This is a genomic window from Pseudenterobacter timonensis (assembly GCF_900021175.1).
GTDB lineage: Bacteria > Pseudomonadota > Gammaproteobacteria > Enterobacterales > Enterobacteriaceae > Enterobacter > Enterobacter timonensis.
Window position 1 is genome coordinate 114447 of record NZ_FCOP01000010.1, and the last position, 110269, is coordinate 224715.

Annotated in this window: 124 protein-coding genes, 3 tRNA genes, 4 rRNA genes and 2 pseudogenes (2 of these 133 only partly in view); 88 read left to right on the plus strand and 45 right to left on the minus strand. The window is 55.2% G+C overall.

Annotated features, from left to right (window positions below):
* The 3 genes from hslR to BN3796_RS02890 form a co-directional block, all read right to left on the minus strand.
* Positions 1-163: the beginning of a ribosome-associated heat shock protein Hsp15 gene (gene hslR / locus BN3796_RS02880; protein ID WP_061706926.1), read on the minus strand. The gene continues 239 nt to the left of window position 1, outside the view; 163 of the gene's 402 nt are visible here — the first part of the coding sequence; its start codon is at positions 161-163; its stop codon lies off the left edge, out of view.
* On the minus strand, positions 160-843 hold the full coding sequence (gene yrfG, locus BN3796_RS02885) for a GMP/IMP nucleotidase (protein ID WP_061706927.1): 684 nt from the start codon (positions 841-843) through the stop codon (positions 160-162). The genes hslR and yrfG overlap by 4 nt, the downstream gene beginning before the upstream one ends.
* Before the next feature lie 64 nt (positions 844-907).
* Positions 908-3046 (minus strand): intracellular growth attenuator family protein, encoded by a 2139-nt coding sequence (locus BN3796_RS02890; protein WP_061706928.1) that lies wholly within the window; start codon positions 3044-3046, stop codon positions 908-910.
* Positions 3047-3366: 320 nt separating this feature from the next.
* Between BN3796_RS02890 and nudE the strand changes: the two genes are divergently transcribed.
* Positions 3367-3927 carry an ADP compounds hydrolase NudE gene (gene nudE, locus BN3796_RS02895; RefSeq protein ID WP_061706929.1) on the plus strand — a complete coding sequence of 187 codons (561 nt, stop codon included), beginning with the start codon at positions 3367-3369 and terminating at the stop codon, positions 3925-3927.
* Positions 3928-3993: 66 nt separating this feature from the next.
* Here nudE and mrcA read toward each other — a convergent pair whose 3' ends face one another.
* Complete coding sequence (gene mrcA, locus BN3796_RS02900; protein ID WP_061706930.1) at positions 3994-6546, minus strand: peptidoglycan glycosyltransferase/peptidoglycan DD-transpeptidase MrcA; 2553 nt, start codon at positions 6544-6546, stop codon at positions 3994-3996.
* Positions 6547-6665: 119 nt separating this feature from the next.
* Between mrcA and BN3796_RS02905 the strand changes: the two are divergent.
* The 12 genes and pseudogenes from BN3796_RS02905 to trpS all read left to right on the plus strand — a co-directional run bounded on the left by BN3796_RS02905 (position 6666) and on the right by trpS (position 16661).
* Positions 6666-7448: pseudogene (locus tag BN3796_RS02905) on the plus strand (DNA utilization protein HofM).
* Positions 7445-7963: a PilN domain-containing protein gene (locus tag BN3796_RS02910; protein WP_061706931.1), complete on the plus strand. Its 519-nt coding sequence runs from the start codon at positions 7445-7447 to the stop codon at positions 7961-7963. The pseudogene BN3796_RS02905 and the gene BN3796_RS02910 overlap by 4 nt, the downstream one beginning before the upstream one ends.
* A 6-nt stretch (positions 7964-7969) precedes the next feature.
* Positions 7970-8413: a HofO family protein gene (locus tag BN3796_RS02915; RefSeq protein WP_061706932.1), complete on the plus strand. Its 444-nt coding sequence runs from the start codon at positions 7970-7972 to the stop codon at positions 8411-8413.
* Positions 8403-8795, plus strand: a complete 393-nt coding sequence (locus BN3796_RS02920) for a HofP DNA utilization family protein (protein ID WP_061706933.1) — start codon at positions 8403-8405, stop codon at positions 8793-8795. Before BN3796_RS02915 ends, BN3796_RS02920 begins: the two co-directional genes overlap by 11 nt.
* A complete protein-coding gene (hofQ, locus tag BN3796_RS02925; RefSeq protein WP_061706934.1) occupies positions 8704-9945 on the plus strand; it encodes a DNA uptake porin HofQ in 1242 nt (413 codons plus the stop codon). Before BN3796_RS02920 ends, hofQ begins: the two co-directional genes overlap by 92 nt.
* A gap of 296 nt (positions 9946-10241) precedes the next feature.
* Positions 10242-10763: a shikimate kinase AroK gene (gene aroK, locus BN3796_RS02930; RefSeq protein ID WP_010436374.1), complete on the plus strand. Its 522-nt coding sequence runs from the start codon at positions 10242-10244 to the stop codon at positions 10761-10763.
* Between the two features lie 76 nt (positions 10764-10839).
* A complete protein-coding gene (gene aroB, locus BN3796_RS02935) occupies positions 10840-11928 on the plus strand; it encodes a 3-dehydroquinate synthase (RefSeq protein WP_061706935.1) in 1089 nt (362 codons plus the stop codon).
* Between the two features lie 89 nt (positions 11929-12017).
* Entirely contained in the window at positions 12018-13310 is a 1293-nt protein-coding gene (gene damX / locus BN3796_RS02940; RefSeq protein ID WP_061706936.1) for a cell division protein DamX, read from the plus strand.
* Positions 13311-13377: 67 nt separating this feature from the next.
* On the plus strand, positions 13378-14190 hold the full coding sequence (gene dam, locus BN3796_RS02945) for an adenine-specific DNA-methyltransferase (RefSeq protein WP_061706937.1): 813 nt from the start codon (positions 13378-13380) through the stop codon (positions 14188-14190).
* 41 nt (positions 14191-14231) lie between these two features.
* Positions 14232-14909, plus strand: coding sequence for a ribulose-phosphate 3-epimerase (gene rpe, locus BN3796_RS02950; RefSeq protein WP_061706938.1), 678 nt, complete (start codon positions 14232-14234; stop codon positions 14907-14909).
* Positions 14902-15664, plus strand: a pseudogene (gene gph, locus BN3796_RS02955) (phosphoglycolate phosphatase). Before rpe ends, gph begins: the two are co-directional and overlap by 8 nt.
* Complete coding sequence (trpS, locus tag BN3796_RS02960) at positions 15657-16661, plus strand: tryptophan--tRNA ligase (RefSeq protein WP_061706940.1); 1005 nt, start codon at positions 15657-15659, stop codon at positions 16659-16661. Before gph ends, trpS begins: the two are co-directional and overlap by 8 nt.
* A 139-nt stretch (positions 16662-16800) precedes the next feature.
* On the opposite strand, the gene BN3796_RS02965 is transcribed toward trpS, so the two are convergent.
* From BN3796_RS02965 to tsgA, 5 genes are all read right to left on the minus strand, one after another.
* Positions 16801-16971, minus strand: coding sequence for a YhfL family protein (locus tag BN3796_RS02965; protein WP_061706941.1), 171 nt, complete (start codon positions 16969-16971; stop codon positions 16801-16803).
* A gap of 151 nt (positions 16972-17122) precedes the next feature.
* The gene (cysG, locus tag BN3796_RS02970; protein ID WP_061706942.1) at positions 17123-18496 is read right to left on the minus strand and encodes a siroheme synthase CysG; all 1374 of its coding nucleotides are present in this window, start codon (positions 18494-18496) and stop codon (positions 17123-17125) included.
* A 137-nt stretch (positions 18497-18633) separates the two neighbouring features.
* Positions 18634-18960: a nitrite reductase small subunit NirD gene (gene nirD / locus BN3796_RS02975; protein WP_061706943.1), complete on the minus strand. Its 327-nt coding sequence runs from the start codon at positions 18958-18960 to the stop codon at positions 18634-18636.
* Entirely contained in the window at positions 18957-21500 is a 2544-nt protein-coding gene (nirB, locus tag BN3796_RS02980; protein WP_061706944.1) for a nitrite reductase large subunit NirB, read from the minus strand. The genes nirD and nirB overlap by 4 nt, the downstream gene beginning before the upstream one ends.
* A 260-nt stretch (positions 21501-21760) precedes the next feature.
* The gene (gene tsgA, locus BN3796_RS02985) at positions 21761-22945 is read right to left on the minus strand and encodes an MFS transporter TsgA (protein WP_061706945.1); all 1185 of its coding nucleotides are present in this window, start codon (positions 22943-22945) and stop codon (positions 21761-21763) included.
* 339 nt (positions 22946-23284) lie between these two features.
* On the opposite strand from tsgA, the gene ppiA reads away from it, so the two are divergent.
* The 5 genes from ppiA (at position 23285) to argD (ending at position 26621) form a co-directional block, all read left to right on the plus strand.
* Positions 23285-23857: a peptidylprolyl isomerase A gene (gene ppiA, locus BN3796_RS02990; RefSeq protein WP_061706946.1), complete on the plus strand. Its 573-nt coding sequence runs from the start codon at positions 23285-23287 to the stop codon at positions 23855-23857.
* A gap of 104 nt (positions 23858-23961) precedes the next feature.
* Entirely contained in the window at positions 23962-24129 is a 168-nt protein-coding gene (locus BN3796_RS19870) for a YhfG family protein (protein WP_073885055.1), read from the plus strand.
* Positions 24119-24721, plus strand: a complete 603-nt coding sequence (locus BN3796_RS02995; RefSeq protein ID WP_061706947.1) for a putative adenosine monophosphate-protein transferase Fic — start codon at positions 24119-24121, stop codon at positions 24719-24721. Before BN3796_RS19870 ends, BN3796_RS02995 begins: the two co-directional genes overlap by 11 nt.
* A gap of 29 nt (positions 24722-24750) precedes the next feature.
* Positions 24751-25314: an aminodeoxychorismate synthase component 2 gene (pabA, locus tag BN3796_RS03000; protein ID WP_061706948.1), complete on the plus strand. Its 564-nt coding sequence runs from the start codon at positions 24751-24753 to the stop codon at positions 25312-25314.
* Between the two features lie 86 nt (positions 25315-25400).
* Entirely contained in the window at positions 25401-26621 is a 1221-nt protein-coding gene (argD, locus tag BN3796_RS03005; protein WP_187374027.1) for a bifunctional acetylornithine/succinyldiaminopimelate transaminase, read from the plus strand.
* A gap of 29 nt (positions 26622-26650) precedes the next feature.
* Here argD and BN3796_RS03010 read toward each other — a convergent pair whose 3' ends face one another.
* Entirely contained in the window at positions 26651-28738 is a 2088-nt protein-coding gene (locus BN3796_RS03010; protein ID WP_061706950.1) for a YccS/YhfK family putative transporter, read from the minus strand.
* 57 nt (positions 28739-28795) lie between these two features.
* Positions 28796-29428, minus strand: a complete 633-nt coding sequence (gene crp, locus BN3796_RS03015) for a cAMP-activated global transcriptional regulator CRP (protein WP_000242758.1) — start codon at positions 29426-29428, stop codon at positions 28796-28798.
* Positions 29429-29739: 311 nt separating this feature from the next.
* On the opposite strand from crp, the gene BN3796_RS03020 reads away from it, so the two are divergent.
* Entirely contained in the window at positions 29740-30144 is a 405-nt protein-coding gene (locus BN3796_RS03020) for an OsmC family protein (protein ID WP_061706951.1), read from the plus strand.
* A gap of 85 nt (positions 30145-30229) precedes the next feature.
* Here the strand turns inward: BN3796_RS03020 and BN3796_RS03025 are convergent, their stop codons facing one another.
* The 3 genes from BN3796_RS03025 to BN3796_RS03035 are packed head-to-tail and all read right to left on the minus strand — an operon-like array spanning position 30230 to position 32366.
* Positions 30230-31099, minus strand: coding sequence for a phosphoribulokinase (locus BN3796_RS03025; RefSeq protein WP_061706952.1), 870 nt, complete (start codon positions 31097-31099; stop codon positions 30230-30232).
* A gap of 29 nt (positions 31100-31128) precedes the next feature.
* The gene (locus BN3796_RS03030) at positions 31129-31347 is read right to left on the minus strand and encodes a YheU family protein (RefSeq protein WP_061706953.1); all 219 of its coding nucleotides are present in this window, start codon (positions 31345-31347) and stop codon (positions 31129-31131) included.
* Complete coding sequence (locus tag BN3796_RS03035) at positions 31344-32366, minus strand: hydrolase (RefSeq protein WP_061706954.1); 1023 nt, start codon at positions 32364-32366, stop codon at positions 31344-31346. The genes BN3796_RS03030 and BN3796_RS03035 overlap by 4 nt, the downstream gene beginning before the upstream one ends.
* 256 nt (positions 32367-32622) lie before the next feature.
* On the opposite strand from BN3796_RS03035, the gene mdcA reads away from it, so the two are divergent.
* The 8 genes from mdcA to mdcH all read left to right on the plus strand — a co-directional run bounded on the left by mdcA (position 32623) and on the right by mdcH (position 39668).
* On the plus strand, positions 32623-34278 hold the full coding sequence (gene mdcA, locus BN3796_RS03040) for a malonate decarboxylase subunit alpha (protein ID WP_061706955.1): 1656 nt from the start codon (positions 32623-32625) through the stop codon (positions 34276-34278).
* Entirely contained in the window at positions 34278-35135 is an 858-nt protein-coding gene (locus BN3796_RS03045; protein ID WP_061706956.1) for a triphosphoribosyl-dephospho-CoA synthase, read from the plus strand. Before mdcA ends, BN3796_RS03045 begins: the two co-directional genes overlap by 1 nt.
* 9 nt (positions 35136-35144) lie before the next feature.
* Positions 35145-35444: a malonate decarboxylase acyl carrier protein gene (gene mdcC, locus BN3796_RS03050; protein WP_061706957.1), complete on the plus strand. Its 300-nt coding sequence runs from the start codon at positions 35145-35147 to the stop codon at positions 35442-35444.
* Complete coding sequence (locus BN3796_RS03055) at positions 35437-36270, plus strand: biotin-independent malonate decarboxylase subunit beta (RefSeq protein WP_061706958.1); 834 nt, start codon at positions 35437-35439, stop codon at positions 36268-36270. Before mdcC ends, BN3796_RS03055 begins: the two co-directional genes overlap by 8 nt.
* Positions 36270-37070 carry a biotin-independent malonate decarboxylase subunit gamma gene (gene mdcE / locus BN3796_RS03060; protein WP_061706959.1) on the plus strand — a complete coding sequence of 267 codons (801 nt, stop codon included), beginning with the start codon at positions 36270-36272 and terminating at the stop codon, positions 37068-37070. The genes BN3796_RS03055 and mdcE overlap by 1 nt, the downstream gene beginning before the upstream one ends.
* 122 nt (positions 37071-37192) lie before the next feature.
* Complete coding sequence (locus BN3796_RS03065; protein WP_061706960.1) at positions 37193-38152, plus strand: AEC family transporter; 960 nt, start codon at positions 37193-37195, stop codon at positions 38150-38152.
* 2 nt (positions 38153-38154) lie between these two features.
* The gene (locus BN3796_RS03070; RefSeq protein ID WP_061706961.1) at positions 38155-38772 is read left to right on the plus strand and encodes a malonate decarboxylase holo-ACP synthase; all 618 of its coding nucleotides are present in this window, start codon (positions 38155-38157) and stop codon (positions 38770-38772) included.
* Positions 38772-39668, plus strand: a complete 897-nt coding sequence (gene mdcH / locus BN3796_RS03075) for a malonate decarboxylase subunit epsilon (RefSeq protein WP_061706962.1) — start codon at positions 38772-38774, stop codon at positions 39666-39668. Before BN3796_RS03070 ends, mdcH begins: the two co-directional genes overlap by 1 nt.
* Before the next feature lie 529 nt (positions 39669-40197).
* Here the strand turns inward: mdcH and BN3796_RS03080 are convergent.
* Positions 40198-41130 (minus strand): LysR family transcriptional regulator, encoded by a 933-nt coding sequence (locus tag BN3796_RS03080; RefSeq protein ID WP_061706963.1) that lies wholly within the window; start codon positions 41128-41130, stop codon positions 40198-40200.
* A 15-nt stretch (positions 41131-41145) separates the two neighbouring features.
* Positions 41146-43050 (minus strand): ABC transporter ATP-binding protein, encoded by a 1905-nt coding sequence (locus BN3796_RS03085; protein WP_061706964.1) that lies wholly within the window; start codon positions 43048-43050, stop codon positions 41146-41148.
* 127 nt (positions 43051-43177) lie between these two features.
* Between BN3796_RS03085 and kefG the strand changes: the two genes are divergently transcribed.
* The 4 genes from kefG (at position 43178) to slyD (ending at position 46432) form a co-directional block, all read left to right on the plus strand.
* Positions 43178-43732 carry a glutathione-regulated potassium-efflux system ancillary protein KefG gene (kefG, locus tag BN3796_RS03090; RefSeq protein WP_061706965.1) on the plus strand — a complete coding sequence of 185 codons (555 nt, stop codon included), beginning with the start codon at positions 43178-43180 and terminating at the stop codon, positions 43730-43732.
* The gene (gene kefB / locus BN3796_RS03095; protein WP_061706966.1) at positions 43732-45537 is read left to right on the plus strand and encodes a glutathione-regulated potassium-efflux system protein KefB; all 1806 of its coding nucleotides are present in this window, start codon (positions 43732-43734) and stop codon (positions 45535-45537) included. Before kefG ends, kefB begins: the two co-directional genes overlap by 1 nt.
* A 12-nt stretch (positions 45538-45549) precedes the next feature.
* Positions 45550-45750 carry a YheV family putative zinc ribbon protein gene (locus BN3796_RS03100; protein WP_061706967.1) on the plus strand — a complete coding sequence of 67 codons (201 nt, stop codon included), beginning with the start codon at positions 45550-45552 and terminating at the stop codon, positions 45748-45750.
* Positions 45751-45844: 94 nt separating this feature from the next.
* Positions 45845-46432, plus strand: coding sequence for a peptidylprolyl isomerase (gene slyD / locus BN3796_RS03105; RefSeq protein WP_061706968.1), 588 nt, complete (start codon positions 45845-45847; stop codon positions 46430-46432).
* A 54-nt stretch (positions 46433-46486) separates the two neighbouring features.
* Here slyD and BN3796_RS03110 read toward each other — a convergent pair whose 3' ends face one another.
* Positions 46487-46705 (minus strand): protein SlyX, encoded by a 219-nt coding sequence (locus tag BN3796_RS03110; RefSeq protein WP_061706969.1) that lies wholly within the window; start codon positions 46703-46705, stop codon positions 46487-46489.
* A gap of 235 nt (positions 46706-46940) precedes the next feature.
* Between BN3796_RS03110 and fkpA the strand changes: the two genes are divergently transcribed.
* The 11 genes from fkpA (at position 46941) to bfr (ending at position 55110) form a co-directional block, all read left to right on the plus strand.
* A complete protein-coding gene (fkpA, locus tag BN3796_RS03115) occupies positions 46941-47765 on the plus strand; it encodes an FKBP-type peptidyl-prolyl cis-trans isomerase (RefSeq protein ID WP_061706970.1) in 825 nt (274 codons plus the stop codon).
* 163 nt (positions 47766-47928) lie between these two features.
* Positions 47929-48651, plus strand: coding sequence for a helix-turn-helix transcriptional regulator (locus BN3796_RS03120; RefSeq protein ID WP_061706971.1), 723 nt, complete (start codon positions 47929-47931; stop codon positions 48649-48651).
* A complete protein-coding gene (tusD, locus tag BN3796_RS03125) occupies positions 48651-49007 on the plus strand; it encodes a sulfurtransferase complex subunit TusD (protein WP_061706972.1) in 357 nt (118 codons plus the stop codon). The genes BN3796_RS03120 and tusD overlap by 1 nt, the downstream gene beginning before the upstream one ends.
* Positions 49007-49366, plus strand: coding sequence for a sulfurtransferase complex subunit TusC (gene tusC / locus BN3796_RS03130; protein WP_061706973.1), 360 nt, complete (start codon positions 49007-49009; stop codon positions 49364-49366). The genes tusD and tusC overlap by 1 nt, the downstream gene beginning before the upstream one ends.
* Positions 49367-49373: 7 nt before the next feature.
* Positions 49374-49661 carry a sulfurtransferase complex subunit TusB gene (tusB, locus tag BN3796_RS03135; protein WP_061706974.1) on the plus strand — a complete coding sequence of 96 codons (288 nt, stop codon included), beginning with the start codon at positions 49374-49376 and terminating at the stop codon, positions 49659-49661.
* A gap of 124 nt (positions 49662-49785) precedes the next feature.
* Entirely contained in the window at positions 49786-50160 is a 375-nt protein-coding gene (gene rpsL / locus BN3796_RS03140; RefSeq protein ID WP_000246815.1) for a 30S ribosomal protein S12, read from the plus strand.
* Positions 50161-50256: 96 nt separating this feature from the next.
* Positions 50257-50727, plus strand: a complete 471-nt coding sequence (gene rpsG, locus BN3796_RS03145; RefSeq protein ID WP_002436307.1) for a 30S ribosomal protein S7 — start codon at positions 50257-50259, stop codon at positions 50725-50727.
* 97 nt (positions 50728-50824) lie between these two features.
* Positions 50825-52939, plus strand: coding sequence for an elongation factor G (fusA, locus tag BN3796_RS03150; RefSeq protein ID WP_061706975.1), 2115 nt, complete (start codon positions 50825-50827; stop codon positions 52937-52939).
* A gap of 67 nt (positions 52940-53006) precedes the next feature.
* On the plus strand, positions 53007-54191 hold the full coding sequence (gene tuf / locus BN3796_RS03155; RefSeq protein WP_012907761.1) for an elongation factor Tu: 1185 nt from the start codon (positions 53007-53009) through the stop codon (positions 54189-54191).
* Positions 54192-54366: 175 nt separating this feature from the next.
* The gene (gene bfd, locus BN3796_RS03160) at positions 54367-54561 is read left to right on the plus strand and encodes a bacterioferritin-associated ferredoxin (RefSeq protein ID WP_061706976.1); all 195 of its coding nucleotides are present in this window, start codon (positions 54367-54369) and stop codon (positions 54559-54561) included.
* A gap of 72 nt (positions 54562-54633) precedes the next feature.
* Positions 54634-55110, plus strand: a complete 477-nt coding sequence (gene bfr, locus BN3796_RS03165; protein ID WP_061706977.1) for a bacterioferritin — start codon at positions 54634-54636, stop codon at positions 55108-55110.
* On the opposite strand, the gene BN3796_RS03170 is transcribed toward bfr, so the two are convergent.
* Positions 55094-55567 carry a prepilin peptidase gene (locus BN3796_RS03170; protein ID WP_061706978.1) on the minus strand — a complete coding sequence of 158 codons (474 nt, stop codon included), beginning with the start codon at positions 55565-55567 and terminating at the stop codon, positions 55094-55096. The genes bfr and BN3796_RS03170 overlap by 17 nt on opposite strands.
* A 382-nt stretch (positions 55568-55949) precedes the next feature.
* Here BN3796_RS03170 and rpsJ point away from each other — a divergent pair, with 382 nt between their 5' ends.
* The 31 genes from rpsJ to BN3796_RS03325 all read left to right on the plus strand — a co-directional run bounded on the left by rpsJ (position 55950) and on the right by BN3796_RS03325 (position 70785).
* On the plus strand, positions 55950-56261 hold the full coding sequence (gene rpsJ, locus BN3796_RS03175; RefSeq protein WP_001181005.1) for a 30S ribosomal protein S10: 312 nt from the start codon (positions 55950-55952) through the stop codon (positions 56259-56261).
* 32 nt (positions 56262-56293) lie between these two features.
* Complete coding sequence (gene rplC / locus BN3796_RS03180; protein ID WP_061706979.1) at positions 56294-56923, plus strand: 50S ribosomal protein L3; 630 nt, start codon at positions 56294-56296, stop codon at positions 56921-56923.
* A gap of 10 nt (positions 56924-56933) precedes the next feature.
* The gene (rplD, locus tag BN3796_RS03185) at positions 56934-57539 is read left to right on the plus strand and encodes a 50S ribosomal protein L4 (RefSeq protein WP_061706980.1); all 606 of its coding nucleotides are present in this window, start codon (positions 56934-56936) and stop codon (positions 57537-57539) included.
* Positions 57536-57838 (plus strand): 50S ribosomal protein L23, encoded by a 303-nt coding sequence (gene rplW / locus BN3796_RS03190; protein WP_000617546.1) that lies wholly within the window; start codon positions 57536-57538, stop codon positions 57836-57838. Before rplD ends, rplW begins: the two co-directional genes overlap by 4 nt.
* Positions 57839-57855: 17 nt before the next feature.
* Positions 57856-58677, plus strand: coding sequence for a 50S ribosomal protein L2 (gene rplB / locus BN3796_RS03195; protein ID WP_061706981.1), 822 nt, complete (start codon positions 57856-57858; stop codon positions 58675-58677).
* 16 nt (positions 58678-58693) lie between these two features.
* Positions 58694-58972 carry a 30S ribosomal protein S19 gene (gene rpsS / locus BN3796_RS03200; protein ID WP_001138117.1) on the plus strand — a complete coding sequence of 93 codons (279 nt, stop codon included), beginning with the start codon at positions 58694-58696 and terminating at the stop codon, positions 58970-58972.
* Positions 58973-58986: 14 nt separating this feature from the next.
* Positions 58987-59319 (plus strand): 50S ribosomal protein L22, encoded by a 333-nt coding sequence (rplV, locus tag BN3796_RS03205; RefSeq protein WP_002919773.1) that lies wholly within the window; start codon positions 58987-58989, stop codon positions 59317-59319.
* Between the two features lie 17 nt (positions 59320-59336).
* Complete coding sequence (gene rpsC, locus BN3796_RS03210; RefSeq protein WP_000529945.1) at positions 59337-60038, plus strand: 30S ribosomal protein S3; 702 nt, start codon at positions 59337-59339, stop codon at positions 60036-60038.
* 12 nt (positions 60039-60050) lie between these two features.
* Positions 60051-60461: a 50S ribosomal protein L16 gene (gene rplP / locus BN3796_RS03215; protein WP_002919759.1), complete on the plus strand. Its 411-nt coding sequence runs from the start codon at positions 60051-60053 to the stop codon at positions 60459-60461.
* Entirely contained in the window at positions 60461-60652 is a 192-nt protein-coding gene (rpmC, locus tag BN3796_RS03220; protein ID WP_002919754.1) for a 50S ribosomal protein L29, read from the plus strand. Before rplP ends, rpmC begins: the two co-directional genes overlap by 1 nt.
* Complete coding sequence (rpsQ, locus tag BN3796_RS03225) at positions 60652-60906, plus strand: 30S ribosomal protein S17 (RefSeq protein ID WP_002438707.1); 255 nt, start codon at positions 60652-60654, stop codon at positions 60904-60906. Before rpmC ends, rpsQ begins: the two co-directional genes overlap by 1 nt.
* 164 nt (positions 60907-61070) lie before the next feature.
* A complete protein-coding gene (rplN, locus tag BN3796_RS03230) occupies positions 61071-61442 on the plus strand; it encodes a 50S ribosomal protein L14 (RefSeq protein ID WP_002919748.1) in 372 nt (123 codons plus the stop codon).
* Between the two features lie 10 nt (positions 61443-61452).
* Positions 61453-61767 carry a 50S ribosomal protein L24 gene (gene rplX / locus BN3796_RS03235; protein WP_000729185.1) on the plus strand — a complete coding sequence of 105 codons (315 nt, stop codon included), beginning with the start codon at positions 61453-61455 and terminating at the stop codon, positions 61765-61767.
* Positions 61768-61781: 14 nt separating this feature from the next.
* Positions 61782-62321, plus strand: coding sequence for a 50S ribosomal protein L5 (gene rplE, locus BN3796_RS03240; protein WP_061706982.1), 540 nt, complete (start codon positions 61782-61784; stop codon positions 62319-62321).
* A gap of 14 nt (positions 62322-62335) precedes the next feature.
* A complete protein-coding gene (rpsN, locus tag BN3796_RS03245) occupies positions 62336-62641 on the plus strand; it encodes a 30S ribosomal protein S14 (protein WP_001118929.1) in 306 nt (101 codons plus the stop codon).
* A gap of 33 nt (positions 62642-62674) precedes the next feature.
* Positions 62675-63067, plus strand: a complete 393-nt coding sequence (gene rpsH / locus BN3796_RS03250; protein ID WP_038158514.1) for a 30S ribosomal protein S8 — start codon at positions 62675-62677, stop codon at positions 63065-63067.
* A 12-nt stretch (positions 63068-63079) separates the two neighbouring features.
* Complete coding sequence (gene rplF / locus BN3796_RS03255; RefSeq protein WP_061706983.1) at positions 63080-63613, plus strand: 50S ribosomal protein L6; 534 nt, start codon at positions 63080-63082, stop codon at positions 63611-63613.
* A gap of 9 nt (positions 63614-63622) precedes the next feature.
* Entirely contained in the window at positions 63623-63976 is a 354-nt protein-coding gene (gene rplR / locus BN3796_RS03260) for a 50S ribosomal protein L18 (protein ID WP_000358956.1), read from the plus strand.
* Positions 63977-63990: 14 nt separating this feature from the next.
* Positions 63991-64491 (plus strand): 30S ribosomal protein S5, encoded by a 501-nt coding sequence (gene rpsE, locus BN3796_RS03265; protein ID WP_002438697.1) that lies wholly within the window; start codon positions 63991-63993, stop codon positions 64489-64491.
* 6 nt (positions 64492-64497) lie between these two features.
* Positions 64498-64677 (plus strand): 50S ribosomal protein L30, encoded by a 180-nt coding sequence (gene rpmD / locus BN3796_RS03270; protein ID WP_003863301.1) that lies wholly within the window; start codon positions 64498-64500, stop codon positions 64675-64677.
* Positions 64678-64680: 3 nt separating this feature from the next.
* Positions 64681-65115, plus strand: coding sequence for a 50S ribosomal protein L15 (rplO, locus tag BN3796_RS03275; RefSeq protein WP_061706984.1), 435 nt, complete (start codon positions 64681-64683; stop codon positions 65113-65115).
* A 7-nt stretch (positions 65116-65122) separates the two neighbouring features.
* A complete protein-coding gene (gene secY, locus BN3796_RS03280) occupies positions 65123-66454 on the plus strand; it encodes a preprotein translocase subunit SecY (protein WP_061706985.1) in 1332 nt (443 codons plus the stop codon).
* A 31-nt stretch (positions 66455-66485) separates the two neighbouring features.
* Positions 66486-66602 carry a 50S ribosomal protein L36 gene (gene rpmJ, locus BN3796_RS03285; RefSeq protein WP_000868187.1) on the plus strand — a complete coding sequence of 39 codons (117 nt, stop codon included), beginning with the start codon at positions 66486-66488 and terminating at the stop codon, positions 66600-66602.
* A gap of 146 nt (positions 66603-66748) precedes the next feature.
* Positions 66749-67105, plus strand: coding sequence for a 30S ribosomal protein S13 (rpsM, locus tag BN3796_RS03290; RefSeq protein WP_061706986.1), 357 nt, complete (start codon positions 66749-66751; stop codon positions 67103-67105).
* A gap of 16 nt (positions 67106-67121) precedes the next feature.
* Positions 67122-67511: a 30S ribosomal protein S11 gene (gene rpsK, locus BN3796_RS03295; RefSeq protein WP_003031137.1), complete on the plus strand. Its 390-nt coding sequence runs from the start codon at positions 67122-67124 to the stop codon at positions 67509-67511.
* 33 nt (positions 67512-67544) lie between these two features.
* Positions 67545-68165, plus strand: a complete 621-nt coding sequence (gene rpsD / locus BN3796_RS03300; protein ID WP_003863314.1) for a 30S ribosomal protein S4 — start codon at positions 67545-67547, stop codon at positions 68163-68165.
* A gap of 25 nt (positions 68166-68190) precedes the next feature.
* Positions 68191-69180 (plus strand): DNA-directed RNA polymerase subunit alpha, encoded by a 990-nt coding sequence (locus BN3796_RS03305; RefSeq protein ID WP_002438685.1) that lies wholly within the window; start codon positions 68191-68193, stop codon positions 69178-69180.
* A 40-nt stretch (positions 69181-69220) separates the two neighbouring features.
* Positions 69221-69607 (plus strand): 50S ribosomal protein L17, encoded by a 387-nt coding sequence (gene rplQ / locus BN3796_RS03310; protein ID WP_001216372.1) that lies wholly within the window; start codon positions 69221-69223, stop codon positions 69605-69607.
* 109 nt (positions 69608-69716) lie between these two features.
* Positions 69717-70085: a DnaJ family domain-containing protein gene (locus tag BN3796_RS03315; RefSeq protein WP_061706987.1), complete on the plus strand. Its 369-nt coding sequence runs from the start codon at positions 69717-69719 to the stop codon at positions 70083-70085.
* Between the two features lie 2 nt (positions 70086-70087).
* Positions 70088-70504 (plus strand): Zn(2+)-responsive transcriptional regulator, encoded by a 417-nt coding sequence (gene zntR, locus BN3796_RS03320; RefSeq protein WP_061706988.1) that lies wholly within the window; start codon positions 70088-70090, stop codon positions 70502-70504.
* 65 nt (positions 70505-70569) lie between these two features.
* Positions 70570-70785: an alternative ribosome-rescue factor A gene (locus BN3796_RS03325; protein WP_061706989.1), complete on the plus strand. Its 216-nt coding sequence runs from the start codon at positions 70570-70572 to the stop codon at positions 70783-70785.
* On the opposite strand, the gene mscL is transcribed toward BN3796_RS03325, so the two are convergent.
* The 5 genes from mscL to def all read right to left on the minus strand — a co-directional run bounded on the left by mscL (position 70774) and on the right by def (position 75554).
* The gene (gene mscL, locus BN3796_RS03330; RefSeq protein ID WP_061706990.1) at positions 70774-71199 is read right to left on the minus strand and encodes a large-conductance mechanosensitive channel protein MscL; all 426 of its coding nucleotides are present in this window, start codon (positions 71197-71199) and stop codon (positions 70774-70776) included. The genes BN3796_RS03325 and mscL overlap by 12 nt on opposite strands.
* A gap of 134 nt (positions 71200-71333) precedes the next feature.
* Entirely contained in the window at positions 71334-72710 is a 1377-nt protein-coding gene (gene trkA / locus BN3796_RS03335) for a Trk system potassium transporter TrkA (protein WP_061706991.1), read from the minus strand.
* Between the two features lie 22 nt (positions 72711-72732).
* Positions 72733-74019 (minus strand): 16S rRNA (cytosine(967)-C(5))-methyltransferase RsmB, encoded by a 1287-nt coding sequence (rsmB, locus tag BN3796_RS03340; RefSeq protein ID WP_061707539.1) that lies wholly within the window; start codon positions 74017-74019, stop codon positions 72733-72735.
* A 52-nt stretch (positions 74020-74071) separates the two neighbouring features.
* Positions 74072-75019 (minus strand): methionyl-tRNA formyltransferase, encoded by a 948-nt coding sequence (gene fmt / locus BN3796_RS03345; RefSeq protein WP_061706992.1) that lies wholly within the window; start codon positions 75017-75019, stop codon positions 74072-74074.
* Positions 75020-75044: 25 nt separating this feature from the next.
* Positions 75045-75554 carry a peptide deformylase gene (gene def, locus BN3796_RS03350; RefSeq protein WP_061706993.1) on the minus strand — a complete coding sequence of 170 codons (510 nt, stop codon included), beginning with the start codon at positions 75552-75554 and terminating at the stop codon, positions 75045-75047.
* Positions 75555-75681: 127 nt separating this feature from the next.
* On the opposite strand from def, the gene dprA reads away from it, so the two are divergent.
* Genes dprA through BN3796_RS03380 form a run of 6 tightly spaced genes read left to right on the plus strand, consistent with a single transcriptional unit; the run spans position 75682 to position 79468 of the window.
* Positions 75682-76806 carry a DNA-protecting protein DprA gene (dprA, locus tag BN3796_RS03355; RefSeq protein WP_061706994.1) on the plus strand — a complete coding sequence of 375 codons (1125 nt, stop codon included), beginning with the start codon at positions 75682-75684 and terminating at the stop codon, positions 76804-76806.
* A complete protein-coding gene (gene smg, locus BN3796_RS03360) occupies positions 76778-77251 on the plus strand; it encodes a DUF494 family protein Smg (protein ID WP_061706995.1) in 474 nt (157 codons plus the stop codon). Before dprA ends, smg begins: the two co-directional genes overlap by 29 nt.
* 29 nt (positions 77252-77280) lie before the next feature.
* Positions 77281-77823, plus strand: a complete 543-nt coding sequence (locus BN3796_RS03365) for a DNA topoisomerase family protein (RefSeq protein WP_061706996.1) — start codon at positions 77281-77283, stop codon at positions 77821-77823.
* A gap of 4 nt (positions 77824-77827) precedes the next feature.
* Positions 77828-78400 (plus strand): L-threonylcarbamoyladenylate synthase type 1 TsaC, encoded by a 573-nt coding sequence (gene tsaC, locus BN3796_RS03370; protein ID WP_061706997.1) that lies wholly within the window; start codon positions 77828-77830, stop codon positions 78398-78400.
* 4 nt (positions 78401-78404) lie between these two features.
* Complete coding sequence (gene aroE, locus BN3796_RS03375; protein WP_061706998.1) at positions 78405-79223, plus strand: shikimate dehydrogenase; 819 nt, start codon at positions 78405-78407, stop codon at positions 79221-79223.
* Positions 79220-79468: a DUF1488 family protein gene (locus BN3796_RS03380; RefSeq protein ID WP_061706999.1), complete on the plus strand. Its 249-nt coding sequence runs from the start codon at positions 79220-79222 to the stop codon at positions 79466-79468. Before aroE ends, BN3796_RS03380 begins: the two co-directional genes overlap by 4 nt.
* Here BN3796_RS03380 and BN3796_RS03385 read toward each other — a convergent pair.
* Complete coding sequence (locus BN3796_RS03385) at positions 79429-79998, minus strand: gamma carbonic anhydrase family protein (protein WP_061707000.1); 570 nt, start codon at positions 79996-79998, stop codon at positions 79429-79431. The two genes, BN3796_RS03380 and BN3796_RS03385, sit on opposite strands and share 40 nt — an antisense overlap.
* Before the next feature lie 475 nt (positions 79999-80473).
* Here BN3796_RS03385 and BN3796_RS03390 point away from each other — a divergent pair.
* The 7 genes from BN3796_RS03390 to rrf (BN3796_RS03420) all read left to right on the plus strand — a co-directional run bounded on the left by BN3796_RS03390 (position 80474) and on the right by rrf (BN3796_RS03420) (position 85844).
* Positions 80474-82013: ribosomal RNA gene (locus BN3796_RS03390) — 16S ribosomal RNA — on the plus strand.
* Between the two features lie 68 nt (positions 82014-82081).
* Positions 82082-82158: transfer RNA gene (locus tag BN3796_RS03395), tRNA-Ile, on the plus strand.
* A gap of 106 nt (positions 82159-82264) precedes the next feature.
* A tRNA-Ala gene (locus tag BN3796_RS03400) sits at positions 82265-82340 on the plus strand.
* Between the two features lie 175 nt (positions 82341-82515).
* Positions 82516-85419 (plus strand): 23S ribosomal RNA (locus tag BN3796_RS03405).
* Between the two features lie 64 nt (positions 85420-85483).
* Positions 85484-85599: ribosomal RNA gene (rrf, locus tag BN3796_RS03410) — 5S ribosomal RNA — on the plus strand.
* Positions 85600-85613: 14 nt separating this feature from the next.
* Positions 85614-85689: transfer RNA gene (locus BN3796_RS03415), tRNA-Thr, on the plus strand.
* A 39-nt stretch (positions 85690-85728) separates the two neighbouring features.
* A 5S ribosomal RNA gene (gene rrf / locus BN3796_RS03420) occupies positions 85729-85844 on the plus strand.
* Together the 16S, 23S and 5S rRNA genes with 3 tRNA genes alongside form the textbook arrangement of a ribosomal RNA operon.
* 93 nt (positions 85845-85937) lie before the next feature.
* Here rrf (BN3796_RS03420) and BN3796_RS03425 read toward each other — a convergent pair.
* The 7 genes from BN3796_RS03425 to BN3796_RS03455 all read right to left on the minus strand — a co-directional run bounded on the left by BN3796_RS03425 (position 85938) and on the right by BN3796_RS03455 (position 95351).
* The gene (locus BN3796_RS03425; protein ID WP_061707001.1) at positions 85938-86696 is read right to left on the minus strand and encodes an amino acid ABC transporter ATP-binding protein; all 759 of its coding nucleotides are present in this window, start codon (positions 86694-86696) and stop codon (positions 85938-85940) included.
* A 7-nt stretch (positions 86697-86703) separates the two neighbouring features.
* Positions 86704-87807 carry an amino acid ABC transporter permease gene (locus BN3796_RS03430; protein WP_061707002.1) on the minus strand — a complete coding sequence of 368 codons (1104 nt, stop codon included), beginning with the start codon at positions 87805-87807 and terminating at the stop codon, positions 86704-86706.
* A 9-nt stretch (positions 87808-87816) separates the two neighbouring features.
* The gene (locus tag BN3796_RS03435; RefSeq protein ID WP_061707003.1) at positions 87817-88998 is read right to left on the minus strand and encodes an amino acid ABC transporter permease; all 1182 of its coding nucleotides are present in this window, start codon (positions 88996-88998) and stop codon (positions 87817-87819) included.
* A gap of 62 nt (positions 88999-89060) precedes the next feature.
* Positions 89061-90086, minus strand: coding sequence for an amino acid ABC transporter substrate-binding protein (locus BN3796_RS03440; protein WP_061707004.1), 1026 nt, complete (start codon positions 90084-90086; stop codon positions 89061-89063).
* Between the two features lie 466 nt (positions 90087-90552).
* On the minus strand, positions 90553-90774 hold the full coding sequence (locus BN3796_RS03445) for a lipoprotein (protein WP_061707005.1): 222 nt from the start codon (positions 90772-90774) through the stop codon (positions 90553-90555).
* Positions 90775-91086: 312 nt separating this feature from the next.
* The gene (locus BN3796_RS03450; protein ID WP_061707006.1) at positions 91087-94200 is read right to left on the minus strand and encodes an efflux RND transporter permease subunit; all 3114 of its coding nucleotides are present in this window, start codon (positions 94198-94200) and stop codon (positions 91087-91089) included.
* A gap of 11 nt (positions 94201-94211) precedes the next feature.
* The gene (locus BN3796_RS03455) at positions 94212-95351 is read right to left on the minus strand and encodes an efflux RND transporter periplasmic adaptor subunit (RefSeq protein ID WP_061707007.1); all 1140 of its coding nucleotides are present in this window, start codon (positions 95349-95351) and stop codon (positions 94212-94214) included.
* A 382-nt stretch (positions 95352-95733) separates the two neighbouring features.
* On the opposite strand from BN3796_RS03455, the gene envR reads away from it, so the two are divergent.
* Positions 95734-96381 (plus strand): acrEF/envCD operon transcriptional regulator, encoded by a 648-nt coding sequence (envR, locus tag BN3796_RS03460; RefSeq protein WP_061707008.1) that lies wholly within the window; start codon positions 95734-95736, stop codon positions 96379-96381.
* Here the strand turns inward: envR and BN3796_RS03465 are convergent.
* From BN3796_RS03465 to acuI, 14 genes are all read right to left on the minus strand, one after another.
* Entirely contained in the window at positions 96376-98460 is a 2085-nt protein-coding gene (locus BN3796_RS03465; protein WP_061707009.1) for a putative bifunctional diguanylate cyclase/phosphodiesterase, read from the minus strand. The genes envR and BN3796_RS03465 overlap by 6 nt on opposite strands.
* A 143-nt stretch (positions 98461-98603) precedes the next feature.
* Entirely contained in the window at positions 98604-98768 is a 165-nt protein-coding gene (locus tag BN3796_RS03470; RefSeq protein WP_061707010.1) for a DUF2556 family protein, read from the minus strand.
* A gap of 178 nt (positions 98769-98946) precedes the next feature.
* Positions 98947-99243 carry a DNA-binding transcriptional regulator Fis gene (fis, locus tag BN3796_RS03475; RefSeq protein WP_000462905.1) on the minus strand — a complete coding sequence of 99 codons (297 nt, stop codon included), beginning with the start codon at positions 99241-99243 and terminating at the stop codon, positions 98947-98949.
* Positions 99244-99349: 106 nt separating this feature from the next.
* Complete coding sequence (gene dusB / locus BN3796_RS03480; RefSeq protein WP_061707011.1) at positions 99350-100357, minus strand: tRNA dihydrouridine synthase DusB; 1008 nt, start codon at positions 100355-100357, stop codon at positions 99350-99352.
* Positions 100358-100688: 331 nt separating this feature from the next.
* The gene (locus BN3796_RS03485; RefSeq protein ID WP_061707012.1) at positions 100689-101429 is read right to left on the minus strand and encodes a carbonic anhydrase; all 741 of its coding nucleotides are present in this window, start codon (positions 101427-101429) and stop codon (positions 100689-100691) included.
* 143 nt (positions 101430-101572) lie between these two features.
* Positions 101573-102454: a 50S ribosomal protein L11 methyltransferase gene (prmA, locus tag BN3796_RS03490; RefSeq protein WP_061707013.1), complete on the minus strand. Its 882-nt coding sequence runs from the start codon at positions 102452-102454 to the stop codon at positions 101573-101575.
* An 11-nt stretch (positions 102455-102465) separates the two neighbouring features.
* Entirely contained in the window at positions 102466-103917 is a 1452-nt protein-coding gene (panF, locus tag BN3796_RS03495) for a sodium/pantothenate symporter (RefSeq protein WP_061707014.1), read from the minus strand.
* Positions 103907-104152 carry a YhdT family protein gene (locus BN3796_RS03500; RefSeq protein ID WP_061707015.1) on the minus strand — a complete coding sequence of 82 codons (246 nt, stop codon included), beginning with the start codon at positions 104150-104152 and terminating at the stop codon, positions 103907-103909. Before BN3796_RS03500 ends, panF begins: the two co-directional genes overlap by 11 nt.
* 107 nt (positions 104153-104259) lie before the next feature.
* Positions 104260-105609, minus strand: coding sequence for an acetyl-CoA carboxylase biotin carboxylase subunit (accC, locus tag BN3796_RS03505; protein WP_061707016.1), 1350 nt, complete (start codon positions 105607-105609; stop codon positions 104260-104262).
* Between the two features lie 10 nt (positions 105610-105619).
* Complete coding sequence (gene accB / locus BN3796_RS03510) at positions 105620-106084, minus strand: acetyl-CoA carboxylase biotin carboxyl carrier protein (protein ID WP_061707017.1); 465 nt, start codon at positions 106082-106084, stop codon at positions 105620-105622.
* 21 nt (positions 106085-106105) lie between these two features.
* The gene (gene aroQ, locus BN3796_RS03515) at positions 106106-106558 is read right to left on the minus strand and encodes a type II 3-dehydroquinate dehydratase (protein ID WP_061707018.1); all 453 of its coding nucleotides are present in this window, start codon (positions 106556-106558) and stop codon (positions 106106-106108) included.
* A 234-nt stretch (positions 106559-106792) separates the two neighbouring features.
* Positions 106793-107392 carry a protein-methionine-sulfoxide reductase heme-binding subunit MsrQ gene (gene msrQ / locus BN3796_RS03520; protein ID WP_061707019.1) on the minus strand — a complete coding sequence of 200 codons (600 nt, stop codon included), beginning with the start codon at positions 107390-107392 and terminating at the stop codon, positions 106793-106795.
* Entirely contained in the window at positions 107392-108393 is a 1002-nt protein-coding gene (msrP, locus tag BN3796_RS03525) for a protein-methionine-sulfoxide reductase catalytic subunit MsrP (RefSeq protein ID WP_061707540.1), read from the minus strand. The genes msrQ and msrP overlap by 1 nt, the downstream gene beginning before the upstream one ends.
* 77 nt (positions 108394-108470) lie before the next feature.
* Positions 108471-109445 carry an acrylyl-CoA reductase (NADPH) gene (acuI, locus tag BN3796_RS03530; protein WP_061707020.1) on the minus strand — a complete coding sequence of 325 codons (975 nt, stop codon included), beginning with the start codon at positions 109443-109445 and terminating at the stop codon, positions 108471-108473.
* 182 nt (positions 109446-109627) lie between these two features.
* Between acuI and csrD the strand changes: the two genes are divergently transcribed.
* On the plus strand, positions 109628-110269 hold the beginning of the coding sequence (csrD, locus tag BN3796_RS03535) for an RNase E specificity factor CsrD (protein ID WP_061707021.1). It continues 1299 nt past the right edge of the window; 642 of the gene's 1941 nt are visible here — the first part of the coding sequence; the start codon lies at positions 109628-109630; the stop codon falls past the right edge of the window.

Genomic DNA, 110269 nt, shown 5'->3' on the forward strand with positions numbered 1-110269 from the left:
GCGTGGCGTTCAGCTCCACTACCTTACTCGGCTTGCTGCGCTGGCCATTGTAGTGCACTTTTCCGCCGTCGATCATCTCGCGGGCCAGGGAGCGGGTCTTATAAAAACGCGCCGCCCAGAGCCATTTGTCCAGCCTTACACCCTCAGAGGGTTTCTCTTTCATGGCGTCTCCTTCACGGTGAGGGAGGGGATCATCCGGCGGTAGTCGTTTAACGCCGGATGCCGCAGGTAGCTTTTCTCAGCCAGGCCAGAATCAGGATTGGTGACGCCCAGGCAATAACGGATGCCAAAGGCGGCGGCCGCATCCAGAATCGGCTCGCTATCATCAATAAACAGCGTCCTTTCCGGCTGCAGACCGGTCTCTTTCGCTACGGCCTGCCACAGTCGCTGATCCTCTTTCGGATAACCAAATGTGTGGGTGGAAAGTAATAAATCAAGGTGTGATGCCAGCCCGGTATGTTCAAGCTTTACCGCCAGATTATGTGGATGGGCGTTCGTCAGCAAAATACGCCGCTTGCCGCTCTCCTTCAGCGCGTTGAGGAAAGGCACCGTATCCTCGCGCAGGACCGCAGACGGCCCCTGGGCGGTGGTCATCGCGCAGATGTCCAGCCCCAGGCGTTCGCTCCAGTAATCCAGACAGTACCAGTTTAGCGTATGCTGCACGGCGTGATACTGCTCGCGCAGATATTCCTGCGCTTTGGCTGGCGTGATCCCCTGCTGCGCGCCGTAAGTTTCCGGCACCAGCTTTTGCCAGAAATAGTTATCGAACGCCAGATCGAGCAGGGTGCCGTCCATATCCAGCAGGACGGTATCCACCTCCTGCCAGGCGATATCAAAATGCATAGGGGATTCTCCAGCCAGGGAAAAATGTGCGCGACAGGTTAGCATAACTTGTCGCGCAGCGGCGTTATCCGATCAGGTTTTCCGGGGAAGAGACGAGCTTGGGATTCAGGCAATTTTCATAATATTGCTGGATCTCCGCCAGACGGGTGCGCGAGCGCTGGTAGCGACGCAGAGCGGCCACACCGTTCCACAGCAGGCAGACCAGCAGGGTGAACATCAGCAGCGAGGTCGCAGCGTAGCGCCACAGGCCCGCGCGATCCGGAATGCGGTGGAGGTTGATATGCCGGGTGCCGTTAGCGTCGGTATATATCCCGGTAATAATGCCCTCGGCGCTAAACGGCGTCTGCATCAGCATTTGCGCCAGACGCTGGAACTCTCCCCACTGCTCCTGAGCGGGGAAATCATACAGGGCAACCGGAGGGTAGGGCTGATCGACCAGCTCGCTTCCCTCGTCGCTGGCGATAACAAAGCCGCCCGGCGCCGGGCTGTTAAGCGCCTGCGCCGCGCGGGTGGTTTCGCGCATGACAAAAGGCGCGGTCGAGGTAGCGACCAGATTATCCAGCGACTCGGCGCTTACCGGACGCAGCAGAACGTTCACGCCGTCAAGTCGGCCCGCTTCGGCGCGTTTCACCAGCGCCTCCCAGTCTTTGCTGTTGCCCAGGTTGACCAGCGCGTTTTTCAGCCGGACGCAATCATCCGGCGCTTCGCAGAGATCCTGCGTTTTCATTACGATATCGCCAAAATCATCCAGCAGCACCATGCCGGATTTTTGGATGGCGGAGCGCAGCGACTGGCTGACGCGCGAGTTATCTTCCGGCTGCGGATGGAGCTGGCGGCTCAACGCCTGGGTGAGGGCGGTCGCCTTGCTGACAATATCGGACTCCGGTAGCGGCAGCGGCGGCGCGTTATTCCAGATAATCTGCGAGCAGTCGAACGGCGTAAAGGGCGAGCTTTGTCGCGTACTCCAGGCCCCCGGGGCATGAATACTGCACATGCCGGTTCCCTTCAGCTGCACCGTATCGCCCACGCGGATCTTCGCCTCTTCCAGCGCGTTAACGCTGGTGGCCTCGATGGTTTGCGCCCCTTTAATCCACGACAGGGTAAATTTAACGGGCATATCAAGTGGAACAAACAGGAGCAGCATCACCAGTACCAGCGCCGCGCCGCCTGCGATCACCGCGCTGCGCAGCCAGTGCTGGAGGGGGAAATTTTTGACTTCGTCATGCAGGGATAAATAACGCCCCTGCCGCACAACGTGGCGGTCAAGGTAGATATCGATATCGGTTTTCTGCCCCAAATCCTGGGCGATCCACGGCTGCCAGTGGCGGGGGTAGATCAGATCGATAATGCCAAGGGAGATATTATTGATATGCTCCTGATCGTTCTCTCCGAACAGCCCCCAGCGCTTGGGCGTACCACGCAGGCAGTGGATTTCACGCAGTGCCGTTTTCGACGGCGGCGCAAATAATCCCCACAGGCCCGCCGCCAGCAGCAGCACGCCGCCGCCCGCCAGCCACGGAGAAAAGACGTCCGGCGTCATCAGGCAGAAGAAGAACAGCAGGAACGACGCCACAATCAGCGCCGCTTCGCGGATCCCGTCCGGGCGGCTCAGGGCGTACTCCTCGTGCGTCTCCTGGCGGATGTTCAACAGCTCAATCTGCTCGCTCTCTTCACCGCGAATCGAGGCCTGAGTCGCGCTGGCGCGCTCCAGCGCGAAACGCGGCGCCTCCTGTACATACTCATTCAGGGTGTGGCCGTTAAGGGCGATTACCAGCGGCAGTGAGTCGGTGTGGATCAGCTCAACGGTATTTTCATCGTTGATATATTGTTCCCAGAACGGCGGCAGATGCACCTCGACCGAATCGAGATAGTAACGCCATTTATTGGGATCGTCGGTGGTAATGCCGTAACGGGTGATGGAGCGCGTTACGCACAAAACGGTGTCGCTCTCGGCGTTGAGCGTTAATGAGACGGGCGCAACGGTGGCGCCGGTCGGCCCCGGCGTCTGGCGGGTACGGTTGAGCGTGTCGAGATAATTTTCGACTGCGCTGCGCTCTTCGGGTGCGAGCTTGCGTGTGGATGCACCAGCAAAAGCGTTTAAAAAAGGTAATCGATGTCGACGTTGCGCACGCCGCCGGTATAACCACCCTGCAATAATTACGCAGGCCAGCATAGCAGCGATAAAAATCAAAATGGTGCTCATGCTTTTCCCATCTTACTTATATTACAGGTGTAGTCAGTTGCACCTTTGACGATTGACTTTCGGTGATTATCTATCGGCCATTCCGGCGTTGAACTTGAGCATTTTCGAAGCGCATCCCACTCATCGCCGATGATAGCAAAGGCGGCGAAATCGGGATATCAGCAAATTCCTGGAATAATTTCAACCTCTTGACTTTTCCAAAAAAATGCGAAATGAGTCAATAAACGTTGCAAATATGTAAATAAAGCGCGATTGACATTGCCCAAACCCTGCAGCGTAACGCACAATAAACGCAGTTCCCACAGCAAAGATCCCTCACTATGAGCAAACCCTTACAAAAGCCCACCATTCTGCATGTTGAAACTGTCGCTAAATCGCGTCTGTTTAACGTTGAGAGCGTGGATCTGGAGTTCAGCAACGGCGTGCGACGCGTATATGAACGTATGCGCCCTTCGACGCGTGAAGCAGTGATGATTGTTCCTGTTGTGGATGAACACATTATCCTGATCCGCGAATATGCCGTGGGCACCGAGTCCTATGAACTGGGCTTTTCCAAGGGGTTGATTGATCCTGGCGAGACGGTATTCGAGGCGGCGAACCGCGAGCTAAAAGAGGAGGTCGGTTTTGGCGCAAAAAACCTGACTTTCCTGAAAAAGCTGAGCATGGCGCCCTCCTACTTTTCCAGCAAGATGAATATCGTGGTGGCGGAAGATCTCTACCCTGAATCGCTGGAGGGGGATGAGCCGGAGCCGCTGCCGCAGGTACGCTGGCCGCTGGCGCATCTGATGGATCTGCTGGAAGAGCCAGACTTCAATGAAGCGCGTAACGTCAGCGCGCTGTTCCTGCTGCGTGAATGGTTGAAAGGGCAGGGACGGCTTTAGCGGTCTGCGGTTTCCCGGGGGCGATATAAAAAAACGGTAACCAGGGTTACCGTTTTTTTTGGCCTGTCAGAACAGCTCGTGCGTTTCGCCGTTGTCGATGAGCGTGGTGCCCACCTCATGCACCGCCCGGGTGGTGGGCTGCGTGCCGTCGATGAAATACTCTTCGCGGCTGTTGCCGCCGTTGGCGAGCTGGCCGGTACTCCTGTCGATATTCACCGTCACGATACCCGGCGGCGGCGTCAGCGGCTGCTCCGGTACCCCTTCCAGCACCGATTTCATATAGGCATCCCAGGCAGGCTGTGCGCTCTTGGCGCCCCCTTCATAGCCGGAAATCTGATCTTTAATCGCGCCGGAGGCGGTGGTGCGCCCCAGATCGCGGCGGTGATCGTCAAAACCTATCCATACGGAGGTCACCACGCCGGGGCCGTAGCCGGAGAACCAGGCATCTTTAGAGCTGTTAGTCGTACCGGTTTTACCGCCGATATCACGACGCTGCAAATCACGACCCGCGCGCCAGCCGGTGCCCTGCCAGCCCGGTTCGCCAAAGATGTTGGTGTTCAGCGCGCTTTTGATCAGGAAGGAGAGCGGCGTGCTGATAACGTGCGGCGCATATTCCGGTGCACCGCTTTGCGCCACCAGCGCCTGGTTCGCCTGTTCAAGCTGCGGCTGTGGTACGGTGGCGTTCTGCTGCTCCCGCGACACCGCTACATCTTCCATATCCTTGTTTTCCAGCACATTTGATTTCGGCGTATCGCCGTAAATCACCGGAATGTTGCACTCCGGGCAGGCAATTTTCGGTTTCGCCTCGAAAATAACGCCACCCTGGTCGTTTTCAATTTTGCTGATGAAATAGGGATCGACCAGGAAACCGCCGTTAGCCATCACCGCGTAGCCGCGGGCGACCTGCAACGGCGTAAAGGAGGCGGAACCCAGCGCCAGCGATTCGGTATGTACGATATTCTGCGCCGGGAAGCCGAAGCGCTGCAGATATTCCGCCGCGTAATCGACCCCCATGGCGCGCATGGCGCGAACCATTACCACGTTTTTGGACTGGCCCAGCCCCTGACGCAGGCGAATAGGGCCGGCATACTGCGGCGGCGAGTTCTTTGGCCGCCAGTCAGAGCCTGCGCCCGCATCCCAGCGGGAGATCGGCACATCGTTCAGGATGCTTGCCAGGGTCAGCCCTTTATCCATCGCCGCCGTGTAGAGGAAAGGCTTGATGTTAGATCCCACCTGACGCAGCGCCTGCGTAGCGCGGTTAAATTTGCTCTGATTGAAGTCAAAGCCGCCCACCAGCGCCATCACCGCGCCATTGTGCGGGTTGATGGAGACCAGCGCGGAGTTAACGTCCGGCACCTGCGCGAGCCACCAGATGTTATCGGCCTGGCGAACCCAGATTTGCTGTCCGGCCTGTACCACGTCGGTCACTTTGCGCGGCGTGGCGCCTTGCTGCGTATCCGAACGATACGGACGCGCCCAGCGAACGCCTTCCATACGCAACGAAACCGATGTTCCGTCCGCCAGCATCGCCGTCGCCTCTTGCGGAGCCGCCTGCGTCACTACCGCCGGCAGCAGCGGGCCGTAGGCGGGCAGCTTCTTCAGCGTGTCGGTAATTTTTTTGCTATCCCACGCGCTTTCGCCTACCCGCCACAGCACCTCGCCCGGGCCGCGGTAGCCGTGGCGCATATCGTAATTCAGCACGTTGTTACGCACCGCCTGCTGGGCAGCCTGCTGCACGTTACGGGTGATGGTGGTGTATACGCGATAGCCATCTTCATAGGCCTGCTCGCCGTAGCGGTTGACCATCTCCTGGCGCACCATCTCCGTCAGATAAGGGGCGGAGAAAGCGATGTTCGGCGCATGGTAGTTAGCGTCAATTGTCTCTGCCCGCGCCTGATCGTACTGCGTCTGGCTGATATAGCCCTCGCTCAGCATGCGCGACAGCACAACGTTACGCCGTGAGGTGGCGCGCTCGAGCGAGTAGAGCGGGTTGAAGGTGGAAGGCGCTTTCGGTAGTCCGGCAATAGTCGCCATTTCGCTCAGGGTCAGCTGATCTACCGGCTTGCCGAAATAGACCTGCGCCGCCGCGCCCACGCCATAGGCGCGGTAGCCGAGATAGATTTTGTTGAGGTAAAGCTCAAGGATTTCGTCTTTGCTCAACAGCTGCTCAATACGAATGGCAAGGAACACTTCCTTGATCTTACGAATCAGCGTTTTTTCAGGGCTAAGAAAGAAGTTACGCGCCAGCTGCTGCGTGATGGTGCTCGCCCCCTGGGAGGCGTGACCGGAGAAAAAGGCCACGCTGGCGGCGCGGAAGATCCCTACCGGATCGACGCCGTGGTGTTCATAAAAACGGCTGTCCTCAGTAGCGATAAAGGCTTTCACCATAACCGGGGGGATCTGGTTCAGCGTCAGCGGGATACGGCGCTTCTCGCCGTACTGAGCCATCAGCTCGCCGTCGGCGCTGTAAATCTGCATCGGGATCTGGAGACGCACATCACGAAGGGTGGCAACATCAGGCAGCTGCGGCTCAATAAATTTGTATAAACCAAAAACCGTGCCTGCTCCCAGCAGAATGCAACAGACTGCAAGGATTAATAAATACTTTACGAACTTCACAGAAGGTTTCCCATTTAGTTTTACCTGGGCAGTTTCTAAACAATCGCGCGGTAGTATAAAGGCAAGCCTGATTCATTGATATAGCCGTCACCTGATGGCAGATAAGGAGATCGTGAAGAATGGCGTTTAAAACATGGCGAACAGGCGTTCATATTCAACAGGATAAGATTGTGGCCGTCTCGCTGACGCGTGAGAAAGTGGCCTGGCGTCTGCGCCGCTGGTGGCAGTTTCCGCTGGAGGCGCAGAACGGGCCTGACGGGGAGCTTATTCAGTCGGAACAGCTGGCTGGCCTCTTATCCGCCTGGAGCAAGGCGCTGCCTCTCCAGCACCGGGTCGCGCTGGCCTTTCCGGCGGTACGCACCCTGCAAAAAGCGCTGCCTTCTCCGGCGGTGGCGCTGCGCGACAGCGAAAGCGCCGCGTGGATCGTCTCCGCCATTTCGCGCGAGCTGGAGATGCCCCCGGAGGCGCTCTGCTTCGACTATACCCAGGATACCTTCAGCCGCGCTTTTCACGTGACAGCGGCGCAAAACCGGGATGTGGCGTCCCTGCTGGCGCTGGCGAAACGGCTTAAGCTGCGGCTGGCCGCTATTACCCCGGACGCCGCGGCGCTGGCGAATCTGCTCCCTTTTTTACCCTCTTCTTTCTGCTGCGTTGCCTGGCGCGATGAGGCGCAATGGCTGTGGGCCATGCGCCACCAGTGGGGACGCAAAGCGGCCAGCGAGGCGGCAAGCGTGGCGGATTTCGCCGCTCTGCTGGCGATATCGCCCCAGGAGGTGGCGCTCTTTCACCCTGACGGGTTCGATCCTTTTACCGTTATCGCCTGAAATCAGCCGCCGTTGCCCGCCCACAGGGCCGATTTTACGGTGGCGCTCGCGCTGGCCCTCGGGGAGAGTACCGCATGAGAAACGTCAATCTTCTGCCGTGGCGCCAGCGGCAACGGCAGCGCACCATCCGCTTCTGGAGCCTGCTTTTTGCTGGCGTCTTCCTGTTGGCGCTGGCGATTGCGCTGAGCCTGCGTATGGAGGAGCAGTGGCGCCAGCAAAGCCTGCAAGCGCGGCTGAGCAGCGACCGGATAATGCAGAGCGAGCTGGAGCGGCGTCACGCGCAGTGGCGGGAGCTTAACGCGCGCTACCAGCAGGGGCAGCAGGCGCTTGCCGGACGGGAGAAGACCGCCGCCTGGCAGAGAACGCTGCTGGCGCTGGCGCAGGCGATACCGCCGCAGGCCTGGCTAACCGAACTGCGCTTTCATCACCCCCGCCTCATTGTGAACGGCTATGCCACCACGCTTTCGGCGCTGACCGCGTTTTCGCAGGCGCTCGGGCGGCTGTCGGGCTTCACTCCGGGCCCTGCGGGAGAGCTGCGGCAGGATGACCAGGGCCGGTGGCGCTTTAGCTTTACCCTTCAGCAGAAGGAGTAGCAGGGGATGCGGGGATATGCGTGGTGCGAGCTGCACGGGCCTGTGCGGCTGCTCGTCTGGGCGATCGCGTCGGCGCTAATCGGGCTGCTGCTTTTTCTGACGCTGGTACGCCCGGTATGGCTTGAGGTAAGGCGGATGCGGGAGGAGATCGTGCGCCTGGAAGCACGCATCGGGCCGCTCAGGACAACGTTGTGTCAGCGCAAAGCGGTACCGGTTATCGCGCCGCCGGAGCCGTTTTCACCGCTCGCTTTTAACGCCTGCGGCGCGCAGCTGGTGCGCTGGACGCCAGGCGCAGGCGGCGGCGAGCTGGTGCTGACGGCGGAGTGGAGAGTGATACCCGCACTCTTTCCCGCCCTGGCGCAGCATGGCGTGCGGGTCAGCGCATTTTCGGTTACGCCGGATCACCCCACCCGCAGAGTATTACAGATGGAGATCGGGGATGCGAAGTGAACGACGCTGCCTGCTGGTCTGCCTGCTTCTGCTGCTAACCGGCATGCGCGATCCCTTCCGGCCGCCGGACGATCGCTGCGGTAGCGCAGAATTAACGCGCTGGCGCTATCGCGGGTTCGTGGCGGAGGTGGGGTTAATGTACGACGGGAAGCAGAGCTGGTATCGCGTCCGGCAGGGGGAAGCGCTCGCCGGATGGCGGGTGGTCAGCCTGGATAAAAATGCGCTGGTGGTTGAGATCGGGAAAGGATGTGAGCCCGCGCAGTGGCGCTGGCAGCGAGAGGGAGAAGGAAATGAAAAGAGCAGGGATAACCGTTCTGCTGCTGATCGCCTGCGCGATGAGCCGGGCAGCCGTACCAAAACCGGTCACGCTGGCGGTGGATGAGGTGCCTGTCGCGCAGGTGTTGCAATCGCTGGCGGGGCTGGAAAAGCGCAATCTTATTGTCGCCCCTGAGGTGAGCGGCACGCTCTCTTTACAGCTGACGCAGGTGCCCTGGCGGGAGGCGATGCAGATTGTGGCGAACAGTGCCGGGCTGGTTCTGCGCGAAGAGAAGGGGATATTTTACGTGCAGACCGCCGCCTGGCAGCGGGAACAGCAGGCGCGCAGGGAAGAGGAGCAGGCGAGACGGGCGCAGAACATACCGCTGGCGTCGCGCAGCTTCTCTCTGGCCTGGGCTGACGCGAGCGATTTGCAAAAACCTGCAGAGAAATGGCTGACTCCTCGCGGCAGCCTGTCGGTGGATAAACGTACCAACCGGCTGCTGGTACGCGATACCCCCGCCGCGCTGACAACGATCCAGCGCTGGGTTGAGGAGATGGATCTGCCCGTGGCGCAGGTGGAGCTGGCGGCGCATATTGTCACCATCACTGAAAAGAGCCTGCGCGAACTGGGAGTGAAGTGGAATCTGGCGGAGGCGCAGGGAACGGGGGCGCCGGGGCAGGTGACCACGCTTGGCAGCGATCTGTCGGTTGCTAATGGTACCACGCGTGTCGGCTTTAATATCGGGCGCATCGACGGCAGGCTGCTGGATCTGGAGCTCTCTGCGCTGGAGCAAAAGCAGCAGGTGGATATTATCGCCAGCCCGCGGCTTCTCGCCTCCCATATGCAGCCAGCCAGTATTAAGCAGGGTAGCGAAATCCCCTACCAGGTCTCCAGCGGAGAAAGCGGGGCGACCTCGGTGGAATTTAAAGAGGCGGTGCTGGGGATGGAGGTGACGCCGGTCGTTCTGGCAAATGGGCGGGTGCGGCTCAAGCTGCATATCAGCGAAAATATGCCCGGACAGGTGCTTAAACAGGCGGATGGCGAAACGCTGGCGATCGATAAACAGGAAATAGAGACGCAGGTGGAGGTAAAAAGCGGCGAGACGCTGGCGCTCGGCGGCATTTTTTCCCAGAAAAATAAAAGCGGCAGCGACAGCGTGCCGGGACTGGCAAATATTCCCTGGCTTGGGCAGCTTTTTCGTCACGACGCTAAAGATAAAGAACGCCGGGAGCTGGTGGTCTTTATTACCCCCCGTCTGGTGGGGCTTCCTTAACGGGTAACGATCCCGCAAGGATTTTGCGTTCAGTTTGTTGCAGATGTTTGACGTGGGGCATGAATTAGCATACAAGGAGTACCGATTTGAGCGTCAGCTTTCCCGGTCTCTCCACTTGTTGATTTAAGCGTCTGATGCGGTGATTTAATCAGTTGCCAAACAAGCCGGACTACTGAGATAATTTTTAGTCTGACTCTCGCACTATCGCATATGAGGTTTCAGTTCATGTCCTGCTACGCCGGAAATCTGCGCGTCGGGGCTTATCATCAACGAATAGTCTTAGTAGTACCGAAAAAATGGCAGAGAAACGCAATATCTTTCTGGTTGGGCCTATGGGTGCCGGCAAAAGCACTATTGGGCGTCAGTTAGCTCAACAACTCAATATGGAATTTTACGATTCTGATCAAGAGATTGAGAAACGAACCGGAGCTGATGTGGGCTGGGTCTTCGATGTAGAAGGCGAAGAAGGTTTCCGTGACCGAGAAGAAAAAGTGATCAACGAACTCACGGAAAAGCAGGGCATCGTACTGGCGACTGGCGGTGGTTCTGTTAAATCTCGCGAAACCCGTAACCGTCTCTCCGCCCGTGGTGTCGTGGTCTATCTTGAAACGACCATCGAAAAGCAGCTTGCACGCACGCAGCGTGATAAAAAACGCCCGCTGCTTCAGGTTGAAACACCACCACGTGAAGTTCTGGAAGCACTGGCCGGTGAACGCAATCCGCTCTACGAAGAGATCGCTGATGTGACGATTCGTACGGACGATCAAAGCGCTAAAGTGGTTGCAAACCAGATTATTCATATGCTGGAAAGCAACTGACGCTGGCTTTAAATACACTCGCCCGCGGGTAAGAGCCTGATGGGCCAGGCGAAGCAATTAAGGTGGATGTCGCGCTATGGAGAGGATCACAGTTACCCTTGGGGAACGGAGTTACCCCATCACCATTGCGGCTGGTTTGTTTAACGATCCAGCTTCCTTCTTACCCCTCAAAGCGGGCGACCAGGCAATGCTGGTCACCAATGAAACGCTGGCTCCGCTCTATCTCGACAAGGTGCGTCAGCAGCTTGAGCAGGCGGGGGTAAAAGTGGATAGCGTGATCCTGCCCGACGGTGAGCAATACAAAAGCCTGACGGTACTTGATACGGTGTTTACCGCATTGCTGCAAAAACCGCACGGTCGCGATACGACGTTACTTGCCCTGGGCGGCGGCGTAGTGGGCGATCTGACCGGTTTTGCGGCGGCAAGCTACCAGCGCGGCGTACGTTTTATTCAGCTCCCGACGACGCTGCTCTCGCAGGTCGACTCCTCCGTTGGCGGCAAAACCGCCGTCAATCATCCGCTTGGCAAAAATATGATCGGCGCGTTCTACCAGCCAGCTTCGGTGGTGGTTGACCTCGACTGTCTGAAAACCTTGCCCCGGCGCGAGCTCGCCTCTGGCCTGGCGGAAGTGATCAAGTACGGCGTAATTCTCGACGGCGAGTTTTTCAGCTGGCTGGAAGAGAATATAGATGCCCTGCTGCGGCTGGACGGCAAAGCGCTGGCCTGGTGTATTCGTCGCTGCTGTGAACTGAAGGCGGAAGTCGTTGCTGCCGACGAGCGGGAAACGGGCTTACGTGCTTTACTCAATCTTGGCCATACCTTTGGTCACGCGATTGAAGCGGAGATGGGCTACGGCAACTGGCTGCATGGCGAAGCGGTGGCGGCGGGGATGGTGATGGCCGCCCGCACCTCTGAACGTCTTGGACAGTTTACGCCGGCAGAGACGCAACGCATTATTGCGCTGCTGACGCGTGCGGGATTACCGGTAACCGGGCCGCGCGAAATGTCGGCTCAGGCCTATTTACCGCACATGATGCGTGATAAAAAAGTACTGGCCGGTGAGATGCGCCTTGTGCTTCCGCTGGCAATAGGGAAAAGTGAAGTACGCGGCAGAGTGTCGCATGATGTAGTACTCGGCGCCATTGCTGACTGCCAGCAGGCGTAAAAATTAGAAAGGTCAGGCTGCCGTAAGGCGGCTATTTAGCTTCAGGTGACATGCATGTGGTTGGCATGAACCGTTGAGTGGGGTGTTAAATGGATGAATTTAAACCAGAAGACGAGCTGAAACCCGATCCCAGCGATCGTCGTACTGGTCGCTCTCGTCAATCTTCCGATCGTGATAACGAGCCGCAAATCAATTTTGATGACGTTGAGTTAGACACTGAGGACCGCCGTCCCGCGCGTGGCCGTACCGTGCGTGATGAACAGGATGAAGAAGAGTTTGAATCCGATGAGGATTCAGTGGAGGAAGCGCCGGTTGAGCGTCGTCCACGCAAGCGTAAAAAAGCGGTGGCGAAAAAGCCCGCCTCCCGCCAGTACATCATGATGGGGCTGGGCGTTTTTGTGCTGCTGCTGCTGATTATCGGCATCGGCTCTGCGCTGAAAGCGCCGTCAACCTCTTCCGGGTCGTCCGCCTCGGGCGAGAAGAGCATTTCGCTCTCTAATGATGCCGCTAATCAGGCGAATGGCACCCAGCCGGCGCCGGGCACCACCTCCGCCGAGCAGACCGCGGGCAATACCGCGCAGGATGTTTCTCTGCCGCCGGTCGCCTCTACGCCGACGCAGGGCCAGGCGCCAGTCGCGCCGCAGGGTCAGCAGCGCGTAGAAGTGCAGGGCGATTTGAACAATGCCCTGACGCAGCCGCAGAGCCAGGAGCAGATGAATAACGTGGCGATCAACTCCACGCTGCCGACTGAACCGGCGACCGTTGCGCCCGTGCGTGGCGGTAACGCGCCGCAAGCCGCAGCGACAGAGACGAAGCCGCACCATACGCAGCCCGCCTCTCGTCCTGAGCGCAAACAGGCGGTGATTGAGCCGAAACGCGAAACGAAACCGCAGCCTGTTGCGAAAGCGCCGGAAGCGAAACCCGTTTCCCAGCCGAAGCGTACTGAAACGGCAACGACCAGTACCCCTGTGAAAGCGCCTGCCACCACGACGACCGCGCCGAAACCGGCGGCTACAGCGGCGGCTCCTGCGCCTGCGAAAACGCAGACGCCAGCCGCAACTGCCTCTACAACAAGCGCGGCGGCGGGTAAAACCACCGGCAACGTGGGAGCGTTAACGTCGGCCTCTTCGAACAACTATACGTTGCAGTTGAGCAGCTCATCTAACTATGACAACCTGAACAACTGGGCGAAGAAATCGAACCTGAAAAACTTCGTGGTCTACCAGACGACCCGTAACGGTCAGCCGTGGTATGTGCTGGTGAGCGGCGTGTATGGCTCCAAAGAGGAGGCAAAACGCGCGGTTGCTACGCTGCCCGCCGACGTTCAGGCGAAAAACCCATGGGCGAAACCGATTCATCAGGTTCAGGCCGATCTGAAGTAATGTATAAAGCGCAGGATGCTGTCGGAGCTTTCTCCACAGCCGGAGAAGGTGTAATCAGTTAGTCAGCATGAAAAAAAATCGCGCTTTTCTGAAATGGGCAGGGGGGAAGTACCCCCTGCTCGATGATATTAAAAAGCACCTGCCGGAAGGCGAGTGTCTTATCGAGCCCTTTGTCGGGGCCGGGTCTGTGTTCCTGAACACGGACTTTTCTCGCTACATCCTTGCGGATATTAACAGCGATCTGATTGGCCTGTATAACATCGTGAAGCTGCGTACCGACGAGTATGTCGAAGAGGCACGCAAACTTTTTACGCCGGAAAACAACCAACCAGACGTTTACTACGCGCTGCGCGCAGAGTTTAATCAGAGCGATGACCCGTTTCGCCGGGCGCTGCTATTCCTCTATTTGAACCGTCACGGATATAACGGCCTGTGCCGATACAATCTGCGCGGTGAATTTAATGTGCCTTTCGGGCGCTATAAGCGGCCCTATTTCCCGCAGGCGGAGCTGTATCACTTTGCTAAGAAAGCGCAGAACGCTGAGTTTTATTGCCTCTCTTATGAAGCGTGTATGGATCTCGCTGAAGGAAATTCGGTGGTCTACTGCGATCCGCCCTATGCACCCCTTTCCGCGACGGCGAACTTCACCGCTTACCATACAAACAGTTTTAGCCCGAAAGAGCAGGCCCGGCTGGCTGAGATGGCGGAAAAGCTGGTCAGTAAGCAAATACCGGTGTTAATTTCGAACCATGACACGCCTGATACGCGCGAGTGGTATAAAGCCGCCACGCATTTTCAGGTAAAAGTGCGTCGCAGCATCAGCAGCAATGGCGGTACGCGTAAAAAGGTGGACGAGCTGCTGGCGCTCTATCGCCCCTGAGCCGTTTCGCCCGCCGCTAAACATAATTCAAGGAGATGCGGATGAAACAGTTTTTGATTGCCCCTTCGATTCTCTCAGCCGATTTTGCGCGTCTGGGAGAAGATACCGCCAGCGCCCTGGCGGCGGGTGCGGATGTGGTTCATTTCGACGTAATGGATAACCACTATGTTCCCAACCTGACCATCGGCCCGATGGTGCTCAAGGCGTTGCGCGGCTACGGCATTACCGCCCCGATTGATGTCCATCTTATGGTGAAGCCTGTCGATCGCATTGTTCCCGACTTTGCCGCGGCTGGCGCCAGCATTATCACTTTCCATCCTGAAGCGTCTGAACATGTCGACCGCACTCTGCAGCTGATCAAAGAGCATGGCTGTAAGGCGGGGCTGGTCTTTAACCCGGCGACGCCGCTTACCTGGCTCGACCACGTGATGGATAAGCTCGATGTGATCCTGCTGATGTCGGTTAACCCGGGCTTTGGCGGTCAGTCCTTTATTCCCCACACGCTGGATAAACTGCGCGAAGTGCGCCGCCGGATTGATGAGTCTGGCTACGATATTCGCCTGGAAGTGGATGGCGGCGTGAAGGTGAGCAATATTGGCGAAATTGCGGCGGCGGGAGCCGATATGTTTGTGGCAGGCTCGGCGATTTTCGACCAGCCGGATTACAAGAAAGTAATTGATGAAATGCGCAGTGAACTGGCAAAGGTAAGTCATGGATAAAATGCAGGCAATTCGGGGTGTGGCGTTTGACCTCGACGGCACGCTGGTGGATAGCGCGCCGGGTTTAACCAGCGCCGTGGACCAGGCACTCTATGCGCTGGAGCTGCCGGTGGCGGGTGAAGAACGCGTTATTACCTGGATCGGCAACGGCGCGGATGTGCTGATGGAGCGCGCGCTGACCTGGGCGCGTCAGGAGCGCGCGGTACAGCGCGCGGCGCAGGGTAAGCCCAGCGTCGATCATGCGGATATTCCCCAGGCGGAGCAGCTGCGTATCCTGCGTAAACTGTTCGATCGCTTTTATGCCGACACCGTGGAGGAGGGCAGCTTCCTCTTTCCGGACGTGGCCGAGACGCTGAGCGCTCTGCACGCCCACGGCCTGCCGCTGGGGCTGGTGACCAACAAGCCGACCCCGTTTGTTGCTCCGCTGCTGGAGGCGCTGGGTATCGCGCACTATTTCACCGCCATTGTCGGCGGCGATGATGTCGAAAACAAAAAGCCGCACCCGGAGCCGATCCTGCTGGTGGCAGGAAAATTATCCTTAACGCCGGACCAGCTGCTCTTTGTCGGGGATTCCCGCAATGATATTCTGGCGGCGAAGGCGGCGGGGAGCCTCTGCGTCGGCCTGACCTATGGCTACAACTACGGTGAAGCCATTACGCTGAGCGAGCCGGACGTGGTGTTCGATCGCTTCAAAGATCTCTTGCCCGCTCTCGGGCTTCCGTACAGTGAAACATCAGGAATTGAAAAATGACTAAGCCCATCGTATTTAGCGGCGCACAGCCCTCAGGTGAACTGACCATTGGCAACTACATGGGTGCGCTGCGTCAGTGGGTGAACATGCAGGATGATTATCACTGTATCTACTGCATCGTTGACCAGCATGCCATCACCGTGCGCCAGGATCCGCAGCAGCTGCGTAAAGCGACGCTGGATACCCTGGCGCTCTACCTGGCCTGCGGTATCGATCCTGAGAAAAGCACCATTTTCGTTCAGTCTCACGTGCCGGAGCACGCGCAGCTGGGCTGGGCGCTGAACTGCTACACCTATTTCGGCGAGCTGAGCCGCATGACCCAGTTCAAGGACAAGTCGGCGCGCTACGCGGAAAACATTAACGCCGGGCTGTTTGACTATCCGGTGCTGATGGCCGCCGATATCCTGCTCTACCAGACCAACCTGGTGCCGGTGGGGGAAGATCAGAAGCAGCATCTGGAGCTGAGCCGCGATGTCGCCCAGCGCTTTAACGCCATCTACGGCGACATCTTCAAGGTGCCGGAGCCGTTTATCCCGAAATCGGGCGCGCGCGTGATGTCTCTGCTGGAGCCGACCAAAAAGATGTCCAAGTCTGACGATAATCGCAACAACGTTATCGGCCTTCTGGAAGATCCGAAGTCGGTGGTGAAAAAAATCAAACGTGCGGTGACTGACTCCGAAGAGCCGCCGGTTGTGCGTTACGACGTGAAAGAGAAGGCGGGCGTCTCTAACCTGCTGGATATTCTCTCGGCGGTGACGGGTCAGCCGATCCCGGAGCTGGAGCAGCACTTCGAAGGCAAGATGTATGGCCATCTGAAGGGCGAAGTAGCGGACGCGGTATCCGGCATGCTGACCGAGCTGCAGGAGCGTTATCACCGTTACCGCAATGATGAAGCCTTCCTGCAGAAGGTAATGAAAGAAGGCGCGGAAAAAGCGAGCGCGCGCGCCTCTGAAACGCTGAAAGCGGTCTACGAAGCGATTGGGTTTGTAAGTAAACCTTAAGCCTGTTTTGCCGGGTGGGCTGATGCTTACCCGGCTTATGGGACCGACGGCGAAGCCGCAGGTAAAAGCAAAACGTTTATCGTGCCGCCCAAATAAAAAAACCGGGAATTTCCCGGTTTTTTTATGTCCGCATAAAGGCTTACTGTTGCGCCGCCGGGCCGCAACCGCCGATGATCTTGGAAATAGAGATCGCCGGGTGCAGCAGGTAATCGTAGCTGCAGTTATTCTTAGTGTTCTGAACGTGACCTGTGCAGGCGGTGAGGGTGGATAACATGCCCACGACAAGCGCGGCCTTTGCCAGTTTAAACATACCTATTCCTTGTATTCAAAAATATTCATACAGATAACGAGGGGAAAAAATGGAAAGATCCATTTATCGGGCGGTATGTTATCGACAGCAGGGGGACGGGAGTAGTCCATGTCCGGACTACTCCTTTAACGCGAAGTATGTACAGGCATTACTAATGGTTTGAAAACCAGTTTAACTTCTCGCGCAGGGCGACCACGTGACCCACGATGATGAGCGCGGGGCTTTCAACCTGCTGCGCCAGTTCGGCCAGCCGGGTGAGCTCGCCATCCACCACGCGTTGTTTAATGGACGTGCCGTTCTCGACCAGCGCCACCGGCATGGAGGGCGCCATACCGTGCTCCAGCAGCTTCGCCTGAATAGTCGCCGCCTGGTTAAGCCCCATATAAAAGACCAGCGTCTGCTTTTCCGCGGCCAGGTTATGCCAATCCAGCTCGCTGCCGGTTTTGAGATGCCCGGTAACGAGACGCACACTCTGCGCGTAGTCGCGGTGGGTAAGGGGAATGCCCGCGTAGGCGGAACAGCCCGATGCTGCGGTGATGCCCGGCACCACCGAGAAGGGGATACCCGCGTTGCAGAGCGTCTCCAGCTCCTCGCCGCCGCGGCCAAAGATAAAGGGATCGCCACCTTTGAGGCGCACTACGCGTTTGCCCTTTTGCGCTTCCCGCAGCAGGATCTGGTTAATCTCCTCCTGCGGCACGCAGTGGTAACCCGCTCGTTTGCCGACGAAAACACGGTCTGCGTCGCGACGCACCAGATTCATGATCTCGTCGGAGACCAGCCGGTCGTAAACCACAATATCCGCCTGCTGGATCTGCTGAAGCCCTTTTAAGGTCAGCAGCCCCGCATCGCCCGGGCCAGCCCCCACCAGCACCACTTCGCCGCGATGATCGAGCGGTTCGCGGAACAGCTGCTCGGTGGTCTCTTCCACCGCCTGCGTGTCCTGATTTGCCAGCGACTGCGCCAGACGATCATTGACGAAGAACTTCTCCCAGAAACGGCGGCGCTCGCCTGTGGTGGCAAACTGCTTCTTCACCCGGGCGCGCAGGCGGCCCGCGTAGTGCGCTACCTGGCCCAGATGCTGTGGCAGGAGCGACTCCAGTTTTTCGCGCAGCAGGCGTGCCAGTACCGGAGACGTGCCGCCGGAGGAGACCGCCACCATCAGCGGAGAGCGATCGATAATCGATGGCATGATAAAGCTCGCCGCTTTCGGCGCATCCACCACGTTGCAGAAAATCCGGCGGGATTCACAGGCCGCGCTGACCTGCTGGTTCACCGCATCGTTGTCCGTCGCGGCGATGGTCAGCCAGCAGGTATCGAGCAGGGATTCGTTAAATTCGCCCGGGGAAAGCGTCACCATCCCTTGTTCCGCCCAGACGATAAACTGCGGGGCAAAGTCGAGGGCGTTAACCGTCAGACGGGCGCCCGCCTCCAGCAGCAGACGCGCCTTGCGCTCGGCCACATCTCCGCCGCCGACCAGCAGGCAGTCGCGGTTGCGTAATTGACAGAATATCGGCAGATGGTCCACGACATTACCTCACAGCATAAACGGGGAAAGGGAGGGGGAATGGGTGCAAGGATAACAGCAGGAATCACCCGAAACATACGGTTTTTCCTGCTGTTACCTATAAGGGGTCATAAGCCTTTCTTATTCAGCGGTCAGGCTTAAGCGCGTAGCTGGACAACTCCCTCGACGACGCGGGCGTCATAGTGCTTCACGGAGTGGCTCTCTTCTTCCATGCACAGGCCGTCGCTCAGACGAAAGCGCTGTTTTTTCAGCGGGCTGGCAACCCACAGCTCACCCTCATGCTCGGCGATGATGCCGCGGGAGAGCACGCTGGCCTCGAAGAAGGGATCGATATTGCTGATAGCGAAGACCTGCTCATCGTGACGCGGGCGGAAGATCGCCACCTGCTCGCCGTTCAGCAGGGCGCAAACGCCGGTTTCGGGCAGGATATCGTTAATCTTGCAGATGTTGACCCACTGGCTCATGCGTTTTCCTCCACCAGAGTTACCGGAATGCGTTCATACGGCGTGGCCGGACGATGCTGCTCGCGCTCAGGCACTACCTGCACGTTCGGGTCGCGACGATCGCTGTTGATAAAGTGTCTGAAGCGGGTCTGCGCCGCCGGCGTATTGACGGTTTCGGTCCACTCGCACACCACCGCGGCGCGCAGGCGTGCCATCTCGGATTCCAGCTGTTCGTTAAGGCCCAGCTTATCGTCGATGATGACCGATTTGAGGTAGTCGATACCCCCTTCGAGATTATCCAGCCACGGGGCGGTACGGGTCAGCTTATCGGCGGTGCGGATATAGAACATCATAAAGCGGTCGAGATACTTAATCAGCGTCTCGCGGTCGAGATCCGCCGCCAGCAGATCCGCGTGGCGCGGTTTCATGCCGCCGTTGCCGCAGACATAGAGGTTCCACCCTTTTTCGGTAGCGATAATCCCCACATCTTTGCCCTGCGCTTCCGCACATTCACGGGTGCAGCCTGACACGCCGAACTTCATTTTGTGCGGCGTACGGATGCCTTTGTAGCGGTTTTCCAGCTCAACGCCGAAGCCCACGCTGTCGCCCACGCCGTAGCGGCACCAGGTGCTGCCGACGCAGGTCTTCGCCATACGCAGCGCTTTGGCATAGGCGTGACCGGTTTCGAAGCCCGCTTCGATAAGCTGGCGCCAGATTTCCGGCAGATCGTCTTTTTGCGCACCGAACAGGCCGATGCGCTGGGAGCCGGTGATTTTAGTGTAGAGGTTAAACTCACGGGCGATGCGGCCAACCGCCACCAGCCCTTCCGGGGTGATTTCGCCGCCCGCGGAGCGCGGGATCACCGAGTAGGTGCCATCTTTCTGGATGTTCGCCAGGAAGTTGTCGTTGGTATCCTGCAGCGGCGTGTGCTGCGGCTTGAGAATATACTCATTCCAGCAGGAGGCCAGCAGGGAGCCGACGGTCGGTTTACAGACTTCACAGCCGTAGCCCTGACCGTGCTTTTTCAGCAGTTCGTCGAAGGTTTTGATCCCTTCCACGCGGATCAGGTGGTACAGCTCCTGGCGCGAATAAGAGAAGTGCTCGCAGAGGTTGTTATTGACCTCGATGCCCTGTTTCGCCAGCTCGGCGTTCAGCACCTGAGTGACCAGCGGGATACAGCCGCCACAACCGGTACCGGCTTTAGTTTCGGCCTTCAGCGCCGCCACGGTATGGCAGCCTTTGTTGATAGCGGCGATAAGGTCGCCTTTGCTTACGTCGAAGCAGGAGCAGATCTGCGCGCTGTCCGGCAGTTTATCCACCCCGATAGAAGGCTTACCGCCTGCGGCATGCGCCGGCAGGATCAGCGAGTCCGGGTTTTCCGGCAGTTCGATGGCGTTAAGCACCAGCTGCAGCAGGTTGCCGAAGTCGCTTGTGTCGCCCACCAGCACCGCGCCGAGCAGGGTTTTGTTATCCTGGCTGACGATCAGGCGCTTATAGACCTCTTTACTCTCATCAAGATAGACGTAGCTGCGTGCGCCCGGCGTACGGCCATGGGCATCCCCGATGCCGCCGACATCCACGCCCAGCAGCTTGAGCTTGGCGCTCATGTCCGCCCCTTCAAAGGCGTTAACGTTGCCGAGAATGTGGTCGACCGCCACCTGCGCCATTTTATAGCCCGGCGCGACCAGGCCATAAACGCGGTTGTTCCAGCTGGCGCATTCCCCGATGGCGTAGATGTCCGGGTCAGAGGTCTGGCAGGTGTCGTTAATCATGATGCCGCCGCGCTGGGCTACGGCCAGGCCACACTGGGTAGCGAGTTTGTCGCGCGGGCGAATACCGGTAGAAAAGACGATGAAGTCCACTTCCAGCTCGCTGCCGTCGGCAAAGCGCATGGTTTTACGCGCTTCGGTGCCTTCCTGCACAATCTCTTTGGTGTTTTTGCTGGTGTGAACCTTCACACCCATGCTTTCAATTTTGCGCTTGAGCTGGTCGCCGCCCATATGGTCAAGCTGCTCGGCCATCAGCATCGGGGCAAATTCGATGACATGCGTTTCGACACCGAGGTTTTTCAGCGCGCCAGCCGCTTCCAGACCCAGCAGGCCACCGCCCACCACCGCGCCGCGTTTGCTTCGACGGGCGCAGGATTCGATAGCGTTGAGATCTTCAATGGTGCGGTAAACGAAGCAATCCTGCGTTTCCGAGCCTTTAATCGGCGGGATCCACGGATAAGAGCCAGTCGCCATGATCAGCTTGTCGTAAAAAACCGTACGCCCGGCGCTGGAGTGGATCACTTTTTCCTGACGGTTGATGGTGATGGCGCGTTCGCCCACCAGCACTTTCACGCCATGCTTCTCGTAAAACCCTTCGCGCACCAGAGAGAGCTCTTCGGCGGTGTGATGAGAGAAGTAGGAGGAGAGATGCACGCGATCGTACGCCTTGCGGGGTTCTTCACAGAACACGGTAATGTCAAACTGAGCGGCGTCGGCTTTATCAAGAAGATCCTCAATAAAGCGATGGCCGACCATGCCGTTACCGATGATAGCGAGTCTGACTTTGCTCATTTTTGCCTCGATTTCTTTTCTATTACTGCCTACCTTAACGATTCAGCAGGGGCACTTATTGATGCAAATCAAATACGCCTTAACCTACCACTTAGTGGGTATATCTATGATTTGTCAGGATTTTTATAAGTAGCGGATATTGCTCGTTTTTTGCTCTCGATCGATTTTTGAACAAAAATGGCGCAAATTTTGGTAAGGAGAAATCAGGGCGGGAAAAAGCGAGAAGCGCCCCTTTGCAGCGTGCAAAAGGGCGCAGAAGATTAGTGCTGAGATGCCGCTGCGCCGTGCTGGCGGTGACGGGTCACAAAGCCCAGGATAAAGCACATCACAAATACCACCGCATATAAACCGTTAGCGGTATGCAGGGCGGCAATCGGGCCGCTATGGGCCACTATCGGGCCGGTGACCACAAAGGTCAGCATGGTACCGATGGTACCGCAGGTGAGCACGAAGTTAACCAGCTTCGGCGAAGCCACTTTGGTTTGCAGCGAGCCGAGGGTGATGATGGAGGTATAAATCGCGCTGGAGAAAAAGCCGAGCGTCAGGATGAACCACGGCATATGTTCCGGCGAACCATTGATGAAGAGATACATCAGGACAGTAGCCAGGCCCGCCAGAACGGTGAGGATACGCTGCAGGTCGAAGAAGCGCAGGATAAAGCTGAACGCCCACATGCCGAACATGTAAGACATCCAGAAATCGCTCACCAGCTTGCCCGCGTCATTCAGGCTCATGCCCAGCCCTTTGGCATATTCCGGCACCCAGGAGATAAAACCGAGCTGGCCGAGGATATAGCAGAGCGCCGCCACGGAAAGGAACAGCACGCCGATGCCCCACTTCTCTTTTACCACCGGCTCCGCGGACGGCTGTGCTTTTTTGCCGAGCACCGGAAATTCGCAGCCGAAGGTGAGAACAAAAATAGCGACATAAACCAGGCCGATACAGGCGTAGACCCAGTACCACTCAATGCTGCGCGCCAGCAGATAAGCGGCAACCATCGGGAAGATCATCCCGGCCATACTGAAGAAGGAGTCGGTAAAGAGCAGGCGCGCGCCGCGCTGACGGCCTTCATACATATGGGTAATGAGGAATGTCCCGATGGACATGGTGATCCCGCTGACCAGCCCCAGTACAAACATGGCGGCGGAGAAGAGGGCGATGCTGTGGCTTAACATCAGCCCCGCAACGGCGGCGATCATCAGTACAAAGCCGAAACGCAGCTGCGTTTTCAGCGGCACGATCTCCATCAGCCAGGCGTTGAGGAAGATGGAGATAAGGATACCCGCGTTCAGAAAGGTAAAGGTGTTACTCATGCTGGAAACGGGGAGCTGGAAATAGTCTGCGATATTTCCCATCACCATCCCGGTGACAATTACCAGTGCGCCGGTGAGGGCGTAGGAGAAAAAGCTGATCCATGTGAGCTTGATACGATTGCTGTTAGTCATGTCTGGCCTGTTGATCCACCCGTTACCGGCTGCCTGGCAGAGGCGTTATACCTTGCGCACAGGCGGTTTCGGGCTAAAAAAAGAAAAGCGCAAAGGTTGCGCTCGGGCGGGCAGATTCTAGCCATGAAAGTGATCCATTCATATCTTTTAAAGGAATATTGCTTTCTATTGCACTTTTTTATGTGATCTGAGTCACGCTATGGAGGAGGTGAACTAATCGTTTGCGTAGTTAAATCTGTTTCAAATTCGTAAAATTAGGTAAAAGACTGGCCTGGGTTCATACTGCTCTTTAGAATCAAGCCATTCGCTTTCTTTACTGCGCTTTGTTAAGGAATCCTCATGCTCAAATCAACGCTGGCGGCTGTTGCAGCTGTGTTTGCCCTTTCTGCCGTTACTCCTGCCGCGCTGGCAGCCCAGGGCGACCCTCATGTTCTGCTGACCACCTCCGCCGGGAACATTGAGCTGGAACTGAATAGCCAGAAAGCTCCTGTTTCAGTGAAAAATTTCCTCGATTACGTTAATAGCGGCTTCTATAACAACACGACCTTTCACCGCGTCATCCCGGGCTTTATGATCCAGGGCGGTGGCTTTAACGAGCAGATGCAGCAGAAGCAGCCGAACCCGCCCATTAAAAACGAGGCGGATAACGGCCTGCGCAACACCCGCGGCACCATCTCTATGGCGCGTACGGCCGATAAAGACAGCGCCACCAGCCAGTTCTTTATCAACGTGGCCGATAACGCTTTCCTCGACCATGGCCAGCGCGACTTTGGCTACGCGGTCTTTGGCAAAGTGGTGAAAGGCATGGAAGTGGCGGATAAGATCTCGCAGGTGCAGACTCATGACGTCGGCCCTTACCAGAACGTGCCGACAAAACCGGTCGTCATCCTCTCCGCAAAAGTTCTGCCGTAACCTCTTTACGCGGGTGGTTCTCACCCGCGCATTCTCCTCCTCCCTGCGAAAGCGCGTTTTGCTGCTTATACTTGTGGCAAACGGACTCTTCAGGGAGGCAGCAAGTGAAAAAACTCACCGACAGGCAAAAAAACCGCATCTGGGAGCAGCAGCGCAATACCAATTTCCAGGCCAGCCGCCGGCTCGAAGGGGTGGACAGCCCGCTGGTTACGCTGACGGAACAGGAAGCGCAGGCGCGTCTTGAGGAGTTACGGAGGCACTATGAGCGATAAAATCGGCGATGACCGCGATCCCTACCTCTACCCCGGCCTTAACGTTATGCGCAACCGGCTCAGCATTCGCCAGGCCGATCGTCTGGAGCAGGCGGCTTATGAACTGACCGCGCTTCGCGCCGCGACAATGCCGCTGGGGCCGGCGGTGCGCGGACTGCCGCATCTGTGCGCCATTCATAAACATCTCTATCAGGATATTTTTGAGTGGGCGGGCGCTATCCGGGAGGTCGATATCTATCAGGGTGATACCCGCTTCTGCCATTTCGGCTATATCGAAAACGAGGGCAATGCGCTGATGCAGGCGCTGGAAGAGGAGGGCTACCTCACGGGGCTGGATCGCGAGGAGTTTATCGCCCGCTTAAGCCACTACTATTGTGAAATCAACGTGCTGCATCCGTTTCGCATTGGTAACGGCGTGGCCCAGCGGATCTTCTTTGAGCAGCTGGCGATCCACGCGGGCTATCAGCTGAGCTGGCAGGGTATCGATCCTGACGCCTGGGCGGCGGCGAACCAGAGCGGCGCGATGGGCGATCTGAACGACCTTATCGCCATTTTCAGTAAAGTGGTGAGCGAGGCGCGAGAATCTGAGTAAAATAGCGCGGTCTGAAACGAGGGGCCGCCATGATTTTACTGATCGACAACTACGATTCCTTTACCTGGAACCTGTACCAGTATTTTTGCGAGCTGGGGGCGGAGGTGGTTGTCCGACGCAACGACGAGCTGACCCTGGCGGAAGTGGCGACGCTGGCGCCGCAAAAAGTCGTTATCTCGCCGGGGCCATGCACTCCCGACCAGGCGGGCATTTCACTGGATCTGATTCGCCATTACGCCGGTAAGCTGCCGATCCTCGGCGTCTGTCTGGGCCATCAGGCCATCGCTCAGGCCTTTGGCGCCACCATCGTGCTGGCAGCGAAAGTCATGCACGGCAAAACCTCTCCGATAACCCATACCGGAACCGGCGTTTTTCAGGGCCTAAATCATCCTCTCACCGTGACGCGCTACCATTCCCTTGTGATTGATCCGCCGACGCTGCCGGACTGCTTTGAGGTCACCGCCTGGAGCGACACCCGGGAGATCATGGGTATTCGCCATCGCGACTGGGATCTGGAAGGGGTGCAGTTTCATCCGGAAAGCATTCTGAGCGAGCAGGGGCACCAGCTGCTGGCTAATTTCCTGAATCGCTGAATTGTTATTGCCTTGTTGTGATTTTTTATGCATATTTTGTGATTATATTTTCACTGTAATCGTGGCATAAAATGGGTGGGCATGACATGGCAACTGAACAATCAGCAATTACGCGCGCGACCTTCGATGAAGTTATTCTGCCGATCTATGCACCGGCTGAGTTTATCCCGGTAAAAGGCAAGGGGAGCCTGGTCTGGGATCAGCAGGGCAAAGAGTATGTCGATTTCGCGGGCGGGATTGCGGTCACGGCGCTGGGCCACTGTCACCCCGCGCTGGTGGAGGCGCTGAAAACCCAGGGCGAAACTCTCTGGCATACCAGCAACGTCTTTACCAACGAACCGGCGCTGCGACTGGGACGCAAACTTATCGACGCGACCTTCGCTGAACGCGTGCTGTTTATGAACTCCGGCACCGAAGCGAACGAGACGGCGTTCAAGCTGGCGCGCTATTACGCCACCACCCGCCATAGCCCCTATAAAACCAAAATTATCGCCTTCCATAACGCCTTTCACGGGCGCTCGTTCTTTACCGTCTCCGTGGGCGGACAGCCGAAATATTCCGACGGCTTCGGGCCAAAACCGGCCGATATTGTCCATGTGCCGTTTAACGATCTGCACGCGGTCAAAGCGGTGATGGACGATCATACCTGCGCCGTGGTGGTAGAGCCGATCCAGGGGGAAGGCGGCGTCACGGCGGCCTCGGCGGAGTTTCTGCAGGGACTGCGCGCGCTGTGCGATGAGCATCAGGCGCTGCTGGTGTTTGACGAGGTGCAGAGCGGTATGGGCCGCACCGGGGAGCTATTTGCCTATATGCACTATGGCGTGACGCCGGATATCCTCACCAGCGCCAAGGCGCTCGGCGGCGGCTTCCCCGTCAGCGCGGTGCTGACGACCGAAGAGATCGCCTCTGCATTTCACGTGGGCTCCCACGGCTCCACCTACGGCGGTAACCCGCTTGCCTGCGCTATCGCCGGCGCGGCGTTCGATATCATCAATACGCCGGAGGTGTTGAACGGCGTTAACGCGAAGCGCGAGCAGTTTGTTAACCATCTTCAGCGGATTGACGCGCAGCACGATCTGTTCAGTGACATCCGCGGCATGGGACTGCTGATTGGCGCAGAGCTCAGGCCGCAATATGCGGGCCGCGCCCGCGATCTCCTCCATGCCGCCGCCCAGGAAGGGGTGATGGTGCTTAACGCCGGGCCGAACGTTGTCCGCTTTGCCCCGTCGCTGGTGATAGATGAAAAAGAGATCACGGAAGGGATGACGCGGTTTGCCCTGGCGGTTGAGAAAATCGTTCGGGGATAATGCTCCGCATGGCCTGCCATCCGGCAAGGTCAGGATGATGCCCGCTTCAGGACGCGGGTGAGCCACACTCCATGATGCGGACGCTGGCGCCAGGCCACTGACGAAATAGTGTGCATGGCGCTCAGATGTCCCAATACGCGCTGCAGATGTTGCTCCAGGGTACTCATCGGCCCGTGGGTCAACGTTTCCGGCGCTTCCAGAATATTCGACTCTCCCGATTCGCCCGGCGCGTCATACTCGAGGCGCTGCTGGCAGCGCTGGAGTGCTATCTCGCAGGACTGGAGATAGCGCTCGGCCAGCGCCGGGGTCAGCATGGTATGCTCCCGCGCCAGGGTGGTCATGGCGTTAATATGCTCCACAATGAACTGGCTGTGCGTCACCCAGAGCTTCATATCCGCCAGATAGTCGGAATTAAATCCTGGCTCCTGCATCGCCTGGTTCAGGGAGTTGAACAGAGCGTTATGCGCCTGGTTTACCTTCATACGCTCATAGGCGAGCGGGGAGGGTTGCGGATCGCTGCTCAGGATGAGGCGTATCGCCCGCTGGTAGGCCTCCAGCGCGTCGTGAGCATTCTGGCGCAACAGCCCGCTCTGCCACTGCGGCCAGAGCCAGACCATGCCGCCAAAGGCGATCAGACAGCCAATCAGCGTATCGGCCAGTCGCGCGACAATATACTGCTCGCCGTTGAGCGTCAGCAGCTGCAGCGTATAAACCGCCGTCACCGTAAAGCCAACCGTCGCCCAGCCGTAGTTCTTGCGGATAATCAGGTAGCTGACCAGGGTGATAATGAGCATGGCCGCCAGGGTATAGCCCTCCGGCACGTGGAAGTGCAGCGTCACGCCCGCAATAATCAGCCCCGCCATGGTGCCGCCCGCCCGGTGGAGGATGCGTACCCGCGTCGCGCCATAGCCGTTTTGCGTGACAAACAGCACCGTCATTAAAATCCAGTACGGTTTTGGCAGGTGCAGCGCCATTCCCATCAGGCTGGCGATGCTCAGCATCACGCTGATGCGCGCGGCGTTGCGCAGGGCGGCGGATTTGAGTGAGAGATAGCTTTTCAGGGCGGGCAGCAGCGGCAGGCGCTTTTGCTTGTCGGCCATCAGATCGCGCGTGTAAAGCGGGCGCTGGGTGCGTAGCACGCGGGCGATACGGCTGAAGTGCCAGGCGCAGAACTGCCCCACCGGGTTATCAGGATGCTGGCGGGCAATCTTTTCCAGCGCGCCGAGCGGTTTGTCCATGGTGAAGCGGGTAGGGTAACGGTGATAGAGAATGTCATCCGCCAGCACCCGCAGGCGCTCCGAGACGATGCGCGCGTTCCAGCGGATCACCGCCTCGGCGTGGCTGCGCTCCACCAGCTTCTGCACCTCCTGCGGCTGGTGCAGGCTTACGGAGATATGCTCCTGCAGATCCAGGCCGACCTGAAAGGTACGCAATAACCGCTTGTACTCGTGATTGTTGTTGGCGGCGAGCATGTGAAGCTGCTGATAGCACTGGCTTATCAGATCGACCACCTTCTGCTGGCGCGTCAGCAGCGGGGGCAGGGCTTTTTCCGGGTCCGTATGCTGGGTCAGCAGGCTGTATTTCGCCTCGCAGTAATCGGCAAGCTGGCGATAGAGCAGGCTCAGGGATTCGCGCAGCGGCTGTTCGCGCCACAGCCAGAACCAGAACCAGTTGAATAACCCGTACCACAGCGTGCCGAGGGTGTAGATCAGCAGCGGCTCCCAGACGGGCATATTCCCGGCGAGGCTCAGGGTGAAGATGGCGGCAATCAGCGACGCAGGCAGCAGCCGCGCGTGCAGCGAGCCAATCTCTGCCGTGACGCCGAGGGTCATGGCCAGCACGGTGAGAATGACGGGCAGCGGAATATCGCGCATCAGCAGCAGCTGTACCGCCAGGCTACAGCCCGCAAACAGTGAACCGCCGACGATTAGCCGTTTGAAGAAGCGTTTATGGGGCGTGTCGAGACCGGCGATGTTGCAGCAGGCGGGAACAAGGGAGAAGAGCAGCCCCTGTTGCAGATGGCCCAGCATCAGCCCTACGGCCACGGGGAGGCAAAGCACCAGCGTTTGTCGCAGTGCGTAGTTAACTTCCGGGTGGTAAATCAGCCTTCGCCACATAGATGCCAGAGACAAAAACGGCGTGACATCCTGAGATGGCACGCCGTTTGTTCGGAATTAACGGGTTCCGTAGACGACGATGGTTTTACCGTGTGCGGAGATCAGGTTCTGATCTTCCAGCATTTTCAGGATACGGCCTACGGTTTCGCGGGAGCAGCCCACGATCTGGCCAATCTCCTGGCGGGTGATCTTGATCTGCATGCCGTCCGGGTGGGTCATGGCGTCCGGCTGTTTAGCCAGGTTGAGCAGCGTCTGCGCGATACGGCCCGTCACGTCCAGGAAGGCGAGGTTGCCCACTTTCTCGGAAGTCACCTGCAGGCGACGCGCCATCTGCGAGGAGAGGCGCATCAGAATATCCGGGTTAACCTGAATCAGCTGGCGGAATTTTTTATAGGAAATTTCAGCCACTTCACAAGCTGTTTTTGCGCGTACCCAGGCGCTGCGTTCCTGACCTTCTTCAAACAGGCCCAGTTCGCCGATGAAATCACCCTGGTTCAGGTAAGAAAGGATCATCTCTTTCCCTTCTTCGTCTTTAATCAGCACTGCCACTGAGCCTTTGACGATGTAGTACAACGTTTCCGCTTTTTCACCCTGGTGAATCAGCGTGCTCTTCGATGGGTACTTATGAATGTGGCAATGAGACAAGAACCATTCGAGAGTCGGATCTGTTTGTGGTTTGCCAAGCACCATGCGCTGTTTTCCTCTGTTATAAGCTGGCTCCAGAGCTCCCTGCGATCAACGATCTGGCTCCGGGGTTGCAAGAAGTCTTCCCTCTACCTGGGAATAAGGCTGTCGTTCACGTCGCAGCCTGTAATGATTGTTGTCCTCTGCATACATGTGCAACGTCAATGTATTACTGTAGCATCCCGAGTGTTTTAGCATAGCTTTCGCCGCCTGTCTCCTGGTGTCTCGCTTCAGCATGATACAGGTCGCCTTCCGTTGCCAGATTTGCCGCTCACGCGTAATCTGTGCTGAAAATTGCTAATCTGGAGTTAATAAAAATGCAAGCGCGTGTGAAATGGGTAGAAGGTTTAACGTTTCTTGGCGAGTCCGCTTCAGGGCATCAAATCCTGATGGATGGCAACTCCGGTGATAAAGCCCCCAGCCCGATGGAGATGGTGCTGATGGCGGCCGGCGGCTGCAGCGCCATTGACGTGGTGTCGATTCTGCAAAAAGGGCGCCACGAGGTGACCGATTGCGAAGTGAAGCTGACCTCGGAGCGTCGTGAAGAGGCACCGCGCTACTTCACGCACATTAATTTGCACTTCGTGGTGACCGGCAAGGCGTTGAAGGATGCCGCCGTTTCGCGCGCGGTGGACCTCTCTGCGGAGAAGTACTGCTCCGTAGCGCTGATGCTGGAGAAAGCGGTAAACATTACGCACTCGTATGAAGTGATTGAGGCTTAATGCTTTGGAGGGTGGCGCTTCGTCGGTCTACCCTACAAAAGCACAAACGCAGGCCCGGTAAGCGCAGCGCCACCGGGCAAATAACTCAAGCGATCTGTTTCCCTTCCATCAGCCGCTGTACCAGCGGCGTCATAATCAACTCCATAGCCAGCCCCATTTTCCCGCCAGGCACGACCAATGTATTCATATGGGAAATAAATGAGCCCTGCAGCATCGCCAGCAGCCACGGGTAGTCGATGTTGTCGAGATTGCGGAAATGGATCACCACAAAGCTCTCATCCAGTGACGGAATGCCTTTGGCGGCGAACGGATTGGAGGTATCCACCGTTGGCACGCGCTGGAAGTTAAGGTGAGTGCGGGAGAACTGCGGGGTGATGTAGTTGATGTAATCCTCCATGGAACGCACCACGGAATCCATCACCGCCTCGCGGGAGTGACCGCGCTCGCTGGTGTCGCGCACCAGCTTCTGGATCCACTCCAGGTTAACGATAGGCACCACCCCCACCAGCAGATCCACATGCTGCGCCACGTCATGCTGCGGCGTCACCACGCCGCCATGCAGCCCCTCATAGAAGAGTACGTCGGTTGGCTCCGGCAGCGGCTGCCAGGGGGTAAAGGTGCCCGGCACCTGATTCCAGGGTACCGCTTCGTCATAGGTGTGCAGATATTTTCGCGACTGGCCTTTACCGTGCAGGCCATATTCGACAAAGGTCTGTTGCAGCAGGCCGAAATCGTTGGCTTCCGGGCCGAAGTAGCTGATGTGCTTCCCGACATCGCGGGCTTTACGGATCGCCATATCCATCTCGGGGCGGGTATAGCGGTGAAAGCTATCGCCCTCCAGCTCGGCGGCGCGCAGGCCAAGCTGGGCGAAAATCTTGCGAAAGGCGAGGCTGGTGGTGGTGGTTCCCGCACCACTTGAACCCGTAACGGCAATAACCGGATGTCTGGCGGACATAGCAACTCCCAGAGTGATGAATGGCGCGTTCAGCCGCGAAACTGGTTGCGGGGCATGATGTTGACCGACTCGTGAAGTTCAGACCAGACCAGCACCACTTCGCCGCGCTGAAGCTGGCGTTTCACGTCGTCGACCTTTTGCTCGAGCGAACGTTCCTGCTCACCATAATCGGTGCCTTCGCGTAATACAAAGCTTTCAATCAGATTATCCAGCGTTTCGGGAGCCAGATCCTGCCAGGGAATAATCATGACGCTCTCTCCAGATAAGGGGTAAGCCAGTCGGGAATGCGCCTCTCCAGCCACATCTCCGGATGGCGCAGCGTGCCGCCAACGAAACCGACGTGGCCGCCGTGTTCGGTCAGCTGATACTCTACATTCGCGGGCAGATGCGCCGGCGCGGGAATAGAGTGGTGATCCATAAACGGGTCATCCTTCGCATGAATGATAAGCGTGGGCCTGGTAATCTGGTTTAGCAACGGCATGGCGCTGCACTGGCGATAGTAGTCTGTCGCATCGGCGAAACCGTGAATTTTCGCGGTGATCAGGTCATCAAACTCACGGATACGGCGCACGCGCTTAAGCTGTTGCAGGCTTACCGGCAGGCTATCCGGGTAAGCTTTCAGCTTCCGCGAGGCGTTCGCCTTCAGCAGATTTAACAAATAACGCTGATAGACACGTGAAAAGCCCTTTTCCATATGATAGCTGCACTGCTCCAGCATGAAGGGAGCTGAAACGATCACGGCGGCGTCCAGCGGGACGTCATTCCCCTCTTTAGCCAGCAGGCAGGCGAGCATATTGCCGCCCAGGGAGTAACCAACGGCGGCGGTCGGCACCGCGCCAAAGGTGTTGCGCAACCAGTGCAAAAACCAGCTGCCATCTTCCGTTTCGCCGGAGTGGTAGATGCGTTTCTGGCGGTTCGGCTCCCCGCTACATCCACGAAAATGCATCACTACACCGAGCCAGCCGCGCGCGCGGGCGGCATTGATCAAACCGTGCGCGTAGGGGCTGTGCAGGCTGCCCTCCAGTCCGTGAAATACCACCAGACGCGGCTTATGCGCCGCCTGTTCCGGCGCTTCGCTCCAGGCCAGATCGACAAAATCACCATCCGGCAGGTCAAGGCGCTGCCAGTGAGGGGAAAACTGAAGCCTGCGGCGAATTAAGCGCGGCAGCATGGTTTGCAGATGTCGGTTCGCCACGCCGCGCATCGGCACAAACGTGGCGCTCTCCTGGCAAACCTGCCCGAGGTCGGAAGGGATAATATGAGTCATAACGTTGCGATAATCATTTTTGAGAGCCGTTAACTATACCTTTGTTAGCGGCGACTGTTTATGAAAACGAGGGGTTAATTCGGCGCCTTTCATCCTCCCGCCCATCTGAATCGATCCATGTCACAAAAAATTATTCTATTTATTACTCTCAGGCTAATGATTTAGCTCTACGCTTAATTGATGCCTTTCTCGCCAGAGTGCACACTTTACTCAACGTCAAGCAAATCAAAAGATGTGCTTAATCAGGAGGTTAATAATGTTATCTGGGCAAACACCGACCCGGGTCTGGAACACTCGACGCACTGAGAAAGCGCGCCGTCTGGCTTCAGTACCGGTGCAGGGCAAGGTTCTGCCGACCGGCGATCTGGTCGCCATGCTGGAAAAACTGATCGCACCCGGCGACAAAGTCGTGCTGGAAGGGAACAACCAGAAGCAGGCAGATTTCCTCTCCCGCTCGCTGGCAGAGGTTAACCCGCAGACCATTCACGACCTGCATATGATTATGCCGAGCGTGGGCCGTAGCGAACATCTGGATATCTTCGAGAAGGGGATCGCCCGTAAGCTGGACTTCGCTTTCTCCGGTCCACAGAGCCTGCGCATCGCGCAGCTGCTGGAAGATGGCCAGCTCGAAATCGGCGCAATTCATACTTACATCGAGCTTTATTCCCGTCTGTATGTCGATCTCTCGCCAAACGTGGCGCTGATCGCGGGCTTTAAAGCGGACCGCAAAGGTAACCTTTATACCGGCGCGAGTACGGAAGATACGCCAGCGCTGGTTGAAGCGGCCGCCTTCCACGACGGAATTGTCATCGCCCAGGTGAACGAACTGGTGGATGACGAGTGCGATCTGCCGCGCGTGGATATCCCTGGCTCGTGGATCGACTTTGTGGTGGTGGCTGACAAGCCGTTCTTTATCGAACCGCTTTTCACCCGCGACCCGCGTCTCATCAAGCAGGAACATATCCTGATGGCGATGATGGCCATTAAAGGCATCTATGCGGAACATCAGGTGCAGTCCCTTAACCACGGTATCGGTTTTAACACCGCCGCGATTGAGCTGCTGCTGCCCACCTACGGCGAACAGCTGGGGCTGAAGGGCAAAATCTGTAAGCACTGGACCCTTAACCCGCATCCGACGCTGATCCCGGCGATTGAAAGCGGCTGGGTTGAGAGCGTGCACTGCTTCGGCGGCGAGCTGGGGATGGAAGAGTACATCCGCGCCCGCCCGGACATCTTCTTCACCGGTGCTGACGGCTCGATGCGTTCTAACCGCGCCTTCTGCCAGCTGGCAGGGCAGTACGCGGTAGATATGTTCATCGGCTCTACGCTGCAGGTGGATGGCTACGCTAACTCCTCTACCGTGACCCGCGGTCGTCTCTCCGGCTTTGGCGGAGCGCCAAACATGGGCCACGACCCGCACGGCCGTCGTCATGCGACACCGGCCTGGCTGAATATGATCACCGAACCCGATCCTATGCAGCGCGGTAAAAAGCTGGTTGTGCAGATGGTGGAGACCTTCCAGTCGGGCGTTAAGCCAACCTTCGTGGAAAAACTGGACGCCGTTGACGTGGCGAAAGCCTCCGGAATGCCGCTGGCGCCGGTAATGATCTACGGCGATGACGTCACCCACGTGCTGACCGAAGAGGGTATCGCTTACCTCTACCGCGCCGACAGCCTGGAAGAGCGCCGCGCGATGGTCGCCGCGGTTGCCGGTATTACCGATATCGGTCTGGGCGTTGATGCGGCGCGCGTTGCCGAGCTGCGTCGTAGCGGCAAAGTGGTCTATCCGGAAGATATGGGTATTCGTCGTACCGACGCCACCCGCTCACTGCTGGCGGCCGGCAGCGTTGCCGACCTGGTGGAATGGTCCGGCGGTCTTTATAACCCGCCTGCAAAATTCCGGAGCTGGTAATGAAACTTCTGCCCCGGATCCAGGTTGAAGGCGGTGCCGAATGGCTGGCGCGAACCGCCACGCAGTGTCTGATTGACGAAGCGCGACTGAGCCCGAAACCCGGACTGGTGGACAGCCGGGGGAACGGCGCGCATCTCGATCTGTCGCTTGCGCTGATGGAGCGTTCTGCGCGCAGCCTGACCCCGACTTTCCAGGCGCTGGCTCAGCAGAGCTGGCAGCGCCCGGCAGATATCTCGCTCAGACAAACCGTAGGGCGTCTTGGCCGGGAAGGTGAACGGCAGATGATGCTCGCCACCGACGGCGTAAATACCCACCGTGGCGCGATTTGGGCGCTGGGGCTGCTGGTCAGCGCCGTGGCGATGCTGGGAGGAACGGGCAGGGCGGACGCCATTACCCGCACCGCGGCGGAGCTGGCGATATTGCCGGACAGCGCCGCGCCGAAAACCTTCAGTAAAGGGCTTCGCGCCACCCACCGCTATCGCGTGCCGGGTGCCCGCGAAGAGGCGCAGCAGGCGTTTCCGCATGTGATGCAGCACGCGCTGCCGCAGCTGCGACAGAGCCGTCTGAATGGCAGCAACGAGACACACGCCCGGCTGGATGCGCTGATGGCGATCATGACCTCGCTGACCGATACCTGCGTGCTTTCTCGCGCAGGCATGGAAGGCCTGGAAACTATGCAGCTCGGCGCCCGCACGGTGCTTCAGGCAGGCGGTACCGCTCAGCCTGAAGGGCAACGCGCGCTGGCCGAACTGGATCGCCGGATGCTGGCGCTGAACGCCTCCCCGGGAGGCGCGGCAGACCTGCTTGCCGCCACGCTGTTCCTTGACCGCATCGAGACGCCTTACATTGCGAATTAAGAGGATGTTATGGAAAAAATCACATTAACCATGCCCGCCAGCCGTGAATTAAGCGGCAGGGCGCTGGCAGGGGTTGTTGGTTCTGGCGATATGGAGGTGCTTTTCACCGCCGAACAGGGCCAGACCTTAACGATCGATATCACCACCTCCGTCGACAACAGCCGTAACCGCTGGGAAGCGCTGTTCAACCGACTGCAAACCACCAGCAGCCTGCCTGCCGGCACGCTGACGATTCATGATTTCGGCGCGACTCCCGGCGTGGCACGCATTCGTATCGAACAGGTTTTTGAAGAGGTGAGCTATGCGTGACGATCGTAGTTTTATCGAACTGAAAGCGCGTGCCCGTGCGCAGGCGCTGCTGGATGACGGCAGCTACCGTGAACTGCTGGATCCGTTTGAAGGGATCGCTTCACCGTGGCTGGGGCCGCAGGGCATTGTCCCGCAGGCGGATGACGGCATGGTTGTCGCAAAAGGCACCATTAACGGTAAACCTGCGGTGGTCGTTGCTATCGAAGGGGCTTTCCAGGGCGGCAGTATGGGTGAAGTCTCTGGCGCCAAGATGGCGGCAGCGCTGGAGCTGGCAGCGGAAGATAACCGCAACGGCATCCCGACTCAGGCGGTACTTTGCCTGGAAACCGGCGGCGTGCGTCTGCAGGAAGCGAACCTTGGCCTGGCAGCGATCGCCGATATCCACGCGGCGATTGTCGACCTGCGTCGTTACACCCCGGTTATCGGGATTGTGGCGGGTACCGTCGGCTGCTTCGGCGGGATGTCAATTGCCGCCGCGCTCTGCAGCTACCTGATTGTGACGCGTGAAGCGCGTCTGGGTCTTAACGGCCCGCAGGTTATCGAACAGGAAGCGGGCATTCAGGAATATGACTCCCGCGATCGTCCGTTTATCTGGAGCATGACCGGGGGTGAAGTTCGTTACCAGAGCGGCCTCGTGGATGCGCTGGTAGATGACGGCATCAATGCGGTGAAAAAGGCGATGAACGACGCTATCGCGAAAGGCGTGCCGGCGAAACACCGTACCGACAATTATGACGATTACCTGACGCGTCTGACTCAATTCGACACCCGCAAACAGGCTGATGCCGAACAGATTAAAGCGCTCTTTGCCCGGGAGGTGAAATGATGACTGGCTCAGTAAGCCGTGGCGAATTATGGCTTGAAACCCTCGCCCCGAACGCAAAACGTCTTGAAGGGCTCTGCCCGTCCGTGCAGGCAGCTGACGGTGAGCTTAATGGCGAAACGGTACGTTTTATCGCCGTGGTGCCCGATGCGAATAACCACTATCCACGTGCAGCCCAGGGTGAAGTCGGTCTGCTGGAAGGCTGGACTCTGGCGAAAGTGGTTAGCGAAACCGTCGCGGCGGACGCTGATAAAGCGGTAAAACGCCCGATTATCGCCGTGATCGACGTCCCAAGCCAGGCTTATGGCCGTCGTGAAGAGGCGTTCGGTATTCATCAGGCGCTGGCTGGCGCCGCCGCGGCGTATGCCAACGCGCGTCTGGCTGGCCATCCGGTGATTGGCCTGATCGTGGGGAAAGCGATGTCCGGCGCGTTTCTGGCGCACGGCTACCAGGCTAACCGCCTGATCGCCTTCAACGATAAGGGCGTGCTGATCCATGCGATGGGTAAAGAGTCCGCTGCGCGTATCACGCTGCGTACCGTTGAGGCGCTGGAAAAACTGGCGGCGACTATCCCGCCGATGGCCTATGACGTTAGCAACTACGCCACGCTGGGGCTGCTGGAAAATCTGCTCGATATCAGCAACCCGGACGCCCCTTCCGCTGACGATCTGGCGCTGGTGAAAACCACGCTGGAAAACTCCATCAATGACGCCCGCCAGGATGCGACGCTGAAAAACCGACTCGGCGCCGACAACCGCCGCAGCTCTGCTCTTGTACGCGAACGTATGCGAGCAAGCTGGTAAGTACAACAGACCTGCCGGATATGACTTTCCACGGGCGCCCCGCGGCGCCCGCAAAGGGGAGCATGTCCTGAAAATAATAATCATCGCACGTGCTAGCGAATTTTCTTTACTACAGGTGATTTATGACTTACGTGATTGTTCATGCTCTTGCACCGATTTTCATCATCATGCTACTGGGTTTCTGGGCCGGTAAAGCAAAGATGGTGGATAATAAAAATGTCTCCTTACTCAATATCTTTGTAATGGATTTCGCCCTGCCGGCCACGCTGTTTAGCGCGACGGTACAGACGCCGTGGTCAGGCATCGTGGCGCAGTGGCCGCTGATTGTGGTCCTGACCCTGGCGATGTGGATCACCTACGCCGCGATCTATTTCCTTGCGACCAGCGTCTTTAAAAAATCACCGCAGGATGCCGCCGTGCTGACCCTGACCGTGGCGCTGCCGAACTACGCCGCGCTGGGCTTGCCGATTCTGGGCAGCGTACTGGGTGAAGGTGGTGCTACTTCTCTCTCCGTCGCGGTCTCTATCGCCTGTGGTTCCGTACTGATGACGCCGTTCTGCCTGCTGATTCTGGAGCGTGAAAAAGCGCGTGCCGAAGGGAATAACACCGGTTCTACGCTGGCGATGCTGCCGGTGCTGATGTGGCGCTCCCTGAAAAAACCGATCGTAATGGGTCCGCTGCTGGGGGTTATCCTCTCCGCTATCGGTATTAAAATGCCGGAGCTGCTGCTGGCGGCGATTAAACCGCTGGGCCTCTCCGCAACGGCTGCCGCACTGTTCCTGACCGGTGTGATTCTGTCGGCCCGTAAGCTGAAAATTAATACCATGGTTATCACCTCCACCATCGCCAAGCTGCTGATCCAGCCTGCGATTGCCTGGGGTATCGTGCTGGTCATGGGTCTGCACGGTTCGGTGGCGATTACCGCTATCCTGATGATCGCGCTCTCTGCCGGCTTCTTCGGTGTGGTATTCGGTAACCGCTTTGGCGTGCAGTCGCCGGATGCGGAAGCGGTACTGCTCCTGAGCTCGGTTCTGTGTATCCTGTCGCTGCCGCTGTTTATCTCGCTGACTTCAGGGATCTGATAATGACCACAACATATCGACCGCACGACCTTATCTGGCTTAACGCGCGTGATGCGCTGGAAGGTATCACCGAATCCTGGGTGGATGAGGTGTGGCATGCCGGCCTGCCGGTGGTGGTGCGTCGGGATGTTGATGGTGATAACCGTATTCCCGTCGGCGTGCGTGGCTTAAAGCGCCACCAGCGCGCGGCGGGATGGGTGAAGCCCGACGCCGTGGTGCGCGTGGTGTCCCCCGAAACGCTGGGCGAGGCATCGTTGCTGCTGCGCTCGTCCTTTATTTCTCAGCCCCCGGTTCAGGTAGCCCTGCAGCTTGCGCAGCAGGCGTGGCCGTGGACGTGGGGTATTACCGGCAGCACAGGTTATGCGCTGGCGACCGGCATTCCGGTTATTCATGCCGCCAGCGATCTCGATCTGCTGATTCGCGCCCCGCAGCCTCTGGCGCGCGACGCGCTGGCTGTCTGGCAGGATGCGCTTGAAAATGCGCTCTGTCGCGCCGATACCCAGGTGGATACGCCGGAAGGCGGTTTTGCGCTGGCGGAGTGGCTGCGCGACGGAAAAACGCTGCTGAAAACAAGCCGTGGACCGCGTCTGGCGACCGATCCGTGGCGCAGGGAGGAGTGATGAAAATCGTTTTTACTTTTCCAGGGCAGGGAACGCAGCATGCGGGCATGCTGCAGAATCTGCCGGGAGATGAGATGGCGCAGGCGCGCGAGGTACTGGGCGCAGAAACCGATACGCTTGATTCACCCGCCGCGCTGGAGCATACCCGCGCGGTACAGCTCTCTCTGCTGATTGCTGGTGTCGCCTGGGCGCGCGAGCTTGAGCGGCGCGGCGTGGCGCCGGATATTGTCAGCGGTCTTTCTATCGGGGCGTATCCGGCGGCGGTGGTCGCAGGCGCGCTCGACTTTACCGACGCGCTGCGGCTGGTCGCGCTGCGCGGCGATTTGATGGAGCAGGCCTACCCGCACGGCTACGGCCTGACGGCGATTATGGGGCTCACCCTGCCGCAGGTGGAAACGCTGATTGAGGGGACTGGCACCTATATCGCCAACCTGAACGCCGAAACGCAAATTGTTATTGCCGGAACGGACGAAGGGATGGCACAGGTGGCGGAACGCGCGCTGGCGAAAGGGGCGAGCAAAGCCCGTCGCCTGGCGGTGAGCGTTCCGTCGCATTGCGAATTGCTTCACGAGCCGGCCCTTAAGCTGGCTGAGGCTTTCAGCCGGGTAACACTCTCTCGTCCCCGCTGCGCCTGGCTGAGCGGCAGCACCGGACGCGTGCTGTGGCAGCCGGAAAAAATCGCCGACGATCTGGCGATGAATATGGCCCGCACGGTGCGCTGGCAGGAGGCGATGATTTCCGCCAGCGAACGTGACGGTCGGCTGGCAATTGAGATGCCGCCCGGCGGCGTGCTCACCTGCCTGACGCGCCAGGCGGCCTGGAAAGGGGAGGCTATCTCTCTGGAGCGCAGCGGCGTGGATGTGGCGGTGCATCTGGCGAAGCGGCTGAGCGCGTGATCTGTTGCCCGGTGGCGCTTCGCTTACCGGGCCTACGGGTAGCGGTGTGTTTGATTTGCAGGCCGGGTAAGACGCAACGCGTCGCCACCCGGCAATTTGCCCGGTGGCGCTTCGCTTACCGGGCCTACGGGTAGCGGTGTGTTTGATTTGCAGGCCGGGTAAGACGCAACGCATCGCCACCCGGCAATTTGCCCGGTGGCGCTTCGCTTACCGGGCCTACGGGTAGCGGTGTGTTTGATTTGCAGGTCGGGTAAGACGCAACGCGTCGCCACCCGGCAATTTGCCCGGTGGCGCTTCGCTTACCGGGCTTACGGGTAGTGGTGTGTCTGATTTGTAGGCCGGGTAAGACGCAACGCGTCGCCACCCGGCAATTTGCCCGGTGGCGCTTCGCTTACCGGGCCTACGAGTAGTGATGTGTTTGATTTGTAGGCCGGGTAAGACGCAACGCGTCGCTTACCGGGCTTACGGGTAGTGGTGTGTCTGATTTGTAGGCCGGGTAAGACGCAACGCGTCGCCACCCGGCAAGCGGTCAGACAAGATCCTGCAAACTGCGCGCGTACATGCGCCCTTCCGCGGCCAGCGCCCGCAGGCTGGGGTCCTGCTCGCGATTGCGGGCAAAGACAATGGCAATAAGCTGCTGCATCTGATAGGGCTCAGCGAGCTTCAACAGTTGCAACGAGTTTTCATAAACTTTTTTCATTCTGCCGGGCATCAGAGTAAATCCCACTCCGGCCTGCACCAGGCTTAACATCGAAAAAATGTCGTTAACCCGGGTGACAATCTCCGGCTCAAATCCGGCGATATGAAACGCTTCCTGAAAACCTGCATAGGTGGCAAACCCTTCCGCCAGCGCGACAAATTTCTGATCTTTATAATCCCGCAAATCGGCAAGCTCGCGGGTGTTAAGCGTGGCGGAGGCGGGAGCGGCCAGAAAAATATCGTCATGAAACAGCGGAAGTACCTCCAGGCTGTTACGATCGATATCGCTCTCGGAGATAGAGATGAGAATGGCATCCAGCGACCCCTCCTGCAGCATATGCAGGAGCATATCGTTGGAGCCCATCGTCAGATCCATTTCAAGGTCCGGGCGGCGCAGCTTCATTCCCATGATCAGCCGCGGCACCGTTTCCAGCGTCAGCGAATAGAGCGTGCCGACGCGCAGACGACCCTGGCCCACGCCAGCGACTTTGCGCGCCTCTTCCAGCCCGCGATCGAGGATCTGCGCCATCTCCTGGCAATACTCCAGCAGTGTCCATGCTGAGGGGAGCGCGATCAAATTACGGCCTTTATGGGTGAACAGCGGGCAACGGACGTTCTCTTCCAGCGTGTGAAGCGCGCGATGCACGCTCACGCCGCTCAGATTCAGCGCCTCTGCGGTGCGCGCAATTGTCCCTTTTTCCATAAAGGTCATGAATATAACGAGTTTACGAACGGTAAGGTCATTGTTTATGTCGAAACTCATAGCTCTCCTGCTCTGTTAGTCGCTTTGTAGCATCGCTTCCAGCTGTTCCTGTGCCTCCAGCCAGGCCATCTCGCACTCTTCCAGGCTCGATTTGGTTTTCGCCTGGGTTTGCAGACACTCTGTCAGCTCGGCTTTACGGCTCTGGTCGTAGAGATCGCTGTCGCCCAGCTTCTCCTCTACTGCTGTAAGCGTGGCGTTAAGCTTTTCCATCTCTTTTTCCAGACGCGCGATCTCTTTACGCAGCGGCTGCGTCTGAGTGCGCAATTCCGCCTCGCGGCGCTTCTGATCTTTACGCGCCTGGGCGCTGTTAGCATTCTCTTTTGGCGCTTCTGTCGGCTGGCTCTCCAGCTTCTGCACATCGCTCAGCCACTGTTGGTAATCTTCCAGATCGCCATCAAACGGTTCGACTTTGCCATCGTGCACCAGATAGAGATCGTCGGTGGTGGAGCGGATCAGGTGACGATCGTGCGACACCACCACCAGCGCCCCTTCAAATTCTATCAGCGCTTCGGTGAGCGCCTGGCGCATATCGAGATCCAGGTGGTTAGTCGGCTCATCGAGCAGCAGCAGATTAGGGCGCTGCCAGACGATAAGCGCCAGCACGAGACGGGCTTTTTCACCGCCTGAGAAGCGGGCGGTCTGTTCCGTGACTTTATCGCCCTGGAAGCCGAAACCGCCGAGATAGTCGCGCAGCTTCTGCTCCAGCTCCTGTGGCGCCAGGCGCGCCATATGCTGCAACGGCGATTCGTCCGCGCGCAAAAATTCAAGCTGATGCTGGGCAAAATAGCCAAGCTTGATCCCTTTTGCGAGGCCAATTTCTCCGCTGACTGGATTAAGCTCACCCGCCAGCAGTTTAATCAGCGTCGATTTACCTGCTCCGTTGCGACCCAGCAGGCCAATGCGCGAGCCGGGTACCAGGTTAAGCTTAATGGAGTCGAGAATAGTGCGATCGCCATAGCCCGCGCTCACCTTCTCCATCTTCAGCAGCGGGTTCGGCAAGCTTTCCGGGGCGCGGAAGCTGAAGTGGAACGGATTATCCACATGCGCCGGAGCGATCATCTCCATCCGCTCCAGCATCTTGATGCGGCTCTGCGCCTGTTTGGCCTTTGACGCTTTCGCCTTGAAGCGGTCGACAAAACTTTGCAGGTGCGCCACGCGCTGCTGCTGGCTCTCGTACATCGCCTGCTGCTGGGCGAGTCGGGTGGCGCGCTGGCGTTCAAACGAGCTGTAGTTGCCGGTGTACTCGAACATCGACTGCTGCTCAATATGGATGATCTTATCCACCACCGGGTCGAGGAAATCGCGGTCATGGGAGATCAAAATCAGCGTGCCCTGATAGCTTTTCAGCCATTTTTCCAGCCAGATCACCGCATCGAGATCGAGGTGGTTGGTCGGTTCGTCAAGCAGCAGCAGGTCGGAGCGGCAGATTAGCGCCTGGGCAAGGTTCAGACGCATACGCCAACCGCCGGAGAAGTCACTCACCGGACGTTCGAGCTGCTCGTTGCTGAAGCCAAGGCCGTGCAACAGGCTGGAGGCGCGGGAGCGGATGGTCCAGGCGTCGATGGCGTCGAGCTTGCCGTGGACGGTGGCGATAGCGTTGCCGTCGTTACGCTCGTTGGCCGCGTGGAGTTCCGCCTCGAGCTTGCGGTATTCGCGATCGCCGTCGATAACATAGTCGAGCGCCGGTACGCTCAGGGCGGGCGTCTCCTGGTTTACCCAGGCGAGCTGCCAGTTGCCGGGAAAGGTGAAACTGCCGCCGTCAGCGGTGATCTCATTTTTCAGCAGGGCAAGCAGGGTGGATTTGCCGCAGCCGTTTTTTCCCACCAGGCCCACTTTCTGCCCGGGATTAATAGTGGCCGTCGCGTTATCCAGCAGAACGCGTACGCCGCGACGAATTTGTAACGAGGAGAAAACAATCATAGAGCGCCGTATGTTCCGACTATGTTAATTTGTCATTATGATAATGTAAGGTGTGACAATCTTGCCGCACCGGGGCGCCATGGTAGCCCAAAACAACAACAATAGACAAAACATCACCGGGAGGGGAATGATGTCCCAGACAGCAAAAGTGCTGCTGCTGTATGCCCATCCGGAATCACAGGACTCGGTAGCCAACCGGGTTCTGCTTAAACCGGCTCAACAGCTGAGTAACGTAACGGTGCACGATCTTTACGCGCACTATCCCGATTTTTTTATCGATATTCCACGTGAGCAGGCGCTTTTGCGCGAACACGACGTGATTGTCTTTCAGCATCCGCTCTATACCTATAGCTGTCCGGCGCTGATGAAAGAGTGGCTGGATCGGGTGTTAAGCCGCGGGTTCTCCAGCGGGGTGGGAGGAACCCAGCTGGCGGGAAAGTACTGGCGTAGCGTCATCACGACCGGGGAGCCGGAAAGCGCCTACCGCCACGATGGCCTGAACCGTTACCCCATGAGCGATATTCTGCGTCCCTTTGAGCTGACGGCGGCCATGTGCCGCATGCACTGGATGAACCCGATTATCGTCTACTGGGCGCGCCGACAGCCGGCGCAGGTGCTGGAGAGCCATGCGAAGGCCTACGGCGACTGGCTGGCGATGCCCGCCCTGACGGGGGGCCACTAATGGAAGGTTCCGATCTGCTGTTAGCGGGCGTGCTATTTCTCTTCGCCGCGGTCGTGGCCGTGCCGCTGGCCGCCCGGCTGGGTATTGGCGCCGTGCTGGGCTATCTGCTGGCGGGTATTGCCATCGGCCCGTGGGGGCTGGGTTTTATCAGCGACGTGGAAGAGATCCTGCACTTTTCCGAGCTGGGGGTGGTCTTCCTGATGTTTATCATCGGGCTGGAGCTTAATCCCTCCAAGCTCTGGCAGCTGCGGCGCTCGATATTTGGCGTAGGGGCGGCGCAGGTGCTGCTGAGCGCGGCGATCCTTGGCGGGCTCTTAATGCTTACCGACTTCAGCTGGCAGGCGGCGGTTGTGGGCGGCATTGGGCTGGCGATGTCCTCTACCGCCATGGCGTTGCAGCTGATGCGCGACAAAGGTATGAACCGCAGCGAGGCGGGCCAGCTGGGCTTTTCGATACTGCTGTTTCAGGATCTCGCCGTCATCCCGGCTCTGGCGCTGGTGCCGCTGCTGGCGGGATCGGGCGATGACCATTTCGACTGGATGAAAATCGGCATGAAGGTGCTCGCCTTCGGCGGCATGCTGGTGGGCGGGCGTTATCTGCTGCGGCCGGTCTTTCGCTTTATTGCCGCCTCCGGCGTGCGCGAGGTCTTTACCGCCGCCACCCTGCTGCTGGTGCTGGGCTCGGCGCTCTTTATGGATGCGCTGGGACTCTCCATGGCGCTGGGGACCTTTATCGCGGGCATCCTGCTGGCGGAGAGCGAATACCGCCACGAGCTGGAAACGGCGATCGATCCGTTTAAGGGGCTGCTGCTGGGGCTATTCTTTATCTCGGTCGGTATGGCGCTTAACCTGGGAGTGCTCTATACCCATCTGTTGTGGGTGGTGGTCAGCGTGGCGGTGCTGGTGGCGGTCAAATCGCTGGTGCTCTATACGCTGGCGCGCCTCTACGGTCTGCGCAGCTCAGAGCGAATGCAGTTTTCAGGGGTGCTCAGCCAGGGCGGGGAGTTCGCTTTTGTGCTCTTTTCTACCGCCTCCTCCCAGCGCCTGTTCCAGCATGACCAGATGGCGCTGTTACTGGTGACGGTGACGCTCTCTATGATGACCACGCCGCTGCTGATGCGCTTTATCGACCGGGTGCTCTCCCGGCGCTTTAACACCGCCGAAGAGGAGAGCGAAACGCCGTGGGTCGAGGATGATAAACCCCAAGTGATCATCGTGGGGTTTGGCCGCTTCGGGCAGGTAATTGGCCGCTTGCTGATGGCGAACCAGATGCGGATCACGGTGCTGGAACGCGATATCAGCGCGGTCAAACTGATGCGCAAATATGGTTATAAGGTTTACTACGGCGATGCGACTCAACTCGAGCTGCTGCGCTCCGCCGGGGCGGAAGCCGCCGAGTCGATTGTTATCACCTGCAACGATCCTGAAGATACGATGAAGCTGGTGGAGATTTGCCAGCAGCACTTCCCGCACCTGAATATTCTGGCGCGCGCCCGGGGACGCGTAGAGGCGCACGAGCTGCTGCAGGCGGGGGTAAAACATTTCTCCCGAGAAACTTTCTCCAGCGCCCTGGAGCTGGGGCGCAAGGCGCTCATCACGCTGGGCATGCATCCTCACCAGGCGCAGCGGGCGCAGATGCACTTCCGCCGGCTTGATATGCGTATGCTGCGGGAACTGATGCCGGTGCATACCGATACGGTGCAAATTTCCCGCGTACGGGAAGCGCGGCGCGAGCTGGAGGAGATCTTCCAGCGGGAGATGCAGCAGGAAAAACGCCAGCTCGACGGCTGGGATGAGTTTGAATAAAGGTAATTGAGTATGGCTATACGTAAACGTTTTATCGCCGGTGCGAAATGTCCCGCCTGCCAGGCGCAGGACTCTCTCGCGATGTGGCGGGAAAATAATATTGATATTGTTAAGTGTGTTAAGTGCGGACACCAGATGCGCGAGGCGGATAAAGAGGCCCGCGAACACGTGCGCAAAGAAGAGCAGGTTATCGGCATTTTTCATCCGGACTAGCGATATGCCCCGAGTTTTTTTAAGCTAAAGGGTACACGGGTGCAGATTTCCGCTACAATCTGCGCCAGCAATTTTCCCACGCTCAGGAGATATCATGAAAGTAGCAAAAGACCTGGTGGTCAGCCTGGCCTATCAGGTACGTACAGAAGACGGTGTATTGGTTGATGAGTCTCCGGTGAGTGCGCCGCTGGACTATCTGCATGGTCACGGTTCCCTGATTTCCGGCCTGGAAAACGCGCTGGAAGGCCATGAAGTCGGCGACAAATTCGACGTAGCTGTGGGCGCGAACGACGCTTACGGCCAGTATGACGACAACCTGGTTCAGCGTGTGCCTAAAGATGTATTCATGGGCGTTGACGAGCTGCAGGTGGGTATGCGCTTCCTGGCGGAAACCGATCAGGGTCCGGTACCGGTTGAAATCACCGAAGTTGAAGATGACCACGTTGTGGTTGATGGCAACCACATGCTGGCTGGCCAGAACCTGAAGTTCAACGTTGAAGTGGTAGCGATTCGTGAAGCGACCGCTGAAGAGCTGGCTCATGGGCACGTTCACGGCGCGCACGGTCATGACCACGATCACGACCACGGTCACGACGGCTGCTGCGGCGGTCACGGCCATGATCACGACCACGAGCACGGCAAAGGTGGTTGCGGCGGTCACGGCGGCTGCGGTTGCCACTAATAGCGGCTAACGCCTCAGACAAAAAAGCGGGAACTCTCCCGCTTTTTTTACGCCTCAATAGTGGGGCGGCGGGGTCTCTTCCGCCTGTGAAGCGATCTGCGATGGCTGCGTGGCTTTGAGTTTTTCCGTCAACAGGCGCATATGGTCGCGCAGTTTCGCCATCTCCAGCTCGTGCGCGGTGACGGTCTGGTTCAGTTCTTCGATGGTGATCTCCTGAAAAGCCAGGCGGCTTTCGAGTTCAGCCACTCTCTCTTCTAGTCCTGTGTTCTGCATGATGCACCTCGTGAGTATCTCTGACGCTAATAGGAACTGGCGGCGAATGTTATCTGACTTTGCGCTGGCGCGCAGTAACCATGGGATTGAAAAGAAACTTATTTAAACAAAAATAGTCTGAAAAGAGGCGAGAATCTGGGGAGGTTGTCTGTAGATTTCTTCTGCGACGTTTTATAGTAACCTCCTTACCAACGTTAAATACCGGGGCGAGAGGCCCCGGCTCCTGGAGAAATGGATGAAATCACTGTTAAAAGTCACGCTGCTGGCGACCACTATGGCCGTTGCTCTGAATGCTCCTCTGTCTTTCGCAGCGGATACCGCAGCGGCCGCTAAGCCAGCTGCTTCCGCCGACAGCAAAGCGGCTTTCAAAAATGACGACCAGAAATCTGCCTATGCACTGGGCGCATCTCTGGGGCGTTATATGGAAAACTCTCTCAAAGAGCAGGAAAAACTGGGCATCAAACTGGATAAAGATCAGCTGATCGCGGGTGTTCAGGATGCGTTTGCGGACAAGAGCAAGCTCTCTGACCAGGAGATCGAGCAGACTCTGCAGGCGTTTGAAACGCGCGTGAAGGGCGCGGCTCAGGAGAAGATGGAGAAAGACGCAACGGCTAACGAAGCGAAGGGTAAAGCGTTCCGCGATAACTTTGCGAAAGAGAAAGGGGTGAAAACTTCCTCTACCGGTCTGCTCTATAAAGTTGAGAAAGAAGGGACTGGCGCAGCACCGAAAGATAGCGACACCGTAGTGGTTAACTACAAAGGTACGCTGATCGATGGTAAAGAGTTCGATAACTCCTATACCCGCGGCGAGCCGCTCTCCTTCCGTCTGGACGGCGTGATCCCGGGCTGGACCGAAGGGCTGAAGAACATCAAGAAAGGCGGCAAAATCAAGCTGGTTATCCCACCGGCTCTGGCTTACGGTAAAACCGGCGTTCCGGGGATCCCAGCAAACTCTACCCTGGTCTTTGACGTAGAGCTGCTGGATATCAAACCGGCACCGAAAGCGGATGCCAAGCAGGCGCCAGCTGAAAACAAAGCAGCTGATGCTGCGAAGAAGTAAATCTGTGAAAAGCGCCGCCTGCCAGGGCGGCGTTTTTTTTATTAGGGCAGATATAATTAACACTGGAAAGCGTTACCTACGCTGTATTAATTTAGTTGTCCATGTCACTATGAGCCTGCCCTGACCACTAACCGACAGGCTCCTGAAAAGGAGTGTTTTTTTCATGTCCAGGTCGCTTTTAACCAACGAAACCAGTGAACTTGATTTACTGGATCAACGTCCTTTCGACCAGACCGACTTCGATATTCTAAAATCCTATGAAGCGGTGGTGGACGGGTTAGCGATGCTTATTGGGTCCCATTGCGAAATCGTTCTGCACTCCCTGCAGGATCTGAAATGTTCCGCCATTCGAATTGCCAACGGCGAGCACACGGGCCGCAAAATCGGCTCGCCCATTACCGATCTGGCGCTGCGCATGCTGCACGACATGACCGGCGCCGACAGCAGCGTCTCCAAATGCTATTTCACCCGTGCGAAAAGCGGCGTATTGATGAAGTCAGTAACGATCGCCATCCGTAACCGTGACCATCGTGTGATTGGCCTGCTGTGCATTAACATGAATCTGGACGTGCCGTTCTCGCAAATTATGAGCACCTTTATTCCGCCGGAAACACCGGAGGTGGGATCGTCGGTGAATTTTGCCTCCTCGGTAGAAGACCTTGTGATGCAGACGCTGGAGTTCACCATTGAAGAGGTCAATGCCGATCGCAACGTATCGAACAACGCCAAGAATCGACAGATCGTGCTTAATCTTTATGAGAAAGGTATTTTCGATATCAAAGATGCCATCAACCAGGTGGCCGATCGTCTGAACATCTCCAAACACACCGTCTATCTCTATATCCGCCAGTTCAAGAGCGGTGATTTTATGGGACAGGATAAGTAATGCGCTTTGCCCTGATGGTTACCGGTCCGGCCTATGGCACCCAGCAGGCAAGCAGCGCGCTCCAGTTTGCCCAGGCGTTGCTGGCGGCAGGGCATGAGCTTAAGAGCGTCTTTTTCTACCGCGAAGGGATCTACAACGCCAATCAGCTGACCGCCCCCGCCACTGATGAGTTCGATCTGGTACGGGCCTGGCAGGCGCTTAATGAACATCACGGCGTCGAACTGCATATCTGCGTGGCGGCGGCCCTGCGCCGCGGCGTTACCGAAGGCGCTAACCTTCAGCCGGGGTTTTCCCTGAGCGGCTTAGGAGCGCTGGCCCAGGCCGCGCTGACCTGCGATCGGATGGTGCAATTCTGATGAATCGTGTCGCTTTTGTATTTACCAGCGCGCCGCATGGCAGCGCTGCAGGAAGAGAAGGGCTGGATGCGCTGCTCGCTACCTCCGCGCTGACGGAGGATATCGGCGTCTTTTTTATCGGCGACGGCGTGTTTCAGCTTCTTGCCGGTCAGCAGCCGCAGATGGTGCTGGCGCGGGACTATATCGCTACCTTTAAGGTGCTGCCGCTCTACGATGTTGAGAATCTCTGGGTTTGCGCCACCTCGCTTCGCGAGCGCGGGCTTGATGAAGACGCGCCGCGGGTGCTGGACGCGCAGGTGCTTCCCCACGAGGCGCTGCGCGAGAAACTCGCCGGCTACGATACGGTACTGACATTCTGAGGTCGCTATGCTCCATACCCTGAGCCGCTCGCCGTGGCAGTGCGATATTGAGAATTTGCTAAGAATGGTGCGTGACGGCGATGAACTTCTGCTTATTCAGGATGGCGTATTCGCCGCTGTGGCAGGGGGGCGTTTCGTTGAAATTCTCAATGCCGCCCCCATTAAGGTCTTAGCCCTGAAGGAAGATCTCATCGCGCGCGGCTTAATTGGTCAAATTTCAACCAATATCGATGCGGTTGACTATACTGATTTCGTTAATCTTGCGGTTAAACACACCGGTCAGATGAGCTGGTGAGTTTAGAACGCTGTATATTTCTTGACACCTTTTCGGCGTAGCCCTAAAATTTCGCGTCCTCATATTGTATGAGGTCGTTTTATTACGTGTTTACGAAGCAAAAGCTAAAACCAGGAGCTATTTAATGGCAACAGTTAACCAGCTGGTACGCAAACCACGTGCACGCAAAGTTGCAAAAAGCAACGTGCCTGCGCTGGAAGCCTGCCCGCAGAAACGTGGCGTATGTACTCGCGTATATACCACCACTCCTAAAAAACCAAACTCCGCACTGCGTAAAGTATGCCGTGTGCGTTTGACTAACGGTTTCGAAGTGACTTCCTACATCGGTGGTGAAGGTCACAACCTGCAGGAGCACTCCGTGATCCTGATCCGTGGCGGTCGTGTTAAAGACCTTCCGGGTGTTCGTTACCACACCGTTCGTGGTGCGCTGGACTGCTCAGGTGTTAAAGACCGTAAGCAGGCTCGCTCCAAGTACGGCGTGAAGCGTCCTAAGGCTTAATGGTTCTCCGTTAAGTAAGGCCAAACTGATTTATCTTAATGTCACACTAAACTCTTAGAGTTTTGGACAATCCTGAATTAACAACGGAGTAATCCCATGCCACGTCGTCGCGTCATTGGTCAGCGTAAAATTCTTCCGGATCCGAAGTTCGGATCAGAACTGCTGGCAAAATTTGTAAATATCCTGATGGTAGATGGTAAAAAATCTACTGCAGAAGCAATCGTATACAGCGCGCTGGAGACCCTGGCTCAGCGCTCTGGTAAATCTGAACTGGAAGCGTTCGAAGTTGCTCTCGACAACGTTCGTCCGACTGTAGAAGTTAAGTCCCGCCGCGTAGGTGGTTCTACTTATCAGGTTCCAGTTGAAGTTCGTCCGGTTCGTCGTAATGCTCTGGCAATGCGTTGGATCGTTGAAGCTGCTCGTAAACGCGGTGATAAATCCATGGCTCTGCGTCTGGCGAACGAACTCACTGACGCTGCAGACAACAAAGGTACTGCAGTGAAGAAACGTGAAGACGTTCACCGCATGGCAGAAGCCAACAAGGCGTTCGCACACTACCGTTGGTAATCCCTTCGGAGTCATAGTCACCAGGCGGGCGCTTCAGAGAAGCTGCCCGCTCTGGGTTACTTATCTGAACGCCTTAATGTACTAAACGAGGAATAAAATGGCTCGTACAACACCCATCGCACGCTACCGTAACATCGGTATCAGTGCGCACATCGACGCCGGTAAAACCACTACTACCGAACGTATTCTGTTCTACACCGGTGTAAACCACAAAATCGGTGAAGTTCATGACGGCGCTGCTACCATGGACTGGATGGAGCAGGAGCAGGAGCGTGGTATCACCATCACCTCCGCTGCGACTACTGCATTCTGGTCAGGTATGGCTAAACAGTATGAACCGCACCGCGTAAACATCATCGACACCCCGGGGCACGTTGACTTCACCATCGAAGTAGAACGTTCCATGCGTGTGCTGGATGGTGCGGTAATGGTTTACTGCGCAGTTGGTGGTGTTCAGCCGCAGTCTGAAACCGTATGGCGTCAGGCTAACAAATATAAAGTTCCACGCATCGCGTTCGTTAACAAAATGGACCGTATGGGTGCTAACTTCCTGAAAGTTGTTGGTCAGATCAAAACCCGTCTGGGCGCGAACCCGGTTCCGCTGCAGCTGGCAATTGGCGCTGAAGAAGCGTTCACCGGTGTTATCGACCTGGTGAAAATGAAAGCCATCAACTGGAACGATGCAGACCAGGGCGTTACCTTCGAATACGAAGATATCCCGGCTGACATGCAGGACCTGGCTGACGAATGGCACCAGAACCTGATCGAATCTGCCGCTGAAGCGTCAGAAGAGCTGATGGAAAAATACCTGGGCGGTGAAGAACTGACTGAAGAAGAGATTAAGAAAGCTCTGCGTCAGCGCGTTCTGAACAACGAAATCATCCTGGTAACCTGCGGTTCTGCGTTCAAGAACAAAGGTGTTCAGGCGATGCTGGATGCGGTAGTTGATTACCTGCCATCCCCGGTTGACGTACCTGCGATCAACGGCATCCTGGATGACGGTAAAGATACTCCGGCTGAGCGTCACGCAAGCGATGACGAGCCGTTCTCTGCACTGGCGTTCAAAATTGCTACCGACCCGTTCGTTGGTAACCTGACGTTCTTCCGCGTTTACTCTGGTGTGGTTAACTCCGGTGACACCATCCTGAACTCCGTGAAAACGGCGCGTGAACGTTTTGGCCGTATCGTACAGATGCACGCTAACAAACGTGAAGAGATCAAAGAAGTTCGCGCAGGCGACATCGCTGCAGCGATCGGTCTGAAAGATGTGACCACAGGTGATACCCTGTGTGATCCAGATCATCCGATCATCCTGGAGCGTATGGAATTCCCTGAGCCGGTAATCTCTATCGCTGTTGAACCGAAAACCAAAGCTGACCAGGAAAAAATGGGTCTGGCTCTGGGCCGTCTGGCTAAAGAAGACCCGTCTTTCCGCGTATGGACTGACGAAGAATCTAACCAGACCATTATCGCCGGTATGGGTGAACTGCACCTCGACATCATCGTTGACCGTATGAAGCGTGAATTCAACGTTGAAGCGAACGTCGGTAAACCTCAGGTTGCTTACCGTGAAGCGATTCGCGCGAAAGTTACCGATATCGAAGGTAAACACGCTAAGCAGTCTGGTGGTCGCGGTCAGTATGGTCATGTTGTTATCGACATGTACCCGCTGGAGCCGGGTTCCAACCCGAAAGGCTACGAGTTCATCAACGACATTAAAGGTGGTGTAATTCCTGGCGAATACATCCCGGCCGTTGATAAAGGCATCCAGGAGCAGCTGAAGTCTGGTCCGCTGGCTGGTTATCCGGTAGTAGACATGGGTATTCGTCTGCACTTCGGTTCTTACCACGACGTTGACTCCTCTGAACTGGCGTTTAAACTGGCTGCGTCTATCGCCTTTAAAGAAGGCTTTAAGAAAGCAAAACCAGTTCTGCTTGAGCCGATCATGAAGGTTGAAGTAGAGACCCCGGAAGAGAACACCGGTGACGTTATCGGTGACTTGAGCCGTCGTCGCGGTATGCTGCGTGGTCAGGAATCTGAAGTAACTGGCGTTAAGATCCACGCTGAAGTTCCGCTGTCCGAAATGTTCGGTTATGCGACTCAGCTGCGTTCTCTGACCAAAGGTCGTGCATCTTATACGATGGAATTCCTGAAGTATGATGATGCCCCGAACAACGTTGCTCAGGCCGTTATCGAAGCCCGTGGTAAATAAGCCGCAGGGTTAAAACCAAAGTCCCGTGCCCCCTCGATGAGGGGGCGCTATAGTAAGGAATATAGCCGTGTCTAAAGAAAAATTTGAACGTACAAAACCGCACGTCAACGTCGGTACTATCGGCCACGTTGACCATGGTAAAACTACCCTGACCGCTGCAATCACTACCGTTCTGGCTAAAACCTACGGTGGTGCTGCTCGCGCATTCGACCAGATCGATAACGCGCCGGAAGAAAAAGCTCGTGGTATCACCATCAACACCTCTCACGTTGAATATGACACCCCGACCCGCCACTACGCGCACGTAGACTGCCCGGGCCACGCCGACTATGTTAAAAACATGATCACCGGTGCTGCGCAGATGGACGGCGCGATCCTGGTTGTTGCTGCGACTGACGGCCCGATGCCGCAGACCCGTGAGCACATCCTGCTGGGTCGTCAGGTAGGCGTTCCGTACATCATCGTGTTCCTGAACAAGTGCGACATGGTTGATGACGAAGAGCTGCTGGAACTGGTTGAGATGGAAGTTCGCGAACTGCTGTCCCAGTACGACTTCCCGGGCGATGACACTCCGATCGTTCGTGGTTCTGCTCTGAAAGCGCTGGAAGGCGAAGCTGAGTGGGAAGAGAAGATCATCGAACTGGCTGGCTTCCTGGATTCCTACATTCCGGAACCAGAGCGTGCGATTGACAAGCCGTTCCTGCTGCCGATCGAAGACGTATTCTCCATCTCCGGTCGTGGTACCGTTGTTACCGGTCGTGTAGAGCGCGGTATCATCAAGGTTGGCGAAGAAGTTGAAATCGTTGGTATCAAAGAGACTGCGAAGTCCACCTGTACTGGCGTTGAAATGTTCCGCAAACTGCTGGACGAAGGCCGTGCCGGTGAGAACGTTGGTGTTCTGCTGCGTGGTATCAAGCGTGAAGAGATCGAACGTGGTCAGGTACTGGCTAAGCCGGGCACCATCAAGCCGCACACCAAGTTCGAATCTGAAGTGTACATTCTGTCCAAAGACGAAGGCGGCCGTCACACTCCGTTCTTCAAAGGCTACCGTCCGCAGTTCTACTTCCGTACAACTGACGTGACTGGCACCATCGAACTGCCGGAAGGCGTAGAGATGGTAATGCCGGGCGACAACATCAAAATGGTTGTTACCCTGATCCACCCGATCGCGATGGACGACGGTCTGCGTTTCGCAATCCGTGAAGGCGGCCGTACCGTTGGCGCGGGCGTTGTTGCTAAAGTTCTGGGCTAATTCGTTATCCCTGGATTTGAAAGGGCGCTTCGGCGCCCTTTTTGTTTGCCTGCGTTTTCCTGGTCACAAATTTTCGCATTTTTTGCACCTTACCGCCCCGATCCTGACCCTCTGTGCTATTGTAATCATAATTATTCTCACTTACACTTTGCGCATATTTTGAACGGGAGTGGTTATGTACGTTTGTTTATGTAATGGTGTGAGCGACAAAAAAATACGTCAGGCCGTTCGCCAGTTTCACCCTCAATCTTTTCAGCAGCTGCGTAAATTTGTTCCGGTGGGAAATCAATGCGGTAAGTGCATACGCGCCGCGCGTGAGATCATGCAGGATGAATTGACGCAGATCCCGGAATACAAAGAGATTGCCTGAAGCCCTATCTTTTTTTTGACATCCCGGTAGCCCCTTCTACGCTCTAATGAGTGGAAGCGGAGGGACTATATAATGAAAGGTGATGTTAAAATCATAAGTTATCTCAATAAATTATTGGGAAATGAGCTTGTCGCAATCAACCAGTATTTTCTTCATGCCCGAATGTTCAAGAACTGGGGCCTGATGCGTCTCAACGACGTTGAATATCATGAATCTATCGATGAGATGAAGCACGCCGATAAATATATTGAGCGTATTCTCTTTCTCGAAGGTATTCCGAATCTGCAGGATCTGGGCAAGCTGGGTATTGGCGAAGATGTTGAAGAGATGCTGCGTTCCGATCTCGCTCTTGAGCTGGATGGGGCGCGCGACCTTCGCGAAGCGATCGCCTATGCCGACAGCATACATGACTATGTCAGCCGGGATATGATGATTGAAATTCTGGCCGATGAGGAAGGACATATCGACTGGCTGGAAACCGAGCTGGATCTTATCAGCAAGATTGGTTTGCAAAACTATATTCAGTCGCAGATCAAGGTGAAAGACTGACGAGCGTCTGCCAGCCTGAAAGTAAACCCGCTGCCGCCAGAAATGGGCCAAACGGCAGCGGGTTTTTTAATACCTGCCGGCGGGAATAAAAGCGCAGCTGGATCAAAATAAAGATGGCGGCCAGGACCGCAGCGCTCAGTACCAGCGCGGGCAGGGCGGCCCATCCATGCCATGCCCCCAGCGCGGCCAGATATTTCACATCGCCATAACCGAGCCCTTCCTGCCTGCGCACCAGGCGATAACCCCAATAGAGTGCAGCGAAACCACAGTATCCTGTCATAGCGCCGGTAACCGCAGAGGCTAAAAAAGCAGGGTGAAAACAGAGATGCCAGAGTAAGCCGGCCCAGAGCAGCGGGCAGAGATATCTGTCCGGCAGTAAGCCCTCCCGCAGATCCATTTGAACCAATTTCCAGGTCAGGCTGGCGTAAAGCAGGTAGAAGGGGAGGGGAGTGAGCATCGTTTCTGCCTCAGTTATGAACGTCTGACTATCATCCCCGCATGACCACGGCCCTGCGAGAGGTGATAATTCAGAAACAGGCAGCGGCTTCAGGCAAATCCACCGTCTGCTGCAAGGTTGCGAAAGCGGTGCGAAGAGCCGCGCAAAACCGCTCGTCGTCGCTTGTTTTCTAAACAAGGCTTGCGTCCTGGCGAGATTTACGTATAATGCGCGGGCTTGTCTTAATTGACGGCAGGTTCGAAGAACCTCGGATAGCCGATTTGGCTGTCTAACAATGCTTCCAATCGGGAAGCTACGTAAGAACGGTTACACTCTCCCATCAATCGTAATGGGTCTGAGGAGTAATCATTTTCGTTTATAAAATAATTGGAGCTCTGGTCTCATGCAGAACCAAAGAATCCGTATCCGCCTGAAAGCGTTTGATCATCGTCTGATCGATCAATCAACCGCGGAAATCGTCGAGACTGCTAAGCGCACTGGTGCGCAAGTCCGTGGTCCGATCCCGCTGCCGACCCGCAAAGAGCGCTTTACCGTTCTGATCTCCCCGCACGTCAACAAAGACGCGCGTGACCAGTACGAAATCCGCACTCACAAGCGTCTGGTTGACATCGTTGAGCCAACTGAGAAAACCGTTGATGCTCTGATGCGTCTGGATCTGGCTGCCGGTGTAGACGTGCAGATCAGCCTGGGTTAATCAGGTCATCGAGCGATTGAGAGGTTGATACAATGATTGGTTTAGTCGGTAAAAAAGTGGGTATGACCCGCATCTTCACTGAAGATGGCGTTTCTATCCCAGTAACCGTAATCGAAGTTGAAGCAAACCGTGTTACTCAGGTTAAAGACCTGGCTAACGATGGCTACCGCGCTGTTCAGGTTACCACTGGTGCTAAAAAAGCTAACCGTGTAACCAAGCCGGAAGCAGGTCACTTCGCTAAAGCTGGCGTAGAAGCTGGCCGTGGTCTGTGGGAATTCCGTCTGGCTGAAGGCGAAGAGTTCACTGTAGGTCAGAGCATTAGCGTTGAACTGTTTGCTGACGTTAAAAAAGTTGACGTAACTGGCACCTCTAAAGGTAAAGGTTTCGCAGGTACCGTTAAGCGCTGGAACTTCCGTACCCAGGACGCGACCCACGGTAACTCCTTGTCTCACCGCGTTCCGGGTTCTATCGGTCAGAACCAGACTCCGGGCAAAGTGTTCAAAGGCAAGAAAATGGCAGGTCAGCTGGGTAACGAACGTGTAACCGTTCAGAGCCTGGACGTAGTACGTGTTGACGCTGAGCGCAACCTGCTGCTGGTTAAAGGTGCGGTCCCGGGTGCAACCGGTAGCGACCTGATCGTTAAACCAGCTGTGAAGGCGTAAGGGGATAGCAATGGAATTAGTATTGAAAGACGCGCAGAGCGCGCTGACTGTTTCCGAAACTACCTTCGGTCGTGATTTCAACGAAGCGCTGGTTCACCAGGTTGTTGTTGCTTATGCAGCTGGTGCTCGTCAGGGTACTCGTGCTCAGAAGACTCGTGCTGAAGTAACTGGTTCCGGTAAAAAACCGTGGCGCCAGAAAGGTACCGGCCGTGCGCGTTCTGGTTCTATCAAGAGCCCGATCTGGCGTTCTGGTGGCGTGACCTTCGCTGCACGTCCGCAGGACCACAGTCAAAAAGTTAACAAAAAGATGTACCGCGGCGCGCTGAAAAGCATCCTGTCCGAACTGGTACGTCAGGATCGTCTGATCGTTGTCGAGAATTTCTCTGTAGAAGCGCCTAAAACTAAGCTGCTGGCACAGAAACTGAAAGACATGGCTCTGGAAGATGTGCTGATCATCACCGGTGAGCTGGACGAGAACCTGTTCCTGGCCGCACGTAACCTGCACAAGGTTGACGTACGCGACGCGACTGGTATCGACCCGGTTAGCCTGATCGCCTTCGACAAAGTCGTAATGACTGCTGATGCTGTTAAGCAAGTTGAGGAGATGCTGGCATGATTCGTGAAGAACGTCTGCTGAAGGTGCTGCGCGCACCGCACGTTTCTGAAAAAGCGTCTACTGCGATGGAAAAAACCAACACCATCGTTCTCAAAGTTGCTAAAGACGCGACCAAAGCAGAAATCAAAGCTGCTGTGCAGAAACTGTTTGAAGTCGAAGTCGAAGTCGTTAACACCCTGGTTGTTAAAGGGAAAGTTAAACGTCACGGACAGCGTATCGGTCGTCGTAGCGACTGGAAAAAAGCTTACGTCACCCTGAAAGAAGGCCAGAATCTGGACTTCGTTGGCGGCGCTGAGTAAGTCGGAGGAGTAATACAATGGCAGTTGTTAAATGTAAACCGACATCTCCGGGTCGTCGCCACGTCGTTAAAGTGGTTAACCCAGAGCTGCACAAGGGCAAACCTTTTGCTCCGTTGCTGGAAAAAAACAGCAAATCCGGTGGTCGTAACAACAATGGCCGTATCACCACTCGTCACATCGGTGGTGGCCACAAGCAGGCTTATCGTATTGTTGACTTCAAACGCAACAAAGACGGTATCCCGGCAGTTGTTGAGCGTCTTGAGTACGATCCGAACCGTTCCGCGAACATCGCGCTGGTTCTGTACAAAGATGGCGAACGCCGTTACATCCTGGCCCCTAAAGGCCTGAAAGCTGGCGACCAGATTCAGTCTGGCGTTGATGCTGCAATCAAAGCGGGTAACACCCTGCCGATGCGCAATATCCCAGTTGGTTCTACCGTTCATAACGTAGAAATGAAACCGGGTAAAGGCGGTCAGCTGGCGCGTTCTGCTGGTGCTTACGTTCAGATCGTTGCGCGTGACGGTGCTTATGTCACCCTGCGTCTGCGTTCTGGTGAAATGCGTAAAGTTGAAGCAGACTGCCGCGCTACCCTGGGCGAAGTTGGCAATGCTGAGCATATGCTGCGCGTTCTGGGTAAAGCAGGTGCTGCACGCTGGCGTGGTGTTCGTCCGACCGTTCGCGGTACCGCGATGAACCCAGTCGATCACCCACATGGTGGTGGTGAAGGTCGTAACTTTGGTAAGCACCCGGTAACTCCGTGGGGCGTTCAGACCAAAGGTAAGAAGACCCGCAGCAACAAGCGTACTGATAAATTTATCGTACGTCGCCGTAGCAAATAATTTTAGAGGATAAACCATGCCACGTTCTCTCAAGAAAGGTCCTTTTATTGACCTGCACTTGCTGAAGAAGGTAGAGAAAGCGGTGGAAAGCGGAGACAAGAAGCCCCTGCGCACTTGGTCCCGTCGTTCAACGATCTTTCCTAACATGATCGGTTTGACCATCGCTGTCCATAATGGTCGTCAGCACGTTCCGGTATTTGTCACCGACGAAATGGTCGGTCACAAACTGGGTGAATTCGCACCGACTCGTACTTATCGCGGCCACGCTGCTGATAAAAAAGCGAAGAAGAAATAAGGTAGGAGGAAGAGATGGAAACTTTAGCTCAACATCGCCATGCTCGTTCTTCTGCTCAGAAGGTTCGCCTTGTTGCTGACCTGATTCGCGGTAAGAAAGTGTCGCAGGCCCTGGATATTCTGACCTACACCAACAAGAAAGCGGCTGTACTGGTCAAGAAAGTTCTGGAATCTGCCATTGCTAACGCTGAACACAACGATGGCGCTGACATCGACGATCTGAAAGTTGCGAAAATTTTCGTAGACGAAGGCCCGAGCATGAAGCGCATTATGCCGCGTGCAAAAGGTCGTGCAGATCGCATCCTGAAGCGCACCAGCCACATTACTGTGGTTGTGTCCGATCGCTGAGACTCTGGAGACTAGCAATGGGTCAGAAAGTACATCCTAATGGTATTCGCCTGGGTATTGTAAAACCATGGAACTCTACCTGGTTTGCGAACACCAAAGAATTCGCTGACAACCTGGACAGCGATTTTAAAGTACGTCAGTACCTGACTAAGGAACTGGCTAAAGCGTCCGTATCTCGTATCGTTATCGAGCGTCCGGCTAAGAGCATCCGTGTGACCATTCACACTGCTCGCCCGGGTATCGTTATCGGTAAGAAAGGCGAAGACGTAGAAAAACTGCGCAAGGTCGTAGCGGATATCGCTGGCGTTCCTGCACAGATCAATATCGCCGAAGTTCGTAAGCCTGAACTGGACGCAAAACTGGTTGCTGACAGCATCACTTCTCAGCTGGAACGTCGTGTTATGTTCCGTCGTGCGATGAAGCGTGCTGTACAGAACGCAATGCGTCTGGGCGCTAAAGGTATCAAAGTTGAAGTTAGCGGCCGTCTGGGCGGCGCGGAAATCGCACGTACCGAATGGTACCGCGAAGGTCGTGTTCCGCTGCACACTCTGCGTGCTGACATCGACTACAACACCTCTGAAGCGCACACCACTTACGGTGTAATCGGCGTTAAGGTATGGATCTTCAAAGGTGAGATCCTGGGTGGTATGGCTGCTGTTGAACAACCGGAAAAACCGGCTGCTCAACCTAAAAAGCAGCAGCGTAAAGGCCGTAAATAAGGAGCGTCGCTGATGTTACAACCAAAGCGTACAAAATTCCGTAAAGTGCACAAAGGCCGCAACCGTGGTCTGGCGCAGGGTACGGATGTTAGCTTCGGCACTTTCGGTCTGAAAGCTGTTGGCCGTGGTCGTCTGACTGCACGTCAGATCGAAGCAGCACGTCGTGCAATGACCCGTGCAGTTAAGCGTCAAGGTAAGATCTGGATCCGTGTATTCCCGGACAAACCGATCACCGAGAAGCCGCTGGAAGTTCGTATGGGTAAAGGTAAAGGTAACGTGGAGTACTGGGTTGCCTTGATTCAGCCGGGTAAAGTCCTGTATGAAATGGACGGTGTACCGGAAGAGCTGGCCCGTGAAGCCTTCGGCCTGGCAGCAGCGAAACTGCCTATCAAAACCACCTTTGTAACTAAGACGGTGATGTAATGAAAGCAAAAGAGCTGCGTGAAAAAAGCGTTGAAGAGCTGAACGCTGAGCTGCTGAACCTGCTGCGTGAGCAGTTCAACCTGCGTATGCAGGCTGCAAGTGGCCAGCTGCAACAGACTCATCTGCTGAAGCAAGTGCGTCGTGATGTTGCACGCGTTAAGACTTTACTGACTCAGAAGGCGGGTGCGTAATGACCGATAAAATCCGTACTCTGCAAGGTCGTGTTGTTAGCGATAAAATGGAGAAATCCATCGTTGTTGCTATCGAACGTTTTGTGAAACACCCGATCTACGGTAAATTCATCAAGCGTACGACCAAACTGCACGTACATGACGAGAACAACGAATGTGGAATCGGCGACAAGGTTGAAATCCGTGAATGCCGTCCGCTGTCCAAGACTAAGTCCTGGACTCTGGTTCGCGTTGTAGAGAAAGCGGTTCTGTAATACAGTACCCTCTCAATACGAATAAACGGCTCAGCAATGAGCCGTTTATTTTTTCTACCCATATTGCAGAAGCGGTGTTATAATGCCGCGCCCTCGATATGGGGCTTTTTAACGGCTCTGATTTTAGAGTCTCAGGTAGTAGTTGACATTAGCGGAGCACTAAAATGATCCAAGAACAGACTATGCTGAACGTCGCCGACAACTCCGGTGCACGTCGCGTAATGTGTATCAAGGTTCTGGGTGGCTCGCACCGTCGCTACGCAGGCGTAGGCGACATCATCAAGATCACCATCAAAGAAGCAATTCCGCGTGGTAAGGTCAAAAAAGGTGATGTGCTGAAGGCGGTAGTGGTGCGCACCAAGAAGGGTGTTCGTCGCCCTGACGGTTCTGTCATTCGCTTCGATGGTAATGCATGCGTTATTTTAAACAATAACAGCGAGCAGCCTATCGGCACGCGTATTTTTGGGCCGGTAACTCGTGAACTTCGTACTGAAAAGTTCATGAAAATTATCTCTCTGGCACCAGAAGTACTCTAAGGAGCGAATCATGGCAGCGAAAATCCGTCGTGATGACGAAGTTATCGTGTTAACCGGTAAAGATAAAGGTAAACGCGGTAAAGTTAAGAATGTCCTGTCTTCCGGCAAGGTCATTGTTGAAGGTATCAACCTGGTTAAGAAACATCAGAAGCCGGTTCCGGCCCTGAACCAACCAGGCGGCATCGTTGAAAAAGAAGCTGCTATTCAGGTTTCTAACGTTGCTATCTTCAATGCGGCAACCGGCAAGGCTGACCGTGTAGGCTTTAGATTCGAAGACGGCAAAAAAGTCCGTTTCTTCAAATCTAACAGCGAAACTATCAAGTAATTTGGAGTAGTACGATGGCGAAACTGCATGATTACTACAAAGACGAAGTAGTTAACAAACTCATGACCGAGTTTAACTACAATTCTGTCATGCAAGTCCCTCGGGTCGAGAAGATCACCCTGAACATGGGTGTTGGTGAAGCGATCGCTGACAAGAAACTGCTGGATAACGCAGCAGCTGACCTGGCAGCAATCTCCGGTCAAAAGCCGTTGATCACCAAAGCACGCAAATCTGTTGCAGGCTTCAAAATCCGTCAGGGCTATCCGATCGGCTGTAAAGTAACTCTGCGTGGCGAACGCATGTGGGAGTTCCTTGAGCGTCTGATCACTATTGCTGTACCGCGTATCCGTGACTTCCGTGGCCTGTCCGCTAAGTCTTTCGACGGTCGTGGTAACTACAGCATGGGTGTCCGTGAGCAGATCATCTTCCCAGAAATCGACTACGATAAAGTCGACCGCGTTCGTGGTTTGGATATTACCATTACCACTACTGCGAAATCTGACGAAGAAGGCCGTGCTCTGCTGGCTGCCTTTGACTTCCCGTTCCGCAAGTAAGGTAGGGTTACTAAATGGCTAAGCAATCAATGAAAGCACGCGAAGTAAAACGCGTAGCTTTAGCTGATAAATACTTCGCGAAACGCGCTGAACTGAAAGCGATCATTTCTGATGTGAACGCTTCCGACGAAGATCGTTGGAATGCTGTTCTCAAGCTGCAGAGTCTGCCGCGTGATTCCAGCCCGTCTCGTCAGCGTAACCGCTGCCGTCAAACAGGTCGTCCACATGGCTATGTGGGCAAGTTCGGGTTGAGCCGTATCAAACTGCGTGAAGCCGCCATGCGCGGTGAAGTACCAGGCTTGAAAAAGGCTAGCTGGTAATTGTCACCAATTGAATCACGGGAGTAAAGACAGATGAGCATGCAAGATCCGATCGCGGATATGCTGACCCGTATCCGTAACGGTCAGGCCGCGAACAAAGCTGCGGTCACCATGCCTTCCTCCAAGCTGAAAGTGGCAATTGCCAACGTGCTGAAGGAAGAAGGTTTTATCGAAGATTTTAAAGTTGAAGGCGACACCAAGCCGGAACTGGAAGTGACTCTGAAGTACTTCCAGGGTAAAGCTGTTGTAGAAAGCATTCAGCGAGTCAGCCGCCCAGGTCTGCGCATCTATAAGAAAAAAGATGAGCTGCCGAAAGTTATGGCCGGTCTGGGTATCGCAGTTGTTTCTACCTCTAAAGGTGTTATGACTGATCGTGCAGCGCGCCAGGCTGGTCTTGGTGGCGAAATTATCTGCTACGTAGCCTAATCGGAGGAAAAAATGTCTCGTGTTGCTAAAGCACCGGTCGTTGTTCCTGCCGGCGTTGATGTAAAAATCAACGGTCAGGTTATTACGATCAAAGGTAAAAACGGCGAGCTGACTCGTACTCTCAACGATGCTGTTGAAGTTAAACATGCAGATAACGCTCTGACTTTCGGCCCGCGTGATGGTTACGCAGATGGCTGGGCTCAGGCTGGTACCGCGCGTGCCCTGCTGAACTCAATGGTTATCGGTGTTACCGAAGGCTTCACTAAGAAGCTGCAGCTGGTTGGTGTAGGTTATCGTGCAGCGGTCAAAGGGAATGCTGTAAGCCTGTCTCTGGGCTTCTCTCACCCTGTTGAACACGCTCTGCCGGCCGGTATCACTGCAGAATGTCCGACTCAAACTGAAATCGTGCTGAAAGGCGCTGATAAGCAGGTGATCGGCCAGGTTGCAGCAGATCTGCGCGCCTACCGTCGTCCTGAGCCTTATAAAGGCAAGGGTGTTCGTTACGCCGACGAAGTCGTGCGTACCAAAGAGGCTAAGAAGAAGTAAGGTAACACTATGGATAAGAAATCTGCTCGTATCCGTCGTGCGACCCGCGCACGCCGCAAGCTCAAAGAGCTGGGCGCAACTCGCCTGGTGGTACATCGTACCCCGCGTCACATTTACGCACAGGTAATTGCACCGAACGGTTCTGAAGTTCTGGTAGCTGCTTCTACTGTAGAAAAAGCTATCGCTGAACAACTGAAGTACACCGGTAATAAAGACGCTGCTGCAGCTGTGGGTAAAGCTGTTGCTGAACGCGCTCTGGAAAAAGGTATCAAAGATGTATCCTTTGACCGTTCCGGGTTCCAATATCATGGTCGTGTCCAGGCACTGGCAGATGCTGCCCGTGAAGCTGGCCTTCAGTTCTAAGGTAGAGGTGTAAGATGGCTCACATCGAAAAACAAGCTGGCGAACTGCAGGAAAAGCTGATCGCGGTTAACCGCGTATCTAAAACCGTTAAAGGTGGTCGTATTTTCTCCTTCACAGCTCTGACTGTTGTAGGCGATGGTAACGGTCGCGTTGGTTTTGGTTACGGTAAAGCACGCGAAGTTCCGGCAGCGATCCAGAAAGCGATGGAAAAAGCCCGTCGCAATATGATTAACGTCGCGCTGAACCACGGCACCCTGCAGCACCCGGTTAAAGGTGTTCACACGGGTTCTCGTGTATTCATGCAGCCGGCTTCCGAAGGTACCGGTATCATCGCCGGTGGTGCAATGCGCGCCGTTCTGGAAGTCGCTGGAGTTCATAACGTTCTGGCTAAAGCCTATGGTTCCACCAACCCGATTAACGTGGTTCGTGCAACTATCGACGGCCTGGAAAATATGAATTCTCCAGAAATGGTCGCTGCCAAGCGTGGTAAATCCGTTGAAGAAATTCTGGGGTAATTGACCATGGCAAAGACTATTAAAATCACTCAAACCCGCAGTGCAATCGGTCGTCTGCCGAAACACAAGGCAACGCTGCTTGGCCTGGGTCTGCGTCGTATTGGTCATACCGTTGAGCGCGAGGATACTCCCGCTGTTCGTGGTATGGTCAACGCGGTTTACTTCATGGTTAAAGTTGAGGAGTAAGAGATGCGTTTAAATACTCTGTCTCCGGCCGAAGGCTCTAAAAAGGCGGGTAAACGCCTGGGTCGTGGTATCGGTTCTGGCCTCGGCAAAACCGGTGGTCGTGGTCACAAAGGTCAGAACTCTCGTTCTGGCGGTGGCGTACGTCGCGGTTTCGAGGGTGGCCAGATGCCACTGTACCGTCGTCTGCCGAAGTTCGGCTTCACTTCTCGCAAAGCAGCGATTACAGCCGAAGTTCGTCTGTCTGACCTGGCGAAAGTTGAAGGCGGCGTAGTAGACCTGAACACGCTGAAAGCAGCAAACATTATCGGTATTCAGATCGAGTTCGCGAAAGTGATCCTGTCTGGTGAAGTTTCTACTCCGGTAACTGTTCGCGGTCTGCGTGTCACTAAAGGTGCTCGTGCTGCTATCGAAGCTGCTGGCGGTAAAATTGAGGAATAAGTAGCAGATGGCTAAACAACCGGGATTAGATTTTCAAAGTGCCAAGGGTGGTTTCGGCGAACTGAAACGCAGACTTCTGTTTGTAATCGGCGCGCTGATTGTTTTCCGAATTGGCTCTTTCATTCCGATCCCTGGTATTGATGCCGCTGTACTTGCCAAACTGCTTGAGCAACAGCGAGGCACCATCATTGAAATGTTCAACATGTTCTCTGGTGGTGCTCTCAGCCGTGCTTCTATCTTCGCTCTGGGGATCATGCCGTATATTTCGGCGTCGATCATTATCCAGCTGCTGACGGTCGTTCACCCGGCCCTGGCGGAACTGAAGAAAGAAGGGGAGTCTGGTCGACGTAAGATCAGCCAGTACACCCGTTACGGCACTCTGGTGCTGGCAATATTTCAGTCAATCGGTATTGCGACCGGTTTACCGAATATGCCTGGTATGCAGGGCCTGGTCATTAACCCAGGCTTTGCGTTCTATTTCACCGCTGTTGTCAGTCTGGTCACAGGAACGATGTTCCTGATGTGGCTCGGCGAACAGATTACTGAGCGTGGTATCGGTAACGGTATCTCAATCATTATCTTCGCTGGTATCGTTGCGGGACTCCCGCCAGCCATTGCCCATACTATCGAGCAAGCGCGTCAAGGCGACCTGCACTTCCTCCTGTTGCTGTTGGTTGCAGTATTAGTATTTGCAGTGACGTTCTTTGTTGTATTCGTTGAGCGTGGTCAACGCCGCATTGTGGTAAACTACGCGAAACGCCAGCAAGGACGTCGTGTCTATGCTGCACAGAGCACACATTTACCGCTGAAAGTGAATATGGCGGGGGTAATCCCGGCAATCTTCGCTTCCAGTATTATTCTGTTCCCGGCGACCATCGCGTCATGGTTCGGGGGCGGTACTGGTTGGAACTGGCTGACAACAATTTCGCTGTATTTGCAGCCTGGGCAACCGCTTTATGTGTTACTCTATGCGTCTGCGATCATCTTCTTCTGTTTCTTCTACACGGCGTTGGTCTTCAACCCGCGTGAAACAGCAGATAACCTGAAGAAGTCCGGTGCATTTGTACCAGGAATTCGTCCGGGAGAGCAAACGGCGAAGTATATTGATAAAGTAATGACCCGCCTGACTTTGGTTGGTGCGCTTTACATTACCTTTATCTGCCTGATCCCGGAGTTCATGCGTGATGCAATGAAGGTACCGTTCTACTTCGGTGGGACCTCACTGCTTATCGTTGTTGTCGTGATTATGGACTTTATGGCTCAAGTGCAAACTCTGATGATGTCCAGTCAGTATGAGTCTGCATTGAAGAAGGCGAACCTGAAAGGCTACGGCCGCTAATTGGTCGCCTGAGAAGTTACGGAGAGTAAAAATGAAAGTTCGTGCTTCCGTCAAGAAATTATGCCGTAACTGCAAAATCGTTAAGCGTGATGGTGTCATCCGCGTGATTTGCAGTGCCGAGCCGAAGCATAAACAGCGCCAAGGCTGATTATTTCGCATATTTTTCTTGCAAAGTTGGGTTGAGCTGGCTAGATTAGCCAGCCAATCTTTTGTATGTCTGTGCGTCTCCATTTGAGTATCCTGAAAACGGGCTTTTCAGCATGGTGCGTACATATTAAATAGTAGGAGTGCATAGTGGCCCGTATAGCAGGCATTAACATTCCTGATCAGAAACATGCTGTGATCGCATTAACTTCGATCTACGGCATCGGCAAAACCCGTTCTAAAGCCATCCTGGCTGCAGCGGGTATCGCTGAAGATGTTAAGATCAGTGAGCTGTCTGAAGGACAAATCGACACGCTGCGTGACGAAGTTGCCAAATTTGTCGTTGAAGGTGATCTGCGCCGTGAAGTTAGCATGAGCATCAAGCGCCTGATGGATCTTGGTTGCTATCGCGGTTTGCGTCATCGTCGTGGTCTCCCGGTTCGCGGTCAGCGTACCAAGACCAACGCACGTACCCGTAAGGGTCCGCGCAAACCGATCAAGAAATAATCGGGGTGATTGAATAATGGCAAAGGCACCAATTCGTGCACGTAAACGTGTAAGAAAGCAAGTCTCTGACGGCGTGGCTCATATCCATGCTTCTTTCAACAACACCATCGTTACTATTACTGATCGTCAGGGTAACGCTTTGGGTTGGGCAACAGCCGGTGGTTCCGGTTTCCGTGGTTCTCGCAAATCCACTCCGTTCGCAGCTCAGGTTGCGGCAGAGCGTTGCGCTGAAGCCGTTAAAGAATACGGCATCAAGAATCTGGAAGTTATGGTTAAAGGTCCGGGTCCAGGCCGCGAATCTACCGTTCGTGCTCTGAACGCCGCTGGTTTCCGCATCACTAATATTACTGATGTGACTCCGATCCCTCATAACGGTTGTCGTCCGCCGAAAAAACGTCGCGTATAACGCGTTCGTTTCCAGGTTTGTTGGAGATAGAAAATGGCAAGATATTTGGGTCCTAAGCTCAAGCTGAGCCGTCGCGAGGGCACTGACTTATTCCTTAAGTCTGGCGTTCGCGCGATCGATACCAAGTGTAAAATTGAACAAGCTCCTGGCCAGCACGGTGCGCGTAAACCGCGTCTGTCTGACTATGGTGTGCAGTTGCGTGAAAAGCAGAAAGTTCGCCGTATCTACGGTGTGCTGGAGCGTCAGTTCCGTAACTACTATAAAGAAGCAGCACGTCTGAAAGGCAACACCGGTGAAAACCTGTTAGCTCTGCTGGAAGGTCGTCTGGACAACGTTGTATACCGTATGGGCTTCGGCGCTACCCGTGCTGAATCACGTCAGCTGGTTAGCCACAAAGCAATCATGGTAAACGGTCGTGTTGTTAACATCGCTTCTTATCAGGTTAAAGCGAATGACGTTGTTAGCATTCGTGAGAAAGCGAAAAAGCAATCTCGCGTGAAGGCCGCTCTGGAGCTGGCTGAGCAGCGTGAAAAGCCAACCTGGCTGGAAGTTGATGCTGGCAAGATGGAAGGTACGTTCAAGCGTCAGCCGGAACGTTCTGATCTGTCTGCGGACATTAACGAACACCTGATCGTCGAGCTTTACTCCAAGTAAAGCTTAGTACCAAAGAGAGGACACAATGCAGGGTTCTGTGACAGAGTTTCTAAAACCGCGCCTGGTAGATATCGAGCAAGTGAGTTCGACGCACGCCAAGGTGACCCTTGAACCTTTAGAGCGTGGCTTCGGTCATACTCTGGGTAACGCACTGCGCCGTATTCTGCTCTCATCGATGCCGGGTTGCGCGGTGACCGAGGTTGAGATTGATGGTGTACTGCATGAGTACAGCACCAAAGAAGGCGTTCAGGAAGATATTCTTGAAATCCTGCTTAACCTGAAAGGGCTTGCGGTGAGAGTTCAGGGTAAAGATGAAGTTATTCTTACTCTGAATAAATCTGGCATTGGCCCTGTGACTGCAGCCGACATTACCCACGACGGTGATGTCGAAATCGTCAAGCCGCAGCACGTGATCTGCCACCTGACTGATGAGAACGCATCTATCAGCATGCGTATCAAAGTTCAGCGCGGTCGCGGTTATGTGCCGGCGTCTGCCCGAATTCATTCGGAAGAAGATGAGCGCCCAATCGGCCGTCTGCTGGTCGACGCTTGCTACAGCCCTGTAGAGCGTATCGCCTACAATGTTGAAGCAGCGCGTGTAGAACAGCGTACCGACCTGGACAAGCTGGTCATCGAAATGGAAACCAACGGCACAATCGATCCTGAAGAGGCGATTCGTCGTGCGGCGACCATCCTGGCAGAACAACTGGAAGCTTTCGTTGACTTACGTGATGTACGTCAGCCGGAAGTGAAAGAAGAGAAACCAGAATTCGATCCGATCCTGCTGCGCCCTGTTGACGATCTGGAATTGACTGTCCGCTCTGCTAACTGCCTCAAGGCAGAAGCTATCCACTATATCGGTGATCTGGTACAGCGTACCGAGGTTGAGTTGCTGAAAACGCCGAACCTGGGTAAAAAATCTCTTACCGAGATTAAAGACGTGCTGGCCTCCCGTGGTCTGTCTCTGGGCATGCGCCTGGAAAACTGGCCGCCGGCAAGCATTGCTGACGAGTAACCGGATCACAGGTTAAGGTTTTACTGAGAAGGATAAGGTCATGCGCCATCGTAAGAGTGGTCGTCAACTGAACCGCAACAGCAGCCATCGCCAGGCTATGTTCCGCAACATGGCAGGTTCCCTGGTTCGTCATGAAATCATCAAGACGACCCTGCCTAAAGCGAAAGAGCTGCGTCGCGTAGTTGAGCCGCTGATTACTCTTGCCAAGACTGACAGCGTTGCTAATCGTCGTCTGGCATTCGCCCGTACTCGTGATAACGAGATCGTGGCAAAACTGTTTAACGAGCTGGGCCCGCGTTTCGCGAGCCGCGCCGGTGGTTACACTCGCATTCTGAAGTGTGGCTTCCGTGCAGGCGACAACGCGCCGATGGCTTACATCGAGCTGGTTGATCGTTCTGAATCGAAAGCAGAAGCTGCTGCAGAGTAATCTGTAGTAACGTAAAAAAACCCGCTTCGGCGGGTTTTTTTATTTCTCCCCCGGATTTCTCTCTTCATAATAGTCGTATCTTTTTTGATCACCTTTGTGGAGCACTCTGATGTGGTTACTCGATCAGTGGGCAGAACGACACATTGTTGATGCCCAACGCCAAGGCGATTTCGACAATTTACCGGGCAGCGGTAAGCCGCTTATGCTGGATGATGATTCCCATGTTCCGGAAGACTTACGTGCAGGATATCGGCTGCTTAAAAATGCGGGTTGCCTGCCCCTGGAGCTGCAACAGCGAAAAGAGGCAGTTGAGCTTGCGGATCTGCTCAAAGGAATCAAGGAGGAAGATCCCCGTTATCGTGATCTACAACGACGTTTAACCCTGCTGGAAATTCAGCTTCGTCAGGCTGGACTGAGCACTGATTTTTTACACGGCGATTATGCCGATCGGTTGCTTAAAAAAATGAATGAGGAATAGTTATGTACCGAATCGGTGAGCTTGCCCGTCTCGCAGACGTTACGCCCGACACCATCCGCTATTATGAAAAACAGCAGATGATGGATCACGAAGGTCGTACCGGAGGTGGTTTTCGCCTTTACACTGATAACGATCTTCAGCGACTAAAGTTTATCCGTTATGCCAGACAGCTTGGTTTTACGCTGGAGTCGATCCGTGAACTGCTTTCGATCCGAATCGATCCCGCGCATCATACCTGCCAGGAGTCCAAAAGCATTGTGCTGGCCCGGCTGAAAGAAGTGGAAGCGAAGATTGAAGAACTCCAGACCATGCAGCGATCGTTGCAACGTCTGAATGACGCCTGCTGCGGTACTGCCCATACCAGCCTTTCATGTTCCATTCTTGAAGCGCTGGAGCAGGGTGCAAGCGCAGAACGGTGAGTTTGTTGATTTTTTACACCAACGTATCTACACTTGCGCCGAACCAACCATTATCAGGAGAGGCTATGAGCCGATATCAACATAAGAAGGGGCAGATCAACGATAACGCTATCGAAGCGCTATTGCATGATCCTCTGTTTCGTCAGCGAATTGAGAAAAATAAAAAAGGGAAAGGAAGTTATCTGCGCAAAGGGAAACATGGCAACCGGGGTAACTGGGAGGCCAGTGGAAAAGAAGATAGTCGCTTCTTTCCCACTGGCCTTCTGCTTTTAGGCGCCTGATGATGGGCGACTATTTTGCTCTTTTAACAGGTCACGGATTTCAGTAAGCAGCACTTCTTCTTTAGTAGGGCCAGGCGCCTCTTTTGCAGGCTCCTCTTTTTTACGATTAAGTTTGTTAATGAGCTTAATCGCCATAAAGATGGCAAGCGCAACGATAATGAAATCAAACACGTTCTGAATAAACACGCCGTAATGCATCACAACAGCCGGGACATCTCCCTGCGCCTCTCTGAGCGTGAACGCAAACTGTTTGAAATCGATTCCCCCGATCAACAATCCGAGCGGCGGCATAATAATATCTGCAACCAGGGATGAGACAATTTTACCGAACGCAGCACCGATGATGACACCGACAGCCAAATCCACCACATTCCCGCGCATCGCAAATTCGCGAAATTCTTTAATAAAGCTCATATTATTCTCCTTGTGCCAGCTGGTATTTATCAGTCTAACAAATCATTAGCCGATTTCCATTACAAGAAAATAACATTGGCCTTATAAATGAGAGGGTTAATAAGCAAAAGCGCTCGTGTGAGCGCCTTGCTGACTTAAAGAAAGAAGGGGCTTGGCTGGAAAAGACGCTCTACGTCAGTAATGTATTTTTTATCCGTCAGGAACATAATGACATGGTCGCCTTGCTCGATTCGGAGATTATCGTTCGCAATCATCACATCGTTGCCCCGTACCACCGCACCGATTATCGTGCCCGGAGGAAGCTTGATTTCATCAATAGCGCGACCCACCACACGGGAAGTCGTTTCATCTCCATGCGCCACCGCCTCGATCGCCTCCGCCACGCCGCGGCGCAGGGAGGAAACGCCCACAATATCCGCCTTACGTACATGGCTGAGCAGCGCGGAAATTGTGGCCTGCTGAGGGGAGATGGCGATATCAATCACGCTACCCTGCACCAGATCAACGTAGGCCCGGCGCTGAATGAGGACCATCACTTTTTTTGCGCCCATGCGTTTTGCTAGCATGGCCGACATGATGTTCGCTTCATCGTCGTTGGTTACGGCAATAAAAAGATCGACCTGATCGATATGCTCTTCCGCCAGCAGCTCCTGATCTGAGGCATCGCCATAAAAGACGATAGTGTTTTGCAGTTTTTCCGCAAGCTCAGCGGCACGCTGCTGATCTCGCTCGATCAGCTTCACGCTATAGTCTTTCTCAAGGCGACGGGCGAGGCCCGCGCCAATATTGCCGCCGCCGACCAGCATGATGCGTTTATACGGTTTTTCCAGACGCTGCAGCTCACTCATTACTGCGCGAATGTGCTGTGAGGCCGCGATAAAGAAGACCTCATCTCCTGCTTCTACAATGGTAGAGCCCTGGGGACGGATGGGCCGATCGTGGCGGAATATAGCCGCGACGCGAGTATCAATGTGGGGCATATGCTCTCGCATGGTGGAGAGCGCATTACCAATGAGTGGTCCACCGTAGTATGCCTTGACCACGGCCAGGCTTACTTTTCCCTCCGCGAAGTTCACTACCTGCAGAGCACCGGGGTATTCAATCAGGCGGTAGATATTATCAATAACCAGTTGCTCGGGAGCGATAAGGTGATCGATGGGCACCGCATCCGTGTTAAAGAGTTTATCCGCATCACGAACGTAATCCGGGGAACGGATACGGGCAATGCGATTCGGCGTATTGAAAAGAGAGTAGGCCACCTGGCAGGCAACCATATTCGTCTCGTCGGAACTGGTCACTGCAACAAGCATATCGGCATCATCGGCGCCCGCTTCACGCAATACCCGGGGATGCGAACCGTGGCCCTGAACGACGCGCAGATCGAACTTGTCCTGCAGGCCACGCAGTCGATCGCCGTTCGTATCGACGATGGTGATGTCGTTATTTTCCCCCACCAGGTTTTCGGCAAGCGTACCGCCAACCTGCCCGGCTCCCAGAATGATTATCTTCATAGCATGCGACCCGTATTCAACATCACTCTTTGATTAGCTTAGCGTAAAAGAAGCCGTCACCTTCTTCCGCACCCGGCAGGTTCTGAATGCCCGGCTCATTAGGCGTGCCGGTATCGTGCAGTTTAGCGTCCGGCGTACGTTTCAGGAAGGCGGCAATTTGCTGGCTGTTTTCACCAGGAAGTATGGAGCAGGTGGCATACACCAACGTACCCCCAGGCTTGAGATGGGGCCAGATAGCGTCCAGGATAGCAGCCTGAAGCTGAGCCAGCTCGCTGATATCACGATCGCGACGCAGCCATTTAATATCGGGATGGCGACGAATGACGCCGGTAGCAGAGCAAGGCGCATCCAGCAGGATACGGTCAAACTGTTCGTCGCCGCACCACGCGGCGGGCGTTCTGCCATCGCCCTGTTTGACTTCCGCCTTCATTCCTAAACGCTTCAGGTTATCGTAAACGCGGGAAAGACGCTTTTCATCTACATCTACCGCCATGACGTTTGCCTGCGGAGCGACTTCCAGAATGTGGGTGGTTTTGCCGCCCGGCGCCGCGCAGAGATCCAGAATGCGTTCGCCGTTTTCCGGCTCAAGCCACTTCATACAGCCCTGAGCAGAGGCATCCTGAACGGTGACCCAGCCTTGATCAAACCCCGGTAAAGACTGGACCGATGCAGGCGAGGCCAGGCGTACCGCATCCGGATAGTGTTCGTGCGTAAAACCTTGCAAGCCTTCGGCCTCAAGCAATGCCATCCACTCATCCCGGCTGTGATGGTTACGGTTGATGCGCAGCCACATCGGCGGACGTTGGTTATTCGCCTCCACAATGGTTTCCCATTGCTGTGGCCAGGCTTTTTGCATTCGTTTAAGCAGCCAGTCAGGATGAAGAAAGCGAGCGTCCGTTTTGTCGAATGCGGCCAGCAATTCATCCTGCTGGCGCTGAAACTGACGCAATACGCCATTAATCAAACCTTTCAACTGGGGGCGTTTGATCATAACCGCGCCTTCCACCGTTTCAGCCAGCGCGGCGTGTGGAGGAATACGCGTATGGAGAAGCTGGTAAAAACCAACCATGATTAAATAATGGATAGTACGCTGCTTGCCCGTCATTGGGCGAGACATCAGCTGATTAACCAGCCACTCAAGTTGAGGAAGAGTGCGCAGCACGCCAAAGCAGAGCTCCTGGAGCAGCGCTTTATCTTTATCTGAGACTTTTTGCTGAAGCGGCGGAAGGATATTGCTCAGCGATTGACCCTGTTCGACCACCTGTTCGATGGCCTGCGCCGCCATGCTGCGTAAATTTTGTTTTTTCATAACCGCAAAAATAAAAATGCCCGGGATCACCGGGCCTTAATGATAACCTTGCTCAGGCAAGACGATTACCCGGCGTAAACCAGTCACGGCGAGAGTTCAGCAGATCTTGCGCACTCATCGCTTTTTTACCGGCTGGCTGCAGGATTTCCAGATTAAGGATCCCCTCAGCGGTTGCTACCTCGATCCCCTGCTTACTGGCCGCGAGAATAGTTCCTGGCTCTGCCTGAGGTTGACCGTGAATAACAGAGGCTTTCCAGATTTTAACCGGCTGATCCTCAATCATCATCCAGCTCATTGGCCAGGGATTAAAGGCGCGGATGCAGCGTTCCAGCTGGGCGGCAGAAAGTGACCAGTCCATCCGGGCCTCTTCTTTACTCAGCTTTTCGGCGTAAGTGACATGCGTTTCGTCCTGCACTTCCGCCCGGATGCTGCTGTCGGCAAGCTGCTGCAGCGTTTCGATCAGCCCCTGTGGGCCGAGCTCAGCGAGCTTATCGTACAGCGTTGCGCTGGTATCAGCTTCAGTAATGGGGCAGGAGAGCTTATAAAGCATATCGCCCGTATCAAGACCAACATCCATCTGCATGATAGTCACGCCAGTTTCGCTGTCGCCAGCCCAAAGCGCGCGCTGAATGGGCGCCGCGCCGCGCCAGCGAGGAAGCAAGGAGCCATGAACGTTAATACATCCAAGACGCGGCATATCAAGTACCGCTTTCGGCAGGATCAGGCCGTAAGCGACCACGACCATGACATCAGCCTGAAGTTCGGCAACGAGCTTCTGGTTCTCCTCCGGGCGTAAAGACGCGGGCTGAAAAACCGGCAGGCTGTGTTGCTCGGCAACAACTTTTACCGGGCTGGGCATCAGCTTTTTACCACGCCCAGCGGGGCGATCCGGCTGGGTGAAAACCCCCACAATCTGATGACCAGACGTTAACAGCGCGTCGAGATGACGCGCTGCGAAGTCAGGGGTTCCTGCGAAGATAATACGTAGCTTCTTAGACACGTTTTTCCTTGTATCCCGGTTTCCGTTACGCGCGTGCGCGCAGACGATCCAGTTTTTCGACTTTCTGGCGGATACGCTGCTGCTTTAGCGGAGAGAGATAATCGATAAAGAGCTTACCGACCAGATGATCCATCTCGTGTTGAATGCAGATAGCCAGCAGGCCGTCTGCTTCCAGTTCAAACGAATTACCATCGCGATCGAGCGCGCGAATTTTCACTTTCTCGGCGCGCGGCACAAGGGCGCGTTGCTCAGGAATGGATAAACACCCTTCCTCGATACCCGTTTCACCACTTTTTTCAAGCAGCTCCGGATTAATGAGTACCAGGCGCTCTTCGCGATTCTCTGATACATCAATCACAATAATACGCTGATGAATATTGACCTGTGTGGCCGCAAGACCAATACCTTCTTCGGCGTACATCGTTTCGAACATATCATCCACGATACGCTGAATTTCTTCATTAACTTCTTTGACCGGTTCAGCGACGATGCGAAGCCGCTCGTCCGGAATATGTAACACTTGCAAGACTGCCATAAATTTCCAGAGTCGTATTCAGGAGTTGAAAAGATTATTACCTCTATTCTAGACAAATCCCCCTCCGATTGACAGCATCGCTGACCAATCGCAAAGATTGTTGAGGCTGCTTATGGCAAGGGAAAGGATGTCGTCTACAGAGTTATGGTTACGTCTGGTCAACACGGGAGAGCTCTGCGGCGAGGTTATGGTAAAAGCCGCAGAAAAGCTGACACTTTGCGACTGCATTAACGACGCCGAACTGGCGCAAGCGGGACTGACGAAAAAGCAGGCCGCCCGGTTTCTTCAACTTAAAGACGCAGAGCTTGAGCGTAGCCTTAGCTGGCTGGCGCAACCGGAACATCATCTGCTGACGGCCAGCGATCCTCGCTATCCGGCGCTGTTGCGCACCCTTACCGATTTTCCCGGGGCGCTTTTCGTAAAGGGCAATCTGGATGCGCTCAATTACGAGCAGTTGGCCGTAGTAGGTACCCGGGCTCCCTCCTGGTATGGGGAAAGATGGGGAAAACAATTTTCCGAAGAACTGGCTGGCCGAGGTTTTACCATTACCAGCGGACTGGCATGCGGTATTGACGGCATCGCACATCGCGCTGCGCTTGCCGCGTCAGGCAAAAGCATTGCGGTGCTGGGCAATGGCCTGTTTAGCATCTATCCCCGTCGTCATCAAAGCCTTGCCGATAACATTACGGCTGGTGGCGGGGCCCTTATTTCCGAATTTCCCCTGGCGGCTCCGCCCTGGCCAGGAAACTTCCCGCGCCGCAATCGCATTATCAGCGGGTTGAGCTGCGGTGTTCTGGTGGTGGAGGCGGCGATACGCAGCGGCTCGCTGGTAACCGCCCGCTGCGCGCTGGAGCAGGGGCGGGAAGTTTTTGCGCTGCCGGGGCCAATAGGTAATCCGGGCTGTGAGGGGCCGCACTGGCTGATTAAGCAGGGCGCTACGCCGGTGACAAGCGCGGATGAGATCGTTCAAAACTTGCGATACGGCTTGCAGTGGGTGGCGAATGAATCAGAAAAAACATTTTATTCGTCAGATCGGGATGAGGCGGCATTGCCATTTCCGAAGCTCCTGGCTAACGTAGGAGATGAGGTAACACCTGTTGACGTTGTCGCTGAACGTGCCGGCCAACCTGTGCCAGTAACGGTAGCACAGCTACTGGAACTGGAGTTAGCAGGATGGATCGCAGCTGTACCCGGCGGCTATGTCCGATTAAGGAGGGCATGCCATGTTCGACGTACTGATGTATTTGTTTGAGACCTACATCCAAAACGAAGCTGAAATGCGCGTGGATCAGGACCGACTCACTCGGGATCTTACCGATGCAGGATTTGAGCGGGAAGATATTTATAATGCGTTGATGTGGCTAGAAAAGCTGGCTGATTATCAGGACGGCCTCGCCGAACCGATGCAGCTTGCTTCCGATCCGTTGTCCGTTCGTATCTATACGGCAGAAGAGTGTGAAAGACTGGATGCCAGTTGCCGGGGATTCCTTTTATTCCTGGAGCAGATTCAGGTGCTCAACCTCGAAACCCGGGAGATGGTGATAGAACGCGTCATGGCGCTGGATACTGCAGAATTTGAACTGGAAGACCTGAAGTGGGTCATTCTGATGGTTCTGTTTAATATCCCGGGCTGTGAGAACGCCTATCAGCAAATGGAAGAATTACTCTTTGAAGTAAATGAAGGTATGCTGCACTGAAGTAATAATTGTGCGGCTCAAGAGTGGTTATGACGAAATCAGCACTGTTTACGGTGCGTAAAAATGAGCCCTGCCCGCAGTGCGGGGCTGAACTTGTCATTCGGTCCGGGAAACACGGCCCGTTTCTCGGTTGTTCTCATTATCCGGAATGTGACTATGTCCGTCCCCTGAAAAGCCAGGCGGATGGGCATATCGTGAAGGTTCTGGAGGGGCAGTTATGTCCGGCCTGCGGTAGTAATCTGGCGCTTCGGCAGGGGCGCTTCGGTATGTTTATCGGATGCAGTCGCTATCCTGAATGCGACCATACGGAACAGATCGATAAACCAGACGAAACGGCTATCGCCTGTCCGCAGTGCCAGCAAGGGCATCTGATCCAGCGGCGTTCCCGCTATGGTAAAACCTTTTATTCCTGCGATCGCTACCCTGATTGCCAGTTCGTTATCAATTTTAAGCCAGTAGCGGGCAGCTGTGCTCACTGCGGCTATCCGTTATTAATAGAGAAGAAAACAGCGCAGGGCGTAAAATGCTTTTGTGCCAGTAAACAATGTGGAAAGCCGGTTTCGGCGGATTAAACCTGTGAATAATAACCTGCAACCAGGCTCGGTCGCATATGCGGTTGAAGTCCTGAAAAATGAAGAAGTCATCGCCTATCCAACAGAAGCCGTATTTGGCGTAGGGTGCGATCCTGATAGTGAAAAGGCGGTAAATCGTCTGCTGGCATTGAAACAGAGGCCTGTTGAAAAAGGATTGATCCTCATCGCTGCCAGCTTTGCCCAGCTTGAGCCTTATATAGATGATTCCATGCTGACCGAACAGCAACGTGAAATCATTTTCGCTACCTGGCCTGGCCCTGTTACCTTTGTCTTTCCGGCCAGGCCGACAACGTCCCGCTGGCTGACCGGCCAGTTTGATTCGCTCGCCGTACGCGTGACGGATCATCCACTGGTAATTGAGCTCTGTGAAGCATTCGGCAAACCGCTGGTTTCAACGAGCGCAAACCTGACGGGGTTGCCGCCTTGCCGCTCCTCCCGGGAGGTCATTGCACAGTTTGGTGCTGAGTTCCCGGTCGTGGATGGGGAAACGGGTGGGCGCCTGAACCCGTCTGAGATCCGTGATGCGTTAACCGGCGAACGTTTTCGCCAGGGATAAAACAATGGAAACGTACGCCGTTTTTGGTCATCCGATTGCCCATAGTAAATCGCCATTCATCCATCAACAATTTGCCCAGCAGCTGGGTATCGATCATCCCTATGGTCGTGTTCTCGCGCCTTTAGAGGGTTTTACTGCAACGCTGAATGCTTTTTTTAACGAAGGCGGTAAAGGTGCAAACGTCACCATGCCTTTTAAGGAAGAGGCGTTTGAGCGGGCTGATGAGCTAACCGAGCGCGCAACGCTGGCGGGGGCGGTGAATACCCTGAAACGTCTGGAAGATGGACGGCTGCTGGGCGATAACACCGACGGGATTGGCCTGCTAAGCGATCTCGAAAGGCTTTCTTTTATCAAACCCGGTTTCCGTATTCTGCTTCTTGGGGCGGGGGGCGCCGCGCGCGGCGTGCTCTTGCCGCTTTTATCTCTTGATTGTGCCGTGACAATCGCCAACCGTACGCATAGCCGCGCCGGGGCATTAGCAGCGTTGTTTGCCCATACCGGTAGTGTGAAAGCGGCAGCGCTGGGGGATCTGAATGGAGAAAGCTTCGATCTCATTATTAATGCGACCTCCAGCGGCGTTGCGGGGGAACTGCCAGCCATCCCGCCCTCGCTGATTCATCCCCAGACGTTTGTTTATGACATGTTTTATCAGAAAGGAATGACGCCTTTTTTAAGCTGGTGTCAGCAACAGGGGGCAAAGCATCTTGCCGATGGACTGGGTATGCTGGTGGGCCAGGCGGCGCATGCGGTACTGCTTTGGCATGGCGTATTACCGGCGGTTGAGCCGGTGATCGATAAACTAAAACAGGAGCTGGCAAAGTGAACCAGGCGATTCAGTTCCCTGACAGGGAAATCTGGGATGAAGCTGCGCAGGCGGTTTGCTTCCCGGCTCTGATGCATGGCATGCAACTCACCTGTGCTATCAGCGGTGAGAGCCTGTGCAGCCGTTTTGGTGAGAACGATCCTCTGGAAAGCTTTCGGCTTCACCGCTGGGATCTTGAAGAAGAGGCCAGCGATGCCGTCAGCGATCAACAGGAAGACGAGCGGGGCTGGTTCTGGTTATCTTGATCCAGATACTCATCCTTCCATTTTACGTAGTTATTGGCTGAATAGTTCAACCCTTCGATCTCCGCCTCGGTTAAGGGGCGGATCTGTTTGACCGGGCTGCCCAGGTAGAGATAACCGCTCTCCAGTCGCTTGTTTTGCGGTACCAGGCTACCGGCCCCTATCATGACGTCATCCTCAATCACCGCGCCATCCAGCAAAATTGATCCCATACCTACCAGTACACGGTTGCCGATGGTACATCCATGCAGCATAACCTTGTGGCCAACAGTAACATTCTCGCCAATAACTAGCGGGTTACCCTCGGGTTTCGTGGAGGATTTATGGGTGACGTGCAGAACGCTACCGTCCTGGATATTGGTGCGCTTACCGATAGCGACATAATTGACGTCACCGCGGATAACGACCAGTGGCCAGATGCTCACGTCGTCAGCGATTCTGACGTCACCAATGACAACGCTGCTGGCGTCGATCATTACACGTTCCCCTTTTTGCGGGAAAAGATCTTTATAAGGACGTAACACTGGGAACATATCTACCTCGTTTAATTGGCGCTTTTAAGATGACTTTGAGCGCAACAGAGGCGGTGAGCAAGGGGAAAGTACGTCAAATTTTAATCAGATCGGCCAGGATCTGGTCGAAAAGGATGGAAAATCATCAATCAGCAAAAAAGATCTAAAAAACACTTGTGCTAAAAAATGGGATCCCTATAATGCGCCTCCATCGACACGGCGGATGTGAATCACTTCACAAACAGCCGGTTGGTTGAAGAGAAAAAATCCTGAAAAACAGGGTTGACTCTGAAAGAGGAAAGCGTAATATACGCCACCTCGCGACGGTGAGCTGAAAGCCGCGTCGCACCTGCTCTTTAACAATTTATCAGACAATCTGTGTGGGCACTCAGGTGACATGGATTCTTAATGTCTTCGGACAATAAATGAATACCAAGTCTCATTGAGTGAACACGTAATTCATTACGAAGTTTAATTCTTTGAGCATCAAACTTTTAAATTGAAGAGTTTGATCATGGCTCAGATTGAACGCTGGCGGCAGGCCTAACACATGCAAGTCGAACGGTAGCACAGAGAGCTTGCTCTCGGGTGACGAGTGGCGGACGGGTGAGTAATGTCTGGGAAACTGCCTGATGGAGGGGGATAACTACTGGAAACGGTAGCTAATACCGCATAACGTCGCAAGACCAAAGAGGGGGACCTTCGGGCCTCTTGCCATCAGATGTGCCCAGATGGGATTAGCTAGTAGGTGGGGTAACGGCTCACCTAGGCGACGATCCCTAGCTGGTCTGAGAGGATGACCAGCCACACTGGAACTGAGACACGGTCCAGACTCCTACGGGAGGCAGCAGTGGGGAATATTGCACAATGGGCGCAAGCCTGATGCAGCCATGCCGCGTGTATGAAGAAGGCCTTCGGGTTGTAAAGTACTTTCAGCGGGGAGGAAGGCGTTGTGGTTAATAACCGCAGCGATTGACGTTACCCGCAGAAGAAGCACCGGCTAACTCCGTGCCAGCAGCCGCGGTAATACGGAGGGTGCAAGCGTTAATCGGAATTACTGGGCGTAAAGCGCACGCAGGCGGTCTGTCAAGTCGGATGTGAAATCCCCGGGCTCAACCTGGGAACTGCATCCGAAACTGGCAGGCTTGAGTCTTGTAGAGGGGGGTAGAATTCCAGGTGTAGCGGTGAAATGCGTAGAGATCTGGAGGAATACCGGTGGCGAAGGCGGCCCCCTGGACAAAGACTGACGCTCAGGTGCGAAAGCGTGGGGAGCAAACAGGATTAGATACCCTGGTAGTCCACGCCGTAAACGATGTCGACTTGGAGGTTGTGCCCTTGAGGCGTGGCTTCCGGAGCTAACGCGTTAAGTCGACCGCCTGGGGAGTACGGCCGCAAGGTTAAAACTCAAATGAATTGACGGGGGCCCGCACAAGCGGTGGAGCATGTGGTTTAATTCGATGCAACGCGAAGAACCTTACTTGGTCTTGACATCCACAGAACTTGGCAGAGATGCCTTGGTGCCTTCGGGAACTGTGAGACAGGTGCTGCATGGCTGTCGTCAGCTCGTGTTGTGAAATGTTGGGTTAAGTCCCGCAACGAGCGCAACCCTTATCCTTTGTTGCCAGCGGTTAGGCCGGGAACTCAAAGGAGACTGCCAGTGATAAACTGGAGGAAGGTGGGGATGACGTCAAGTCATCATGGCCCTTACGACCAGGGCTACACACGTGCTACAATGGCGCATACAAAGAGAAGCGACCCCGCGAGGGCAAGCGGACCTCATAAAGTGCGTCGTAGTCCGGATTGGAGTCTGCAACTCGACTCCATGAAGTCGGAATCGCTAGTAATCGTGGATCAGAATGCCACGGTGAATACGTTCCCGGGCCTTGTACACACCGCCCGTCACACCATGGGAGTGGGTTGCAAAAGAAGTAGGTAGCTTAACCTTCGGGAGGGCGCTTACCACTTTGTGATTCATGACTGGGGTGAAGTCGTAACAAGGTAACCGTAGGGGAACCTGCGGTTGGATCACCTCCTTACCTTAAAGAACCTGCCCTGCAGTGCTCACACAGATTGTCTGATGAAAAGCGAGCAGTAAAACCTCTACAGGCTTGTAGCTCAGGTGGTTAGAGCGCACCCCTGATAAGGGTGAGGTCGGTGGTTCAAGTCCACTCAGGCCTACCAAATTTCTGCTGATGCTGCGTTGCGGCGACACTCACATACTGATGTATGCTTCTTGTCACCACGCCTTGCCTCAACAGAAATTACGGGTAACGAGGTTAACTACGATGGGGCTATAGCTCAGCTGGGAGAGCGCCTGCTTTGCACGCAGGAGGTCTGCGGTTCGATCCCGCATAGCTCCACCATCACTGCCCGTTTTATGAAAACCTTCAGAGTGCACTGTGAAGTGTACTGCGAAGTTTTGCTCTTTAAAAATCTGGATCAAGCTGAAAATTGAAACGACACACGAAAGTGTGTTCGAGTCTCTCAAATTTTCGCAATCACGATGATGAATCGANAAGAAACATCTTCGGGTTGTGAGGTTAAGCGACTAAGCGTACACGGTGGATGCCCTGGCAGTCAGAGGCGATGAAGGACGTGCTAATCTGCGAAAAGCAACGGCGAGGTGATATGAACCCCTGACCCGTTGATGTCCGAATGGGGAAACCCAGTGCAATCCGTTGCACTATCGTTAGCTGAATACATAGGCTAACGAGGCGAACCGGGGGAACTGAAACATCTAAGTACCCCGAGGAAAAGAAATCAACCGAGATTCCCCCAGTAGCGGCGAGCGAACGGGGAGCAGCCCAGAGCCTGAATCAGCATGTGTGTTAGTGGAACGGTCTGGAAAGGCCGGCGATACAGGGTGACAGCCCCGTACACGAAAGCACACGTGTTGTGAGCTCGATGAGTAGGGCGGGACACGTGGTATCCTGTCTGAATATGGGGGGACCATCCTCCAAGGCTAAATACTCCTGACTGACCGATAGTGAACCAGTACCGTGAGGGAAAGGCGAAAAGAACCCCGGCGAGGGGAGTGAAAAAGAACCTGAAACCGTGTACGTACAAGCAGTGGGAGCACCCTTCGGGGTGTGACTGCGTACCTTTTGTATAATGGGTCAGCGACTTATATTCTGTAGCAAGGTTAACCGTATAGGGGAGCCGCAGGGAAACCGAGTCTTAACTGGGCGTTAAGTTGCAGGGTATAGACCCGAAACCCGGTGATCTAGCCATGGGCAGGTTGAAGGTTGGGTAACACTAACTGGAGGACCGAACCGACTAATGTTGAAAAATTAGCGGATGACCTGTGGCTGGGGGTGAAAGGCCAATCAAACCGGGAGATAGCTGGTTCTCCCCGAAAGCTATTTAGGTAGCGCCTCGTGAACTCATCTCCGGGGGTAGAGCACTGTTTCGGCTAGGGGGCCATCCCGGCTTACCAACCCGATGCAAACTGCGAATACCGGAGAATGTTATCACGGGAGACACACGGCGGGTGCTAACGTCCGTCGTGAAGAGGGAAACAACCCAGACCGCCAGCTAAGGTCCCAAAGTCATGGTTAAGTGGGAAACGATGTGGGAAGGCCCAGACAGCCAGGATGTTGGCTTAGAAGCAGCCATCATTTAAAGAAAGCGTAATAGCTCACTGGTCGAGTCGGCCTGCGCGGAAGATGTAACGGGGCTAAACCATGCACCGAAGCTGCGGCAGCGACACTTATGTGTTGTTGGGTAGGGGAGCGTTCTGTAAGCCGTTGAAGGTGTGCTGTGAGGCATGCTGGAGGTATCAGAAGTGCGAATGCTGACATAAGTAACGATAAAGCGGGTGAAAAGCCCGCTCGCCGGAAGACCAAGGGTTCCTGTCCAACGTTAATCGGGGCAGGGTGAGTCGACCCCTAAGGCGAGGCCGAAAGGCGTAGTCGATGGGAAACAGGTTAATATTCCTGTACTTGGTGTTACTGCGAAGGGGGGACGGAGAAGGCTATGTCAGCCGGGCGACGGTTGTCCCGGTTTAAGCATGTAGGCTGGTTTTCCAGGCAAATCCGGAAAATCAAGGCTGAGGTGTGATGACGAGGCACTACGGTGCTGAAGTGATAAATGCCCTGCTTCCAGGAAAAGCCTCTAAGCTCCAGGTAACACGAAATCGTACCCCAAACCGACACAGGTGGTCAGGTAGAGAATACCAAGGCGCTTGAGAGAACTCGGGTGAAGGAACTAGGCAAAATGGTGCCGTAACTTCGGGAGAAGGCACGCTGGTGTGTAGGTGAAGCCCCTGCGGGTGGAGCTGAAACCAGTCGAAGATACCAGCTGGCTGCAACTGTTTATTAAAAACACAGCACTGTGCAAACACGAAAGTGGACGTATACGGTGTGACGCCTGCCCGGTGCCGGAAGGTTAATTGATGGGGTCAGCGGCAACGCGAAGCTCTTGATCGAAGCCCCGGTAAACGGCGGCCGTAACTATAACGGTCCTAAGGTAGCGAAATTCCTTGTCGGGTAAGTTCCGACCTGCACGAATGGCGTAATGATGGCCAGGCTGTCTCCACCCGAGACTCAGTGAAATTGAACTCGCTGTGAAGATGCAGTGTACCCGCGGCAAGACGGAAAGACCCCGTGAACCTTTACTATAGCTTGACACTGAACACTGGTCCTTGATGTGTAGGATAGGTGGGAGGCTTTGAAGCGTGGACGCCAGTCTGCGCGGAGCCGTCCTTGAAATACCACCCTTTAATGGCTGGTGTTCTAACGTGGACCCGTGATCCGGGTTGCGGACAGTGTCTGGTGGGTAGTTTGACTGGGGCGGTCTCCTCCCAAAGAGTAACGGAGGAGCACGAAGGTCAGCTAATCCTGGTCGGACATCAGGAGGTTAGTGCAATGGCATAAGCTGGCTTGACTGCGAGCGTGACGGCGCGAGCAGGTGCGAAAGCAGGTCATAGTGATCCGGTGGTTCTGAATGGAAGGGCCATCGCTCAACGGATAAAAGGTACTCCGGGGATAACAGGCTGATACCGCCCAAGAGTTCATATCGACGGCGGTGTTTGGCACCTCGATGTCGGCTCATCACATCCTGGGGCTGAAGTAGGTCCCAAGGGTATGGCTGTTCGCCATTTAAAGTGGTACGCGAGCTGGGTTTAGAACGTCGTGAGACAGTTCGGTCCCTATCTGCCGTGGGCGCTGGAAGATTGAGGGGGGCTGCTCCTAGTACGAGAGGACCGGAGTGGACGCATCACTGGTGTTCGGGTTGTCATGCCAATGGCACTGCCCGGTAGCTAAATGCGGAAGAGATAAGTGCTGAAAGCATCTAAGCACGAAACTTGCCCCGAGATGAGTCTTCCCTGAGACTTCGAGTCTCCTGAAGGAACGTTAAAGACGATGACGTTGATAGGCCGGGTGTGTAAGCGCAGCGATGCGTTGAGCTAACCGGTACTAATGAACCGTGAGGCTTAACCTTACAACGCCGAAGATGTTTTGGCGTGAGAGACCGATTTTCAGCCTGATACAGATAACAGAATTTGCCTGGCGGCTTTAGCACGGTGGTCCCACCTGACCCCATGCCGAACTCAGAAGTGAAACGCCGCAGCGCCGATGGTAGTGTGGGGCCTCCCCATGCGAGAGTAGGGAACTGCCAGGCATCAAATTAAGCGTGCTGATATGGCTCAGTTGGTAGAGCGCACCCTTGGTAAGGGTGAGGTCCCCAGTTCGACTCTGGGTATCAGCACCACTTTTATGGTTAAAGTTCGGCACGTAGTAAAAGAATTTGTCTGGCGGCTTTAGCGCGGTGGTCCCACCTGACCCCATGCCGAACTCAGAAGTGAAACGCCGTAGCGCCGATGGTAGTGTGGGGTCTCCCCATGCGAGAGTAGGGAACTGCCAGACATCAAATAAAGAAAAGGCCATCCGTAAGGATGGCCTTTTTGCTTTTAACCACATTCTTACCCGACAGGTAAATCCCGTCGGGCAACGGAAGCATTAATGGATCACCTGTGACAAAAAGGCGCGAGTTCGCTCCGATTTCGGCTGGGCGAAAAACTCCTCCGGCGGTGCCTGTTCAACAATCTCCCCTCGATCCATAAAGATCACTCTGTCTGCAACCGTCCTCGCAAAGCCCATCTCGTGCGTTACGCAAAGCATCGTCATTCCTGACTGCGCCAGTCCAATCATAGTGTCCAGCACCTCTTTTACCATCTCCGGGTCGAGCGCAGAGGTCGGTTCGTCAAACAGCATGATCTTGGGCTTCATGCAGAGCGAGCGCGCTATGGCTACGCGCTGCTGCTGCCCCCCGGATATCTGTCCGGGAAATTTATTGGCATGCTCTGCAATACGTACACGTTCCAGATAGTGCATCGCCAGCGCTTCCGCCTCCTTTTTTGGCATCTTACGCACCCAGACTGGGGCCAGCGTGCAGTTCTGTAAAACCGTGAGATGGGGGAAAAGATTAAAATGTTGAAAGACCATGCCCACTTCCTGGCGAACACGCTCGATATTGCGGATATCTTCATTCAATTCAATACCATCAACGACAATGCGCCCTTGCTGATGCTCCTCCAGGTGGTTAATACAGCGAATCGTTGTTGATTTGCCGGAACCCGAAGGGCCGCACAATACGATACGCTCCCCCTGTCTGACCTTAAGATTGATATCTTTCAGGACGTGAAACTGCCCATACCATTTATTAACATTTTCCAGCGTGATCATCGCGTCAGCAGGGGTCATAGTTATTTGGCTCATAAATTCCTCAGTGCGGCGTACGCCCGGTGTTAAAGCGCTTCTCCAGATGCTGGCTATAGCGCGACATGCTAAAACAGAAAATCCAGTAGATAAGAGCGGCAAAAACATAACCTTCAGTCGACATGCCCAGCCAGGCAGGATCAACGGTCGCCTGCTGCACGCTGCTGAAGAGATCGAACAGGCCGATAATGATCACCAGGCTGGTATCCTTAAAGAGAGCGATAATCGTATTGACCAGCCCCGGTATTACCAGCTTGAGCGCCTGAGGAAGAATAACCAGCCCCTGCATTTTCCAGTAGCCAAGCGCCAGAGACTGTGCAGCTTCATACTGTCCTTTCGGCAATGCCTGCAGACCGCCTCGCACCACTTCTGCAACATAGGCTGACTGGAACAAAATTACGCCCACCAGCGCACGGATAAGCTTGTCGATGGTGGTTCCCTCCGCCATAAACAGCGGCAACATTACCGATGACATGAACAGTACGGTAATCAGCGGTACCCCACGCCAGAATTCAATAAATATCACGCTGAGAATACGGACTACCGGCATCGTGGAGCGTCGGCCAAGCGCCAGTAAGATCCCAAGCGGCAAGGCGCCGGCAATTCCGACGGAAGCGATAATAAGCGTCAGCGTCAGCCCGCCCCACTGGCGCGTCTCTATACGCTCCAGACCGAAAAAACCGCCATAGAGCAGCACCCAGACGACAATGGGATAAAGTACGGCCCAGCAGGCCAGGTAGCGTCCACGACGGGGTAAGCCTTTCAGGAACATCGGTATAATCGATGCCAGCCCTACAATCAGCGCCAGGTTAATGCGCCAGCGCTGATCGTGGGGGTAAAGACCATACATGAACTGTCCGAAACGCTGATGAATAAATACCCAGCAGGCGCCGTCCCGGGTGCAGTCGGCGCGGGTAGAACCTACCCAGTTAGCCTGCAGAAACGCCCAGTTCAACAGCGGTGGGATCAGTTCCCACATCAGCCACAGGCTAAAGAGAGTGAGCAGCGTGTTGCTCCAGGAGGAGAACAAATTTTTCCTCACCCAGGTGATGTAACTCCGGGTTCCGGCGCCGGAAGCGCGCGGGGCATGAGACAGAACGGCTTTTGTCATAATGGCTCCTTAGCGCTCAACCAGTGCGATACGACGGTTATAAATATTCATCAGTAAGGAGATAACCAGGCTGATAATCAGGTAGACCGACATGGTCATCGCGATCGTTTCGATAGCCTGCCCGGTCTGGTTCAGAACGGTACCTGCGAACAGGGAGACCATATCGGGGTAGCCAATAGCCGCCGCAAGGGAGGAATTTTTAACGATGTTAAGGTACTGGCTGGTCAGCGGTGGAATGATCACGCGCAACGCCTGCGGAATAATAACCTGTCGCAGCGTTACTGGATGGGGTAACCCAAGCGAGCGAGCGGCTTCATGCTGACCATAGGGAACGGCCTGAATACCCGCGCGAATAATTTCGGCAATAAACGCAGAGGTATAGACCGAAAGCGCCAGCGTCAGCGCCGCCAGCTCCGGGACCAGGACCATCCCACCGCGGAAGTTAAAGCCGCGTAACTGCGGAATATCCCAGTGCAGCGCGGCGCCGGCGCTCCAGTGCGCCAGCAGCGGTAAACCGATAATTAGCAGCAGCATGACGGGCCACGTCCGGCGAAGCTGACCGGTTTTGATCTGATGCGCGCGGTTATAGCGAAACAGCCCTGCAGAGAGAAGCGCAGCCACAACCAGGGCGGCAATGAAAGCATAAAATCCCTCGCCTGTTACTGGCGAGGGGATGTACAAACCGCGATTACTCAGATAAAACAGATCAAGCGCATCGACCGCCTGCCGTGGGCCTGGCAGATTGCGCAGCACGGCAAAATACCAGAAGAAAATCTGCAGCAGCGGGGGAATATTACGAAATATCTCGATATAGACAGTTGAAAGCTTACGCAGCAGCCAGTTGTCAGAGAGCCGTGCCAGTCCAATAAAAAATCCCAGAAATGAGGCGAACACGATACAGAGCGCAGAGACCAGCAGCGTATTCAACAGCCCGACCAGAAACACACGCCCGTAGGTGTCCCCTTCCTCATAGTCAATCAAATGCTGAACTATCCCGAAACCCGCCCCACGCTCCAGGAACGCAAAGCCGGAAGTAATGCCGCGATTGCTCAGGTTTATTACTGTGTTATGAATTAAGTAGACCGCAACCACCGCGACGGCGACGATGGCAATAAGCTGAAAAAGCCAGGCGCGCACCGCAGGGTGAGAGAAAGAGAGCTTTCCTTTGGCGGCAAAGCGGCGATGGAACATAAAAACCTCTGTGACCATGACTCTGGAGAGGGCACCGCAGCGGTGCCCGTTAAAGCAATGAATTAACGAACAGGCGGGGCGTATTGAATACCGCCGTTGTTCCAGAGGTTGTTCTGACCGCGTTTGATCTTAAGGGGGCTTTCCGAACCAACGTTACGCTCAAAGATCTCGGCATAGTTTCCGACATGCTTGATGATGTTATAAGCCCATTTATTATCAAGCTTAAGATCCTTTCCGTAATCGCCCTCTTTACCCAGCAGATGTGCCATATCAGGTGTTGTCGGGTTGGCCGCTTTCTCATCAACGTTCTTCGAGTTCACGCCCATCTCTTCTGCGTTGAGCATGGCAAACAGCGTCCAGCGAACGATAGAAAACCATTCATCATCGCCGCGGCGAACAACCGGGCCGAGAGGCTCTTTGGAGATAACCTCCGGCAGGACAATCCATTCAGCCGGGTTGCTGAGCTTAATACGCAGGGCATAAAGCTGGGACTGATCGGAGGCTAACGTATCGCAGCGACCCGATTCGAGCGCTTTGGCCGATTCGTCAGAACGATCGAAGGTGACGGGAGTGTAGTTCATCTTATTGGCTTTGAAGTAATCCGCCACGTTGAGTTCAGTGTCTGTCCCTGCCTGGATACAGACGGTGGCGCCATCGAGCTCTTTGGCACTCTTCAGGCCCGCTTTATTGTGGGTAAGAAAACCGATACCGTCATAGTATGTGACACCGGTAAATGACATTCCCATTCCCGCATCGCGAGAAGAGGTCCAGGTGGTATTGCGCGAAAGCAGATCCACCTCGCCCGATTGCAGGGCGGTAAAGCGCTCTTTCGCCGTCAACGGGGTGTATTTAACTTTAGTATCATCGCCGAAGAGGGCAGCCGCCACGCCGCGGCAAACATCAACATCAATACCGGAAAATTTTCCATTCGCATCCGCATAAGAAAAACCAGGCAGACCGTCACTAATACCGCACTGTACAAATCCTTTCTTTTTAACTGCATCCAGCGTGGTGCCAGCATGTGCCGAACCGGCTACAGCAAGCAGCACGCCTGCAGCGGTCAGGCTGGCTATTATCATCTTTTTCATAATGCATCCTGTGTAGCGAAATTATCGTTATTAAGAGTGGTTTTAACGCATTGACCTGCAGGGGTAATGGCTGACGTTCATAAAGCAAACGTAATGCCAGGTTTTTGCATTCGGTAAAAATTGAGATTCCAGAACGCGTAAAGGTGAGTGTAGACAGGAATAAAAAAAGCGCGTGCCCTCTTATGGTGCGAAATTACAACCTGCGCCACAAAACAGAGCAAAAGTTTTCAGACACGCGTGTTAAAAAAGTCGATAATTGCTGTCGTGAATAATGGGCAGTAAATGATTAGCCATCAAGTGTGAATTTAATCACACTATAACAGGCGATTTAATTTAAGTGCCGGAAAATAACAGGGAGCCGAAGAGGGAATATTTATTCTGCGTGAAAGGCAGAGGCTTTTTCAAAGAGACGATGCATGGAAATAGTGCAAAAGCGCGGCAGGTACCGCGCTTTTGGCAGAAAGGGTTATTTGGTCAGCGCCACGATGCCCAGCGTCAGGCCTGCGAGGGCGGCTGCACCACCGGCGATAGCGCCTGCGGTTTCCCAGTTATCCTGAGTGGTTCCTTTCATGCAGGTATTGGTATGAACCAGTCGACCCTGATCATCGTAAACCGGTACGCAAGGAGAGTCGTGCGCGCAACCTGCCAGTACTGTTGCGAGCAGTGCAACCGAAATGAATCTTTTCATAATGTTACCTCAGAATTATCAGCTTGCCCGCTATTAAACCGTTTAGGTATTTAACGAACAGGTTGCTATTTTATCACTACTCAGGAATGCAAAGATAAGAAGAAAACTCTCAAATTATGTGCTTTGTAAATTTCGTGGAGAAAGACGATTCGCCAGCACGATATTATGGAAAAAAGATGGAGGTAAACGTTTATTGACTTATTTTATATTGGAGGGCGATATTTATTATGCAGAATAATACAGTAAATATTTACGCTAACCCGTTGTTTAAATTAAAAAGAAAAGGCGTCTTGCGACGCCTTTTCAACGGGTTTATTTCACAGACCGGGTAAACCGGCTTCTCACGACCACAAAAAATACCGGAACGAAGAAGATCGCCAGTAGCGTAGCGGAGAGCATTCCGCCCATTACGCCGGTACCCACTGCGTTTTGCGCGCCGCTGCCTGCGCCGTGGCTAATCACCAGCGGCAGCACGCCGAGGATAAAGGCGAGAGAGGTCATCAGGATAGGACGCAGGCGCATACGCGAGGCTTCCAGCGTCGCCTCAATAAGGCCTTTGCCCTCTTTATCCATCAGGTCTTTAGCAAACTCGACGATAAGTATGGCGTTTTTGGCGGACAAACCAATCGTCGTCAGTAGCCCTACCTGGAAGTAAACGTCATTATTCATGCCACGCAGCGATGCGGCAAGCAGTGCCCCCACCACGCCGAGCGGTACAACCAGCATGACCGAGAACGGAATCGACCAGCTCTCATACAGCGCGGCCAGGCAGAGGAATACCACAATCAGCGAAATCGCGTACAGCGCAGGCGCCTGGCTGCCGGACAGTCTCTCCTGATAGGACATACCCGTCCAGTCATAGCCAATACCGTTTGGCAGTTTCGCCGCCAGGTTTTCCATCATCGTCATGGCTTCACCGGTGCTTCGGCCAGGAGCCGCTTCACCCAGCAATTCCATGGACGGCATGCCATTGTAGCGCTCCAGGCGTGGTGAACCGTAGATCCAATGAGCGGAACTGAACGTGGAGAACGGCACCATCTCGCCATTAGAGCTACGAACATAGAGATTATTGATGTCTTTCGGCAACATACGGAACTTGGCGTCGGCCTGGACGTAGACTTTTTTCACGCGGCCACGGTCAATGAAGTCGTTGACGTAATAACCCCCCAGCGCAGCGGAGATGGTTTCGTTGATATCAGACAAGGAGACGCCAAGAGCCTGCGCTTTTTCCTGATCGACATCCAGCTTGAACTGTGCCGTGTCTTCAAGGCCGTTTGGACGTACGCGAACCAGTAAATCAGGATGTTTGGCAACCATACCCAACAGCTGGTTACGCGCCTGCGTTAAGGCGTTATGTCCCAGCCCCCCCTGGTCAATCAGCTCAAAGTCGAAGCCGGTTGCGGTACCCAGTTCAACAATCGCTGGCATGTTGAAAGGGAACACTAAACCATCGCGAATCTGGCTAAACGCCCGGGTTGCGCGAGCAATAATAGATTGAACATTATTGTCGGCGCCGCTACGTTCTTCCCAGGGCTTAAGGCTGACGAATGCCATCCCTGAGTTTTGTCCCTGACCGCTGAAGCTAAAGCCGTTCACGGTAAAGACGCTTTCGACGTTCGCCTTCTCATTGTTCAGGTAATAGTGAGTAACCTGATCCAGCACTTTCTGTGTGCGCTCTTGCGTCGCACCGGCCGGAAGCTGGATCATCGTCAGAAATACGCCCTGATCTTCCTCTGGCAGGAAGGAGGTCGGGAGACGCATAAACAGTACCGCCATTCCAACCACGATAATCAGATAGACGATAAGGTAACGCCCGGCTTTATGAACAATACCGCTGACGCTGTTGGTGTAATGGTTGACGCTATGATCGAATCTGTTGTTAAACCAACCGAAGAAACCGCCTTTTTTCTCGTGGTGCTCTGCGGATACGGGCTTCAGCAAAGTCGCACAAAGCGCTGGCGTCAGGATTAATGCGACCAGTACCGAGAGCGCCATAGCGGAAACGATGGTGATGGAAAACTGCCGATAAATCGCCCCGGTTGAACCGCCAAAGAAGGCCATCGGGATAAATACCGCGGAGAGCACCATGGCGATACCGACCAGCGCTCCCTGGATTTGTGACATCGATTTTTCCGTCGCCTCTTTTGGCGGCAGATTATCTTCCATCATCACACGTTCCACGTTTTCCACCACGACTATCGCATCATCAACCAACAGGCCAATGGCGAGCACCATCCCGAACATCGTCAGGGTGTTTATCGAGTAGCCAAACGCGGCAAGGACGGCAAATGTGCCTAGCAGTACAACAGGGACGGCAATGGTTGGAATGAGCGTTGCCCGGATGTTTTGCAGGAACAAATACATCACCAGGAATACCAGTATGATTGCTTCAAACAGCGTTTTAACCACTTCATGAATGGAGATGGTCACAAACGGCGTCGTATCGTACGGATAAACAACTTTCATTCCCTGCGGGAAGAAAGGCTGTAGCTCTTTCAGCTTCGCTTTGATGGCGTTCGCGGTATCCAGCGCGTTTGCCCCGGTCGCCAGTTTGATACCGAGACCGGATGCCGGTTTGCCGTTAATACGGGCAACGACATTATAGTTTTCACCGCCTAACTCAATACGGGCGACATCCTTCAGATGAACAACTGAACCGTCGCTGTTCACGCGCAGGGTGACTTTACCGAACTCTTCCGGATCTTTCAGTCGTGTCTGCGCAATGATTGAAGCGTTTAGCTGCTGGCCTGGTAATGCTGGCGTACCGCCTAACTGACCGGCAGCAATCTGGTCGTTTTGAACCTTCAACTGATTAATGACATCAACCGGCGTGAGTTGATACTTGTTCAGCAAGTTCGCATCCAGCCAGATACGCATCGCATACTGCGCACCAAACAGCTGTACGTCGCCGACGCCGTTCAGACGGCTGATGGGATCTTTAACGTTAGAAGCAACGTAGTCGGAAATGTCATCCTGTGTGGTGTGCGGATCGTCAGAAACAAAACCTGCAACCATCAAAAAGCTGCTGCTCGATTTCTTAACGCTGATACCCTGCTGCTGGACTTCTTGGGGCAGTAACGGGGTGGCGAGCTGCAGCTTATTTTGCACCTGAACCTGAGCGATATCGGGATCGGTACCGGACTGGAAGGTCAGCGTGATAGTCACGCTCCCTGCTGAATCGCTGGTGGAGGACATATACATCAGGTTATCGATACCGTTCATGTTCTGTTCGATAACCTGCGTGACGGTATCCTGCACTGTCTGCGCATCAGCACCTGGGTAGGTGGCGGAAATCGCTACGGCAGGAGGCGCGATAGTGGGGTATTGCGCTACGGGCAGCTGCATGATCGCCAAAGCACCGGCCATCATCAGAATGATCGCCAGAACCCAGGCAAAAATTGGCCTTTGGATAAAAAAGTTAGCCATGTCGTGATCCCTTAACTGGCTTTGTTGGCAGCAGTGTCAGGGGTGGCCACTACCGTGACGCCCGGACGCACTTTTTGCAAACCGCTTACGATCACACGATCGCCATTTTTCAGCCCTTCGCTAATCAGCCAGCGATCGCCGATGGCCTGAGAGGCGACGACGTTACGCAACTCCACCTGATTTTTGTCGTTAACGACCAGCACGGTCGCATCGCCACGCGGCGTACGGGTAACCCCTTGCTGCGGGACAAGCATGGCATTTGGCTGGATCCCTTCGTCAATGCGGGCGCGTACAAACATGCCCGGCAGCAGGGTATGCTGCGGATTAGGGAAGACCGCGCGAAGCGTAATGGAGCCGGTACTCTCATCCACGGTGACATCAGAGAACTGCAGCGTCCCTTTCAGCGGGTAGGGCTGGCCATTTTCCATTATCAGCTGGACGCTGCTGGAGTCGTTTCCTTTCTGCAGGCTGGACTGCTTAAGGCGCATGAACTCGTTGCTCGACTGCGTCACATCGACGTAGATAGGATCAAGCTGTTGCACGGTCGCCAGCGCTGTCGCCTGGCCGTTGGTAACCAGCGCCCCTTCGGTGACGCTTGATTTCCCGATACGGCCGCTGATGGGGGAGGAGACTTTGGTATAGGCGAGATTGATACGCGCCGATTCAACGCTTGCCTGTGCCGCAATTACGCTGGCGTCAGCCTGTCTGGCGTCCGCGACCGCCTGGTCATACTCCTGTTTACTGACGTACTGCGTACCGACCAGCGGCAGGTAACGCTTCACCGTTAAGTGTGCGATGCTGGCTGCGGCCTGCGCTTTCGCCAGCTCGCCTTTGGCGCTGTCATAGGTGGCCTGATAAGTGGCGGGATCGATTTGATATAACGAGTCGCCTGCTTTTACGTCGCTGCCTTCGGTGAAGTTCCGCTTCAGGACGATACCGCTCACCTGAGGGCGAACTTCCGCTACGCGATAAGCATCGGTGCGGCCAGGCAGTTCGGTCGTAACTGAAAGCGGCGCGCTTTTCACAACATGAACGGTGACCTGAGGAGCTTGAGCGTGCGGTTGCTGGTTTTCCTGACCATCGCATCCAGCAAGCAGCGCGGCGCAGATAATGAAACCTGATAAGGGTAAAAGCCTGAAGTGAGTCGTCATTACTGTTCCTTTAAATACTAATTACCGATATTTGCCGTGAATCGGTGAGATAGGTGAGGGGCAAAAAATCAGAAAGTCGGCGGGTATCATAATGATGATATTTTGACAGCTTTAATTTATAAGTGCGGCACCGGATAATATGCGTTAAAAACCAGAATTAGACGTGGTCTGGAAAGAGAAGAAGTGGAGTGGCATTGTGCTGGTGAGTTTATTTTAGGGACAACGGATATCTTTCGTGAATTGATTATTTTAATTCATTCATGGTGTGAATTGATTAATCGTGCTCCCGTTTTTTGTGCAAAAAAGTATAGCCCGTCTGAGAGATACTATTGCCGAAAAGTCTTTCACGTCTTTCTGCAACAAACCACATAAGGTATGGCTTATGGCGCGCAAAACCAAAGAAGAAGCCCTGAAAACCCGGCAACTCCTGATTGAGGCGGCTATCACTATGTTTGCCACGCGGGGAGTAGCCAACACCACGCTGGGCGACATAGCGGACGCCGCAGGGGTGACGCGCGGTGCGGTCTACTGGCACTTCTCCAGCAAAGCAGAAATATTTAATGCGATCTGGGAACAACAGCCCCCGCTCAGGGCATTTATAAAAGATAAAGTCGCGGTTGTTGCCGGTAGTGAACCATTGTTATTACTTCGTGAAATTTTTATCGCGTCCCTGCAATTTATTGCGCGAGACGCCCGGCAATGCGCGTTATTGCAAATTCTCTATCATAAGTGTGAATTTAGTGCTGATATGATGTCAGAGTGTGAAATTCGTAAAAAAATCTTTTTCAATTCACAAAATATACAACGTATTCTCGAGGAAGGAGTGAAAACACTCCGGTTGCCCTCCACCCTTAATATCGATATTGCCATGATTATGTTGCATGGTTTTTTTAGCGGAATCATTAAAAACTGGTTAATGAACCGGGAGAGTTTTAATCTCTGTCAGCAGGCGCCGGTGCTGGTGGATAACATTCTGGCGACGCTGCAAATCCAGTGCGAGCCGCCAGTGATGTTAGAAAAGGCTTCATAAGGCTGGCGTACCCTCAGGCGGCACCGCCTGGCTGCAGAGCGCGTCGACAGCCTGCGGCGTCACCGGTTTGCCCAGCAGATAACCCTGTAGCGTATTGCAGCCAAGCTGTGTAAGAAACGCCTGCTGAGCGGTCGTTTCCACCCCTTCCGCCACTACCTTCAGATTGAGCGTTTTAGCCAGCGCGACGATGGCGGAGACAATGGTCGCATCTTCGCTCTCTCCACTGAGTTCCTTGACGAAGGCGCGATCGATTTTTAACTCGCACGCCGGCAGCCGCTTCAGATAGAGGAGGCTGGAATAACCGGTGCCAAAGTCATCAATAGAGGCTTTTACGCCCGCGTTGGTCAGCTCCGTTAATACCCTCACGCTTTCGTCAGGGTTGCTCATCGCCGTTGTCTCGGTCACCTCCAGGATCAGCGATTCCGGCGGTAGCTGGTGTCTCGCCAGGCAATCCAGAACGGTCCGGACGAGGGCCGGCTGCTCAAACTGTAGCGTCGAGAGATTTACCGCCATCGACCACTGGGTATGCCCCTGCAGATGCCACTCCCGCAGCTGGCGGCACGCTTCGTTGATAACCCAGTTTCCCAACGGCACGATCAGGCCGGTCTTTTCCGCCAGCGGCAAAAAGAGGTCCGGCGACAGGAGGCCCTGCTGCGGGTGCTCCCAGCGCAGCAGCGCCTCAAAGCCGAGGATCGGGCCTGCCGGGGCATGAAACTTCGGCTGATAAAGCAGACGAAACTCATGACGATCCAGCGCCAGCCAGAGATCGTTCATCAGCTGCAGATGCGCCTGCGCCAGGGTGTTCATGGAGGGCTGAAAAAAGTGATAGCCGTTACGGCCAACGTGCTTGGTGTGATACATCGCCGCGTCGGCATTGAACATCAGCTCGCGGTCGGTTTTCCCGTCATGAGGATAGAGCGCAATGCCGATGCTGACCGTCACGACCAGTTCATAGGGATCGATGGCGAAAGGGGTGTCAATGGCGCGCACCAGCGCGCTGGCAAGCGACGCGGCGTCGTCCGGCTCGTCCATTTCCGCCAGCAGGACAAATTCATCGCCGCCGATACGGGCCAGAGTAAACTGGCCTTTCAGCAGCTGGTGTAGCCGTTCGGTTACCGCGATCAGCAGCTTATCGCCGACATCATGTCCGTAGGCATCATTAACTGCCTTGAAGCCGTCGAGATCCATAAACATAAGTGCAAAATGGGTGCCTTCCCGATCGGCTTTACTGATCGCCTGATCGAGACGATCCTCCAGCAGGATACGGTTAGGCAAGCGTGTCAGGGTGTCATGCAGGGCCAGCTGAGCCAGTTCGCGGTTAGCCTCGGCAAGTGAGGAGGCCAGCAGGGATGTTCTGGCCTGAAGGCGGGCGTCGAGCATGGAAACCAGAAGCGTAATACCCAGAATAGAGAGCGCGACCACGCTAACCAGTATGGCCAGCCAGCCGCCGTCGAGGCCATGATGGTGCATCGTCGTCGTCGCGGGAAACTGCGCCGCCTTCATACCCGCATAGTGCATCCCTGCGATGGCGATCCCCATCGTCAGCGCCGCGCCAAGGCGCAACAGTGCATCCTGAGCGGTTTCATGGCGCAGGCGGAACGTCAGCCACAGCGCGATCAGGGAGGCGAGTAGGGCGATAACGACCGAAATGGCTACCCAGGTTTTATCCCAGACGATCCCGGCAGAGACCTCCAGCGCAGCCATACCGGTGTAGTGCATGGCAATAATCCCCGTCCCCATCACAAAGGCGCCGGGAAGCAGGCGGCGAAGCCGTAGCTGCTCCCGGCTCACCAGCCAAAGCGCAAACAGCGACGAGACAATAGCCACAAGCATGGAAAAGAGGGTCAATCCTGTGCGGTAGCTCATGCTCATGGAGAGATCCATGGCCAGCATGCCGATAAAGTGCATAGCCCAGACGCCGATCCCCATGGCGATACCGCCGCCCGCAAGCCAGAGGCGGGCCGCCAGACCTTCGCTTTTGGCGACGCGTGTAGCCATATTCAGGGCGGTATAGGCGGCGAGAATGGCGACCACAAAAGAGGTAACGACGAGGATTTGGTTGTATTGGCTAACCAGCATGGTGTGATAATCCCGGACTCAAGGAGACGTTAAGCCGCCGCGCATGGAAAAGGCAGGACATTATCATCGTAAGGTATTGACGAAAAGAGATTTAAATCCCTCATTTTCGTGGGTGATAGCCACCAGTTTTGGGACGTTAGCGCTTATTCGAGCTCGGAACAGTTCACTAGCCGCAGCGGGTTGACGGAGTCCATATTGCGGCATTTGTCCGTCTCGGTACTAATCCATTCCAGCCACTGCATCAGCAGTGCATCGAAGAGAAAGACAGAGACAGCAAAAACAATCAGCCAGCCATATTTGCGAATCATCGTGGTGTTCCGGGAAGAGAGAGCCGTGAGGTGGTGGAAATATACACGAATTGCAAAGGTTGAAAAGGGGGAGGAGGCGAGGTTTACAAACCCTTGACGCAGCGGCAGAAAGCCAATAAAAAAGGCGCTTCCCCATGCCGGTTCGCGCCTTTTTACACAAGCCTTGAGCTAACCGAAATTAGTTCATGCCGTATTTTTTCAGTTTCTTACGCAGAGTACCACGGTTGATACCCATCATCAGGGCAGCGCGGGTTTGGTTACCGCGGGTGTATTGCATCACCATGTCCAACAGTGGCTGTTCAACTTCAGCCAGTACCAGCTCATACAGGTCATTAACATCCTGACCGTTCAGTTGAGCAAAATAGTTCTTCAGTGCCTGTTTAACCGAGTCACGCAGGGGTTTTTGAGTAACCTGATCCTGAGAGTTAACGGTAGAAACGGTCAGTACGTCAGAATTTACGCGTTGTTCGAACATAGTTCTGTTAGCTCTTTATTTCTGTTTTACACTTCATCTTTCAACTGCCTCATCGCTGGCTGCCTTCGTTCATCGTGGACCCCTGCAGCTGCAGGTTTCCGGCGATTCACTCAGCCGCCGCCCCGACGCGACCTGAATGATTTTGTGTATACGCAAAATTTTCGAAGTATGCCTCCAACGCCTCCAGCTGTTCGCTGGCGTCCTCTATGGCGTTGAATGTGCGCCGAAACTGGTCATTTGGAGCATGCTCCTGGAGATACCAGGAGACGTGTTTACGCGCAATTCGGTACCCTTTTGCGTGGCCGTAAAAGTCATGCAATTCCCGAACATGCGCACAAAGCAAGCGCTTAACCTCTGCCAAAGGCAGCGGGGCCAGCAACTCCCCAGTGTCCAGATAATGCTGGATTTCCCGAAAGATCCAGGGTCTTCCCTGAGCTGCACGTCCTATCATCAGAGCATCAGCTCCCGTATAGTCAAGCACAGCTCTGGCTTTAAGCGGGTCAGTAATGTCGCCATTCGCGATAACCGGAATGGAAACTTTCTGCTTAACTGCCCGAATGCTGTCATATTCCGCATGACCGTTGAACAGACAGGCGCGGGTGCGTCCATGAATGGTCAGGGCCTGGATACCACAGTCTTCGGCCAGTTGGGCAATTTCTACACAGTTACGGTGTTCCGGCGCCCAACCTGTGCGAATCTTCAGCGTGACAGGAACGTCCACCGCCTCGACAACCGCCGTCAGGATTGACTTCACCAGATCGGGGTATTGCAGAAGGGCTGAACCTGCCAGCTTGCGATTCACCTTTTTTGCCGGGCAGCCCATATTGATATCGATAATCTGGGCGCCGCTTTCAACGTTAATGCGCGCGGCTTCCGCCATCTCTTCAGGCACGCTCCCCGCAATTTGCACGGTGCGAATCCCTGGCTCATCAATGTGCACCATCCGTAAGCGAGATTTATCACTTTCCCAGACCTGCGGGTTAGACGACATCATCTCGGAAACGGTTAACCCTGCTCCCATCTCATAGCACAGCGTCCTGAAAGGCCGATCTGTAATGCCTGCCATAGGTGCTGCGATCAGGCGATTTCTGAGCTGGTGGTGTCCGATGCGCATGAGTTAAGAAATGACCATACTGTGACTGCAAGGCGGCGTATATTACGCATTTTTTTCATGAGATGAAAGGCCAAACTTTGAACAATCCACTGTTGTAGATCAATGAATCGCCGTCTGGGAGGCGTCGGTCAATTTATTCGATATTAAAATCATTGGCTTATATAGAATCGATGATTTTATAAGCGCTTACAAATTCCCTTAACTTCTCACCTTTTCTGCATAAATGAATCCAAAGAATGGGATAATCTGCTGTTTTAAGCAGCAGATTATCGTCACCATTTGCGATCTGTATCCCATTTCAGGTAATAATCGCAAACGGCAAAAACGCGCGTTATTCAACCACCACGCGACCGTGCATCGCCTGCACCGGTCGGTTGTTCGGATGATGCATGGTATGGGCGAATTTCTTAAGCTGCGCTTCTGAAAGCGTGAGCGGATGCTTTAGCACGATCCAGGTCACCCCTTCTGAACAGGGCGGTGTGGTCAGCGAACCGCTGAAACGCCAGTACGTTTTCTCCTTTGGCAGCAAATTATTCAGGTTGAGATGCGTGGTAAGGGTGGCCGTTTCGCCCGCTTTTTCCGGCATGGTATGCCAGAGCTTTTCCAGCTCGTCGCTGGCCGCGCCCTGATTAAACATCACCGCGACTACCGCCACTTCGCCTGCGGCATTTTTATGAACGAGGTGCAGCTCCATCGCGTAATGTTTGCCGTGAATGGTATTTTCGCTCGGCGCATGAAAATGGAACTGCTGTAGCGTCCAGGATTGACCATCAAGCGTGATGGTGTCGCGGGTATTTTCCTTTTCGCCTGCCTGAATCGTATGCCCGTTGTTGGTCAGCGTCACCGGGCCATCGGCGTAGTGGGTTTTGAGAGGGGAGATATGGGCCTGATAAGTTGAATCGATATTAATCGGGGACTGGTACATCCCGGTCTGACAGGCTTTGTAGGCCTCATCCAGCTCGCCCCAGTGTTCCGGTGCCCCTTCGCCGTCATAGCTCCAGTGGGAGGCGTAGACGGAAGTCGACATAATACTAAGCGCCAGTAGCGCTACCTTGCCAGTTAAACGTGTCATGATATTCATCCAGTGAATTTATAAGCGATAAATGTATTGTTAAATCAATGATTTAACTATTTATTCTAACGGGGGAGTCTGGCAAGGGAAAAGCGTATCGAGAATAAAAATAGCGTGGTCAGATGACCACGCCTGGAAAGGGATTAACGTTTCTGGCCGGTAATGCGGCACCACTCCTCTTTCTCAACCACCGGGTCGAGGGTGAAGCGATCGGCATAGGCTTCGCAGACGCTTTCTGCCTGGCTGGCAAGGATACCGGACAGCCCCAGCAGACCGCCCTCAACGGGCAGTACGCTGATTAACGGGGCCAGTTCACGCAACGGGCCAGCCAGGATGTTAGCGACCACGACATCGGCTTTCAGACCCTCTGGCTGATCCTGTGGCAGATAGAGCGCCAGCCGGTCGGAGACGCCGTTGCGCTCGGCGTTATCACGGCTGGCCTGAATCGCCTGCGGATCGATGTCGATCCCGATAGCTTTGGCCGCGCCCAGCTTCAGCGCGGCGATAGCGAGGATCCCGGAGCCGCAGCCGAAGTCGATCACCGTTTTCCCTGCCAGATCCAGCCCGTCGAGCCACTGCAGGCAGAGTGAGGTGGTGGGGTGGGTGCCGGTACCGAACGCCAGGCCTGGATCGAGCATCACGTTAACGGCATTCTCATCCGGTATATCGCGCCAGCTCGGGCAGATCCACAGACGTTTGCCGAACTGCATTGGATGAAAGTTATCCATCCACTCGCGTTCCCAGTCTTTATCTTCGAGCTGCTCGATTTTATGGATAAAACCGGCGCCCAGCAGAGGGTGGTTCTCCAGAATGGCGACCACCTCTTTCATGTCGGTTTCGGCATCAAACAGGCCGATTACATCGGTATCGCCCCAGAGACGCGTCTCCCCCGGAAGCGGCTCAAATACCGGCGTATCATGCGTGTCCTGGAAGGTAATAGAGACCGCTCCGGCCTCCATCAGCGCATCGCTTAGCTCTTCGGCATTGGCGCCTGTTGTATTCAGTTTTAATTGGATCCACGGCATGGCAAAACTCTTTATTGATCAGAAGAAATAACGGCAGCTTGCGGCACCGGTCGACCGAAACGGTTTCCCGCCACAAACGCCAGCAAACTTAACAGTAACGAAGGCACAATCGGATGAAAGCCCAGATACTGAATATTAAAGGAGGCGAGCACCGCGTAGAGCACACCACCCACGATCATGGCGCTCAGGGCGCCTGCGGCATTCGCGCGTTCCCAGTAAAGACCCAGCACCAGCGGCCAGAGGAATACCGCCTCCAGGCCGCCAAAGGCCAGCAGGTTCAGCCAGATGATCATCTCCGGCGGACGCCAGGCGGCCAGCAGCAGCAGTGCTCCCAGCACCAGGGTGATCACGGCTGACATGCGCTTGAGCCGCTGCTCATTCTGCATTTGCTCCGGGCGCAGGTTAAGATAGAGATCTTTAATGATCGTAGCGGAACTTTGCAGCAACTGGGCATTAATGGTCGACATAATGGCGGCCATCGGCGCGGCGAGAAAGATCCCGGCGGCCACCGGCGGCAGCACTTTGACCATCAGGGTCGGGATCACCAGATCCGGCACCGTCAGGTCGGGCAGTACCGCCCGGCCCAGCGCGCCCGCCAGGTGCATACCAAACATCAGTATCGCCACCACGATGGTGCCGACAATAATGCCTTTATGCACCGCTTTGCTGTCCTTATAGGAGATGCAGCGCACCGCCGTATGGGGCAGGCCGATCACCCCGAAGCAGACCAGCACCCAGAAGGAGGTCATAAAGGTCGGGGAGAGGATATCATCTGCGCCCTGGGGAGAGACCAGCTTCGGATCGATGGTCTGCAACGTCTGTACCGCATGGCCCAGCCCACCGGCGGCATGAACTACCCCCACCAGCAGCACGATGGTGCCTATCAGCATCACCATTCCCTGCATGGTGTCGTTTAGCACACTCGCCCGGAAACCGCCGAAAGCGGTGTAAAGCGCGATACTGACGCCGAAAATCAACAGCCCCGTTTCGTAAGGTATTCCTGCCGCCGTCTCCAGCAGGCGCGCGCCGCCGATAAACTGTACCGTCATCGCGCCGATAAACGCGACCAGCAGGCTCAGGCTCGCCAGCCAGACCAGCAGCCGGCTCCGGTAGCGGGCATAGAGCATATCGTTCAGCGTCACCGCATTGTAGCGGCGTGCGAGAATGGCGAACTTTTTACCCAGTATCCCTAAAGAGAGCCAGACGGCGGGCAACTGGATCATCGCCAGTAAGACCCAGCCCAGACCATATTTATAGGCGGCTCCCGGCCCGCCGATGAACGAGCTGGCGCTGATATAGGTGGCGGTAAGAGTCATCGCCAGCACGACGCCGCCCATGGAGCGGCTGCCAAGAAAATACTCATTCAGAAAATTGCCCGTGCTGCGTTTACGCATGGCGTAAACCGACAGCCCAAACACCACCACCAGGTAGGCGATAAGCGGGAGGATCACTTCAAGCTGCACGATCGTTATCCTCCAGCGGAATATCCCGATAAATAAATCTCACCATCGCCCAACAGAGCACGATAAAGACCAGCGGCAGCAGCAGGCAGGCCATTTCGAACCAGTGCGGCAAGCCGGTAATACCGATAGTTGAGTCTGGTAAGTAAGCGGTTACCAACCAAGCAGCAAGATAGAGAAGGGTCAGCCACAGCGCCCAGCGCGCTTCTTTATGGGCCTGAACAAAACGTTTGTCCATTTGTTGTCCCTTGTGGATGAAGAAAGCGAGGATTGTACATGATGGGGCATAGCACCCCCAGAAATAAAAAAGGCCGGATTAACCGGCCTTTTTGCATCACTACGGGATTATTTTTCCTGAAGTCCGAGCTTTTTCTCCAGATAGTGGATGTTGGTGCCACCATTCTGGAAGTTCTCGTCGCTCATAATCCGCATCTGCAGATCAACGTTGGTTTTGATACCGTCGATGATCAGCTCCTGCAGGGCGTTCTTCATGCGGGCAATCGCCACGCCGCGGTTTTCGCCGTAGCAGATAAGCTTACCGATCATGGAATCATAGTACGGCGGTACGGTGTAGCCGGCGTAGATATGAGACTCCCAGCGCACGCCAAAACCGCCCGGCGCGTGGAAACGGGTAATTTTACCCGGGCTCGGCAGGAAGGTATTCGGGTCTTCAGCGTTAATACGGCATTCCACCGCATGGCCGCGAACCTGGACCTCTTCCTGTTTAATCGACAGCGGCTGACCGGCTGCGATACGCAGCTGCTCTTTGATCAGGTCGACGCCGGTGATCATTTCGGTAACCGGGTGTTCAACCTGAATACGGGTGTTCATCTCAATGAAGTAGAACTCGCCGTTTTCAAACAGGAACTCGAAAGTACCTGCGCCACGATAGCCGATATCCACACAAGCTTTCGCGCAACGCTCGCCGATGTAGCGACGCAGTTCCGGAGTAATGCCCGGCGCTGGCGCTTCTTCGACCACTTTCTGGTGACGACGCTGCATAGAGCAGTCACGTTCCGCCAGATAGATCGCGTTACCCTGGCCATCCGCCAGCACCTGAATTTCGATGTGGCGTGGGTTTTCCAGGTATTTCTCCATGTAGACCATATCGTTGCTGAAAGCCGCTTTCGCTTCCGCTTTGGTCATGGAGATAGACTGCGCCAGCTCGGCGTCGCTACGCACGACGCGCATACCGCGACCGCCGCCGCCGCCGGAGGCCTTGATAATCACCGGATAGCCGATGCGTTTGGCATGCGCGCGGTTAGCGTTCATGTCGTCGCCCAGCGGGCCGTCGGAGCCTGGGACAGTCGGGACGCCCGCTTTCTTCATGGCGGTGATCGCAGAGACTTTATCGCCCATCAGGCGAATAGTGTCAGCTTTCGGGCCGATGAAGATAAAGCCGGAGCGTTCAACCTGCTCAGCAAAGTTGGCGTTCTCGGAGAGGAAGCCGTAACCCGGATGGATTGCCACCGCGCCGGTGATTTCAGCGGCGCTAATGATAGCCGGGATGTTCAGATAGCTTTTTACGGACGGAGCCGGGCCAATACAAACCGTCTCATCCGCCAGCAATACGTGTTTCAGATCGCGATCCGCGCTTGAATGCACCGCGACGGTCTTAATGCCCAGCTCTTTACAGGCACGAAGAATACGCAGTGCGATCTCGCCGCGGTTGGCGATGACAATTTTATCCAGCATGTTCGCCTCGTTACTCGATGACGACCAGCGGCTCGTCAAATTCTACCGGCTGACCACTTTCGACCAGAATCGCTTTCACAGTACCCGATTTGTCTGCTTCGATCTGGTTCATCATTTTCATGGCTTCGACGATGCACAGGGTATCGCCTGCGTTGACTTTCTGACCCACTTCGATAAACGCTTTCGCGTCCGGGCTCGGGGTGCGGTAGAAAGTCCCAACCATTGGGGAACGTACGATGTGACCACTGATTTCTGCGGCTGCAGCTGCAGGTGCGGCTTCTGCTGCCGGCGCAACGGCTGCGGTGAGGGCAGGCTGTTGCACAGGCGCAGCATAGGCCTGCTGCATTACCGGGAAGCTAGCGGCTGGGGCTGCGCGGCTGATGCGCACAGACTCTTCGCCTTCAGAAATTTCCAGTTCGGAGATGCCTGATTCTTCAACCAGCTCGATCAGTTTTTTAATCTTACGAATATCCATGAGTGGGTTCCGTACTCTTGTTTAGTGTGATTGTGACAGGCGTTTGACCGCTGTCTGTAAAGCGTATGAATAGCCGTCCGCTCCCAGTCCGCAGATGACGCCAGTGGCGATATCCGACAGGTATGAGTGGTGACGGAACGGCTCTCTGGCGTGCACGTTACTGAGGTGGATCTCGATAAACGGGATGCTCACCGCCAGCAGCGCGTCGCGAATAGCAACACTGGTGTGCGTAAACGCGGCCGGATTGATCAGGATATAGTCCACATTGTCTTTAGCCTGATGAATACGGTCGATGATTGCGTACTCCGCATTGGACTGAAAATGGTCAAGTTGCACGTTCAGGTTGGCCGCTTCCGTGCCGAGACGGTTAACGATTTGTGTTAGCGTCAGCGTGCCGTACTTCTCCGGTTCACGGCTGCCGAGCATGTTCAGGTTCGGGCCGTTGAGTACTAAAATATGAAACTTGTCAGCCATTGTGCCACTATCTCCTGCGATTTTCAGGTAAAAAACAACATATACCTTCAAAGCGCGGTTGTCACCTTTCCTGAGGCTAAAAAGCACCCACAGGAAAACCGAAGTCGCACATTATAACGATTTCGTAGCAATTGGCAGCTAAATACTGGTCTTATCAGGGAAGATTATCAACCGCAATTCGTAAAAGAGCGGCAGTTGATAACCGATCTGCGGGAAAACGCACAGTTTCGCGGACTATCGCCACCAGTTACGGAAAGTTTTGTAACGCCATGCTAAAAGCGCCGCCGCGCCCACCGCGTAGAGTATCGGCTGCGGGGAGAGCACCTTCACTGACCAGAGGTAATGAACAGGCACGAGGATTGCCACAAGGTAGACGAAGTTATGCAATAACTGCCAGCGTCTACCCAGTTTTCGCTGCGCGTATCGGGTGGAAGTGACCGCCAGCCCCAGTAAAATCACCCAGCTGATGATGCCCACCATCAGATAAGGGCGCGAAACCAGCTCGCTGCCTAACAGCGTGACGTTGTTTATCCCCAGTTCCAGCAGCGCATAGCTAATAAGATGCAGCGTGGCCCAGGCAAAACACCACAGCCCCAGCAACCGCCGGGTTCTGATCAATAAAGGCTGTTTAGCGTAACGCGCCAGCGGAGAGACCAGCAAGGTAGCAAGTAAAAATTTCAGAGCCATCCTACCGGTAAAATGCTGGATATCTTTTGCCGGATCGGCGCTGAAGTAGCCCTCACGCGCCGCCCAGAAGAGCCAGAGAAAAGGAAGCAGACCGGCCAGATGCAACAGCACCTTAAGCCAGGTCACCTGCTTAGCGGTTAATCGCACTAGAAATTCTCCCGCAGGTTCATGCCACGATAGAGCGAGGCCACCTCTTGTGCATAGCCGTTAAAGAGCAGCGTCGGCTGCCGCTTCACGTCCAGCGCGCCGCCGGAGCCAATAAACCGTTCCGTCGCCTGGGACCAGCGGGGGTGATCGACATGCGGGTTCACGTTGGCGAAAAAGCCATATTCATCCGGCGCTGAGAGGTTCCAGGTGGTGGGCGGACGCTCGCGGGTCAGCGTGATGCTGACGATCGACTTTATCCCCTTGAAGCCATATTTCCACGGGACGGTGAGGCGGATCGGCGCGCCATTCTGCGGCGGCAGCGCCTTGCCATAAACGCCGACGGTAAGCAGGGTGAGGGGATGCATGGCTTCATCCAGACGCAGCCCTTCCACATAGGGATAGTTAAGGCCGCCGCCGATAAACCTGTCCTTTTGCCCCGGCATCTGCTCGGGAGAGTAGAGGGTCTGAAACGCGACATATTTTGCCTGGCTGGTGGGCTCCGCCATTGCCAGCAGCTTATGCAGCGGGAATCCGATCCAGGGGACCACCATCGACCACGCTTCCACGCAGCGCATCCGGTAGATACGCTCCTCCAGCGGAAAACGGGTCGTCAGGTCGTGATGGTCAAGGGTCAGCGGTTTTGCCACCTCGCCGCCGATTTTCAGCGTCCAGGGATCGGTTTTCATTCCACCCGCGTTGGCGGCGGGATCGGCTTTATCCAGCCCAAACTCGTAGAAGTTATTGTAACCCGTCACTTTCTCTTCTGGCGTCAGCGCAAGCTGGCTTTGCCATTCGGCAGGTTTATTAAAAGTCAGCGGCGCGCCGGAAGGAGCTTTCGGGCGATCGTTGCCTTTAAACCAGTCGAGCAGATCGGCATGGGCGGCGGGGGGAAGCGACAGGGCAGTCGCGCTGATACCGAGCATCTTCAGGATCTGGCGGCGCTGCATCATAAAGGCTGATTCTGCCGTGACGTCGGCTTCAGTCAGTTTCCGGGTTTTCATGGCATCCTCCGTCATGCATTTTCTTAATCATGACGGAGGGGAGCCGTTAGCGCGAATATGTCACGAAAATTTGAAGATTAGGCGATCTTCACCAGCGCGCGGCCCTGGAACTGATTATTGATAATCTTATCGGCATAAGCTGGCGCTTCGCTAAGGCCAATCTCCGTGGCGCTGCGCGTAAAGAAAGATTCGGGCAGATCGTTTGCCAGCCGCCGCCAGGCTTCGGCGCGCCGCGCGGCAGGCGTCATCACCGAGTCCACCCCCTGCAGGCGCACGTTGCGCAGGATAAACGGCATCACGGTAGTGGGCAGCGCAAATCCCCCCGCCAGCCCGCAGGCCGCCACGCAGCCGCCGTAATTCATCTGCGCCAGCACTTTTGCCAGTACTTTGTCGCCCACGGTGTCAATCGCCCCGGCCCAGAGCTGTTTTTCCAGCGGACGGCTTTCAGCAAATTCATCGCGACCCAGAATGCGGCTCGCGCCCAGGGAGCGCAGGTAATCATGGGTGCTTTCACGGCCTGAGACGGCCACGACCTGATAGCCCAGCTGATGCAGCAGCGTGACGGCGGTACTGCCCACGCCGCCGCTGGCGCCAGTGACCACCACTTCGCCCGCGTCAGGACGGATACCGGCCTCTTCCAGCGCCATCACGCAGAGCATCGCGGTAAAACCGGCGGTGCCGATAATCATCGCCTTGCGGCTTTCCAGTCCTTCCGGCATGGGAACCAGCCAGTCGCCTTTAACACGTGCCTGTGACGCCAGTCCACCCCAGTGGTTTTCACCCACGCCCCAGCCGGTCAGCAGCACCTGCTGGCCTGGATGAAAGCGCGGATCTTCGCTGGCGTGAACATGGCCTGCGAAATCAATGCCCGGCACCATGGGAAAATTTCGGATAATTTTACCCTTACCGGTAATTGCCAGTGCGTCCTTATAGTTCAGGCTGGACCAGTCGATATCAACCGTTACTTCCCCTTCTGGCAGGCGGCCCGGGTCGATGGTCTGTACCGACGCCACGGTTTTGCCTTCCTGCTGTTCTAAGATCAAAGCCTGCATACAGGTATCCTCGCGAAGCATGGTGATTGGAAAAAAATTTCTGAAGACTATACTCGCACATTGAAACGCTATGCCGATTTAACGCAATAAATTGCCAGAAATCCCAGGTTTGGTAGTATGCCCCTGAAAAAGCAAGTTAGCGCTCACTCGCCACCATTTCAAATAACGGAGTAATCTCAGGGATGCGATTAACGACGAAATTCTCGGCTTTTATTACCTTGCTAACGGGGCTGACCATTTTCGTCACTCTGATGGGATGCTCATTAAGTTTTTATAACGCCATTCAGGACAAGCTGCTCAACCGTATTCACGCCGTGGCGTCGATAATCGATACGCGCATGGTCACCTCCTCGCTGCCTGCGATCGCCGATCAGCTTGATGAGCTTATGGTGCCGGTAGATCTGCTGCAGGTTGATATTCTGCAGGGCAAACGCGTGCTGCTGAGCCATCACCGGCGAAGCAGCTATCGCCCGCCGGGGATGCTCACCCAGCCGCGCGAGGTCGATATCGCTTCGCTAAAAAGTCCCGGCATCACCTTCCACCTGGTCTATCAGGACCCGATGGTGAACTATTTTCACTCGCTGACGACCACCGCGCCGCTCACCCTGGCTATCGGTTTTATCGTCGCGCTCATCTTTATGGCGGTGCGCTGGCTGCGCAGGCAGCTTGCCGGACAGGAGCTGCTGGAGACCCGCTCCATTCGGATCCTCAACGGCGAGCGCGGCCCTAAGGTGCGCGGTTCAGTCTACGAATGGCCGTCGCGCACCAGCAGCGCCCTCGACGTGCTGCTCTCGGAAATTCAGTTCGCCAGCGATCAGCGTAGC

Excerpts from the sequence above, each read along its gene's own strand:
- yrfG (WP_061706927.1), bottom strand. The coding sequence starts at position 843 with ATGCATTTTGATATCGCCTGGCAGGAGGTGGATACCGTCCTGCTGGAT.
- BN3796_RS02890 (WP_061706928.1), bottom strand. The coding sequence starts at position 3,046 with ATGAGCACCATTTTGATTTTTATCGCTGCTATGCTGGCCTGCGTAATT.
- nudE (WP_061706929.1), top strand. The coding sequence starts at position 3,367 with ATGAGCAAACCCTTACAAAAGCCCACCATTCTGCATGTTGAAACTGTC.
- BN3796_RS02910 (WP_061706931.1), top strand. The coding sequence starts at position 7,445 with ATGAGAAACGTCAATCTTCTGCCGTGGCGCCAGCGGCAACGGCAGCGC.
- BN3796_RS02915 (WP_061706932.1), top strand. The coding sequence starts at position 7,970 with ATGCGGGGATATGCGTGGTGCGAGCTGCACGGGCCTGTGCGGCTGCTC.
- BN3796_RS02920 (WP_061706933.1), top strand. The coding sequence starts at position 8,403 with ATGCGAAGTGAACGACGCTGCCTGCTGGTCTGCCTGCTTCTGCTGCTA.
- hofQ (WP_061706934.1), top strand. The coding sequence starts at position 8,704 with ATGAAAAGAGCAGGGATAACCGTTCTGCTGCTGATCGCCTGCGCGATG.
- aroK (WP_010436374.1), top strand. The coding sequence starts at position 10,242 with ATGGCAGAGAAACGCAATATCTTTCTGGTTGGGCCTATGGGTGCCGGC.
- aroB (WP_061706935.1), top strand. The coding sequence starts at position 10,840 with ATGGAGAGGATCACAGTTACCCTTGGGGAACGGAGTTACCCCATCACC.
- damX (WP_061706936.1), top strand. The coding sequence starts at position 12,018 with ATGGATGAATTTAAACCAGAAGACGAGCTGAAACCCGATCCCAGCGAT.
- dam (WP_061706937.1), top strand. The coding sequence starts at position 13,378 with ATGAAAAAAAATCGCGCTTTTCTGAAATGGGCAGGGGGGAAGTACCCC.
- rpe (WP_061706938.1), top strand. The coding sequence starts at position 14,232 with ATGAAACAGTTTTTGATTGCCCCTTCGATTCTCTCAGCCGATTTTGCG.
- trpS (WP_061706940.1), top strand. The coding sequence starts at position 15,657 with ATGACTAAGCCCATCGTATTTAGCGGCGCACAGCCCTCAGGTGAACTG.
- BN3796_RS02965 (WP_061706941.1), bottom strand. The coding sequence starts at position 16,971 with ATGTTTAAACTGGCAAAGGCCGCGCTTGTCGTGGGCATGTTATCCACC.
- nirD (WP_061706943.1), bottom strand. The coding sequence starts at position 18,960 with ATGAGCCAGTGGGTCAACATCTGCAAGATTAACGATATCCTGCCCGAA.
- nirB (WP_061706944.1), bottom strand. The coding sequence starts at position 21,500 with ATGAGCAAAGTCAGACTCGCTATCATCGGTAACGGCATGGTCGGCCAT.
- tsgA (WP_061706945.1), bottom strand. The coding sequence starts at position 22,945 with ATGACTAACAGCAATCGTATCAAGCTCACATGGATCAGCTTTTTCTCC.
- ppiA (WP_061706946.1), top strand. The coding sequence starts at position 23,285 with ATGCTCAAATCAACGCTGGCGGCTGTTGCAGCTGTGTTTGCCCTTTCT.
- BN3796_RS02995 (WP_061706947.1), top strand. The coding sequence starts at position 24,119 with ATGAGCGATAAAATCGGCGATGACCGCGATCCCTACCTCTACCCCGGC.
- pabA (WP_061706948.1), top strand. The coding sequence starts at position 24,751 with ATGATTTTACTGATCGACAACTACGATTCCTTTACCTGGAACCTGTAC.
- argD (WP_187374027.1), top strand. The coding sequence starts at position 25,401 with ATGGCAACTGAACAATCAGCAATTACGCGCGCGACCTTCGATGAAGTT.
- BN3796_RS03010 (WP_061706950.1), bottom strand. The coding sequence starts at position 28,738 with ATGTGGCGAAGGCTGATTTACCACCCGGAAGTTAACTACGCACTGCGA.
- crp (WP_000242758.1), bottom strand. The coding sequence starts at position 29,428 with ATGGTGCTTGGCAAACCACAAACAGATCCGACTCTCGAATGGTTCTTG.
- BN3796_RS03020 (WP_061706951.1), top strand. The coding sequence starts at position 29,740 with ATGCAAGCGCGTGTGAAATGGGTAGAAGGTTTAACGTTTCTTGGCGAG.
- BN3796_RS03025 (WP_061706952.1), bottom strand. The coding sequence starts at position 31,099 with ATGTCCGCCAGACATCCGGTTATTGCCGTTACGGGTTCAAGTGGTGCG.
- BN3796_RS03030 (WP_061706953.1), bottom strand. The coding sequence starts at position 31,347 with ATGATTATTCCCTGGCAGGATCTGGCTCCCGAAACGCTGGATAATCTG.
- BN3796_RS03035 (WP_061706954.1), bottom strand. The coding sequence starts at position 32,366 with ATGACTCATATTATCCCTTCCGACCTCGGGCAGGTTTGCCAGGAGAGC.
- mdcA (WP_061706955.1), top strand. The coding sequence starts at position 32,623 with ATGTTATCTGGGCAAACACCGACCCGGGTCTGGAACACTCGACGCACT.
- BN3796_RS03045 (WP_061706956.1), top strand. The coding sequence starts at position 34,278 with ATGAAACTTCTGCCCCGGATCCAGGTTGAAGGCGGTGCCGAATGGCTG.
- mdcC (WP_061706957.1), top strand. The coding sequence starts at position 35,145 with ATGGAAAAAATCACATTAACCATGCCCGCCAGCCGTGAATTAAGCGGC.
- BN3796_RS03055 (WP_061706958.1), top strand. The coding sequence starts at position 35,437 with ATGCGTGACGATCGTAGTTTTATCGAACTGAAAGCGCGTGCCCGTGCG.
- mdcE (WP_061706959.1), top strand. The coding sequence starts at position 36,270 with ATGACTGGCTCAGTAAGCCGTGGCGAATTATGGCTTGAAACCCTCGCC.
- BN3796_RS03065 (WP_061706960.1), top strand. The coding sequence starts at position 37,193 with ATGACTTACGTGATTGTTCATGCTCTTGCACCGATTTTCATCATCATG.
- BN3796_RS03070 (WP_061706961.1), top strand. The coding sequence starts at position 38,155 with ATGACCACAACATATCGACCGCACGACCTTATCTGGCTTAACGCGCGT.
- mdcH (WP_061706962.1), top strand. The coding sequence starts at position 38,772 with ATGAAAATCGTTTTTACTTTTCCAGGGCAGGGAACGCAGCATGCGGGC.
- BN3796_RS03080 (WP_061706963.1), bottom strand. The coding sequence starts at position 41,130 with ATGAGTTTCGACATAAACAATGACCTTACCGTTCGTAAACTCGTTATA.
- BN3796_RS03085 (WP_061706964.1), bottom strand. The coding sequence starts at position 43,050 with ATGATTGTTTTCTCCTCGTTACAAATTCGTCGCGGCGTACGCGTTCTG.
- kefG (WP_061706965.1), top strand. The coding sequence starts at position 43,178 with ATGATGTCCCAGACAGCAAAAGTGCTGCTGCTGTATGCCCATCCGGAA.
- kefB (WP_061706966.1), top strand. The coding sequence starts at position 43,732 with ATGGAAGGTTCCGATCTGCTGTTAGCGGGCGTGCTATTTCTCTTCGCC.
- BN3796_RS03100 (WP_061706967.1), top strand. The coding sequence starts at position 45,550 with ATGGCTATACGTAAACGTTTTATCGCCGGTGCGAAATGTCCCGCCTGC.
- slyD (WP_061706968.1), top strand. The coding sequence starts at position 45,845 with ATGAAAGTAGCAAAAGACCTGGTGGTCAGCCTGGCCTATCAGGTACGT.
- BN3796_RS03110 (WP_061706969.1), bottom strand. The coding sequence starts at position 46,705 with ATGCAGAACACAGGACTAGAAGAGAGAGTGGCTGAACTCGAAAGCCGC.
- fkpA (WP_061706970.1), top strand. The coding sequence starts at position 46,941 with ATGAAATCACTGTTAAAAGTCACGCTGCTGGCGACCACTATGGCCGTT.
- BN3796_RS03120 (WP_061706971.1), top strand. The coding sequence starts at position 47,929 with ATGTCCAGGTCGCTTTTAACCAACGAAACCAGTGAACTTGATTTACTG.
- tusD (WP_061706972.1), top strand. The coding sequence starts at position 48,651 with ATGCGCTTTGCCCTGATGGTTACCGGTCCGGCCTATGGCACCCAGCAG.
- tusC (WP_061706973.1), top strand. The coding sequence starts at position 49,007 with ATGAATCGTGTCGCTTTTGTATTTACCAGCGCGCCGCATGGCAGCGCT.
- tusB (WP_061706974.1), top strand. The coding sequence starts at position 49,374 with ATGCTCCATACCCTGAGCCGCTCGCCGTGGCAGTGCGATATTGAGAAT.
- rpsL (WP_000246815.1), top strand. The coding sequence starts at position 49,786 with ATGGCAACAGTTAACCAGCTGGTACGCAAACCACGTGCACGCAAAGTT.
- rpsG (WP_002436307.1), top strand. The coding sequence starts at position 50,257 with ATGCCACGTCGTCGCGTCATTGGTCAGCGTAAAATTCTTCCGGATCCG.
- fusA (WP_061706975.1), top strand. The coding sequence starts at position 50,825 with ATGGCTCGTACAACACCCATCGCACGCTACCGTAACATCGGTATCAGT.
- bfd (WP_061706976.1), top strand. The coding sequence starts at position 54,367 with ATGTACGTTTGTTTATGTAATGGTGTGAGCGACAAAAAAATACGTCAG.
- bfr (WP_061706977.1), top strand. The coding sequence starts at position 54,634 with ATGAAAGGTGATGTTAAAATCATAAGTTATCTCAATAAATTATTGGGA.
- BN3796_RS03170 (WP_061706978.1), bottom strand. The coding sequence starts at position 55,567 with ATGCTCACTCCCCTCCCCTTCTACCTGCTTTACGCCAGCCTGACCTGG.
- rpsJ (WP_001181005.1), top strand. The coding sequence starts at position 55,950 with ATGCAGAACCAAAGAATCCGTATCCGCCTGAAAGCGTTTGATCATCGT.
- rplC (WP_061706979.1), top strand. The coding sequence starts at position 56,294 with ATGATTGGTTTAGTCGGTAAAAAAGTGGGTATGACCCGCATCTTCACT.
- rplD (WP_061706980.1), top strand. The coding sequence starts at position 56,934 with ATGGAATTAGTATTGAAAGACGCGCAGAGCGCGCTGACTGTTTCCGAA.
- rplW (WP_000617546.1), top strand. The coding sequence starts at position 57,536 with ATGATTCGTGAAGAACGTCTGCTGAAGGTGCTGCGCGCACCGCACGTT.
- rplB (WP_061706981.1), top strand. The coding sequence starts at position 57,856 with ATGGCAGTTGTTAAATGTAAACCGACATCTCCGGGTCGTCGCCACGTC.
- rpsS (WP_001138117.1), top strand. The coding sequence starts at position 58,694 with ATGCCACGTTCTCTCAAGAAAGGTCCTTTTATTGACCTGCACTTGCTG.
- rplV (WP_002919773.1), top strand. The coding sequence starts at position 58,987 with ATGGAAACTTTAGCTCAACATCGCCATGCTCGTTCTTCTGCTCAGAAG.
- rpsC (WP_000529945.1), top strand. The coding sequence starts at position 59,337 with ATGGGTCAGAAAGTACATCCTAATGGTATTCGCCTGGGTATTGTAAAA.
- rplP (WP_002919759.1), top strand. The coding sequence starts at position 60,051 with ATGTTACAACCAAAGCGTACAAAATTCCGTAAAGTGCACAAAGGCCGC.
- rpmC (WP_002919754.1), top strand. The coding sequence starts at position 60,461 with ATGAAAGCAAAAGAGCTGCGTGAAAAAAGCGTTGAAGAGCTGAACGCT.
- rpsQ (WP_002438707.1), top strand. The coding sequence starts at position 60,652 with ATGACCGATAAAATCCGTACTCTGCAAGGTCGTGTTGTTAGCGATAAA.
- rplN (WP_002919748.1), top strand. The coding sequence starts at position 61,071 with ATGATCCAAGAACAGACTATGCTGAACGTCGCCGACAACTCCGGTGCA.
- rplX (WP_000729185.1), top strand. The coding sequence starts at position 61,453 with ATGGCAGCGAAAATCCGTCGTGATGACGAAGTTATCGTGTTAACCGGT.
- rplE (WP_061706982.1), top strand. The coding sequence starts at position 61,782 with ATGGCGAAACTGCATGATTACTACAAAGACGAAGTAGTTAACAAACTC.
- rpsN (WP_001118929.1), top strand. The coding sequence starts at position 62,336 with ATGGCTAAGCAATCAATGAAAGCACGCGAAGTAAAACGCGTAGCTTTA.
- rpsH (WP_038158514.1), top strand. The coding sequence starts at position 62,675 with ATGAGCATGCAAGATCCGATCGCGGATATGCTGACCCGTATCCGTAAC.
- rplF (WP_061706983.1), top strand. The coding sequence starts at position 63,080 with ATGTCTCGTGTTGCTAAAGCACCGGTCGTTGTTCCTGCCGGCGTTGAT.
- rplR (WP_000358956.1), top strand. The coding sequence starts at position 63,623 with ATGGATAAGAAATCTGCTCGTATCCGTCGTGCGACCCGCGCACGCCGC.
- rpsE (WP_002438697.1), top strand. The coding sequence starts at position 63,991 with ATGGCTCACATCGAAAAACAAGCTGGCGAACTGCAGGAAAAGCTGATC.
- rpmD (WP_003863301.1), top strand. The coding sequence starts at position 64,498 with ATGGCAAAGACTATTAAAATCACTCAAACCCGCAGTGCAATCGGTCGT.
- rplO (WP_061706984.1), top strand. The coding sequence starts at position 64,681 with ATGCGTTTAAATACTCTGTCTCCGGCCGAAGGCTCTAAAAAGGCGGGT.
- secY (WP_061706985.1), top strand. The coding sequence starts at position 65,123 with ATGGCTAAACAACCGGGATTAGATTTTCAAAGTGCCAAGGGTGGTTTC.
- rpmJ (WP_000868187.1), top strand. The coding sequence starts at position 66,486 with ATGAAAGTTCGTGCTTCCGTCAAGAAATTATGCCGTAACTGCAAAATC.
- rpsK (WP_003031137.1), top strand. The coding sequence starts at position 67,122 with ATGGCAAAGGCACCAATTCGTGCACGTAAACGTGTAAGAAAGCAAGTC.
- rpsD (WP_003863314.1), top strand. The coding sequence starts at position 67,545 with ATGGCAAGATATTTGGGTCCTAAGCTCAAGCTGAGCCGTCGCGAGGGC.
- BN3796_RS03305 (WP_002438685.1), top strand. The coding sequence starts at position 68,191 with ATGCAGGGTTCTGTGACAGAGTTTCTAAAACCGCGCCTGGTAGATATC.
- rplQ (WP_001216372.1), top strand. The coding sequence starts at position 69,221 with ATGCGCCATCGTAAGAGTGGTCGTCAACTGAACCGCAACAGCAGCCAT.
- BN3796_RS03315 (WP_061706987.1), top strand. The coding sequence starts at position 69,717 with ATGTGGTTACTCGATCAGTGGGCAGAACGACACATTGTTGATGCCCAA.
- zntR (WP_061706988.1), top strand. The coding sequence starts at position 70,088 with ATGTACCGAATCGGTGAGCTTGCCCGTCTCGCAGACGTTACGCCCGAC.
- BN3796_RS03325 (WP_061706989.1), top strand. The coding sequence starts at position 70,570 with ATGAGCCGATATCAACATAAGAAGGGGCAGATCAACGATAACGCTATC.
- mscL (WP_061706990.1), bottom strand. The coding sequence starts at position 71,199 with ATGAGCTTTATTAAAGAATTTCGCGAATTTGCGATGCGCGGGAATGTG.
- trkA (WP_061706991.1), bottom strand. The coding sequence starts at position 72,710 with ATGAAGATAATCATTCTGGGAGCCGGGCAGGTTGGCGGTACGCTTGCC.
- rsmB (WP_061707539.1), bottom strand. The coding sequence starts at position 74,019 with ATGAAAAAACAAAATTTACGCAGCATGGCGGCGCAGGCCATCGAACAG.
- def (WP_061706993.1), bottom strand. The coding sequence starts at position 75,554 with ATGGCAGTCTTGCAAGTGTTACATATTCCGGACGAGCGGCTTCGCATC.
- dprA (WP_061706994.1), top strand. The coding sequence starts at position 75,682 with ATGTCGTCTACAGAGTTATGGTTACGTCTGGTCAACACGGGAGAGCTC.
- smg (WP_061706995.1), top strand. The coding sequence starts at position 76,778 with ATGTTCGACGTACTGATGTATTTGTTTGAGACCTACATCCAAAACGAA.
- BN3796_RS03365 (WP_061706996.1), top strand. The coding sequence starts at position 77,281 with ATGACGAAATCAGCACTGTTTACGGTGCGTAAAAATGAGCCCTGCCCG.
- aroE (WP_061706998.1), top strand. The coding sequence starts at position 78,405 with ATGGAAACGTACGCCGTTTTTGGTCATCCGATTGCCCATAGTAAATCG.
- BN3796_RS03385 (WP_061707000.1), bottom strand. The coding sequence starts at position 79,998 with ATGTTCCCAGTGTTACGTCCTTATAAAGATCTTTTCCCGCAAAAAGGG.
- BN3796_RS03425 (WP_061707001.1), bottom strand. The coding sequence starts at position 86,696 with ATGAGCCAAATAACTATGACCCCTGCTGACGCGATGATCACGCTGGAA.
- BN3796_RS03430 (WP_061707002.1), bottom strand. The coding sequence starts at position 87,807 with ATGACAAAAGCCGTTCTGTCTCATGCCCCGCGCGCTTCCGGCGCCGGA.
- BN3796_RS03435 (WP_061707003.1), bottom strand. The coding sequence starts at position 88,998 with ATGTTCCATCGCCGCTTTGCCGCCAAAGGAAAGCTCTCTTTCTCTCAC.
- BN3796_RS03440 (WP_061707004.1), bottom strand. The coding sequence starts at position 90,086 with ATGAAAAAGATGATAATAGCCAGCCTGACCGCTGCAGGCGTGCTGCTT.
- BN3796_RS03445 (WP_061707005.1), bottom strand. The coding sequence starts at position 90,774 with ATGAAAAGATTCATTTCGGTTGCACTGCTCGCAACAGTACTGGCAGGT.
- BN3796_RS03450 (WP_061707006.1), bottom strand. The coding sequence starts at position 94,200 with ATGGCTAACTTTTTTATCCAAAGGCCAATTTTTGCCTGGGTTCTGGCG.
- BN3796_RS03455 (WP_061707007.1), bottom strand. The coding sequence starts at position 95,351 with ATGACGACTCACTTCAGGCTTTTACCCTTATCAGGTTTCATTATCTGC.
- envR (WP_061707008.1), top strand. The coding sequence starts at position 95,734 with ATGGCGCGCAAAACCAAAGAAGAAGCCCTGAAAACCCGGCAACTCCTG.
- BN3796_RS03465 (WP_061707009.1), bottom strand. The coding sequence starts at position 98,460 with ATGCTGGTTAGCCAATACAACCAAATCCTCGTCGTTACCTCTTTTGTG.
- BN3796_RS03470 (WP_061707010.1), bottom strand. The coding sequence starts at position 98,768 with ATGATTCGCAAATATGGCTGGCTGATTGTTTTTGCTGTCTCTGTCTTT.
- fis (WP_000462905.1), bottom strand. The coding sequence starts at position 99,243 with ATGTTCGAACAACGCGTAAATTCTGACGTACTGACCGTTTCTACCGTT.
- dusB (WP_061707011.1), bottom strand. The coding sequence starts at position 100,357 with ATGCGCATCGGACACCACCAGCTCAGAAATCGCCTGATCGCAGCACCT.
- BN3796_RS03485 (WP_061707012.1), bottom strand. The coding sequence starts at position 101,429 with ATGACACGTTTAACTGGCAAGGTAGCGCTACTGGCGCTTAGTATTATG.
- prmA (WP_061707013.1), bottom strand. The coding sequence starts at position 102,454 with ATGCCGTGGATCCAATTAAAACTGAATACAACAGGCGCCAATGCCGAA.
- BN3796_RS03500 (WP_061707015.1), bottom strand. The coding sequence starts at position 104,152 with ATGGACAAACGTTTTGTTCAGGCCCATAAAGAAGCGCGCTGGGCGCTG.
- accC (WP_061707016.1), bottom strand. The coding sequence starts at position 105,609 with ATGCTGGATAAAATTGTCATCGCCAACCGCGGCGAGATCGCACTGCGT.
- accB (WP_061707017.1), bottom strand. The coding sequence starts at position 106,084 with ATGGATATTCGTAAGATTAAAAAACTGATCGAGCTGGTTGAAGAATCA.
- aroQ (WP_061707018.1), bottom strand. The coding sequence starts at position 106,558 with ATGGCTGACAAGTTTCATATTTTAGTACTCAACGGCCCGAACCTGAAC.
- msrP (WP_061707540.1), bottom strand. The coding sequence starts at position 108,393 with ATGAAAACCCGGAAACTGACTGAAGCCGACGTCACGGCAGAATCAGCC.
- acuI (WP_061707020.1), bottom strand. The coding sequence starts at position 109,445 with ATGCAGGCTTTGATCTTAGAACAGCAGGAAGGCAAAACCGTGGCGTCG.